98 protein-coding genes and 1 pseudogene are annotated in these 102,618 nt (G+C 61.6%); 50 read left to right on the forward strand and 49 right to left on the reverse strand.

Annotated features, from left to right (window positions below):
• Nucleotides 1-316: 316 nt before the first annotated feature.
• The 6 genes from paaK to paaF form a co-directional block, all read right to left on the reverse strand.
• A complete protein-coding gene (paaK, locus tag AC1Q6Y_RS25740) occupies nt 317-1,642 on the reverse strand; it encodes a phenylacetate--CoA ligase PaaK (RefSeq protein WP_057713982.1) in 1,326 nt (441 codons plus the stop codon).
• A gap of 99 nt (nt 1,643-1,741) precedes the next feature.
• Nucleotides 1,742-2,953 carry a 3-oxoadipyl-CoA thiolase gene (gene pcaF / locus AC1Q6Y_RS25745; protein WP_492625433.1) on the reverse strand — a complete coding sequence of 404 codons (1,212 nt, stop codon included), beginning with the start codon at nt 2,951-2,953 and terminating at the stop codon, nt 1,742-1,744.
• On the reverse strand, nt 2,946-3,395 hold the full coding sequence (gene paaI, locus AC1Q6Y_RS25750; protein ID WP_057713984.1) for a hydroxyphenylacetyl-CoA thioesterase PaaI: 450 nt from the start codon (nt 3,393-3,395) through the stop codon (nt 2,946-2,948). Before paaI ends, pcaF begins: the two co-directional genes overlap by 8 nt.
• Complete coding sequence (gene paaH, locus AC1Q6Y_RS25755; RefSeq protein ID WP_492625434.1) at nt 3,388-4,905, reverse strand: 3-hydroxyacyl-CoA dehydrogenase PaaH; 1,518 nt, start codon at nt 4,903-4,905, stop codon at nt 3,388-3,390. The genes paaI and paaH overlap by 8 nt, the downstream gene beginning before the upstream one ends.
• Nucleotides 4,906-4,908: 3 nt before the next feature.
• A complete protein-coding gene (gene paaG / locus AC1Q6Y_RS25760) occupies nt 4,909-5,700 on the reverse strand; it encodes a 2-(1,2-epoxy-1,2-dihydrophenyl)acetyl-CoA isomerase PaaG (RefSeq protein WP_492625435.1) in 792 nt (263 codons plus the stop codon).
• Nucleotides 5,701-5,742: 42 nt separating this feature from the next.
• Complete coding sequence (paaF, locus tag AC1Q6Y_RS25765) at nt 5,743-6,516, reverse strand: 2,3-dehydroadipyl-CoA hydratase PaaF (RefSeq protein ID WP_492625436.1); 774 nt, start codon at nt 6,514-6,516, stop codon at nt 5,743-5,745.
• Between the two features lie 348 nt (nt 6,517-6,864).
• On the opposite strand from paaF, the gene paaY reads away from it, so the two are divergent.
• The 3 genes from paaY to feaR all read left to right on the forward strand — a co-directional run bounded on the left by paaY (nt 6,865) and on the right by feaR (nt 9,577).
• Nucleotides 6,865-7,461: a phenylacetic acid degradation protein PaaY gene (paaY, locus tag AC1Q6Y_RS25770; RefSeq protein WP_218498101.1), complete on the forward strand. Its 597-nt coding sequence runs from the start codon at nt 6,865-6,867 to the stop codon at nt 7,459-7,461.
• Nucleotides 7,462-7,637: 176 nt separating this feature from the next.
• Nucleotides 7,638-8,561, forward strand: a complete 924-nt coding sequence (gene paaX / locus AC1Q6Y_RS25775) for a phenylacetic acid degradation operon negative regulatory protein PaaX (RefSeq protein ID WP_492625437.1) — start codon at nt 7,638-7,640, stop codon at nt 8,559-8,561.
• 101 nt (nt 8,562-8,662) lie between these two features.
• A complete protein-coding gene (gene feaR / locus AC1Q6Y_RS25780) occupies nt 8,663-9,577 on the forward strand; it encodes a transcriptional regulator FeaR (protein ID WP_057713989.1) in 915 nt (304 codons plus the stop codon).
• Between the two features lie 135 nt (nt 9,578-9,712).
• Here the strand turns inward: feaR and tynA are convergent, their stop codons facing one another.
• Nucleotides 9,713-12,001: a primary-amine oxidase gene (gene tynA, locus AC1Q6Y_RS25785; protein ID WP_492625438.1), complete on the reverse strand. Its 2,289-nt coding sequence runs from the start codon at nt 11,999-12,001 to the stop codon at nt 9,713-9,715.
• Between the two features lie 233 nt (nt 12,002-12,234).
• Here tynA and AC1Q6Y_RS25790 point away from each other — a divergent pair, with 233 nt between their 5' ends.
• The 3 genes from AC1Q6Y_RS25790 to AC1Q6Y_RS25800 all read left to right on the forward strand — a co-directional run bounded on the left by AC1Q6Y_RS25790 (nt 12,235) and on the right by AC1Q6Y_RS25800 (nt 16,281).
• Nucleotides 12,235-12,735: a sigma-70 family RNA polymerase sigma factor gene (locus AC1Q6Y_RS25790; protein ID WP_057713991.1), complete on the forward strand. Its 501-nt coding sequence runs from the start codon at nt 12,235-12,237 to the stop codon at nt 12,733-12,735.
• 40 nt (nt 12,736-12,775) lie between these two features.
• Complete coding sequence (locus AC1Q6Y_RS25795) at nt 12,776-13,759, forward strand: FecR family protein (protein ID WP_492625439.1); 984 nt, start codon at nt 12,776-12,778, stop codon at nt 13,757-13,759.
• Between the two features lie 98 nt (nt 13,760-13,857).
• A complete protein-coding gene (locus AC1Q6Y_RS25800) occupies nt 13,858-16,281 on the forward strand; it encodes a TonB-dependent siderophore receptor (protein WP_492625440.1) in 2,424 nt (807 codons plus the stop codon).
• A 74-nt stretch (nt 16,282-16,355) separates the two neighbouring features.
• Here AC1Q6Y_RS25800 and AC1Q6Y_RS25805 read toward each other — a convergent pair whose 3' ends face one another.
• Both AC1Q6Y_RS25805 and AC1Q6Y_RS25810 read right to left on the reverse strand, forming a co-directional pair.
• A complete protein-coding gene (locus tag AC1Q6Y_RS25805; RefSeq protein WP_492625441.1) occupies nt 16,356-17,876 on the reverse strand; it encodes a trypsin-like serine peptidase in 1,521 nt (506 codons plus the stop codon).
• Between the two features lie 117 nt (nt 17,877-17,993).
• Nucleotides 17,994-19,145, reverse strand: a complete 1,152-nt coding sequence (locus AC1Q6Y_RS25810) for an MFS transporter (protein WP_492625442.1) — start codon at nt 19,143-19,145, stop codon at nt 17,994-17,996.
• A gap of 165 nt (nt 19,146-19,310) precedes the next feature.
• On the opposite strand from AC1Q6Y_RS25810, the gene AC1Q6Y_RS25815 reads away from it, so the two are divergent.
• Nucleotides 19,311-20,303, forward strand: a complete 993-nt coding sequence (locus tag AC1Q6Y_RS25815) for a diaminopimelate epimerase (RefSeq protein ID WP_492625443.1) — start codon at nt 19,311-19,313, stop codon at nt 20,301-20,303.
• A gap of 111 nt (nt 20,304-20,414) precedes the next feature.
• On the opposite strand, the gene codA is transcribed toward AC1Q6Y_RS25815, so the two are convergent.
• From codA to AC1Q6Y_RS25835, 4 genes are all read right to left on the reverse strand, one after another.
• Nucleotides 20,415-21,659 (reverse strand): cytosine deaminase, encoded by a 1,245-nt coding sequence (gene codA, locus AC1Q6Y_RS25820; protein WP_090456830.1) that lies wholly within the window; start codon nt 21,657-21,659, stop codon nt 20,415-20,417.
• Nucleotides 21,660-21,780: 121 nt separating this feature from the next.
• Entirely contained in the window at nt 21,781-22,602 is an 822-nt protein-coding gene (locus tag AC1Q6Y_RS25825; protein ID WP_090456828.1) for an alpha/beta fold hydrolase, read from the reverse strand.
• A 210-nt stretch (nt 22,603-22,812) separates the two neighbouring features.
• The gene (queD, locus tag AC1Q6Y_RS25830) at nt 22,813-23,169 is read right to left on the reverse strand and encodes a 6-carboxytetrahydropterin synthase QueD (protein ID WP_008021670.1); all 357 of its coding nucleotides are present in this window, start codon (nt 23,167-23,169) and stop codon (nt 22,813-22,815) included.
• 75 nt (nt 23,170-23,244) lie between these two features.
• Complete coding sequence (locus tag AC1Q6Y_RS25835) at nt 23,245-24,324, reverse strand: patatin-like phospholipase family protein (RefSeq protein WP_150814160.1); 1,080 nt, start codon at nt 24,322-24,324, stop codon at nt 23,245-23,247.
• 234 nt (nt 24,325-24,558) lie between these two features.
• On the opposite strand from AC1Q6Y_RS25835, the gene AC1Q6Y_RS25840 reads away from it, so the two are divergent.
• Genes AC1Q6Y_RS25840 through AC1Q6Y_RS25855 form a run of 4 tightly spaced genes read left to right on the forward strand, consistent with a single transcriptional unit; the run spans nt 24,559 to nt 27,172 of the window.
• Nucleotides 24,559-24,867: a PepSY domain-containing protein gene (locus AC1Q6Y_RS25840; RefSeq protein ID WP_102671823.1), complete on the forward strand. Its 309-nt coding sequence runs from the start codon at nt 24,559-24,561 to the stop codon at nt 24,865-24,867.
• Nucleotides 24,867-25,187, forward strand: coding sequence for a PepSY domain-containing protein (locus AC1Q6Y_RS25845; protein WP_057714000.1), 321 nt, complete (start codon nt 24,867-24,869; stop codon nt 25,185-25,187). The genes AC1Q6Y_RS25840 and AC1Q6Y_RS25845 overlap by 1 nt, the downstream gene beginning before the upstream one ends.
• Nucleotides 25,188-25,190: 3 nt before the next feature.
• The gene (locus AC1Q6Y_RS25850; protein WP_429522291.1) at nt 25,191-25,859 is read left to right on the forward strand and encodes a response regulator transcription factor; all 669 of its coding nucleotides are present in this window, start codon (nt 25,191-25,193) and stop codon (nt 25,857-25,859) included.
• A complete protein-coding gene (locus AC1Q6Y_RS25855) occupies nt 25,856-27,172 on the forward strand; it encodes a sensor histidine kinase (protein WP_492625444.1) in 1,317 nt (438 codons plus the stop codon). Before AC1Q6Y_RS25850 ends, AC1Q6Y_RS25855 begins: the two co-directional genes overlap by 4 nt.
• Before the next feature lie 180 nt (nt 27,173-27,352).
• Here AC1Q6Y_RS25855 and AC1Q6Y_RS25860 read toward each other — a convergent pair whose 3' ends face one another.
• From AC1Q6Y_RS25860 to AC1Q6Y_RS25870, 3 genes and pseudogenes are all read right to left on the reverse strand, one after another.
• The gene (locus AC1Q6Y_RS25860) at nt 27,353-29,029 is read right to left on the reverse strand and encodes an MFS transporter (RefSeq protein ID WP_492625445.1); all 1,677 of its coding nucleotides are present in this window, start codon (nt 29,027-29,029) and stop codon (nt 27,353-27,355) included.
• A gap of 254 nt (nt 29,030-29,283) precedes the next feature.
• Entirely contained in the window at nt 29,284-30,039 is a 756-nt protein-coding gene (locus tag AC1Q6Y_RS25865) for a methyl-accepting chemotaxis protein (RefSeq protein ID WP_492625477.1), read from the reverse strand.
• A gap of 102 nt (nt 30,040-30,141) precedes the next feature.
• Nucleotides 30,142-31,635, reverse strand: a pseudogene (locus AC1Q6Y_RS25870) (methyl-accepting chemotaxis protein); the annotation flags it as partial.
• A gap of 156 nt (nt 31,636-31,791) precedes the next feature.
• Here AC1Q6Y_RS25870 and AC1Q6Y_RS25875 point away from each other — a divergent pair.
• The 4 genes from AC1Q6Y_RS25875 to AC1Q6Y_RS25890 all read left to right on the forward strand — a co-directional run bounded on the left by AC1Q6Y_RS25875 (nt 31,792) and on the right by AC1Q6Y_RS25890 (nt 36,176).
• A complete protein-coding gene (locus AC1Q6Y_RS25875) occupies nt 31,792-33,108 on the forward strand; it encodes a Na+/H+ antiporter family protein (RefSeq protein WP_056722503.1) in 1,317 nt (438 codons plus the stop codon).
• A 225-nt stretch (nt 33,109-33,333) separates the two neighbouring features.
• On the forward strand, nt 33,334-35,010 hold the full coding sequence (gene ctpM / locus AC1Q6Y_RS25880; RefSeq protein ID WP_492625478.1) for a methyl-accepting chemotaxis protein CtpM: 1,677 nt from the start codon (nt 33,334-33,336) through the stop codon (nt 35,008-35,010).
• A 154-nt stretch (nt 35,011-35,164) separates the two neighbouring features.
• Nucleotides 35,165-35,917: a C1 family peptidase gene (locus AC1Q6Y_RS25885; protein ID WP_090456813.1), complete on the forward strand. Its 753-nt coding sequence runs from the start codon at nt 35,165-35,167 to the stop codon at nt 35,915-35,917.
• 103 nt (nt 35,918-36,020) lie between these two features.
• Complete coding sequence (locus tag AC1Q6Y_RS25890; RefSeq protein ID WP_079246731.1) at nt 36,021-36,176, forward strand: metallothionein; 156 nt, start codon at nt 36,021-36,023, stop codon at nt 36,174-36,176.
• A gap of 27 nt (nt 36,177-36,203) precedes the next feature.
• Here AC1Q6Y_RS25890 and AC1Q6Y_RS25895 read toward each other — a convergent pair whose 3' ends face one another.
• Both AC1Q6Y_RS25895 and AC1Q6Y_RS25900 read right to left on the reverse strand, forming a co-directional pair.
• Complete coding sequence (locus AC1Q6Y_RS25895; protein WP_349735436.1) at nt 36,204-36,482, reverse strand: hypothetical protein; 279 nt, start codon at nt 36,480-36,482, stop codon at nt 36,204-36,206.
• A gap of 33 nt (nt 36,483-36,515) precedes the next feature.
• Entirely contained in the window at nt 36,516-36,743 is a 228-nt protein-coding gene (locus AC1Q6Y_RS25900) for a DUF6555 family protein (RefSeq protein ID WP_492625446.1), read from the reverse strand.
• Between the two features lie 145 nt (nt 36,744-36,888).
• On the opposite strand from AC1Q6Y_RS25900, the gene AC1Q6Y_RS25905 reads away from it, so the two are divergent.
• From AC1Q6Y_RS25905 to mnmH, 5 genes are all read left to right on the forward strand, one after another.
• The gene (locus AC1Q6Y_RS25905; RefSeq protein WP_489338936.1) at nt 36,889-37,668 is read left to right on the forward strand and encodes an AraC family transcriptional regulator; all 780 of its coding nucleotides are present in this window, start codon (nt 36,889-36,891) and stop codon (nt 37,666-37,668) included.
• 105 nt (nt 37,669-37,773) lie between these two features.
• On the forward strand, nt 37,774-37,947 hold the full coding sequence (locus AC1Q6Y_RS25910; protein WP_079246732.1) for a DUF1427 family protein: 174 nt from the start codon (nt 37,774-37,776) through the stop codon (nt 37,945-37,947).
• 27 nt (nt 37,948-37,974) lie between these two features.
• Nucleotides 37,975-38,931: a quinone oxidoreductase family protein gene (locus tag AC1Q6Y_RS25915; RefSeq protein WP_492625447.1), complete on the forward strand. Its 957-nt coding sequence runs from the start codon at nt 37,975-37,977 to the stop codon at nt 38,929-38,931.
• A gap of 176 nt (nt 38,932-39,107) precedes the next feature.
• A complete protein-coding gene (gene selD / locus AC1Q6Y_RS25920) occupies nt 39,108-40,142 on the forward strand; it encodes a selenide, water dikinase SelD (RefSeq protein WP_057714011.1) in 1,035 nt (344 codons plus the stop codon).
• Entirely contained in the window at nt 40,142-41,245 is a 1,104-nt protein-coding gene (mnmH, locus tag AC1Q6Y_RS25925) for a tRNA 2-selenouridine(34) synthase MnmH (protein WP_057714012.1), read from the forward strand. The genes selD and mnmH overlap by 1 nt, the downstream gene beginning before the upstream one ends.
• 137 nt (nt 41,246-41,382) lie before the next feature.
• Here the strand turns inward: mnmH and AC1Q6Y_RS25930 are convergent, their stop codons facing one another.
• Nucleotides 41,383-42,054, reverse strand: coding sequence for a hypothetical protein (locus tag AC1Q6Y_RS25930; protein WP_057714013.1), 672 nt, complete (start codon nt 42,052-42,054; stop codon nt 41,383-41,385).
• Between the two features lie 367 nt (nt 42,055-42,421).
• Between AC1Q6Y_RS25930 and AC1Q6Y_RS25935 the strand changes: the two genes are divergently transcribed.
• Entirely contained in the window at nt 42,422-43,132 is a 711-nt protein-coding gene (locus AC1Q6Y_RS25935) for a glutathione S-transferase family protein (RefSeq protein ID WP_492625448.1), read from the forward strand.
• Between the two features lie 156 nt (nt 43,133-43,288).
• The gene (gene hemB, locus AC1Q6Y_RS25940) at nt 43,289-44,263 is read left to right on the forward strand and encodes a porphobilinogen synthase (protein ID WP_090456805.1); all 975 of its coding nucleotides are present in this window, start codon (nt 43,289-43,291) and stop codon (nt 44,261-44,263) included.
• Between the two features lie 134 nt (nt 44,264-44,397).
• Here hemB and AC1Q6Y_RS25945 read toward each other — a convergent pair whose 3' ends face one another.
• A complete protein-coding gene (locus AC1Q6Y_RS25945) occupies nt 44,398-45,933 on the reverse strand; it encodes an FAD-dependent oxidoreductase (RefSeq protein WP_492586256.1) in 1,536 nt (511 codons plus the stop codon).
• Between the two features lie 137 nt (nt 45,934-46,070).
• Here AC1Q6Y_RS25945 and AC1Q6Y_RS25950 point away from each other — a divergent pair, with 137 nt between their 5' ends.
• Entirely contained in the window at nt 46,071-47,162 is a 1,092-nt protein-coding gene (locus AC1Q6Y_RS25950; RefSeq protein ID WP_492625449.1) for a DUF1615 domain-containing protein, read from the forward strand.
• 77 nt (nt 47,163-47,239) lie between these two features.
• Here the strand turns inward: AC1Q6Y_RS25950 and AC1Q6Y_RS25955 are convergent, their stop codons facing one another.
• Entirely contained in the window at nt 47,240-47,719 is a 480-nt protein-coding gene (locus AC1Q6Y_RS25955) for a phage infection protein (RefSeq protein WP_492625450.1), read from the reverse strand.
• 261 nt (nt 47,720-47,980) lie between these two features.
• Between AC1Q6Y_RS25955 and AC1Q6Y_RS25960 the strand changes: the two genes are divergently transcribed.
• On the forward strand, nt 47,981-48,604 hold the full coding sequence (locus AC1Q6Y_RS25960) for a glutathione S-transferase family protein (RefSeq protein WP_492625451.1): 624 nt from the start codon (nt 47,981-47,983) through the stop codon (nt 48,602-48,604).
• A 133-nt stretch (nt 48,605-48,737) separates the two neighbouring features.
• Here AC1Q6Y_RS25960 and AC1Q6Y_RS25965 read toward each other — a convergent pair whose 3' ends face one another.
• Nucleotides 48,738-49,178, reverse strand: coding sequence for a CBS domain-containing protein (locus AC1Q6Y_RS25965; protein ID WP_007976812.1), 441 nt, complete (start codon nt 49,176-49,178; stop codon nt 48,738-48,740).
• 244 nt (nt 49,179-49,422) lie between these two features.
• Between AC1Q6Y_RS25965 and AC1Q6Y_RS25970 the strand changes: the two genes are divergently transcribed.
• Nucleotides 49,423-51,783, forward strand: a complete 2,361-nt coding sequence (locus AC1Q6Y_RS25970) for a DNA polymerase II (RefSeq protein ID WP_492625452.1) — start codon at nt 49,423-49,425, stop codon at nt 51,781-51,783.
• On the opposite strand, the gene AC1Q6Y_RS25975 is transcribed toward AC1Q6Y_RS25970, so the two are convergent.
• Both AC1Q6Y_RS25975 and AC1Q6Y_RS25980 read right to left on the reverse strand, forming a co-directional pair.
• On the reverse strand, nt 51,748-52,218 hold the full coding sequence (locus tag AC1Q6Y_RS25975; protein WP_057714021.1) for a DUF1810 domain-containing protein: 471 nt from the start codon (nt 52,216-52,218) through the stop codon (nt 51,748-51,750). The two genes, AC1Q6Y_RS25970 and AC1Q6Y_RS25975, sit on opposite strands and share 36 nt — an antisense overlap.
• 29 nt (nt 52,219-52,247) lie before the next feature.
• Nucleotides 52,248-53,069, reverse strand: coding sequence for an aldo/keto reductase (locus AC1Q6Y_RS25980; RefSeq protein ID WP_057714022.1), 822 nt, complete (start codon nt 53,067-53,069; stop codon nt 52,248-52,250).
• Between the two features lie 207 nt (nt 53,070-53,276).
• Here AC1Q6Y_RS25980 and AC1Q6Y_RS25985 point away from each other — a divergent pair, with 207 nt between their 5' ends.
• Nucleotides 53,277-54,026 carry a hypothetical protein gene (locus AC1Q6Y_RS25985; protein ID WP_218498119.1) on the forward strand — a complete coding sequence of 250 codons (750 nt, stop codon included), beginning with the start codon at nt 53,277-53,279 and terminating at the stop codon, nt 54,024-54,026.
• Nucleotides 54,027-54,242: 216 nt separating this feature from the next.
• On the forward strand, nt 54,243-55,028 hold the full coding sequence (locus AC1Q6Y_RS25990; protein ID WP_090456794.1) for a sulfite exporter TauE/SafE family protein: 786 nt from the start codon (nt 54,243-54,245) through the stop codon (nt 55,026-55,028).
• Between the two features lie 20 nt (nt 55,029-55,048).
• Here the strand turns inward: AC1Q6Y_RS25990 and AC1Q6Y_RS25995 are convergent, their stop codons facing one another.
• Entirely contained in the window at nt 55,049-55,417 is a 369-nt protein-coding gene (locus tag AC1Q6Y_RS25995; protein WP_057714024.1) for a VOC family protein, read from the reverse strand.
• A 180-nt stretch (nt 55,418-55,597) separates the two neighbouring features.
• Here AC1Q6Y_RS25995 and AC1Q6Y_RS26000 point away from each other — a divergent pair, with 180 nt between their 5' ends.
• Nucleotides 55,598-56,149, forward strand: a complete 552-nt coding sequence (locus tag AC1Q6Y_RS26000; protein ID WP_340315935.1) for a DUF4174 domain-containing protein — start codon at nt 55,598-55,600, stop codon at nt 56,147-56,149.
• Nucleotides 56,150-56,297: 148 nt separating this feature from the next.
• Here AC1Q6Y_RS26000 and ampC read toward each other — a convergent pair whose 3' ends face one another.
• The 3 genes from ampC to AC1Q6Y_RS26015 all read right to left on the reverse strand — a co-directional run bounded on the left by ampC (nt 56,298) and on the right by AC1Q6Y_RS26015 (nt 60,265).
• A complete protein-coding gene (gene ampC, locus AC1Q6Y_RS26005) occupies nt 56,298-57,407 on the reverse strand; it encodes a class C beta-lactamase (RefSeq protein ID WP_492625479.1) in 1,110 nt (369 codons plus the stop codon).
• A 143-nt stretch (nt 57,408-57,550) separates the two neighbouring features.
• A complete protein-coding gene (gene gudD, locus AC1Q6Y_RS26010; RefSeq protein WP_492625453.1) occupies nt 57,551-58,894 on the reverse strand; it encodes a glucarate dehydratase in 1,344 nt (447 codons plus the stop codon).
• Nucleotides 58,895-58,918: 24 nt separating this feature from the next.
• Nucleotides 58,919-60,265 carry an MFS transporter gene (locus AC1Q6Y_RS26015; RefSeq protein ID WP_492625454.1) on the reverse strand — a complete coding sequence of 449 codons (1,347 nt, stop codon included), beginning with the start codon at nt 60,263-60,265 and terminating at the stop codon, nt 58,919-58,921.
• A gap of 278 nt (nt 60,266-60,543) precedes the next feature.
• Here AC1Q6Y_RS26015 and AC1Q6Y_RS26020 point away from each other — a divergent pair, with 278 nt between their 5' ends.
• On the forward strand, nt 60,544-61,254 hold the full coding sequence (locus AC1Q6Y_RS26020) for a FadR/GntR family transcriptional regulator (protein ID WP_090456787.1): 711 nt from the start codon (nt 60,544-60,546) through the stop codon (nt 61,252-61,254).
• A gap of 132 nt (nt 61,255-61,386) precedes the next feature.
• Here the strand turns inward: AC1Q6Y_RS26020 and AC1Q6Y_RS26025 are convergent, their stop codons facing one another.
• Nucleotides 61,387-62,298: a DMT family transporter gene (locus AC1Q6Y_RS26025; protein ID WP_492625455.1), complete on the reverse strand. Its 912-nt coding sequence runs from the start codon at nt 62,296-62,298 to the stop codon at nt 61,387-61,389.
• Nucleotides 62,299-62,394: 96 nt separating this feature from the next.
• Between AC1Q6Y_RS26025 and AC1Q6Y_RS26030 the strand changes: the two genes are divergently transcribed.
• Complete coding sequence (locus AC1Q6Y_RS26030; RefSeq protein WP_150814226.1) at nt 62,395-63,258, forward strand: LysR family transcriptional regulator; 864 nt, start codon at nt 62,395-62,397, stop codon at nt 63,256-63,258.
• Nucleotides 63,259-63,453: 195 nt separating this feature from the next.
• On the opposite strand, the gene trhP is transcribed toward AC1Q6Y_RS26030, so the two are convergent.
• A complete protein-coding gene (trhP, locus tag AC1Q6Y_RS26035; protein ID WP_407515711.1) occupies nt 63,454-64,776 on the reverse strand; it encodes a prephenate-dependent tRNA uridine(34) hydroxylase TrhP in 1,323 nt (440 codons plus the stop codon).
• Between the two features lie 164 nt (nt 64,777-64,940).
• Here trhP and AC1Q6Y_RS26040 point away from each other — a divergent pair, with 164 nt between their 5' ends.
• The gene (locus AC1Q6Y_RS26040) at nt 64,941-66,002 is read left to right on the forward strand and encodes an AI-2E family transporter (RefSeq protein WP_429522278.1); all 1,062 of its coding nucleotides are present in this window, start codon (nt 64,941-64,943) and stop codon (nt 66,000-66,002) included.
• Here the strand turns inward: AC1Q6Y_RS26040 and AC1Q6Y_RS26045 are convergent.
• From AC1Q6Y_RS26045 to AC1Q6Y_RS26055, 3 genes are all read right to left on the reverse strand, one after another.
• Nucleotides 65,999-66,190: a hypothetical protein gene (locus AC1Q6Y_RS26045; protein WP_057714034.1), complete on the reverse strand. Its 192-nt coding sequence runs from the start codon at nt 66,188-66,190 to the stop codon at nt 65,999-66,001. The genes AC1Q6Y_RS26040 and AC1Q6Y_RS26045 overlap by 4 nt on opposite strands.
• A gap of 115 nt (nt 66,191-66,305) precedes the next feature.
• Nucleotides 66,306-66,500, reverse strand: coding sequence for a hypothetical protein (locus tag AC1Q6Y_RS26050; RefSeq protein WP_008052996.1), 195 nt, complete (start codon nt 66,498-66,500; stop codon nt 66,306-66,308).
• A 235-nt stretch (nt 66,501-66,735) separates the two neighbouring features.
• Nucleotides 66,736-67,089 carry a hypothetical protein gene (locus AC1Q6Y_RS26055; protein ID WP_057714035.1) on the reverse strand — a complete coding sequence of 118 codons (354 nt, stop codon included), beginning with the start codon at nt 67,087-67,089 and terminating at the stop codon, nt 66,736-66,738.
• A gap of 246 nt (nt 67,090-67,335) precedes the next feature.
• On the opposite strand from AC1Q6Y_RS26055, the gene AC1Q6Y_RS26060 reads away from it, so the two are divergent.
• Together AC1Q6Y_RS26060 and AC1Q6Y_RS26065 are read left to right on the forward strand one after the other, a co-directional pair.
• A complete protein-coding gene (locus AC1Q6Y_RS26060; protein WP_492625456.1) occupies nt 67,336-68,154 on the forward strand; it encodes a shikimate 5-dehydrogenase in 819 nt (272 codons plus the stop codon).
• Between the two features lie 9 nt (nt 68,155-68,163).
• Entirely contained in the window at nt 68,164-68,682 is a 519-nt protein-coding gene (locus AC1Q6Y_RS26065) for a cupin domain-containing protein (RefSeq protein ID WP_057714037.1), read from the forward strand.
• 195 nt (nt 68,683-68,877) lie between these two features.
• Here the strand turns inward: AC1Q6Y_RS26065 and AC1Q6Y_RS26070 are convergent, their stop codons facing one another.
• Nucleotides 68,878-69,522: a YceH family protein gene (locus AC1Q6Y_RS26070; protein WP_492625457.1), complete on the reverse strand. Its 645-nt coding sequence runs from the start codon at nt 69,520-69,522 to the stop codon at nt 68,878-68,880.
• Between the two features lie 172 nt (nt 69,523-69,694).
• Between AC1Q6Y_RS26070 and AC1Q6Y_RS26075 the strand changes: the two genes are divergently transcribed.
• From AC1Q6Y_RS26075 to AC1Q6Y_RS26105, 7 genes are read left to right on the forward strand one after another with little or no spacing between them, the layout of a single operon-like run.
• Entirely contained in the window at nt 69,695-70,867 is a 1,173-nt protein-coding gene (locus AC1Q6Y_RS26075) for an acyl-CoA dehydrogenase family protein (RefSeq protein ID WP_492625458.1), read from the forward strand.
• On the forward strand, nt 70,864-72,057 hold the full coding sequence (locus AC1Q6Y_RS26080; protein WP_492625459.1) for an acyl-CoA dehydrogenase family protein: 1,194 nt from the start codon (nt 70,864-70,866) through the stop codon (nt 72,055-72,057). The genes AC1Q6Y_RS26075 and AC1Q6Y_RS26080 overlap by 4 nt, the downstream gene beginning before the upstream one ends.
• A 13-nt stretch (nt 72,058-72,070) precedes the next feature.
• On the forward strand, nt 72,071-72,853 hold the full coding sequence (locus AC1Q6Y_RS26085) for an SDR family oxidoreductase (RefSeq protein WP_057714041.1): 783 nt from the start codon (nt 72,071-72,073) through the stop codon (nt 72,851-72,853).
• Between the two features lie 2 nt (nt 72,854-72,855).
• Nucleotides 72,856-73,314 carry a MaoC family dehydratase gene (locus tag AC1Q6Y_RS26090; RefSeq protein WP_492625460.1) on the forward strand — a complete coding sequence of 153 codons (459 nt, stop codon included), beginning with the start codon at nt 72,856-72,858 and terminating at the stop codon, nt 73,312-73,314.
• A gap of 29 nt (nt 73,315-73,343) precedes the next feature.
• Nucleotides 73,344-74,546, forward strand: a complete 1,203-nt coding sequence (locus AC1Q6Y_RS26095; protein WP_492625461.1) for an acetyl-CoA C-acyltransferase — start codon at nt 73,344-73,346, stop codon at nt 74,544-74,546.
• Nucleotides 74,547-74,936: a steroid Delta-isomerase gene (locus tag AC1Q6Y_RS26100; protein WP_090456768.1), complete on the forward strand. Its 390-nt coding sequence runs from the start codon at nt 74,547-74,549 to the stop codon at nt 74,934-74,936.
• Nucleotides 74,933-75,367 (forward strand): nuclear transport factor 2 family protein, encoded by a 435-nt coding sequence (locus tag AC1Q6Y_RS26105; protein ID WP_492625462.1) that lies wholly within the window; start codon nt 74,933-74,935, stop codon nt 75,365-75,367. Before AC1Q6Y_RS26100 ends, AC1Q6Y_RS26105 begins: the two co-directional genes overlap by 4 nt.
• Before the next feature lie 191 nt (nt 75,368-75,558).
• On the opposite strand, the gene AC1Q6Y_RS26110 is transcribed toward AC1Q6Y_RS26105, so the two are convergent.
• Both AC1Q6Y_RS26110 and AC1Q6Y_RS26115 read right to left on the reverse strand, forming a co-directional pair.
• Nucleotides 75,559-76,053 carry an SRPBCC family protein gene (locus AC1Q6Y_RS26110; protein WP_492625463.1) on the reverse strand — a complete coding sequence of 165 codons (495 nt, stop codon included), beginning with the start codon at nt 76,051-76,053 and terminating at the stop codon, nt 75,559-75,561.
• 13 nt (nt 76,054-76,066) lie between these two features.
• Nucleotides 76,067-76,843 carry an SDR family oxidoreductase gene (locus AC1Q6Y_RS26115; protein WP_090456762.1) on the reverse strand — a complete coding sequence of 259 codons (777 nt, stop codon included), beginning with the start codon at nt 76,841-76,843 and terminating at the stop codon, nt 76,067-76,069.
• Between the two features lie 274 nt (nt 76,844-77,117).
• Here AC1Q6Y_RS26115 and AC1Q6Y_RS26120 point away from each other — a divergent pair, with 274 nt between their 5' ends.
• From AC1Q6Y_RS26120 to dmpG, 4 genes are read left to right on the forward strand one after another with little or no spacing between them, the layout of a single operon-like run.
• The gene (locus AC1Q6Y_RS26120; RefSeq protein ID WP_492625464.1) at nt 77,118-77,945 is read left to right on the forward strand and encodes an alpha/beta fold hydrolase; all 828 of its coding nucleotides are present in this window, start codon (nt 77,118-77,120) and stop codon (nt 77,943-77,945) included.
• Entirely contained in the window at nt 77,942-78,733 is a 792-nt protein-coding gene (locus AC1Q6Y_RS26125; RefSeq protein WP_057714049.1) for a fumarylacetoacetate hydrolase family protein, read from the forward strand. Before AC1Q6Y_RS26120 ends, AC1Q6Y_RS26125 begins: the two co-directional genes overlap by 4 nt.
• A gap of 18 nt (nt 78,734-78,751) precedes the next feature.
• On the forward strand, nt 78,752-79,660 hold the full coding sequence (locus tag AC1Q6Y_RS26130; RefSeq protein ID WP_492625465.1) for an acetaldehyde dehydrogenase (acetylating): 909 nt from the start codon (nt 78,752-78,754) through the stop codon (nt 79,658-79,660).
• 13 nt (nt 79,661-79,673) lie between these two features.
• A complete protein-coding gene (gene dmpG / locus AC1Q6Y_RS26135) occupies nt 79,674-80,708 on the forward strand; it encodes a 4-hydroxy-2-oxovalerate aldolase (RefSeq protein ID WP_057714051.1) in 1,035 nt (344 codons plus the stop codon).
• Between the two features lie 62 nt (nt 80,709-80,770).
• Here the strand turns inward: dmpG and AC1Q6Y_RS26140 are convergent, their stop codons facing one another.
• The 4 genes from AC1Q6Y_RS26140 to AC1Q6Y_RS26155 all read right to left on the reverse strand — a co-directional run bounded on the left by AC1Q6Y_RS26140 (nt 80,771) and on the right by AC1Q6Y_RS26155 (nt 84,346).
• Nucleotides 80,771-80,938, reverse strand: coding sequence for a hypothetical protein (locus AC1Q6Y_RS26140; RefSeq protein ID WP_167362873.1), 168 nt, complete (start codon nt 80,936-80,938; stop codon nt 80,771-80,773).
• A 461-nt stretch (nt 80,939-81,399) separates the two neighbouring features.
• Complete coding sequence (gene nudE / locus AC1Q6Y_RS26145) at nt 81,400-81,948, reverse strand: ADP compounds hydrolase NudE (protein WP_057714052.1); 549 nt, start codon at nt 81,946-81,948, stop codon at nt 81,400-81,402.
• A gap of 87 nt (nt 81,949-82,035) precedes the next feature.
• Nucleotides 82,036-83,166 (reverse strand): helix-turn-helix transcriptional regulator, encoded by a 1,131-nt coding sequence (locus AC1Q6Y_RS26150; RefSeq protein ID WP_057714053.1) that lies wholly within the window; start codon nt 83,164-83,166, stop codon nt 82,036-82,038.
• A 136-nt stretch (nt 83,167-83,302) separates the two neighbouring features.
• A complete protein-coding gene (locus AC1Q6Y_RS26155; protein ID WP_492625466.1) occupies nt 83,303-84,346 on the reverse strand; it encodes a 3-ketosteroid-9-alpha-monooxygenase, oxygenase component in 1,044 nt (347 codons plus the stop codon).
• Nucleotides 84,347-84,492: 146 nt separating this feature from the next.
• Here AC1Q6Y_RS26155 and AC1Q6Y_RS26160 point away from each other — a divergent pair, with 146 nt between their 5' ends.
• The 4 genes from AC1Q6Y_RS26160 to AC1Q6Y_RS26175 all read left to right on the forward strand — a co-directional run bounded on the left by AC1Q6Y_RS26160 (nt 84,493) and on the right by AC1Q6Y_RS26175 (nt 88,022).
• Nucleotides 84,493-85,332, forward strand: a complete 840-nt coding sequence (locus AC1Q6Y_RS26160; RefSeq protein WP_492625467.1) for an SDR family NAD(P)-dependent oxidoreductase — start codon at nt 84,493-84,495, stop codon at nt 85,330-85,332.
• A complete protein-coding gene (lipP1, locus tag AC1Q6Y_RS26165) occupies nt 85,319-86,245 on the forward strand; it encodes a LipP1 family hormone-sensitive lipase (protein ID WP_492625468.1) in 927 nt (308 codons plus the stop codon). The genes AC1Q6Y_RS26160 and lipP1 overlap by 14 nt, the downstream gene beginning before the upstream one ends.
• Entirely contained in the window at nt 86,242-87,357 is a 1,116-nt protein-coding gene (locus AC1Q6Y_RS26170; protein ID WP_492625469.1) for a 3,4-dihydroxy-2-butanone-4-phosphate synthase, read from the forward strand. Before lipP1 ends, AC1Q6Y_RS26170 begins: the two co-directional genes overlap by 4 nt.
• Before the next feature lie 206 nt (nt 87,358-87,563).
• Nucleotides 87,564-88,022 (forward strand): REP-associated tyrosine transposase, encoded by a 459-nt coding sequence (locus AC1Q6Y_RS26175; protein ID WP_492625470.1) that lies wholly within the window; start codon nt 87,564-87,566, stop codon nt 88,020-88,022.
• 393 nt (nt 88,023-88,415) lie between these two features.
• Here the strand turns inward: AC1Q6Y_RS26175 and surE are convergent, their stop codons facing one another.
• The 3 genes from surE to AC1Q6Y_RS26190 all read right to left on the reverse strand — a co-directional run bounded on the left by surE (nt 88,416) and on the right by AC1Q6Y_RS26190 (nt 92,453).
• On the reverse strand, nt 88,416-89,393 hold the full coding sequence (gene surE / locus AC1Q6Y_RS26180) for a 5'/3'-nucleotidase SurE (protein ID WP_492625471.1): 978 nt from the start codon (nt 89,391-89,393) through the stop codon (nt 88,416-88,418).
• 79 nt (nt 89,394-89,472) lie between these two features.
• Entirely contained in the window at nt 89,473-90,852 is a 1,380-nt protein-coding gene (locus tag AC1Q6Y_RS26185; RefSeq protein ID WP_057714060.1) for a DUF1329 domain-containing protein, read from the reverse strand.
• A gap of 23 nt (nt 90,853-90,875) precedes the next feature.
• Nucleotides 90,876-92,453: a DUF1302 domain-containing protein gene (locus AC1Q6Y_RS26190; RefSeq protein ID WP_057714061.1), complete on the reverse strand. Its 1,578-nt coding sequence runs from the start codon at nt 92,451-92,453 to the stop codon at nt 90,876-90,878.
• A 266-nt stretch (nt 92,454-92,719) separates the two neighbouring features.
• On the opposite strand from AC1Q6Y_RS26190, the gene AC1Q6Y_RS26195 reads away from it, so the two are divergent.
• A complete protein-coding gene (locus tag AC1Q6Y_RS26195) occupies nt 92,720-94,462 on the forward strand; it encodes an FAD-binding protein (protein WP_492625472.1) in 1,743 nt (580 codons plus the stop codon).
• Nucleotides 94,459-95,337 (forward strand): SDR family NAD(P)-dependent oxidoreductase, encoded by an 879-nt coding sequence (locus AC1Q6Y_RS26200; RefSeq protein WP_492625473.1) that lies wholly within the window; start codon nt 94,459-94,461, stop codon nt 95,335-95,337. Before AC1Q6Y_RS26195 ends, AC1Q6Y_RS26200 begins: the two co-directional genes overlap by 4 nt.
• Before the next feature lie 374 nt (nt 95,338-95,711).
• Here AC1Q6Y_RS26200 and AC1Q6Y_RS26205 read toward each other — a convergent pair whose 3' ends face one another.
• From AC1Q6Y_RS26205 to AC1Q6Y_RS26230, 6 genes are all read right to left on the reverse strand, one after another.
• On the reverse strand, nt 95,712-97,292 hold the full coding sequence (locus AC1Q6Y_RS26205) for a FadD3 family acyl-CoA ligase (protein ID WP_492625474.1): 1,581 nt from the start codon (nt 97,290-97,292) through the stop codon (nt 95,712-95,714).
• A 72-nt stretch (nt 97,293-97,364) separates the two neighbouring features.
• Nucleotides 97,365-98,111 (reverse strand): SDR family NAD(P)-dependent oxidoreductase, encoded by a 747-nt coding sequence (locus AC1Q6Y_RS26210; RefSeq protein WP_492625475.1) that lies wholly within the window; start codon nt 98,109-98,111, stop codon nt 97,365-97,367.
• A 227-nt stretch (nt 98,112-98,338) separates the two neighbouring features.
• Entirely contained in the window at nt 98,339-99,421 is a 1,083-nt protein-coding gene (locus AC1Q6Y_RS26215; protein WP_349735486.1) for a 2Fe-2S iron-sulfur cluster-binding protein, read from the reverse strand.
• 13 nt (nt 99,422-99,434) lie between these two features.
• A complete protein-coding gene (locus tag AC1Q6Y_RS26220; RefSeq protein WP_090456735.1) occupies nt 99,435-100,190 on the reverse strand; it encodes a glucose 1-dehydrogenase in 756 nt (251 codons plus the stop codon).
• Entirely contained in the window at nt 100,178-101,857 is a 1,680-nt protein-coding gene (locus AC1Q6Y_RS26225; protein WP_492625476.1) for an FAD-binding protein, read from the reverse strand. Before AC1Q6Y_RS26225 ends, AC1Q6Y_RS26220 begins: the two co-directional genes overlap by 13 nt.
• Before the next feature lie 9 nt (nt 101,858-101,866).
• A complete protein-coding gene (locus AC1Q6Y_RS26230; protein ID WP_057714069.1) occupies nt 101,867-102,382 on the reverse strand; it encodes a flavin reductase family protein in 516 nt (171 codons plus the stop codon).
• Between the last annotated feature and the right edge of the window lie 236 nt (nt 102,383-102,618).

Genomic DNA, 102,618 nt, shown 5'->3' on the forward strand with positions numbered 1-102,618 from the left:
CCATGGATGGCCGATGGCGGCGGGCCCACGGAGCAGGACCGGAGCGAGGGCATGCCGAGCCTAAGCGAGGCACCGAATGTCAGGGGCAAGAGCCCTTGGTTACTTGGGGCTTTTCCAAGTGACCCGCCGTAAGGGCGGAACCCTAAGTGGCCGTTACCGCAGCAATGGATATGTACACCCGTAAAAAACACGTCGCCTGACACAAACCCATCGCGAGCAAGCTCGCTCCCACAGGAATAGTGATCGGCGCCAGAGTCGGTAAAGCCCCGGCAAAAAAAAAGCCCCGCAAAAAGCGGGGCCATAAAGGGTGCAGCAGTCATGCTTTAGGACGTTTATCCACCACGTGGCAAGCCTTGCCTTCCGAGCGCTTGATCGAATGGAACGGCTGTAAAACGATCCGCGAACTGATCCCGATGTACGTCTTGATATGCCGGCTCAATTCCCCGCAAACAGCCTTCTGCTGTTCATCGCCCAGGTGCTGGTGCTCAGCCTTGAGCTCGACATGCACATCAACGCTGTCCAGGTTGCCATTGCGATACAGATGAATCTCATAACACTCGGCAAGTTGTTTGACTTTCAGAACCTGCTCTTCGATCTGCGTCGGAAACACGTTAACGCCGCGGATGATCAGCATGTCATCGCTGCGCCCGGTGATCTTGTCGATGCGCCGCATGGGACGCGCGGTGCCCGGCAGCAGGCGCGTCAGGTCGCGGGTGCGGTAGCGGATCATCGGCAGGGCTTCTTTGCTGAGCGAGGTGAACACCAGTTCGCCCATCTGCCCGTCCGGCAGTACTTCGCCCGTGACCGGGTCGATGATTTCCGGGTAGAAGTGGTCTTCCCAGATGGTCGGGCCGTCCTTGGTTTCGGCGCATTCCATGGCCACGCCCGGGCCCATGATTTCCGAGAGGCCGTAGATGTCCAGGGCGGTGATGCCCATGCGTGCCTCGATGGCGCTGCGCAGTTCGGCGGTCCACGGCTCGGCGCCGAAGATGCCCAGGCGCAGGGCCAGTTTGTGCGGGTCGATGCCCTGGCGCTCGATTTCATCGGCGATGTTGAGCATGTAGGACGGCGTGACCATGATGATGTCCGGCTGGAAATCCTTGATCAGCTGCACCTGTTTTTCGGTCTGGCCACCGGACATCGGGATCACCGTACAGCCCAGGCGTTCGGCACCGTAGTGCGCGCCGAGGCCGCCGGTGAACAGGCCGTAGCCATAGGAAATGTGCACCTTGTCGCCACGATGGCCACCGGCGGCGCGGATCGAGCGCGCAACCACGTTGGCCCAGGTGTCGATGTCGTTCTGGGTGTAGCCGACCACGGTCGGTTTGCCGGTGGTGCCGCTGGACGCGTGCAGGCGCACGATGTCGTGCATCGGTACGGCAAACATGCCGTAGGGGTAGTTGTCCCGCAGGTCGGACTTGGTGGTGAAAGGGAATTTCGCCAGGTCGTCCAGGGACTTGATGTCGTCGGGGTGTACGCCCAGCGCATCGAAGCGCTGACGGTACAGCGGCACGTTGTTGTAGGCGTGGTTCAGGCTCCAGCGCAGGCGCTCCAGCTGATGCTGGCGCAGCTCGTCGATGCTGGCGGTTTCCAGCGGGTCCAGCACAGGGTTCAGCACGGCTTGGGCAATTGGCATGTTCATGTGTTCACTCGAATTGTTTTTGTGTTCCAGCCCTTTTGCACAAGGGCTTTGAGTGCATGCCCCAAGGATACCTCTCGGCTCCTTGGGAATCGCGATTCTTTAGTGGGATAGACGCTCGATGATCAGCGCGATCCCCTGGCCGACACCGATGCACATGGTGCACAGGGCGTAGCGGCCATTGCGTTCTTCCAGTTCATGCAGGGCGGTGGTGACCAGGCGTGCGCCGCTCATGCCCAGCGGGTGGCCCAGGGCGATGGCGCCGCCGTTGGGGTTGACTCGCGGATCGGTGTCGCTCAGGCCCAGTTCGCGCAGCACCGCCAGGCCCTGTGCGGCGAAGGCTTCGTTGAGCTCGATCACGTCCATGTCGGCCAGGCTCAGGTTGGCCACTTCCAGCACCTTGCGGGTGGCTGGTACCGGGCCGATGCCCATGATCCGTGGTTCAACGCCAGCCGTGGCCATGGCCACGATCCGGCCACGGGCGGTCAGGCCGTGGCATTTGGCGACTTCCGGGCTGGCCAGCAACAGCGCGCAGGCCCCGTCGTTGACCCCGGAGGCGTTGCCGGCGGTGATGCTGCCGCCTTCGCGGAACGGCGTACCGAGTTTGGCGAGCTGCTCAAGGGTAGTGTCGCCGCGTGGGTGTTCGTCGTGCTCGACCACTTTGGCCGGGCCTTTGCGCTGGGGGATTTCCACCGGGACGATCTCTTTGGCCAGACGCCCGCTGGCCTGGGCAGCGGCAGCGCGTTGCTGGCTGCGCAGGGCGAAGGCGTCCTGGTCGGCCCGGGAGATGTTGAACTGTTCGGCGACGTTCTCTGCCGTTTCCGGCATGGAGTCGATGCCATAGGCCTTTTTCATCAGCGGATTGACGAAGCGCCAGCCGATGGTGGTGTCGAAGACCTCGGCTGCACGGGAAAACGCCTGCTCGGCCTTGCCCATCACCAGTGGCGCGCGGGACATGGATTCAACGCCACCGACCAGCATCAGCCCGGTTTCGCCACTGCGAATGGCGCGGGCGGCGGTGCCGATGGCATCGAGCCCGGAGCCGCACAGGCGATTGAGGGTGGTGCCCGGCACGCTGACCGGCAATCCGGCCAGCAGTGCGGACATGCGCGCGACGTTGCGGTTGTCTTCGCCGGCCTGGTTGGCGCAGCCGTAGATCACGTCGTCAACCGTGTTCCAGTCCACTTGCGGGTGGCGGCGCAGCAGTTCGCGCAGCGGTACCGCGCCGAGGTCGTCGGCGCGCACGCTGCTCAGGACACCGGCGTAACGGCCAATCGGGGTCCGGACTGCGTCGATGATCAGGGCGTCATTCATTCGGGTTCTCCTGCGTCAGCACCGGGCCGCGCACTTTGTAGGATTTGCCATGGAACAGGGCGATCAACTGGCCCTGCTGGTTTTCGATGCGCACGTCGTAGTTGCCGGTGCGACCCGAACGGCTCTGCTCGATGCAGTCGGCGTTCAACGTGTCACCCAGGCGCGCCGGGGCGATGTAGTCGATGCTGCAACCGATGGCCACGGTGGCTTCGTTGTAACTGTTGCAGGCAAAGGCGAATGCCGAATCGGCGAGGGCGAACAGGTAGCCGCCGTGGCAGGTGCCGTGACCCTGGATCATGTCGGCCCGCACCGCCATGCCCACTCGCGCGCAACCGGGGCCGGCCGAGAGCAGGCGCATGCCCATGGCCTGGCTGGCTGCGTCGCGCTGGAACAGCGATTGCGCGCATTCACTGGCCAGGGTCATGGCTTCATGGTTAGTCATGGAATGTTCTCCCTTCGGTGGCGCGACGGCGCAGCAGCAGCGACGGCCGGTAGCGTTCTTCGCCATAACTGGCTTGCAGGTTTTCCAGCGTTTCAAGAATGTGCGAAAGGCCAATGGCATCGGCCCAGGCCAGCGGCCCCTGTGGATAATTGACCCCGGCGCGCATGGCCAGATCGATGTCGGCGGCCGAGGCCACGCCTTGCAGCAGGGCGTCGGCGGCTTCGTTGGCGAGCATGGCCACAGTGCGCAGGACGGCGAGGGCCGGGCTGTCGCTGAGCAGGCTGACCATGAGGCCGGCCCGTTGCAGCAGAGCAACGCCTTGTTCGAGGGCCAGCGGATCAATGCCTGCCGCATGGCTGATAGCGATGCGTTTGGCGTTGCCGTAATCGAACGCCAGATCCAGCAGGATCAGGTTGCGCAGCCCGTCTTCCCGGGCACGCTGACAGGCCATGCGGCCATCGCTCAGGGCCAGCACTGCGTCACCCACTCGCAGCAATCCGCGGCCGTCGCGCCGGATGACTTCGACACCTTGCTCGCTCAAGCGCGCCAGCAAACCCTGGGCGATGCCAAGGTCACCTTCGGCGATGCAAGTCTCGACGCTTGCGTTGCTGCTGATTTCACCTGCTTGCGGGCGTTCGGCGCCTTGGGCGTAGCTGTAGAAACCCTGTCCGCTTTTACGTCCCAGACGCCCGCCATCCACCAGTTCTTTCTGGATCAGCGACGGCAGGAAGCGTGTGTCCTGGTAATAAGCGTCGAACACCGAGCAGGTCACGGCGTAGTTGACGTCATGGCCGATCAAGTCGGTCAGTTCGAACGCGCCCATGGCAAAGCCGCCGGCCTCGCGCATCAACGCATCCAGGGTTGGGCAGTCGGCCGCGCCTTCCTGCAGCATCCGCAGGCTTTCGGCATAGAACGGCCGGGCCACGCGGTTGACGATGAAGCCCGGTGTGGAGCGGGTGTGTACCGGTTTTTTGCCCCAGGCTTTGGCGGTGTCGTACAGGCACTCTGCGAGTGCCGGATCGCTGGCCAGGCCGCAGACGACTTCCACCAGCGCCATCACCGGTGCCGGGTTGAAGAAGTGCAGGCCGAGCAGGCGTTGTGGATGATCAAGCTGCGCGGCGATGCTGGTGATCGACAGCGACGAGGTGTTGCTGGCGAGGATGCAATGCTCGCCGCAGATGCCTTCGAGCTGGCGGAACAGCGCGCGCTTGACCTCAAGGTTTTCGACAATGGCTTCGATGATCAGATCGCAGGCGGCCAGGGTTTCGATGGCTTCCACCGCTTGCAGGCGTGCAATCGTCGCGCTGCGCGACTCGGCCGACAGCTTGCCGTTCTCGACTCGCTTGCCCAGTTGTCGGTCGATGCCTTCAATCGCTTGGGCGGCTGCACCGGGACGATTGTCCAGCAGCAAGACCGGATGGCCGGCCTGGGCCGCCACCTGGGCGATACCGGCACCCATGGCCCCGGCGCCGATCACGGCGATGCGTGCAGATGTGTTCAATGCGGTCATGGCTCAGCGTCCCTTGAAGCTTGGGGTGCGTTTTTCCATGAAGGCGCCGACGCCTTCGCGGTAGTCCTCGCTGCGCCCGGCCAGACGTTGCAGGTCTTTTTCCAGTTCAAGCTGTTCGTCGAAGCTGTTGCTCAGGCTGGCGTTGAGGCTGCGCTTGATCAGTGCCAGACCGTAGGTCGGCTGGGTTGCGAGGTGGCGGGCCAGCTTCAGGGCTTCATCGCGCAGTTCGGCGTCTTCCACACACTGGTAAATCAAGCCCCATTGCTCGGCTTGTTCGGCGGTTAGGCGGTTACCCAGTAGTGCCAAAGCCTTGGCCCGGGCCATGCCCACAAGACGCGGCAGGGTCCAGGTGCCGCCTGAATCAGGGATCAGACCAATCTTGCAGAACGCCTGGATGAAACTGGCCGAACGCGCCGCCAGCACCAGGTCGCAGGCCAGCGGAATGTTGGCGCCAGCCCCGGCGGCCACGCCGTTGACCGCGCAGATCACCGGCAGCGGCAGGTCGCGCAACTGGCGGATCAGCGGGTTGTAGAACTTCTCGATGGACTCGCCCAGATCCGGCACGGCGCTGCCTGGCGCGACATTGCGGTCGCTCAGGTCCTGCCCGGCGCAGAAGCCGCGACCTTCACCGGTCAGCAGCAATACGCGCACGTCAGGGTTCTGCCGCACTTGCTTGAGTGCTTCTTTCACTTCGCCATGCATCTGGGTGTTGAAGCTGTTGAGCTGGTCCGGCCGATTGAGGCTGAGCAGGGCGACGCCGGCGTCGATGGAAAACAGGATGTGTTCGAAGTTCATGGTCTTGGCGCTCTCTCGGAGGTCATTCGAATTCGTTGCGGATTACTGGCCGGTGAAGGTCGGCGAGCGCTTTTCCTGGAAGGCCGCAATGCCCTCGTCGCGGTCGCGGGTGCCGGCCAGCACGGTGAAGGCGTGACGCTCGAAACGCAGGCCGCTGGCCAGGTCGGTGTCCATGGCCTTGAGCAGCGCTTCCTTGGCCAGGCGCACCGCCAGTGGCGCCTTGGCCGCAATGCTGTGAGCGATGTGCAGGGCACGGTCGACGGTAAATTCCGGCTGGGTCACTTCGCTGACCAGACCGACGCGCTGGGCCTGACGGGCGTCGATCGACTCGCCCGTCAGCACCATTTGCATGGCCATGGATTTGCCGACGGCGCGCAGCAGACGTTGGGTACCACCGGCGCCGGGCATGATCCCGAGGTTGATTTCCGGCTGGCCGAAGCGGGCGTCAATGCCTGCAATGATGATGTCGGCGTGCATCGCCAGTTCGCAGCCGCCGCCGAGGGCAAAGCCGTTGACCGCGGCGATCAGCGGTTTGCTGAAGCGGGTGATGGCTTGCCACGAGGCCTGGCGCGGGTCGTCGAGGATGCCGACCAGATTGCGTTCAGCCATTTCCTTGATGTCGGCACCGGCGGCGAAGGCTTTGCGGCTGCCGGTGAGCACCACGGCGCGGGTGTCGGGGTCGGCTTGCGCGATGTTCAGTTCAGCGGCCAGTTCGCCCAGCAACTCAGTGGTCAGGGCGTTCAGGGCTTGCGGGCGCTGCAGGGTAATCAGGCGGACGCCAGGCTCGATCAATTCGACGGCAAGGGTCAGAGGCATGGCGGATGCTCTCACGGTGCACGCTCGGCGGGGTGCCGGCTCGTTATTGGATCGGCCGCAGGGGCCGGTTTTGCCCAAGTATAGCTATAACGTGATACGTAAATGCAATACTAAAATTGATTTAATGTGTCTTATTGGTGTGCGTTTAGATTTTTCATCTTCCCGCTGAAGGGGTGCTGATAGCGGGTTATGCCTAGAAAACATTGGGTTTTATGGTGATTTTGGAGATGTGCTGGCATTCGTCGGAAAGGTGTATTTCAAGTGATACGGTTTTTAGTCTTTGTGCTGTTAAAAGTGATGTGATACAAAATGAGTCATTATTTGCATCGCTTTGTGAAGGAAGCTTCCATGACCTGCTACAGCCTTGATGGCCTGACTCCGGTGGTTGATCCGAGCGCTTATGTGCATCCGTCCGCCGTATTGATCGGTGACGTGATCATCGGCCCCCATTGCTATGTCGGCCCGCTGGCCAGCCTGCGCGGGGATTTCGGGCGGATCGTGCTGGAGGAGGGCGCCAACCTGCAGGACACCTGCGTGATGCACGGTTTCCCCGACAGCGACACCGTGGTCGAGCGCAATGGCCACATCGGCCACGGTGCGGTGCTGCACGGTTGCCGGATTGGCGCCGATGCGCTGGTGGGCATGAATGCGGTGGTGATGGACAACGCCCGGATCGGTCCGCGTTCATTCGTTTCGGCGGCGGCATTCGTCAAGGCCGGCTTCGAATGCCCGGAGCAGTCGCTGGTCATGGGCGCACCGGCCAGCGTCAAGCGCAGCCTCAGCGATCAGGAAGTGGCGTGGAAGCAGGCGGGCACACGTGAGTATCAGGAACTGGCCAAGCGTTGCCTCACGCAGATGCAGGTCTGCGAACCGCTGGCCGAGCCGGAAGCTGATCGCCCGCGCATCAGCGACAGGGGGTTGCGGCCCAAGGGCAGTTCCCAGTGAATACAAATCCCTTTGTAGGAGCGAGCTTGCTCGCGATGGACGTCAACGATGACGCGGGCTGTCTGAATGCCCGTGTTGTCCGGACGTTTTTCGCGAGCAGGCTCGCTCCTACAGGTGGAAGCGATTAACAGGCAGAGTTTCGGTATATTCCTTTTCTTTTTTTACACGGAACGCCCATGTCGTCCCTGACTCCCTTGAACCATCTGATTACCCGCTTCCAGGAGCAGACGCCGATCCGCGCCAGTTCCTTGATCATCACGTTGTACGGGGATGCCATCGAACCCCATGGCGGCACCGTCTGGCTGGGCAGCCTGATTCAGTTGCTCGAGCCCATCGGCATCAACGAGCGGCTGATTCGCACCTCGATTTTTCGCCTGACCAAAGAAGGCTGGCTGAGCGCCGAGAAGGTCGGTCGCCGCAGTTACTACAGCCTGACCGGCACCGGTCGCCGGCGTTTCGACAAGGCCTTCAAGCGGGTCTACAGCACCACGATGCCGGCCTGGGATGGCTCCTGGTGCCTGGTGATGCTCTCGCAGCTGACCCAGGACAAACGCAAACAGGTGCGTGAAGAACTGGAGTGGCAAGGTTTCGGTGCGATTTCGCCGGTGGTGCTGGCCTGTCCGCGCAGCGACCGTTCCGACGTCAACGCGACCCTGCTCGACCTCGGCGCGCAGGAAGACACCATTGTCTTCGAAACCACCGCCCAGGACGTACTGGCCTCCAAGGCCCTGCGCCTGCAGGTGCGCGAGAGCTGGAACATCGAGGAGCTGGCCGCGCACTACAGCGAGTTCATCCAGCTGTTCCGGCCGCTGTGGCAAGCCCTGCGCGAGCAGGAAAACCTGCAACCGGCCGACTGCTTCCTGGCGCGGGTGCTGCTGATTCACGAGTACCGCAAGCTGCTGCTGCGCGACCCGCAACTGCCGGACGAGTTGCTGCCCGGCGATTGGGAAGGCCGCGCCGCCCGCCAGTTGTGCCGCAACATTTACCGTTTGATTTACGCCAAGGCCGAAGAATGGCTGAACGCCGCACTGGAAACGGCCGACGGCCCGTTGCCGGATGTGGGTGAAAGCTTCTATCGGCGTTTTGGCGGACTGAAATAGCACGTCATTGTTCAGGGAGTGGTGCGGTTCAGGAGACTCGAAGCATCCGATGTCGTGTGGATTGACGTAGACAATAAAAATAAGCCTGCGTGAGGCCTGACATGATTTCTACAACAGCACAGCGCCATGATGGGTTCGACCAGTGGATCCATCAGATCAACCAGATCTGTGGCGCCTTCAACGCACAACCCCTGGGCAGCGAGTTTGCCGGACGTATCCGCGAATACCAGAGCGATGCGCTCAAACTCAGTTTCGTCGACGTGTGCCAGGCGCGTTTGTACCGTACGCCCCAGGAAGTCGCGGCGGGCGAGGGCGGCAAGTATTTTGCGGTGTTCCAACTCGACGGCACGGCGGGCATGGCCCAAGGCGACGACAAGGTCTTGCTGTCCCCCGGCGACATCACGCTAATCGATGCTTCGCGGCCCAGCGACTTCACTTATGGCGAAAACTCTCGGCAGTTGTCGCTGATCCTGCCCTATCAACTGGTCGAGCAAACCCTGCGTTTCAATCAGGTCAAGTGCGGCCACCGGATTGCCGCAACCTCGCCCATCGCGATGCTCTCGCACCGGTTGATCCTCGATGCCACCCGCCAGCAGCACCTGACCCGACAGGAAAGCGAAGCGACCCTGGAGGCGATTGTCAGTCTGCTGCGCCCGGCGATCAGCCAGGCCGACGATTGCACCGATGCCCATGAGCGGATCTTTCGCAAGACGCTCACCTGCATCGACGAAAACATTCGCTCCGAAGACCTGTGCCCGGAATGGCTGGCGCGGGAAGTCGGCATGTCCACCCGTGGCCTGTACCGGATGTTTGCCAAGAAAGGGTTGGTGGTCGCGCGCTACATCAAGAACCGCCGCCTGGACCTGTGCGCCGAATCCCTGCGCCAATCGGGCAAGGAGGAGAAGTTGTCGGTGCTGGGGTATTCGTGGGGGTTTTCCGATTCGAGCTACTTCTCCACCGCGTTCAAGTCGCGCTTCGGCATTGCGCCGGGGGAGTATCGCAAGCGGCATGCTTGATGGTTTGCATGAACACCGCTTGACCCTGTGGGAGCGAGCTTGCTCGCGATTGCGGAGTGTCAGTTAACATTTAAGTCGACTGACACTCCGTCATCGCGAGCAAGCTCGCTCCCACAGGTATTGCGTTCGACCTGGTTACTTCGGTGCGTTGAGGTTCAGGGTCGGCGTTTCATCGAAGAAATTCCACGGCTTGAGCAGCACATGCACCCACTCGGTCGGCATGATCGGCCACTCTTCGGCACGGGCGATGTGGGTGGTGCCGGTGGTCAGCCAGACCACGTCGTCGGTGTTCTCGATGGAGTGGTTGTCTTGGGTGAACTGTCCCAGGCCCGAGTCCTTGTCCGAGCGGTTCGGGTATTTGCCTTCCGGGTACTTTTCCTCCGGGTTGTATTGCGTCACCCACAGCTGCTTGTCCATGAAACTCAGGCGGTGGTAGAGCCATTCGTCCTTGCCGAAGTTGGCACCCTTGGCCACCGGGTGCGTGCCGCCGGCATAAGGGATCAGCTGATAGGAAACCGGGTTGCCGACCTTGTTCTCCTTGCTGAAGTTGGTCAGCAGGCGCACGGTCGACGGGTCGAACTTCTGCGCCGCCTGCTGCTCGTTGCCGACCACTTTGGTTTCAGTCTGCATGGTGCTGGTGCGTGGCCCGCCACGGTCGTTGGGCAACACCACCGGGTTCACTTCCACCAACGAATTTTGCTCGCCGTCCACGTCCATATCGAGGCGGAAGTTGTAGATGTGCTGGTGCGTGGTGCCGACGATGTTGTGGTCCAGCAGGGTGCCGTAGCGCGTGTCTTCCCTGGCGGTGTCTTCGTGCATGGTTTTCGATTTCACGCCCTTGACCGCTTCGATACCGGTGGCGCCGGCGTCGATGCCGATGGTGCCGTTCTGCTGGAAGACCCAGTCGAAGATGTAGTCGTAGTTGCCCACGGTGCTGATCCAGCGCACCACCAGCTCACGGCGCTCGGTGCTGAGGTTGGGCTGGCCCATTTCCTGGTGTTTGTATTCCGGGCCGGCGTAGCGTTCGAACACCGCGATGGCGCGCGGGATTACGGTCGGTGCGCCGGTGTAGTCGGCGATGGTGGCGTCCAGCAGCACGGCGTTTTGCGGGGCGTCTTTGCCACGGGCAATCGGCGAGGTCAGGGTGCCCATGCCGTAGTCGCCGGAGTCGAGGTAGGCCTTGAAGTACCAGCCGACGTCCGGGTCGCCGTAAGGCACGATCATGCCGCCCAGCGAGCCTTCGTACATGATCTTGCGTTTCTTGCCCTTGTCGTCGTAGGTGACGGTGGACAGGATCGGCCCGACCCGCGAATCGAGGCGAACATGGAAATCCCAGTTCTGCCAGTGAATGCTGTTGCCGCTGATGGTGTAGTTCTTGCCCTCGGGCTCGATGATTTCCAGCGGTTTGACTGCGACGCCCTGGCGTCCGCGACCGTCATACGGCGTCGGTTTCATCGGCACCGGAATGAGCGCTTCGTCTTCGATCTTGATCAGCTTCTTCTGTTCCAGGTCGACAATCGCCACCAGGCCTTCAATCGGGTGCGCCCAGTAGTTGCCGTCACCGGTGTTGAGGTAGCTGACGATTTTCAGCAGGCGCTTGTCCTGCGCCAGGCCGTCCTTGCCGTCGAAGAAACCGACAGTCAGCGGCGTGGCCACGACCTTTTTCACATCGTTGATGCCGCGCTTGGCCAGGGCCTGGGCGTATTCCGGGCTGGTTTCCACAGCCGTCTGCACCGTTGCGAAATCGTCCAGCAGCACCATGCCGTGGGCGCCTTCGATCGGCTTCCAGGACTTGAGTTCTTTCGTGTCGAGGTCGACCAGGGCTTCGATCACGTGCTTGCCGTCGAGCACCACGATACTCGCCTGGCGCGGCTGGGCGACGTTCTGCCCGGTCAGAGCGAAGTTCCACACCTGATCCTTCGGTGGTTCCTTGACCGAGACTTCGGTGAAGCGGAAGCCAGGTTTGTAGTTTTCCGATTTCTTTACGATGTCCACTGCCGTGGTGATTTCGGCTGCGCTCAGGGGGTTGAGCGGGTTGGGGCGGGTCTCGACGACGAAGGTCTTGTCCAGCCCGGACTGGAACACCTGGTTGATAAAGTCCTTGGACATGAACGCCGTATGGTCCTTGAACACCACCGGCACCGTCAGCTCGATACGCTTGCCGTTGAGCATCGCCACTTTGCTGTCGGGCTTGACCTTGAGGTAGACCCCGTCCTTGGCAATGGTGAACAGGTTGGCGTAATCGTCCCATTTCACCGTGGCGCCAAATTCCTCAAGACCCGCTTGCAGCGGCACCATTTCGGCGTGACCGCCGTGGGCCTGGGCATTACCCGCCCAGAACGGCAGGCCGAGGGTGCTCAGGGTGATGGCCAGCGCGAGGCGGGCCAGCGGTGTTCTCTTGGGCGATGCTTTGGGGCTGAACATGTGTGAGTTCCTGGGTGAAAGCCGGGTACGGGCATTTCTGCACTTTGTTACAACCAGTCAATGGCTGCATTTGAATGCCTGCCAGATTTCTTTGGTTCCGTGCCGCAATTGAGCTTTCCTGACGAAATGCACAATGGCAAGGGGATAAAGTGCCCTGTGTGGCGGACGCAAACCATTGCTTCAAGTTAATAGGAAGCATTACTATTCACGCCCCGTCTCCACAGCACACCGCAATGACCCTCAAGCTGCCCCGCAGACACGGCTTTTTCGAGCATTACGAAGAGTTGGTTGGCACCTGGACCCGTCGCCTGAGAAACCGTCAGCAGGCCGAGGACCTGGCCCACGATACCTTCGTGCGGGTGCTTGAGTCCGATTCGGCGGTGGTGCAGCAGCCCCGGGCGTATTTGCACCAGACCGCGCGCAACATTGCCGTGGATGGTTATCGGCGTGAGGACCGGCGGGGCGCCATGGAGTCAGAGGCGATCGATCTCAGTGAGTCGCCGACCGGCGACCCGGAGCATTTCATGCACGCGATCCAGCTGGCTGATTCCATCGAACGGGCGCTCACCGAGCTGCCGGTCAACTGCCGCAAGGTGTTTGTCTGGCAGAAAATCGAGGGCCTGACCCAGGCCGAAATCGCCGAACGCCTGGGGCTGTCCAAGAACATGGTGGAAAAGTATATGATCCGCACGCTTCGGCATCTGCGCGATCGCCTGGACGGGTTGCAGTCATGACCGGCCGCGCCTTCTCCTCCCCAGCCAAACAGGAACTTCCATGATGGATACTCGTGATTGTGCGTGCGGGCAAACAGCGGTTCGCGATGACGCGGCGCAGTGGTTTGTGCGTTTGCAGGAGCCTGTTGCCGATGTCGAAGTGCGGCGTCAGTTTCAACTCTGGCTGGAGCAGCACCCCCAGCACCGCAACGAATTCGAAGTGCTCCAGGGCTTGTGGAGCGCCGCCGACCTGCTACCGGCGGCGCGTTTGCGTGCTTTGTGTGAAACCCCGCCAGCCCTGAAAAAACGTCGTCCCGTGCTGCGTTACGCGGTAGCTGCCAGCGTGTTGGCGGTAGCGCTTGGCCTGGGTTTGTTCAGCGGCCTGAATCATCCGGCGCCTTACACCGCCGAGTTTTCAACGGCCCTGAATGAGCGACGCCAAGTGGCGTTGCCCGATGGGTCGGTGGTCGATCTGGACAGCCGCAGCCGGATTCAGGTGCGCTTTGAAAAGGATCGCCGCAACGTCGAGCTGACCGAAGGCGAAGCGATGTTCAGCGTCGAGCATGACACTGGCCGGCCTTTCGTGGTCGCGGCGGGCAGCGGCAAGGTCACGGTCACCGGCACCCGATTCGACGTACGCCATGGCGCCAGCGAAACCCGGGTGGTGGTGGAGCAGGGCAGCGTCAAGGTTCAAGGTCGCGACGCCGCCGATAACGATTTCATCAATCTGACGGCAGGCCTTGGCACCCACGTCGATGCCCAGGGCAAAGTTGCCGCCGCCTATGCCGTCAACCCGGCGGAAATGACCGCCTGGCGCAACGGCAAACTGGTGTTCAACAATGCCAGCCTGGCCGATGTCGCCGAGCAGGTCTCGCGCTATCGCGAGAAGCCACTCAAGGTCGCCAGTGCAGCGGTGGGCGATCTGCGCCTGACCAGCGTGTTCAAATCCGACAACACCGACGCGCTGCTCAAGGCCTTGCCGAGCATCCTCCCCGTGGCCGTGCGCACCCTTGGCGATGGCAGTCAGGAAATAATTTCAAAATAAAATTCAGGTTTTTTTCGAGTTCATCGTCTTCCTGTTCAACTGCAACTGGTTTGCATTAACAAGCGCACACTCTTGCGATCCACAGGATTACGTTCGACGTGAAAAACTCCACCGCTAAAAACAACAAACTCCCCTGGTTACCGCTGGCCCTCGCGCTGGCGGTCAACGTTGCGCTGCCCCAGGCCTTTGCCGCCGATGCCATCCGCATCCCGGCGCAACCCTTGGGACAGGCCCTGAGTCAGTTGGGCCAGCAAACCTCGCTTCAGGTGTTCTTCAGCCCTGAACTGGTCGCCGGCAAGCAGGCTCCGGCGGTGGATGGCAACCTTTCCCCGGAAGACGCGCTGCGCCAGTTGCTGCAAGGCAGCGGCCTGCAATACCAGATCGATGAAGGTTCGGTGACGCTGATGCCGGCACCAGCATCGGCGGCCAGCGGTCCACTGGAACTGGGCGTGACTGACATCAAGGTCGTCGGTAACTGGCTCGGCGACGCCGATGCCGCCGTGGTGCAGAACCACCCCGGGGCACGAACCGTGATCCGCCGCGAAGCCATGGTCGAGCAGGGCGCGATGAACGTCGGCGACGTACTCAAACGTGTCCCGGGTGTGCAGGTGCAGGACGCCAACGGTACCGGTGGCAGCGACATTTCCCTCAACGTCGGCGTGCGCGGCCTGACTTCGCGCCTGTCGCCTCGCTCCACCGTGCTGATCGATGGCATCCCGGCGGCGTTCGCTCCTTACGGTCAGCCGCAACTGTCCATGGCGCCGATTTCCTCGGGCAACCTCGACAGCATCGACGTGGTACGCGGTGCCGGTTCCGTACGCTATGGACCACAAAACGTGGGCGGCGTGATCAACTTCGTGACCCGCGCGATCCCGGAACAAGCCTCCGCGGAAATCGGCACCACCCTGGAAACCTCGCAGCACGGTGGCTGGAAGCACATCGACACGGCATTCATGGGCGGCACCGCCGACAACGGCATGGGCGTGGCGCTGTTGTATTCCGGCGTGAACGGCAACGGTTACCGTGAAAGCAACAACGGCAACGACATCGACGACGTGATCCTCAAGACCCATTGGGCGCCGACCGATGTCGACGATTTCAGCCTCAACTTTCACTACTACGATGCCAAGGCCGACATGCCCGGCGGCCTGACCCAGGCGCAGTACGACGCCGACCCGTTCCAGTCCGTGCGCGACTACGACAGCTTCAGCGGCCGCCGCAAGGATGTGTCATTCAAGTGGGTGCGGCAGATCGACGATCGCACCCAGGCCGAAGTGCTGACCTACTACACCGACAGTTTCCGTGGCAGCAACATCGCCTCCCGTGACCTGAAGACACTCAACTCCTACCCGCGCACCTACTACACCTACGGTATCGAACCACGGGTGTCTCACGTCTTCGATGTGGGCCCGACCACCCAGGAAGTCAGCGTCGGTTATCGCTACCTCAAGGAAGCCATGCACGAAGAGGCCAGCCGTGTGGCGCTGGTCAACAATGAGCCGGTCGTGCGTCCGGGGGCGGACGGCCATGTCTATCAGGACCGTACCGGTGGAACCGAGGCCAATTCGGTCTACGTCGACAACAAGATTGACGTTGGCAACTGGACTGTCACGCCAGGCATTCGCTTCGAGCACATCAGCACCGATTGGCACGATCGCCCGGTACTCGATAACGCCGGTAAACGGGTGCCGGAGAAAAAACGCAGCATCGAGAGCAATGAGCCGCTGCCGGCCCTGAGCGTGATGTATCACATGTCCGATGCCTGGAAGTTGTTCGCCAACTACGAAACCTCGTTCGGCGCGCTGCAGTATTTCCAGCTGGGGCAGGGCGGTATCGGTAATGAGCCCGCCAACGGCCTGGAGCCGGAAAAGGCCAAGACCTACGAAATCGGTACGCGCTACAACGATGACGTGTGGGGCGGTGAAGTGACGCTGTTCTACATCGACTTCGACGACGAACTGCAATACATCAGCAATGACGTGGGCTGGACCAACCTCGGCGCGACCAAGCACCAGGGTATCGAAGCTTCGGTGCACTACGACATGGCCGCGCTGAACCCGATGCTGGACGGCCTGACCGCCAACGCCGGTTTCACCTACACCCGCGCCACCTACGAAGGTGAGATCCCGGGCTTCAAGGGCCGTGACCTGCCGTTCTACTCCCGCCAGGTGGCCACCGCCGGCCTGCGTTACGACATCAACCGCTGGACTTACAACCTCGATGCGTTCGCCCAGTCCAAGCAGCGTTCGCCGGGCACCGGCGTGAACGCCGATGGCAGCTTCAACGGCGACTACATCACTGAAGGCACCGCTGATGGCCAGTTCGGTGATATCCCGGGTTACGTGCTCTGGAACGCACGTGCCGGCTATGATTTCGGTCCGCAGGTGTCGAACCTGAAACTGGGGGCGGGGGTGAAGAACATCTTCGACAAGCAGTACTTCACCCGTTCCAGCGACAACAACTCGGGCATGTATGTCGGTGCGCCGCGCACGTTCTTTGTGCAGGCCAGTGTCGGGTTCTGATCCTGAGCTCAGACCGCATTGCCTGGCTTGCGCCCGGTCTTGCGGTCTGAGTTTACGCCGCGCAAAGTGACCTCTCAGGGGGGCAGAAGAAAGTCAATGGTCGGTCCGTTGTTGCCCGCTGAATCCCCTCCCTTGAGACAGACTTTCTGTTGGCCCTCGGCAGTGGATACATGGAAAACCCCAGTCGATGGCGAGACGTTCTGGAAACCATCTTCCCTAGCGCAATCTACCGTATGCACACTACCGGATTTGTATCGGTATTGGTCGGGATCAAGGTAGGGTCTGATGGGAAAGGCTCTGATGTCATAATCGTTCGCCCCAATCAGATCAGCTTTGTATACCGGTGAGAGCGGTGCAGGGCCTTCCATTAGCCAGCGCCAGTAGACAATGGCATTTCGAGCGTCCCATTGCCCCGGCACGTCAGTTGGGCGCCGCTGGCCAACCACGCACAAAAAATACAGACCACCACCTTCCTGGAGATCGTTGTCCAGATGATTCTCATCTCCCGGCTTGCTGGCGTAAACCTGGCTATATCCCCGCATCGATGCGCAATCGGCCAGATTGCGAGAGTACTGGTAGCGATAGAAAGGAGCGTTCAGGGACATCGGCTGGACCCACCTCCAGGCGATGATGTCGCCGTTGGCATCGCGCAGGACTTTCTCGTAATCGGTAGCGTCCGTAGATATTGGAAATGACCAGGTGGGCCCTAAAGGACAGCGCGCCCGGGCGTGATTGAATTTCCCTTCGTAAAAACAATTACCCAGACCTTGAGCCGGTGAAGCGTAATTGGTGTCGAGTCGCTTGTTCACCTTGCCTTCGCTTACTTCACAGGGTGCCCCTGTGGAGCACGTGTGCTGGCCGCTGCCACGGGTGGTCGTGCCCAAAACACCCACTATTTCATTCGTGTAACGGCCCAATACCGGCGAGCCTGATATTCCGTTGACGACATCCATACATCGATTGCTCGTCTGATCGACCCACCGCCATGGTCCCTCAAGAATCGCGGCCTGATGATCCTGCTTGCAGGCCATGCGCTGCACGAAACCACTGAAAGGAGCACCGACGATAAGAGTGTCGGTGCCAGGCGTCAGTGCATGAATGGCGATTTTGAGAGGTTTGACGCCATCGCCGATCAATTCTTCCAGAGTCCGGTTCAGTTGAATGATGGAGATATCATGACCTCTGAGGGTGCTCCAGTTGATGGTGCTGACGGAGTAAGTTTTTTGCCGCCGCACAGTGTCGTGGAAGAAATTGAAGGTCACCGTGCCGGTCGCTGGCTTGTTCACGATGAACTCGTTGGAGAGTCGTGGGTCAGTGCAATGTCCGGAAGTCAGGACGTATGCAGGACCTGAGACCTTCCCACTATTGCGCGTGTCGATGAGCGAGCCTGTGCACGTCATGCCACCGGCCACCTCAACCCGACCGATGGCTTGCCAGTGTGCGTAACGTTCTTTGGCGTTGGACAGTTGTTGTGCAGGGGAGAGATTTGGCGTTCCTTCACCCCAGTCCTTGCTGGCAGATGCTGCGTGTGCTCCTTTTCCATACAAGATGAAAAGACTGGTGCAGACCAGTGCCACGATCAGTGGTGGTTTCATCATTCAGCCCTGTTCGGAAAGTTCAGGGCTGAATGATGTTCAGTAGTTTAAAAACCGTCTACTGTCAGAAATGACAGTAGATTGTACCATCGATCGGAAAAAGCCTCACCTCGGGCTTCACACCTTCAACGCCTTCCCACCAACGGCCACCGCCACCAGCAACACCGCCATCAAGGCAAAGGCGAAACTCAAGCTGCTGCCATGGGCGACGAAGCCGATGACGGCGGGGCCTGCCAGGATGCCCGCATAACCCAGGGTGGTAATGGCCGGCACGGCGATGCTTTCGGGCATGACCGTCTGCTTGCCGACTGCGGTGTACAGCACCGGCACAATGTTCGAGCAACCGGCACCCAGCAACGCATAACCCACCAGCGCCGCCTCCCAGCTCGGTGCGAACGTCGCCAGAAACAAACCTGCGGCGGCGGTCAGCCCGCCGGACACAATCACCCGCGTCGCGCCCAACCGCCGTACGATTTTGTCACCGGTCAAACGCCCGGCCGTCATGGTCAAGGCAAACGCCGCATAACCGAGCCCCGCATACGCTGTGTCGATGCCACGTTCCTGTGTCAGGAACACCGCGCTCCAGTCCAGCGCAGCGCCTTCGGCGAGGAACACGATGAAGCACATGCCGCCAATGAACAGGACGATGCCATGGGGCACGGCAAACGCCGGCCCCGAACTCTCGCTGCCGTAGGGCAACAGATGCGGCACGGCCTTGGCCAGCGCGATCAGCAGCAACACGATCACCACCAGCGTGGCCCCCAGAGGTGAGATCCCCAGGCCAAGCAATCCGCTGACGCCTGCCGCGCCGACAATCCCGCCCAGGCTGAACAGGCCATGGAACCCCGACATCATGTTTTTGCCGCTGGCGCGCTCGACGATCACCGCTTGCAGGTTGACCGTCGAATCCACGGTGCCGAGCCCCGCGCCGAACATGAACAATGCGGCGATCAGCGCCGGAATCGACGACACCGTCGCCAGCAGCGGCAGGGCGGCACAGATCAGCAGGGTCCCGCCGGCCGTCACCCGCCGGCAGCCGAAACGTGTGGACAGGATCCCGGCCAGCGGCATCGCCAGGATAGAACCTACCCCCAGGCACAGCAGCAACAATCCCAGGGTGCCTTCATCCAGTCCGGCCCGGGCCTTGGCATAGGGCACCAGCGGTGCCCACGCGGCGATGCCGACCCCGGCGATGAAAAAGGCGATGCGCGTGGACATCTGTTCCAGGCGCCCGGGTACGAAGGTGGTTTGGCTGTTGAGGCTGGTCATAACAATCCTTGGCAAAAAGCGTCGCGTCCTCAACGGACAGTGATCGGCCTGTGAGGGTTCGATCAGTGCCCGGAAAGTTTTACGGTCAAACAGGGCGATATGGTTGCACAGCGCCAGTGTTTTTCGCGATATGTTGAACCATTCCAATGACACACGGAGGGCGCCATGGCGCAGAGGTACGATGCACGGGGCAACATTTACATCGTGGTAACGCCCGAAGAACTGCGCCGCCAGGGCATCGACCTGCCCGACCAGGCCAGCCAGGCAGCGCAAACCCTTGAAGCCTGGGCGCTGGCCGCGATCGAGGCTTGCTGCAGCTGGGCTCCAGGCACTCAACCGTCCGGTAGCAAGGATCATCGCAGCGACGGTTTGCTGGTCGGACCGTTTCAGTCGTCGCCTCCCTTTGATCTGTTGATCGTCAACACCGACGGTACCCTGGCCGAGCGCAGTGGCAACGGGCTGACGATTTTTTCCCAGGCCCTCAGTGATCAAGGGCTGTTGCCGCAGAACGAAGCCTGTCTGCTCAGGGTTCACCACGACAAGGCTGATACGTCTTCGCCGGGGCAGACTTCAGTGAAAGCCGCAGAGGTCGGGGGCGTGAAGGGTTTTTGGCTCGATCTGGGCCAGCCGGGATTCGGGCCGTCGGCGGTCAGTGCTCACGGGGTTGAAGCGGCGATGTTCAATGGTCGCGAACTCAGCCACGTTGAACATTTGTCGGCACTCAATAGTGCGTGGTCGCACAGCCAGTTCGCGCGGGTCGGCAATCCCCATTGCGTGACGCTGGTGGAAAGTGCCGAGGACCTGCCGAGCAACGAGCAGATGCGCGAGCCGGCGCTGGGTGAGGGGCTGACGCGAATCGCCTACGCCATGCCGGTCGGCGCAGGCAAGCCTTGTCCGGCGGGAATCAACCTGCAATGGGCAATGCGCGTATCCGAAGGACACATCGCCGCGCGGGTATTCGAGCGGGGCGAGGGGCCGACGGCGTCGTCGGGGACCAGCGCCAGCGCGGTGGCCTGTGCGGCCTGGCGGGCAGGTTGGGTCAGCGCCGGGGAGGTGAAGGTGACGATGCCGGGTGGCACGGCGCCGATCTTGCTGGCGGAAGAGTTGGGGGAGTTGAGTCGGGTCAGTCTGTTTGGTACGGCTCGAATGATCGATTGATTTTTAGATTGCCATCGCGAGCAAGCTCGCTCCCACAGTGGTTTTATGTCGTTCACAAAACCTGTAGGAGCGAGCCTGCTCGCGATGGGGCCAGTCCAGTCAGCGCAAGTTTCAGCCCAGCCCACTGAACTCCACCACCGGCATCGTCCGCTTCATCAAGACCTTGCCATCGCGCACCGAGTACAGCGGCAACCCCTGGCTGCGGATCATCTCGTAATCACTCTCCGCCGACAGAATCAGCAGGTTCGCCGGCCGCCCGCGCTCCAGGCCATAGCGATCGCCGAGGTTCATGGCTCGGGCGCTATTGTCCGTCACCAGGTCCAGCGCACTTTGCAGGTTGCGATAACCGAGCATGTGGCAGATGTGCAGGCCGGCTTCGAGAACCCGCAAAATGTTGCCATTGCCCAGCGGATACCACGGATCGACGATGGAGTCCTGGCCGAAGCACACGTTCATGCCTGCTTCCAGCAACTCGTTGACCCGGGTCACGCCCCGGCGTTTCGGGAAACTGTCGAAGCGACCTTGCAGGTGGATGCTTTCGGTGGGGCAGGAGACAAAGCTGATCCCCGAATGCCCGAGCAAGCGAAACAGTTTGGCGCAGTAGGCGTTGTCGTAGGAGCCCATGGCCGTGGTGTGGCTGGCCGTGACCCGCGAGCCCATGTCGCGGCTGCGGGCCTCTTCGGCGAGCACTTCGAGAAAGCGTGAATGCGGGTCGTCGGTTTCGTCGCAATGCACATCCACCAGGCAACCGCTGCGTTCGGCCAGGTCCATGAGAAACTTCACCGAGCTGACGCCCTGATCGCGGGTGTATTCGAAATGCGGAATGCCACCTACCACGTCGGCGCCCATGCGGATCGCTTCTTCCATCAATTCGCGACCATTGCGGTAGGACTCGATGCCTTCCTGAGGGAATGCGACGATTTGCAGGTCGACCAGGTGCCGGCTTTCCTCGCGTACTTCGAGCATCGCCTTGAGCGCGGTCAGTTGCGGGTCGGTGACGTCGACGTGGGTGCGCACATGCTGGATGCCGTGGGCGGCGAGGGTCTGGATGGTTTTCTTTGCCCGGGCCTTGGTGTCTTCCTGGGTGATGGTCGCCTTGCGTTCGCCCCAGCACTCGATGCCTTCGAACAGCGTGCCGCTCATGTTCCAGCGCGGCTCGCCGGCGGTCAGGGTTGCGTCGAGGTGGATGTGCGGCTCGACGAAAGGCGGCACCACCAGGTTGCCGCCGGCATCCAGATCGTCAGGGCCCAGGGTCGGCGCTTCGATCTGGCGGCCGATGCTGCTGATCAGGCCGTTTTCCAGGTTCAACTCATGCAGGCCTTCCTGGTTGCGCAGACGGGCATTGATGATGTGCATCGGGCAGATCCTTTTGGCGAATCGTTTAGGCAATACTCTTACGTTAGCTCGCCAGCGGCGATTCCCGCCAGTGACATTGATCACCACCGTTCAAATGTGGGAGCGGGTTTGTTCTGGAGGATTACTGCAGGGGCAAAAACCGCAGCAGCGCCGCGACTACCGCTTCGGGCGCGTCTTCCTGAACCAGATGACCGGCGTTGGGAATCGGATAAAACTGCGATCCGGGAATCATCTGCTGCAAGGCCCGCCCGCGTTCGATGGGAATCCACTGGTCATCTTCACCCCAGAGAATCTGCACCGGGCATCGGATCGTCGAGTACAGGCCCTCGGCCTCGCAGGTATAGCGCTCGTTCATCTGCGCGATCTGCCGGTAGAACGCCGCTTGCCCCGGCTCTCCCAGCCACGGCTGAACATAGGGGGCGAGTTCGTGGTCCGGGATTTTCCGCTTGATCGCCCCGCGGATGTAAGCCGGCACAATCGCTTGCTGGATGTAATCGGGCAGTCCGCTGAAGGCTGCTTCATGCTGGCGCACATGCTGCACGAACGGCGAACCCCAGGGCGTGAGCGCCACCGGGTCGATCAGTGTCAGGCTGCGGTAATCCTTGCCGTTTAGCAGGTGCGTTCGCAGGGCTGTGGCACCGCCAAAGTCATGGGCCACCACGTCGGGGCGATCCAGGCCCCAATGATCCAGCAACTGCGTCAGCAATTCGTTCTGCACACCCAAGGACACGTCGCCATCAACTTTCTCGGATTGCCCGTAGCCCAGCAAATCGAAATAGTGCACCCGGTGCGTGGTGATGAAGTGCGGGGCAATCCGGTGCCAGACATAGGAGGAGAAGGGCGTGCCATGCACGAACACCAGCGGCGGGCCGTCGCCGCGCACGGCGTAGCGCACGGAGTGCCCTTTGAAGCGATAGGTCTGGGGCAGTGGCCAGTCAGTCATAGGTGTGTCCTCTTGGCGGGTGCGAGGCAAAAAGCATAGGCATAAAAAAACAGCCGATGAAGGCTGTTTTCTTTTTCTCTGACAAAACGCTGTTCCATTGTGGGAGCGAGCTTGCTCGCGATGGCGTTGTGTCAGTCACATCGATGTTGAATGTGGCGCCGTCATCGCGAGCAAGCTCGCTCCCGCAGGGTTCTGCATTTGTCTGCCGGCTTATTCGCCGCGATAGATGCAACCGCTGGTGCAGGTCTCGTGGATACGGATCGCGCTGAGTTCCGGCAGCAGAGGCTTCAACTCCTGCCAGATAAACTTGGCCAGCACTTCGCTGGTCGGGTTTTCCAGGCCAGGGATGTCGTTCAGGTAGTTGTGGTCCAGACGCTCGTACAGCGGCTTGAAGATCTCTTTGATTTCCGAAAAATCGCGGATCCAGCCGGTGTGCGGGTCGAGGTCGCCGCTCAGGTGGATTGCCACTTTGAACGAGTGACCGTGCAGGCGCCCGCACTTGTGGCCGTCCGGTACGTGGGGCAGGCGGTGGGCGGATTCGAAGGTAAACTCTTTGAAAATTTCCACAGTATCTTCAGCTCTGTTCAGGTGGCGTTCGCCGCAGCGATTCGGGCAGGTGGCGAGTTTACCAGTTTGTCCTGACTAAAGGGTCAGCAAGCGCTCGCCCAGGCGACCGTTGGCGGCCAGTTCGAGGAATTCGTCGCCCAGGCGGCGGCTTTCGTCCATGGTCGTGCGCCAGTATTTCTGCCGGCTCGGGGCGTCGCCCATGAAACGCTTGAAGTCGTTACGGTCCGGCAGTTTGCCGTAGGGCAGGCGCGCCAGGTACTCCTTCGACGGCGCCAGCAACAGCACGTTCTGCAAGCGAGCCGGGCAGGCGCGGCGCCACGGCAGGGTCTTGTCGAACCAGCCGGGAATCACCCGGTCGGTGAAATGCGGGTACAGCACGATGTCGTTGCCGCTGTAGGGCAGGTCCAGGTGGTAATCCAGCAGACCGCCGTCGCGGAAGGTCCCGGCGCCGGCGCCCGGCAGATCGCGCACGCCTTGCATCACCATCGGGATCGAGCCCGAGGCCAGCAGGGCCTGGCGCAAGTTGCCGGCATTGAGGGCGACGAAGCGCGACGGGAAGTCATTCAAGGCATTGACCGGCGGCGCCAGGCGCGGGTCGTGGATGATCAGGCGTTCGAAGTGTCGTGCCAGCCGCGCCCGGCCGCGCAGGTTGTCGGCGATGACCGACGACAGGCCCAGCCCGAGGCGGCCGCGATGATCGTCGGCCAGCAGGCCGTGGCTTTTGACCACCATGATGTTCAGGCGGTAATGGTTGTTGTCGAGGATCGAGGCATCGCGACCGTCGAGCAGGTCATTGAGCATGCGCTGTGAGCTCTGGCTGATCTGCGCCATGGTCACGCCCTTGGCAAAGTGTTGCTCGGTGTAGAGCTGCCCGAGACGCCGGATGCCCTCGGCGGCGTCCGGCAGGCAGGCGCTGGCGAAGCGCCAGGAACCCACCGATGCGCCAATCAGCGAGCGTTCCCGCGGTGCCGCCGGCAGCCACTCGCCGAACAGCGCCAGGTCCAGACCCTGAATCCCCAGCGCCTTCGGACCGCCAGCCGCGCCAGGCAAGGTGCCGACGTCGGCGGCGTTCAAGCCGCTGTCACGAATGCGCGCAAAGGCACCTGGACCGGCCTTGAGGGTCAGGGAGGGGAACTTGATGTGGATGGCGGTCATTAAAGTCTCGATGTCGGGCCGACAGAAATTATAAACACGATCACTGTAGGAGCGAGCCTGCTCGCGATAGCGGTGTTGCAGTCACATCATTGTTGGATGTGCCGCCGCCATCGCGAGCAAGCTCGCTCCCACAAAGGAGGGCGGTGTTGCCAATGATGGCAATTCAGTTTCAATTAAGTTCATCCGGTTAAGGTGGCACCCACAGGCAGCACCTGAAGAAATACGGAGACACCCATGAAAACCCTGACCACCCTGTTCACCGCGTCGATCCTCGGCATGACCGCAAGCCTCGCCCACGCCCGGGAACTTGGCCCGGATGAAGCGCTGAGATTGCGCGACGCTGGTACCATTGTGTCGTTCGAGACACTCAATGCCAACGCGGTGGCCAGGCATCCGGGTTCCACCGTCAGTGAAACCGAGCTGGAACAGCGTTATGGCAAATACCTGTACAAGGTCGAGCTGCGCGATCCTCAGGGCATCGACTGGGATGTGGAATTAGACGCTGTCAGCGGGCAGGTTCTCAAGGATCATCAGGATTCGTAATGAAGGTGTTTTTATTCAAGCGATGCACCGGTAGCCGGATGGCGCTGTTGCTTCTGGCATTTTGCTCGGCAGTGTTGGCCCGCGACCTGGATCAGGATGAGGCTCTGAGCCTGCGTCAACAGGGCGTGATCCTGCCGCTGGAGCAACTGCTGCAGCAGGCGATGGGTCACTACCCCGGTGCGAAGCTGCTGGAAGCCGAGCTCGAAGAAAAACACGACGTCTACATTTATGAAGTCGAGCTGCTGACCCCTGAGGGCGTGGTCCGCGAACTGGGCATCGATGCCACCACCGGCCGTTTACTCAAAGACAAGGAAGACTGATCCATGCGTTTGCTCCTGGTGGAAGACCATGTGCCCCTGGCCGACGAACTGCTGGCCGGCCTCAATCGCCAGGGGTATGCGGTGGACTGGCTGGCCGATGGTCGCGATGCGGTACATCAGGGCAGCACCGAGCCTTACGACCTGATCATCCTCGACCTCGGTTTGCCCGGCGTGCCGGGGCTTGAGGTGCTGGCGCAATGGCGCGCGGCGGGGCTGGCCACGCCGGTGCTGATCCTGACGGCCCGAGACTCCTGGGCCGAACGCATCGAAGGCCTCAAGGCCGGCGCCGACGACTACCTGACCAAACCATTCCATCCCGAAGAGTTGTTTTTGCGCATCCAGGCGTTATTGCGCCGCTCCCATGGCCAGGTCAACCAGCCAACGCTCAAGGCTGCCGGGTTGCATCTGGACGAAGGTCGCCAGTGCGTTGTGCGCGACGGCGCGGACATTCAACTGACCGCCGCGGAGTTTCGCCTGTTGCGTTATTTCATGCTGCACCCCGAGCAGATCCTCTCCAAAAGCCACCTCGCCGAACACCTCTACGACGGTGAAACCGAGCGCGATTCCAATGTGCTGGAAGTCCACGTCAACCACTTGCGCCGCAAGCTCGGCAAAAGTGTGATTGAAACCCGTCGCGGCCAGGGTTATCTGTTCGGCGGGCAAACCCGGTGAGATCGATCCAGCGCCGCTTGAGCCTGGGCCTGATCAGCGTGATGGTGGTCGTTGGCCTGGTGCTGGCGCAAACCAGCCTGTGGCTGTTCGAATTGGGGTTGCAGCGCTACCTCGAAGCCGGGTTGCGCAATGACAGCGAGAACCTGCTGGCGGCACTGGTGCGCGGGCCGCAAGGCTTGCAACTGGATGAGCGACGCCTGTCACCGGCTTATCAACGGCCGTTCTCCGGGCATTATTTCCGCATCGATTTCGCCGACGGTCATTGGCGTTCCCGTTCTTTATGGGATCAGGAACTGCCGGTGCTCGATCACCCCGGCCTGCATGGCAACTTGCAACTGGGTCCGGAAGGGCAACAGTTACTGGTGCTGCGTACGGACTATCGACGTTCGGGGTTGCCGATCTCCATCAGCGTCGCCGAGGACTACACGCCAATTCGCGAAAGCTTCCGGCGCATGCAACAGCTCGGGTTTGGCCTCGGTTTGACGGCGCTGCTGCTGATTCTGCTGCTGCAACGGATTACCGTGCGCCGGGCCTTGCGTCCGCTGGAGCAGGCCCGCGAGCAGATTGCGCAGCTTCAGCAGGGCCAGCGTTCGCAACTCGATGATCAGGTGCCGGTGGAACTGGAACCACTGGTGGCGCAGATCAACCATTTGCTGGCCCATACCGAGGACAGCCTCAAGCGCTCACGCAATGCCCTGGGCAACCTCGGCCACGCCTTGAAAACTCCGCTGGCGGTGCTGTTGAGCCTGGCTTCAAGCGAGCAACTCGACGCGCACCCGCAATTGCGCAAGGTCCTCAAGGAGCAACTGGAGCAAGTCCAGCAACGGCTCAATCGGGAACTCAATCGTGCGCGGTTGTCCGGCGATGCGTTGCCGGGCGCACTGTTTGATTGCGATGCGCAACTCCCCGGGTTGCTGGCCACCCTGAACATGATCCATGGCGAACACCTGGCGCTGAGCTACCGCGCACCCACCGGCCTGCAATTGCCCCGGGATCGCGAAGACCTGCTGGAACTGTTGGGCAATCTGCTGGATAACGCCTGCAAGTGGGCGGATGCCGAGGTTCGCCTGAGTGTGGCCGAGACTGCAGAGGGCTTTGAACTCAACGTGGAAGATGACGGCCCGGGCATTCCCGAAGAGCGTCGCGATCAGGTGTTCGGCCGAGGAACGCGGCTGGATGAGCAAACCCATGGGCATGGTTTGGGGCTGGGCATCGTGCGCGACATTGTCGATAGCTGGGGTGGCAAACTGTCGTTGCTGGAAAGCGAATGGGGCGGGCTGAAGGTCGTCATCGAGTTGCCTAAACATACTTGAAGTCACACCAGGAACCCTGTGGGAGCGAGCTTGCTCGCGATGGCAATCTGTCTGACACATTGATGTTGAATGTGCTGACGCTATCGTCGGATCGCCGCCCGGAGCAAGCTCGCTCCCACAGTGGTTTTTCATGGCCGCCGATTATGAGTACACCCGGTTCCACAGGGTGAGGTGTCAGGTTTATGTGTGATGAATCTCCCGATCCTTGGTTTCCGGCATGAAGAAAATACCCAGCACCGCCGTCATCACCGCGATGACAATCGGATACCACAGCCCGTAGTAGATATCCCCCGTGGCCGCCACCATGGCGAACGCCACCGTCGGCAGGAAGCCACCAAACCAGCCATTGCCGATGTGGTAGGGAAGCGACATCGAGGTGTAGCGAATGCGTGCCGGGAACAGTTCCACCAGCCAGGCGGCAATCGGCCCGTAGACCATGGTCACGTAGATCACCAGGATCGTCAGCAGTAGCAACACCATCGGGTAGTTGGTCTTGGCCGGGTCGGCCTTTTCGGGGTAGCCGGCGTCCTTGAGGGCGGTGGCGAGGGTGGCGGCAAAGGCGTCGTTCCTGGCCTTGAAGTCGGCGGCCGGCATGCCAGTACCCTCGAAGCTCTCGATCACTTTATCGCCAATGCGCACCTGCGCAACGGCGCCCGGCTCGGCGTCCGCGTTCTTGTAAGGGATGGCCCTTTTGGCCAGCACGGTCTTGGCCAAGTCACAGGAACTGGTGAATTTGGCCTTGCCCACCGGGTCGAACTGGAACGAACACTGGGCGGGATTGGCGACGACCGTGACCGGATTCTTCTCCTGCGCGATGAACACGTCGGGGTTACCGTATTGGGTCAGCGCGTGGAAGATCGGGAAGTAAGTCAGTGCCGCGATGATACAGCCCGCCATGATGATGCCCTTGCGCCCGATACGGTCGGACAGGCTGCCGAAAATGACGAAGAACGGCGTGCCGATCAACAGGGAGCCGGCAATCAGCAGGTTCGCGGTTTGCGGTTCGATCTTCAGCGTCTGCAACAGGAAGAACAGCGCATAGAATTGCCCGGTGTACCAGACCACGGCCTGGCCGGCGGTGCCGCCGAGCAGGGCCATGATCACGATCTTCAGGTTCTCCCAGCGTGCGAAAGATTCAGTCAGCGGCGCCTTGGAAGACTTGCCTTCGGCCTTCATTTTCACAAACACCGGCGACTCGTTGAGCTGCAAGCGGATGTACACCGAGATAATCAGCAGCAGGATCGACAGCAGGAACGGAATCCGCCAGCCCCAGGCTTCGAAGGCTTCAGTGCCCAGCGCGGTACGGCAGGCGAGGATCACCAGCAGTGACAGAAACAGGCCGAGGGTTGCGGTGGTCTGAATCCACGAGGTGAAGTAGCCGCGTTTGCCCTTGGGGGCATGTTCGGCCACGTAGGTCGCTGCGCCGCCGTACTCACCGCCCAGCGCCAGGCCTTGCAACAGGCGCAGGCTGATCAGGATGATCGGCGCGGCGACGCCGATGGTCGCATAGCCGGGCAGCAAACCCACCACGGCCGTGGAAATACCCATGATCACGATGGTGATGAGGAACGTGTGCTTGCGCCCGATCATGTCGCCCAACCGGCCGAACACGATGGCGCCGAAGGGCCGCACGGCGAAGCCGGCGGCAAAGGCGAGCAGGGCGAAGATGAAGGACGTCGTTTCGTTGACACCGGCGAAGAAGTGCTTGGCGATGATCGCCGCGAGGGAGCCGTACAGGTAGAAGTCATACCATTCGAACACGGTGCCCAGGGACGAGGCAAAAATGACCTTGCGTTCCTCCTTGGTGAGCCCGTGATGGGGCGCGCTGCCCGTGGTTGCATTGTCGATTGCTGCCATGAGTATTCTCCGTCTTGCTTTTGTTGTAGGCCGGAGTTCCCACCAACACTTACCGTACCCAGGCCCTGGGGCTGAAGTCATTGGATTACGTGGCTTGCATTCAGATTGACGCCCGAAGGCGCTGCAAGGTTCCATGAAGCATAATCGGCATGCGGCAGATATCCACTTGCCATCATTTGATTGAGCAGCACGGAAGAATAAATGTGGGAGCGAGCAAGCTCGCTCCCACAGGTATTTTGTTCGGCCAGCAGGGTTTAAACGCGGAACTGATCCATCAGGCTCTGCTGCTGGTTCGCCAGGCTATTGAGCGACTGGCTGACCCGCGCCGATTCATTGGCCTGGCCCGACAGCGACTCGGTCACGTCGCGGATGGTCGCCACGTTGTTGTTGATCTCCTCGGCCACCGCGCTTTGCTCTTCGGCGGCACTGGCGATCTGCATATTCATGTCGTTGATCACGGTCACCGCGTCACCGATCTGGCGCAGCGCCGTCACGGCCTGGCCAACCTGCTCGACACTGCCCTGGGCCTGACGATGGCTGTTGTTCATCGAACCCACCACCTCCTGGGTGCCGTTTTGCAGTTGCTCGATCACCAGACGGGTTTCTTCCACGGACTCCTGGGTACGCCGGGCCAGGTTGCGCACTTCATCGGCCACCACGGCAAACCCGCGCCCGGCCTCACCGGCACGGGCCGCTTCGATCGCGGCGTTGAGGGCCAGCAGGTTGGTCTGCTCGGCAATCGCACGGATCACTTCCAGTACGGTGCCGATCTTCTCGCTGTTGGCGGCCAGACCTTCGACCTGAACCATGGCCGTGCTCATGTCGGCGGCGAGGTTGTCGATGCTGGCGGTGGTGCGGTCGATCACGGTCAGGCCCTGACGGGTTGCCTGATCGGCATCGCGGGCGGCGTGGGCCGCCTGCGCGGCGCTGCGGGCGACGTCCTGGGCGGTGGCGCTCATTTCGTGGGAGGCGGTCGCCACCTGGTCCACCTGGCGGTACTGCTGCTCCATGCCGGCGCTGGTTTGTGCGGCGATGGCGGACGACTGATCCGCGGTGCTGCGGGCGTCCTGCACCGAGCGCTTCACTTCGGCAATGATCGGTTGCAGCTTGTCGAGGAAACGGTTGAACCATCCGGCCAACTGGCCCAGTTCATCCTGCTTGTCGTAGGCCAGGCGGCGGGTGAGGTCACCTTCGCCGCTGGCGATGTCTTCGAGCATGTGCGCCACGCCGAGGATCGGTCGGGTGACGCTGCGGGCCATCAGCCACACCAGCAGCAGACCGAGCAGCGCGGCGAGCACCCCCAGGCCGAGCTCGACCAGGGTACCGGCGGTGTTGCTGTCATCGAGTTGCTTTTTCAGGGCTTCGGCGGGGCCGACCAGGACTTTCTCCGGCACGTCGAGCAGCACGCCCCAGGATTTACCGTCGGGAATCGGCTGGAAGGGTGCCAGCACTTTCAGTTGCTGATGGCTGTGCAGGCTGGCGGTTTTGCTGCTGGCGGCGAGCATGCGCAGCAGTTCGGCGCCATTGGCCTTATCCACGGCGTCCAGGCGCTGGCTGAGTTTGCCGGCGTCCGGGCTGTAGCCGGCGAGCAGGCCGGCCGGGCTGATGATGCTGACGCTGGTCTGGCCGTCATAGAGCTTCTTGCTCGCGCCCAGGCTGACCGCTTGCAGGCTGTTGAGGTTGATGTCCACGGACAGCGAGGCGATCACCTTGCCGTTGACCATCAGCGGGAAAACGATACTGGTCATCAGCACGTTCTGACCGTCGATCTCATAGAAGTAAGGTTCGATCACGCACGGCTTGAGCGTGGTGCGCGGACAGGTGAACCAGGCGTTGGCCGCTTCGCCGCTGGGGCCGGTGCTGGTGTCGGCCATGTCCTTTTCCGGCAGCGCCATGGACGTTACCTTGCCCGGCGTCGGCTGCGACCAGTAGAGGGCGAAACGACCCTTGTCGTTGCTGCCAAGCTCGGCCTGACCGGCGAACAGTTCGTCCTTGCCGTCCAGCCCATTGGGTTCGAACACCAGGGACAGGCCGAGCAGGTCCGGGTTGGCTTGCAGGGCTGACTTGACCTGGCGGGTCAGGTCTTCGCGCAGGTCGAAGGCATCGAGAAAGCGCTTCTCGGCCTGGTCACGCAGGAACAGCACCTGCCGGGAGAAACCGTGGCCGTACTGATAGGCGTCCATGAACTGCTGGCGTATCCCCAGCGCCTGGTTTTCGCCCTGGGACTCGATCCGGGCCTGGGCCGCCTCTGTCAGCATCTCCATGCTCGAGGCTTTCACCAGCTCGGAGCTGTGCTCCATGCGGTACAGCGAAAGACCCACCAGCAGGGTCACGATGCCCGCCAGGCACAGCCCGGCCAGCAGGGTGATTTTCCATTGAATGGAAAGTTGTCTGAGCGACATGGAGACGTCCTTATTCGATAAATATCTGAGACTTTGCACTGTAACGGCCGGGATTTTGGTTTCTTTATCCCGTCTATCGGCTATCAAACACTTCCCCCCTGTAGGAGCGAGCATGCTCGCGATGGTCGTCAACGATGACGATGGAAACCTGATCCCCCCGGTGCTCTCAGGTGCATCGCGAGCTCGCTCGCTCCTACAGGTCATGACATGTCGTTACATATCGACAGCGTCGAGGTGCTTTGACAAGGAGGTGACGCTGCGGCACAGTGCGCGCCCTCTAATAAAACCCATTCCTTAATCCGCTGGTGGCTCTTCGCAGACTGCCGGACGGAGTCTTTTCGTTTGTATCGAGGTAATGAAATGAATGCAGTAATTGCCGCGGTCGGCATCATGCTGATCCTCAGCCTGTCCCGCGTGCATGTGGTGATCGCCCTGATCGTCGGTGCGCTGGTCGGTGGCTTGACCGGTGGCCTGGGAATCGAGGCGACGCTCAAGGCTTTCAACAGCGGCCTCGGTGGCGGGGCGACGGTGGCGTTGTCCTACGCCTTGCTCGGTGCTTTCGCCGTGGCCATTGCCAAGTCCGGCATGGCCCATGCGCTGGCCGACAAGGCCCTGGCCATGGTCGATCGCCAGCACGCCAGCGGCGGTGGCCAGGTCAAGTGGCTGCTGATTGGCCTGCTCTGGGTCGTGGCCATCGCCTCGCAGAACATCTTGCCGATACATATCGCGTTTATTCCGTTGCTGGTGCCGCCGCTTCTTTATGTGCTGACCAAGCTGCAACTGGACCGTCGACTGATCGCCTGCGTCATGACCTTCGGCCTGATCACGCCCTACATGTTCCTGCCGGTGGGCTTCGGCAACATCTTCCTCAATGAGATCCTGCTGGCCAACGTCGCCCGCAGCGGCGTGGACATCAGCGGCATCAACGTGACCCACGCCATGGGCATTCCGGCCCTGGGCATGGTGGCGGGCCTGCTGATCGCGTTTGTCAGCTACCGCAAGAAGCGTGTCTACGACCTGGCGAAGATCGAACAGGTCGAGCAAGTGGCGGTGCAATACAACCCGCTGAGCCTGATGGTGGCCGGCGTGGCCATCGCGGCGGCGTTCATCATTCAGTTGTTGCTCGATTCGATGATCATCGGTGCGCTGGTCGGCTTCCTGATCTTCTCGGTGTCGGGCATTGTCAAATGGCGTGACACCGACGACCTGTTCACCGAAGGCATGAAAATGATGGCGATGATCGGCTTCATCATGATCGCCGCCTCGGGGTTTGCCGAAGTGATGAAGGCCACCGGTGAGGTGCAGACGCTGGTCGAGTCGTCGGCGTCGTACATCGATCACAGCAAAGGCATTGGCGCCTTGCTGATGTTGCTGGTGGGGTTGCTGGTGACCATGGGCATCGGCTCGTCGTTCTCCACCGTGCCGATCCTGGCGGCGATCTTCGTGCCGCTGTGCGTGCAACTGGGCTTCAGCCCGTTGGCGATCGTGTGCATCGTCGGCACGGCCGGTGCCCTGGGCGACGCCGGTTCACCGGCTTCCGACTCGACCCTGGGCCCGACTTCCGGTCTGAACATCGACGGCCAGCACCATCACATCTGGGACACCGTGGTCCCGACCTTCCTGCATTACAACCTGCCGTTGCTGGCGTTTGGCTGGGTGGCGGCGATGGTCCTGTAACCAATTCCCTTCTGATTACCCTGGATCAAAATGTGGGAGCGAGCTTGCTCGCGATGGCGGTGAAACAGTCAACATCTATTTGGCTGACAGTCCGCTATCGCGAGCAAGCTCGCTCCCACAGGGGATCTCCACTGCTCCGATTGACTGCGTTCAACTTTTGCCCTGGCGTGCCGTTAAAGCTTTTAACCACGCCAACAAAAAATCAAAAGAGTGAACGTCATGCGCATGAGCCTCAAGGCCAAAGTCCTGTCCCTTGCCGTCCTCCCGGTGTTGCTGTTTGCGCTGGTCATCAGCCTGACCACGCTGTTCATTCTTCAGGATCAGGCGCGCAAGGAAGTCGAGCAGACCCGCGAGCGCCTGCTCAGCGATGCCAAGGCAACCTTGCAAAGCTACGTGGCCGTGGCCATGACCACGATCAAACCGCTCTACGACGCCGCTGCCCCCGGCGATGAGGCGGCGCGGGCCCAAGTGATCAAGCTGCTGTCGAGCATCACCTACGGCAAGGACGGCTACTTCTTCGGCTACGACTCCAACACCGTGCGCTTGTTCAAGGCCAGCAGCCCCGAGGGCGTGGGCCAGAGCTTCAAGGACAACCGCGACCCGAACGGTGTCTACGTCAACCGCGACCTGGTGAAAGTCGCCAAGGACGGTACGCACTACCTGCAATACAGCTCGCCATTGCCTGGCAACACCCAGGTGCTGGTGCCCAAGCTCGGCTACACCGAATACCTGCCGAAGTGGGACATGGCAGTCGGCACCGCGGTCAACCTCGACGGCATCGAAGCACAAGTGGCCGTGGTCGAAGCCAAGGTCCAGGAGCGCATGCAAGGCATGGTGCTGAGTATCGTTGGCGTAGCAGTCGTGGTGCTGTTGGTGATCGCTGCTGCCGGGATGCTGTTGGCCAACACCATTCTGCGTCCGCTGCATCTGATGAAAGCCAACCTCGACGACATCGCGGCGGGCGAAGGCGATCTGACCCGCCGCCTGACCATCACCAGTCAGGACGAGCTCGGTGAACTGGCCGGTTCGTTCAACCGTTTCGTCGACAAGATCCACGGCCTGGTACGGCAGATCACCGAAATGACCTCGCAACTGACCGGACTGGTGAACCAGGTGTCCGACCAGGCCAGCCGTTCGGACCAGGCCATGGAACGCCAGCGTCACGAAACCGATCAGGTGGCCACAGCGATCAACGAAATGTCGGCGGCGGCCCAGGAAGTGGCCAAGAGCGCGCAGAACGCCGCGGTAGCAGCCCAGCAGACCGACGAAGAAGGGCAGGCGGCCAAGCGTGTTGTGGCCGGCAGCATCGAGAAGATCCATGCCCTGGTGGACGACATCCGCAGCAGCGGCGTGTCCCTGGACAGCCTGCAAAAAGACGTGTCGTCGATTGTCAGCGTGCTCGGGGTGATCCGCTCGATTGCCGAGCAGACCAACCTGCTGGCGCTCAACGCGGCCATCGAAGCCGCCCGCGCCGGCGAGGCCGGGCGCGGCTTTGCGGTGGTGGCCGATGAAGTGCGGGCGCTGGCCAGCCGCACGCAAATCAGCACCCAGGAAATCCAGGGCATGATCGACCGTTTGCAGGCCGGCACCCAGTCGGCGGTGGAGGCGATGCGTCGCTCCAGCGAGGCCGGCGACGGCACCTCGGCCCAGGCCAACGAGGCGGGGGCTTCGCTGGACACCATGGCTCAGCTGATCGCGACCATCAACTCGATGAACGCACAGATCGCCAGTGCCGCCGAAGAGCAGACCGCCGTGGCCGAAGAGATCAATCGCAGCGTGCACCAGATTGCCGTGGCGGTGGACAGCGTCGCCGACGAAACCCAACTCGGCGCGCAAACCTCTCGCAGCCTGGCCGACCTCGGTCAGCGCCTGGGTAGCCTGGTCGGGCAGTTCCGTATTTGACAGTTATGGTTAACAACGCGAAATGGTGTGGTTTTTATAACTAAACAGTATTGAACAACTGTCATATTTGACAGTTGTTGCCGTTGGCTTATTGGTCTTTCATTTCAATGACATAGCGAGGTAACTGCAAACCATATAGAAACAGGGGCTAAGTATGAGGTTTTGGCAACTCTCATGTTTCATCCTGGTTGGCGGCTGTGCCGTTACCGTGACGGCACAGGCTCTGGATATACCAAGCTCAGTGGACTGGCGTACCCAGGGAGCTGTTACCAGAGTCAAGCAATTGGGGACTTGTGGCTCCGGTTATGCTTTTTCAGCGGTGGGTGCCCTGGAGGGCGCATTGTTTTTGCAAACCGAAAGACTGGTCGAGCTTTCCGAGCAGCAGATTCTTGATTGCAGCAGTGAGCAAGGTAATCAAGGATGTGATGGCGGGCTGATGGATTACACCTATGACTACGTCAAGCAACACGGTATTCAGTCAGAAGAATATTATCCTTACACAGGCGGCGGGGGACGCTGTGATGCAGGCATGATCAAGGCTGTCGCCGCCAATACGGTGACCTATACGAATATTCCTCGTGGCGACGAGGAGGCACTGCGCCAGGCCGTAGCCAAAGGGCCGGTATCGGCGGCGATTGACGCTTCCGACAACTTTAAAAAATACTCCGGCGGGGTATTGAATGATGAAGATTGCGATGAAAATGATTTGAATTACGCCGTGCTTATTGTTGGTTATGGCACCGAAGATGGCGAGGATTATTGGCTGGTGAAAAATAGCAGGGGGCCGGAGTGGGGGGAGGCCGGGTATATAAGGATGTCCAGAAACAAAGATAATCAGTGTGGCATCGCCTCTTACGCGTCATTCCCAGTCCTCGCGAAACGGATAATTCATCAAGGACTCAAGTAGTGCGCGATACGCGCTGTTGCGGTGTTGCAGTCGACCCCTACACTGAAAAGCACGGGTTGTTTTCATCTCCCCCCGACGACCACTACCCACAGGAGTCAAACCCATGACTGAGCGTATATGCGATTGTCCGAAGTGTTCCTGCAAACTCGGCGAGCACCCGATCGTGCGTCACGGCAAGCACTATTGCTGTGAAGCCTGTGCCAAGCATCACGAGCACGGCGAGGAGTGCGCCTCCCAAGGCTGCAAGTGTGCCCACTGAAAACCACGGCATACGCAAAAGTGGAGCCTAGTCCGGCTCCACTTCCAGCCTGAGGCTGTCATCTTCCAGGCGTTCGCTGTGGCGGACGGTGCCTTGCAAGCGCCGCCCTTCGACCCGCAGCACCAGGGTCTTGGCTTGCTCCAGATCTTCCGGCAGTGGCGCCGGGACGCGTATGGCGAAGCAGAAAGGGTCATTTTCGACCTGTTCCAGTCCGATTCGGCACTCGGTGCTCATGGTGATGCGGCCGCTCGGCGTGTCCAGATCGTAGTCCAGTTGCACAGGGCTGTTGACGGGTGTTGCGCTCATATCCCTTCCCCCGAACCTGATGGTTACCGGATATTAGTTCGCCGGCCGCCACTTGACGTTTTCCACGCCGAATTTTTCAGCCATCGGCTTGCTGGTCTTTTGCACCTTCTCGCGTCCGAATCGGGGGATTCGCCCCACCCCCGCGTCACAACTCGCCCAATGCCAGGCTTCTGCGTTATCCATTTTTTCCAGTCGGATGATGAATGATTTCGGAGCACCATGGAGGGTGTACTCGATGACGAATAATTTTGTACTGTTCATAAAGCCCCGGTTCCTCCCTGTTGTACATAAAAGGATCGCGCGCCATCAGAAAAATTCACTCGGATTGTCGGATACCGGCGGTTGCTGGCGACACGTTCGGCGCCTCGTTACCATGGAGCCTTCCCGTACCCAATGAACATAGACCATGGCCCTCGCCGCACCACCTGACCTGAGTGACACCGATGTGCCTGTGCAACCGCTGGCCCGCACCTATCCGCGCGGGTTGTACATCGAGCCCCATGAGCACGTCTGGGGCCAGTTGCTGTATGCGATGAGCGGGGTGATGTGGGTCGAGACGCCGCATGAGGCGCTGGTGGTGCCTCCGCAACGGGCGGTGTGGTTGCCGCCCGGCGTGCCGCATGGCATCCGTGTGGTATCGGACCTGCAAATGCGCAATATCTACCTGCGGCCGTCCCTGGCGGCGACCCTGGATGACAGCGTTCAGGTGATCGAGGTCGGCGGCTTGCTGCGCGAGCTGATCGTCGGGCTGGTGGAGCAGGGTAACGACGGGGCGCCCGAGTATTACGACGCGCTGGTGAGCCTGGCGCTGCTGGAACTCAAGCGGGCCAGGCGTTCGCTGCTGAAAATTCCGCTGCCGGACGATTCCGACCGACGGCTGATGAACCTGTGTCAGGCGGTCATGGCCGCGCCATCACTGGACATTCCTTTCGAACAACATGCGGATAATGCCGGAGCCAGCGTGCGCACCCTGGCGCGGCTGTTCAAGGACGGTTTGGGCATGGGCTTCGCCGAGTGGCGGCGTCAGGTGCAATTGGCGACGGCGGTGGCCGAGCTGATCCAGGGCGTACCGGTCAGCGCGATTGCCCGGGAGCTGGGATATTCGCCGAGCAGCTTCAGCGACATGTTTCGTCGTGAGCTGGGCGTTGCCCCTTCGCAGTTTCCTGCGGCGCAACGCCAGGACTGATTTCGTCGAAGCCAGGCTTTGGCCGAAATTCAGAAGCACTTGACCGATGGTCAAAGGCGTCGCCCCCTAGACTTGGCGCATACCTCAATTGCCCCGGAGTCTGCCATGAACTACCTCGTGTCATTGGCCATCGGTCTGGGCGTCGGTCTGCTCTACGGCGCTCTGGATTTTCGTTCCCCCGCACCCCCGGCCATCGCCCTGGTGGGCCTGCTCGGCATGCTCGCCGGCGAAAAACTCTGGCCGATGGGGCGAGGGCTGGTGGCTGGCTGGATCTCCTGAACCCTTTTCGACTCGATGGATACGCCCATGAAAGCTCTGCAATTCGATAAAACCGGTGATCTCTCGGCCCTGCGCTACGTTGAGGTGCCTACCCCCGTTCCCGGCGCCGATGAAGTGCTGGTCGAGATCAAGGCCGCGGGCCTCAACCCCAGCGATGTGAAGAACGTGCTGGGCCGTTTTCCCTACACCACCTTGCCGCGGATTCCCGGTCGTGACTTTGCCGGTGTTGTCGTGGCCGGCCCGCAGGCGATGATCGGTCGGGAAGTCTGGGGCACGGGCAAGGAACTGGGCTTTTTCGCCGACGGTTCCCACGCGCAGTTCGTCAAGCTGCCGGCCAACGGCGTGGCGCTCAAACCTACGCACCTGAGCTTTGCCCAGGCCGCCAGCCTCGGCGTGCCGTACACCACGGCGTGGGATGCGCTGGAGCGCAGCCTGGTGACGGCCGAAACCCGATTGCTGGTCATCGGTGGCGGGGCAGTCGGCAGTGCCGCGCTGGCCTTGGCCAAGGTGCGCGGTGCCCGGGTGTTGGCGGCCGCGCGGCGTCCGGAGCAGGTCAAGGATTTGCAGGACCAGGGCTACCAGACCCTGCAACTGGATAAACCCGAAGACCTGGGCGCACAGGTCAACACGGTGTATGCCGGCGGTGCCGACGTGATTTTCGACACCACCGGTTTCTGGCTGCCGGCCTCGGTAGCGGCCCTGGCCACGTTCGGCCGCATCGCGATCATCGCGGCACCCGTGGACGGTCACGTGCAGTTGCCGGCCCTGGCGTTGTATCGCAAGGGGGGCTCGGTTGTGGGGATCAACTCGTTGCTGTACGGGGTGCAGGCGTGTGCGGCGATGCTCGAACAGTTCGGCCGGTTCTTCGATCAAGACCTGTTGCCGTTGCCCCAGGGCTTGTTCGAGTCGCCATTGGCCGAAGGCCTGGAGCGTTATGCCGAGGTGAATCAGGGCAGTGGTGACAAAGTGATTTTGCTGCCGTAACCGCAATCAATGTGGGAGCGAGCCTGCTCGAGAAGGCGGAGTATCAGCCGGCATGGATGTCGGCTGTGAAGGCCTCTTCGCGAGCAAGCCCGCTCCCACAAAGCCCGAGGCTGTGCAACGCCTTGCGCATGCCTCGCTCTGCTAGAATCGGCCCATTGACCCAATGAGGTACCCCTATGAGCGAGCCGATTCGCCTGACTCAATACAGCCACGGCGCTGGATGCGGTTGCAAGATTTCTCCCCAGGTGCTGGAAGTGATCCTGGCCGGCAGTGGGGCGCAGAACCTCGACCCGAAACTTTGGGTCGGCAATGCCTCGCGCGATGATGCGGCGGTGTATGCAATCGATGATGAACGCGGCGTGGTCTCGACCACCGACTTTTTCATGCCGATCGTCGACGATCCCTTCGATTTCGGTCGAATTGCCGCCACCAATGCCATCAGCGACATCTATGCGATGGGCGGCGATCCGTTGATGGCGATTGCGATTCTGGGCTGGCCGGTGAACGTGCTGGCCCCGGAAGTTGCCCGGGAAGTGATACGCGGCGGTCGTTCGGTGTGTGACGCGGCGGGCATCCCGTTGGCAGGTGGGCACTCCATCGACGCGCCAGAACCGATCTTTGGCCTGGCCGTCACCGGTCTGGTGGAAAAGCGCCACATGAAGCGCAACGACACCGCCACGGCCGGTTGCCTGCTCTACCTCACCAAGCCCTTGGGGATCGGCATTCTTACCACGGCCGAGAAAAAGGGCAAATTGCGCAACGCCGACATCGGCCTGGCCCGGGACTGGATGTGTACCCTGAACAAACCCGGCAGCCGTTTCGGCAAGCTCGACGGTGTGACCGCGATGACTGACGTCACCGGTTTCGGCCTGCTCGGGCACCTGGTGGAAATGGCCGACGGCAGCCAGCTCACGGCGCGCATTGAGTATGACCGCGTACCGCGCCTGCCGGGGGTGGAGTATTACCTGGAACAAGGCTGCGTACCAGGCGGGACTCTGCGCAATTTCGACAGCTACGCCAGCAAGCTCGGACGCCTTCAGGAGCTGCACAAACGTGTGCTTTGCGACCCGCAGACCAGCGGTGGCCTGCTGATTGCCGTGACGCCTCAAGGCAACGAGCAATTCCTCTCGGTGGCCGCCGAACTGGGCCTGAGCCTGGAACCGATCGGTGAACTGGTCGAGCGACAGAGCAACGCAGTCGAGGTGTTTTGATGTTCGTCGACTGCACTGATTACCGCGACATCTTCCTCAACGACCGGCCAATGATGGACGCCCGCGCGCCGGTCGAATTCAACAAGGGTGCGTTTCCCGGCGTGATCAACCTGCCGTTGATGAATGACCATGAACGCCAGCGGGTCGGTACCTGCTACAAGCAGCACGGCCAGCAAGCGGCCATCGTGCTGGGGCATCAACTGGTGTCGGGCGCGGTCAAGGCCGAACGCATCCAGGCCTGGGCCGATTTTGCCCGGGCGCATCCGGATGGCCTGCTGTATTGCTTTCGCGGCGGCCTGCGCTCGCAGATTGTCCAGCAATGGCTCAAGGACGAGGCCGGCATCGACTATCCACGGGTGGGCGGTGGCTACAAGGCCATGCGCACCTTCCTGCTGGACACCCTCGATCAAGCCGTGACCCAGTGCAATTTCGTCTTGCTGGGCGGGATGACCGGCACCGGCAAAACCGAGGTGCTCACGCAACTCGACAATGCCGTGGACCTTGAAGGTCATGCCAACCATCGCGGCTCCAGTTTCGGCAAGCGCGCCACGGGCCAACCCTCGAATATCGACTTCGAAAACCGCTTGGCCGTAGACGTACTGAAAAAACGCGCCCGGGGCATCGAGCAGTTCGTACTGGAAGACGAAAGCCGTGCGGTGGGCAGTTGTGCCTTGCCGTTGCCGCTTTACCAGGGCATGCAGCAGTTTCCGATGGTGTGGCTTGAAGACAGCCTGGAAGGGCGGGTCGAGCGGATCCTGCGCGATTACGTGGTGGATCTGTGCGCCGAATTCATCGACGTGCATGGCGAGGAGGGCTTTGCGCTGTTTTCCGAACGCTTGCTGGCAAGCCTGAACAATGTGCAGAAGCGCCTGGGTGGCGAACGTCATCGGCGCATGCTGGTTTTGATGGAGGATGCGCTGGCCGAGCAGGCCCGCAGTGGCGCGGTGGATCTGCACCGGGGCTGGATCGAAGGCCTGCTGTGCGAGTATTACGATCCGATGTATGCGTTTCAGCGGGAGAAGAAAGACGCGCGGATCGAGTTTGTCGGGGAGCGGGGGGCGGTTCTCGAGTATCTGCGTGAGCGAGTGAATCAACGAAAGTGATTTAGGTTTAACTGGCCCTATCGCGAGCAAGCTCGCTCCCACAGGGTTCAGTAGTGCTCATGCCTTCGTGATCACACTGCAAATCCAATGTGGGAGCGAGCTTGCTCGCGATGAGGCCGGATCAGGCATTACAGGTTTCAGGTCGGGCAAGTTTCGGCACCATTATCCAGGCCTTGCTTGTACACATGGCTCTGCAAGCTGGCCTTGCCGTTGTGCCAGGTCAAGGTGAGTACATACAGCGAGTCGTAGTCGCTGGACTCCCAGTCATCCGTGATGGTCATTTTCTTGCCGGTGGCGTCGCCGGCTACCTTGTTGATCAGCTCCGGCAGATAGCCGTGGGACCAGGCCGTGTAGATGACCGCATTGTGGTACTTGTCGTGGAGCAGTTCATCGGCCAGGTCACTGGTGTCATTGGCGGAAAAATTGATGTTCACCGGCAGGCCAAGTTTGATGGCGCTAGGGCTGATGGTCATCAGTGGGCGGATGTAACTGTAGGAATTGTCGAGCTCGCCTTCCTCGACGTTACGCGTCGGGTTCGCCGCAAACACGTAGTTGGCCTTGCCGAACTTTTCCGGCAGCAGCGTGGCCAGGTCGATGGCGCGGTTCAGTCCCTGGCAATTGAGCTGGCCCAGGCCTCCGGCGGGTTTTTCCCCGTGGCGCAGGAAGACCAGCGTCTGGGTGCCATCCATCGGTTGGGCGCGACTCAGGCCGGACTCCAGCGTCAGGCACACCGCGCTGACCACCAATAAGGCGGGCAACAAAAGGTAGGCGCGATGTTTGAAGCGTTTGGCAAAATTAAACAGATTCATGTGTAAAGGGTCTTCAGCGTAATTCGGTTAAGGCTGACAAACCTCTACACCACGATTGTCCTGCGTCGGGTGTTTTCCATGTCATTGAAGCCGGTCCGTCATCAAAGAGGTGGTTCTCAGAGTCCCCTGAGCCCGTTTGGTTCGATTCCGGCCGAGTGGGCGGCAATGTACCGGTAACCTTCACGGGTTTGCAGCGAAGGTTATCGACAGGATGTTGCACAATTGTGGACACGCTACACCGGATGGCGTTGAAACCGTCGTGATTTCTTTTGATCTCGCCTATCAGCGAGATCGATGGCTTCAAGGGATCGCTGAGCCGATATCTACATTATGATCGTCACTCTCAATGTCTTCGTGGATCGTGCCCATGACCGATTTGTCCGCATTCCCCATCACCCGCAAATGGCCTGCCCAGTATCCGGAGTGGATTCAGCTGTACTCCTTGCCGACCCCCAACGGCGTCAAGGTCTCGATCATGCTCGAAGAGATCGGCCTGCCGTATGAACCTCACCGGGTAGGCTTCGACACCAACGACCAGATGTCCCCGGAATTTCTTTCCCTGAATCCCAACAACAAGATTCCGGCGATCCTCGACCCCCACGGTCCGGACGACCGGCCGCTGGCGCTGTTCGAATCGGGCGCGATTCTGATCTACCTGGCCGACAAGAGCGGGCAACTGCTGGCCCAGGAATCGGCGCCGCGCTACGAAACGATTCAGTGGCTGATGTTCCAGATGGGCGGTATTGGTCCGATGTTCGGCCAGCTCGGGTTTTTCAACAAATTCGCCGGCAAGGACTACGAAGACAAGCGTCCCCGTGACCGCTACGTCGAGGAAAGCAGGCGCCTGCTCAAGGTGCTGGACGATCGTCTGCAGGGGCGCGACTGGATCATGGGCGAGCGCTACACCATCGCGGACATCGCCATTTTCCCGTGGGTGCGCAACCTGATCGGCTTCTATGAAGCCGGCGATCTGGTGGGCATCCAGAACTTCCCTAACGTCAAGCGGGTGCTGGAACGCTTCCTGGCGCGACCGGCGGTGGTGCGCGGGTTGCAGATTCCAAGCCCCGTCTCCAGCTGATCCACCGCATTACCTGTAGGAGCGAGCTTGCTCGCGAAAAACGTAAGGGCAACGCGAACATTCAGACAATGCGCGTTATCGTTTACGACCATCGTCGGAACGCCGCCCGGAGCAAGCTCGCTCCTACATCTTGTCCTCTGAAATTCAGGAAAACCCATGTCCAGTCAGTTCCCCGAAGCACGCCCACGCCGTCTGCGCCGCAATGCGAGCCTGCGCAGCCTGTTCCAGGAGACCGAGTTCAGCCTCAACGACCTGGTACTACCGATTTTCGTCGAAGAAGAAATCGACGACTTCGTGCCGATCAACAGCATGCCCGGCGTGATGCGCATTCCCGAGTCGAAGCTGGCCGGCGAGATCGAGCGCTACGCCCGTGCCGGGATCAAGTCAGTGATGACCTTCGGCGTCTCCCACCACCTTGACAGCAGCGGCAGCGACACCTGGCGCGAGGACGGCCTGGTTTCGCGCATGTCGCGCATCGCCAAGGACGCGGTGCCGGAAATGATCGTAATGTCAGACACCTGCTTTTGCGAGTACACCGACCACGGCCATTGCGGTGTGCTGCACAACCATGAAGTCGACAACGACCAGACCCTGATCAACCTCGGCAGGCAAGCCGTCGCGGCGGCCCGGGCCGGTGCCGACGTGATCGCCCCCTCGGCGGCCATGGACGGGCAAGTCCAGGCGATTCGCCGGGCGCTCGATGACGCCGGGTTTACCCAGACGGCGATCATGGCCTATTCGACCAAATTTGCTTCGGCGCTCTATGGCCCGTTCCGCGAGGCCGGCGGCAGTGCGCTCAAGGGCGACCGTAAAAGTTACCAGATGAACCCGATGAACCGCCGCGAAGCGATACGCGAATCGTTGCTCGACGAACAGGAAGGCGCCGATGCGCTGATGGTCAAACCGGCCGGTGCATACCTGGACATCATCCGCGACATCCGCGAAGCCTCGCGCCTGCCGCTGTCGGCCTATCAGGTGAGCGGTGAGTACGCGATGATCAAGTTTGCCGCCCAGGCCGGGGCCATCGATGAAGACCGTGTGGTGCGCGAGAGCCTGGGGGCGATCAAACGTGCCGGGGCAGACCTGATCTTTACGTACTTTGCGATGGACCTGGCGCTGGCGGGGATCTAAGGACCACCGCATACCCCCTGTGGGAGCGGGCTTGCTCGCGATGGTCGTTAACGATGACGCGTGTTTACTGACTAAACGCGGCGCCCTTGAGTCCATCGCGAGCAGGCTCGCTCCTACAGGGAGATGTGGTGTTCTCAGGGAGCGCCAAAAAACGGCCGGATCCCGTGATCACGGAAATACCGTTCGATCACTTTCGGGTCCGCGCAAGTTTCAGCAATCGCCACATAGGTATCGGGTCGCAACAGATAAAAGCCGTTGCGCCCCAGGCCCGCGGCTTCGAACGCCGGTCGCCAGTCGAACACATGCAGTGGCAAATGGTGCTCGTGGCACCAGGCGATCATCTCGTCGCTGGTGTCGCCATAGACATGCACCTGCCAGGTCAGGCACTTGAGCGACTCAAAATTATCCCCCTCACCGTCATGGGCCCAGGGCAGGCGATCGCCACCATGCACGTGCCCGGCAACGCCCGTGCTCAGCGGCATTCCACGATAATTCAGAGTGATCTGCGACACCGTGCGAAACATGAATTCGCGAGAGGTTTCGAACGAGGTTATTTTCGGTATCAAGAACGGGGCCAGGCGTGTACGCAGCAAGTCGGCAATTCGCCCATCGGCAGTGACGAAGTTAAATACCCGGTCGGTGGTGGCCACCAGTTTGCGGGCAAACGCGATGCGCTCGGTTTCATAGGTGTCGAGCAGTCTGGCCTCTGCGCCGCCGCTCAACACGGCCGCCAGTTTCCAGGCCAGGTTGATGGCATCGCCAATCCCGGTGTTCATGCCCTGGCCGCCCGCCGGGCTGTGCACATGGGCGGCATCCCCCAGTAAAAACGCCCGGTCTTTGCGGAAGTGATCCGCCACCCGATGATGCACGCGATAGGTCGAAAACCAGTTCAGTTGCTCGACCTTCACCTTCATGTGCTCGATGGCCCTGCTGCTGACGTCCTCGAAGCGCAGGGTCTCGGCGTGTTCGGCGCGTTCGTCGCGTACCGTGCCGATCAAGCGCGCACGACCACTGCCGGCCAACGGGAACACGGCGAGGAAGTCTGCCTCGTCGAGGTCCACATGCAGTTCGCCGTTGAATGTCGGGCCGCTGCCCTGTACGTCGGCGACGTAGAAAATCTGCTGGTAAGTCCCGCCGGGAAACCCGGTCTCCAGGGTTTTGCGCACAATCGACCGGGCACCATCGCATCCGGCCAGGTAACAGGCCTGGCAGATTTCCTGCTGACCGTCGGGCAAGTGCAGCGTGGCCGTGATGCCGTCTGCGGTTTGCTCGAAGTCCGCCAGTTCGGTGTTGCGTTCCACTGTGATACCGAAAGCGTTCAGGCGCTCGATCAGCAGCCGTTCGTGTTCGTCCTGGGGGAAAATCTCGAGAAACGAGTAGGGCGTCAGGCCTTCACCGATCTGAGACAGGGGCAGGCGCGCCACGGGCTCACCCTTTACCCAGAAATTGCCGGCCGTTACTTGATGTCCGTTTTGCACCACGGCGTCGTCCAGTCCGAGCTGGCGATACAACTCCAGCGTCCGTGCCTGGACGGCCAGCGCCCGGGACGTGGTGCCGGGGGCGGAGGTTTTGTCGACGATCCGCACGCGCACGCCGAGTTTGCTCAGCCACAACGCCAGGACCAGCCCGGTGGGGCCGGCACCGATGATCAACACGTCGCTGCGGTGCATGAACCTGTCCTCCTCGCTGTGTGAATCAAGTATGGTTCAGTCGGGGAGGGCGGCAACCGTCGGACTGCCACGGACGTAGCCGCTGACCTGCCATTGGTCGTATGGTTGGCCCGGACCAACGGATTAGATGGAACGACATGCAAATCAGATTGATCACAAGCGTCGCCGTGTTGCTGGTATTGGCCGGTTGCGGCAGCCAACGGACCCAGGAGCCGGTGGCGCGCAGCCCGGCCGAAGTGAAAGCCGAGATTGTGCGTTTGCTGCCGGCCAAGGCTGCCGATCGCCAGGGTTGGGCCACCGACATCCAGGTTGCGTTTACCGCGCAAGACATCTCGCCGACCACGCAAAACCTGTGCTCGGTGCTGGCGGTGACTGAACAGGAATCGACCTTTCAGGTCGATCCGAGCGTACCGGGCCTGGGCAAGATTGCCCGCGACGAGATCGACCGTCGTGCCGCCAAGGCACATATTCCCGGCCTGTTGGTGAGCGGTGCGTTAATGCTCGACTCGCCCAACGGAAAAAGCTACAGCAGCCGCCTGAATGCCGCGCGCAGTGAAAAGGAACTGAGCGCTGTTTTCGATGACTTCATCGGCATGGTGCCGATGGGCAAGACCCTGTTCGGCGGCTTCAACCCAGTGCATACCGGCGGGCCGATGCAGGTCAGCATTGATTTTGCCGAACAGCAGGCCAAGGGCTATCCATACCCGGTGAAGGGCTCGATTCGTCGTGAAGTGTTCACCCGGCGCGGCGGCATGTATTTCGGCATTGCACATCTGCTCGGGTATCCGGTGAGCTACCCACAGCCGTTGTACCGCTTTGCGGACTTCAACGCGGGTTGGTACGCCAGCCGTAACGCCGCGTTCCAGAACGCGGTGAGCCGGGCTTCCGGTATCCCGTTGGCGCTGGATGGCGACCTGGTGCGCTACGGTTCGATCATGCCCGGCACCACGGAACTGGCCGTGCGTACCCTCGGCAAGCAACTGGACATGCGCAATCCGACGATCCGGGCACAACTGGAAGAGGGGAACACCCTGGCGTTCGAAGACAGCAAACTCTATCGGCGGGTTTTCGAACTGGCCGAACGGGCCGAGGGCCGGCCGTTACCCCGTCAAGTGTTGCCCGGGATCGTGCTGCAAAGCCCGAAAATCACCCGCAAACTCACCACCGCGTGGTTCGCCAAGCGAGTCGATGAACGCTACCAGCGCTGCATGGCGCGGGCAGGGCAGTAATCGCGGCGCAAAAAAAGCATAAAAAACCCGGCGGGTGAGGCCGGGTTTTCATTGAGTCCTGCGGTCAGGCACTGCATTCAGACAGCGCGGCTTTCGATCAAACGATCCGAACCACCTTCAGCGACGCGGTTTTGCAAGAGCTTGTCGGAGCCACCTTCAGCGACGCGGTTTTGCAGGAGCTTGTCGGAGCCACCTTCGGCGACGCGGTTTTGCAGGAGCTTGTCGGAACCGCCTTCAGCGACGCGGTGTTGCAGCAGTTTGTCGGAACCGCCTTCGGCGACACGGTGTTGCAGCAGTTTGTCGGAACCGCCTTCGGCGACACGGTTTTGCATCAACTTGTCGGAGCCACCTTCAGCGACACGGTTTTGCAGGAGCTTGTCGGAACCGCCTTCGGCGACGCGGTTTTCGATCAGGCGATCCGAACCACCCTCGGCCACACGGCTTTCAATCAGACGATCCGAGCCGCCTTCAGCGACTACAGGTTGAGCAGAGTTTGCGGCGAAAGCGTTAACTGCGAAAACCGAGAAAGCGATGCTGAGGAGGGTTTGGCGTTTCATGATGGTGTGCTCCGGGGTGCTTATGGGTTGGTATGGAGCAGATGTTACGCCGGGGATTTTTTAAGAGAACTTCATTGAGATGATGGTGAACATCGACGGCAATGATAGGAGCGACGCCACACCCCAAGTGAACGTGATGGTGCGATCGTCGGATGGTCGTGGTGTGGCGGGTGGTGGCTTCTACACTGGTTAGCTGGCGCGTTCCTCTGCCGCGACGCTTGATGCGGCACTGCAGAGGTTACGGTATGCAAGGAGACGTTTATGTACCAGCTCTACGGCCATCAGAACTCCGGGGCGGCGGCCATCGAAGCCGCCCTTGAGCTGTGTGATGTTCCTTATCGCTTCATCGATGTCGAGACGTCCGCGGAGGCGGCCCAGGCGCTGGAGAAGCTCAACCCGCTCAAACAGATTCCGACCTTGCAGCTACCCGATGGCGCTGTCCTGACCGAAAGCGCGGCGATCCTGATCCACCTCGGGCTCACCTTTCCCGCATCGGGATTGTTGCCGCAGGATCCGGCCGAGCGGGACCAGGCCATTCGCGGCATGGCGTACATCGTCAGCAATTGCTATGCGGCCATCGGCATCATCGATTACCCCGAACGCTGGCTGGCCGAGGCGGATGAGTTGTCCAGGCAGAACCTCATGAAGGGCGCCCGCCGGCGCCTGCACTGGAGTTGGGAGGTGTTTGCCGATCAGTTTTCGGGTGAGTTGTACCTGGGCAGCGAAAAACCAGGGGGGCTGGATGTGCTGGCGGCGGTGATCTCGCGATGGGCGGGCAGCCGGGAACATTTGCGCAACGCCCGGCCGGGGTTTTTCGCCTGGCTGGAACGCATCGACCGCCACCCGGCACTGGCACCGGTGTTCGCCCGGCATTGGCCGGCTTGAAAACACCACTTACCCTGTGGGAGCGAGCTTGCTCGCGATGACGGCCTGACATTCGACATCAATGTCGGCTGACAGGACCCCATCGCGAGCAAGCTCGCTCCCACAGGTTTTCGGGTGAATGTTGAGTCCGGCTTTATTCCCCGCGAATGTACTGTTCCAGCTGGCGAATCAGTTCAGCCTGTTCGGCAATGGCTTCCTTGACCAGGTCACCGATCGACAGCAGGCCGATCAATTTGCCGCCTTCGACCACCGGCAAGTGACGCAGGCGTCTATCGGACATGATGCCCAGGCAGGTATCCACGGTTTGATGGGTGTCGACGGTAATCACCGGTGACACCATGATGTCGCGCACCGGCGTGCCCACCGAAGAGCGGCCGTGCAACACCAGTTTGCGCGCGTAATCCCGTTCGCTGATGATGCCCAGCACTTCATCATTTTCCACCACCAGCAAGGCGCCGACGTTTTTCTCGGCCATCTTCATCAGCGCCTCGAGCACCATGTGGTCGGGTTTGATCTGGTGCACTTCCTGATTCTTCTGATCTTTGAGCTTGAGCAGTTGGGCGACGGTTTTCATGGTGGTTACTCGGGTGTTGTCGTTGTTCTTGAAGAATCGTAGACGCAAGCGTTCAGGGCAAGGGCGAAAGCGGCAGATAACACGCAAAAAACGTCATTTGGCGGTTTTTCTTTGGTAAACCCCACATTCCGGCCAACGAACCACCTGTGGGATCGGTGTCTGCCTGACAGGCCTGCGGCAAACGCGCTATCACGACTGATGACGGGTAGAATCCCCCTCTGAATCAGTTTCGAGGTTTGCAGTGGTGGATCTACAGCAGGGCTTCGTCCTGACCCGGCATTGGCGCGACACCCCGGCCGGTACGGAAGTCGAATTCTGGCTGGCGACCGACAGCGGTCCCCGGCGTATCCGCCTGCCTCATCAACCGTCGGTGGCGTTCATCCCGGCTGCGCAGCGTCAGCCCGCCGAAAGTGTTTTGCATGACGAGAAAAACGTCGAGCTCAAGCCCCTGGCCCTGCAGGATTTCGAACATCGCCCGGTCCTCGGTCTCTATTGCCAGCAACATGGCCAGTTGATGCGCCTGGAAACCGCGTTGCGCCGGGCCGGTGTCGAGGTGTTCGAAGCCGACGTGCGCCCGCCGGAACGCTACATGATGGAGCGCTTCATCACCGCGCCGGTGCGCTTCAGTGGCAAACCGGATGCCGAGGGCCTGCTGCTCGACGCGCAGATGAAACCCGACCCCGATTACCGGCCGAGCCTGAAACTGGTGTCCCTGGACATCGAGACCACGGCCCAGGGCGAGTTGTACTCCATCGCCCTGGAAGGCTGCGGCGAGCGCCAGGTGTACATGCTCGGTCCGCCTAATGGCGATGCCAGCCAGGTGGATTTCCAGCTCGAATATTGCGATTCGCGCACCCTGTTGCTGAAAAAACTCAACGAATGGTTTGCCCGGTTCGACCCCGACGCGATCATCGGCTGGAACGTCGTGCAGTTCGACTTGCGGGTGCTCCACGAACACGCCCGGCGCCTGGCGGTGCCGTTGAAACTGGGGCGTGGCGGCGAGGAAATGCAGTGGCGCGAACACGGCAGCGGTAATCACTACTTCGCATCTGCGGCTGGCCGCCTGATCATCGACGGTATCGAGGCCCTGCGTTCGGCGACCTGGAGTTTCCCCTCGTTCAGCCTGGAAAACGTCGCGCAAACCTTGCTCGGCGAAGGCAAGTCCATCGACAACCCGTACCAGCGCATGGACGAAATCAATCGCATGTTCGCCGAGGACAAACCGGCGCTGGCCAAATACAACCTCAAGGACTGCGAACTGGTCACGCGGATTTTTGCCAAGACCGAGTTGCTCACCTTCCTGCTGGAGCGAGCCAGCGTCACCGGTTTGCCGGCCGATCGCATGGGCGGTTCGGTGGCGGCGTTCACGCACCTGTACATGCCGCTGATGCACCGTCAGGGTTTCGTGGCGCCGAACCTCGGTGGCAAGCCACCCGAAGCCAGTCCCGGCGGTTTTGTCATGGATTCGCAGCCGGGACTGTACGAATCGGTGCTGGTGCTCGACTACAAAAGCCTCTACCCGTCGATCATCCGTACCTTCCTGATTGACCCCGTGGGACTGATTGAAGGGCTCAAGCACCCGGACGACAGCGAGTCGGTGCCGGGATTTCGTGGCGCGCGCTTTTCCCGCACCCGGCATTGCCTGCCGTCCATCGTCGCCCGGGTGGCCGAAGGCCGGGAAACCGCCAAGCGCGAACACAACGCGCCGCTGTCCCAGGCGCTGAAAATCATCATGAACGCGTTCTACGGTGTGCTCGGCTCCAGCGGTTGTCGTTTCTTCGACACGCGCCTGGCGTCGTCCATCACCTTGCGCGGGCACGAGATCATGCTGCGCACCCGCCAGTTGATCGAAGCCCAGGGGCATGCGGTGATTTACGGCGACACCGACTCGACGTTCGTCTGGCTGCGTCGCGCCCATGGCCAGCAGGAGGCGGCGCAGATCGGCCACGCGCTGGTGGCGCACGTCAATCAGTGGTGGCGCGAGCACGTGCAGCAGGAATACGGCCTGCAGAGCGTTCTCGAACTGCAGTTCGAAACCCACTACAAGCGCTTTTTGATGCCGACCATTCGCGGTGCCGAGGAAGGCAGTAAAAAGCGCTATGCCGGGCTGGTCACCCGGGAGGACGGCAGCGACGAAATGGTCTACAAAGGCCTGGAAACCGTGCGCACCGACTGGTCGCTGCTGGCCCGGCAGTTCCAGCAGGAGCTGTATTCGCGGATCTTCCTGCGCAAGCCCTACCAGGATTATGTGCGTGACTACGTGCGCAAGACCCTGGCCGGTGAATTCGATGACCGGCTGATCTACCGCAAACGCCTGCGCCGCACCCTCGATGACTATCAGCGCAACGTACCGCCCCATGTGCGCGCGGCGCGCCTGGCCGACGAGTACAACGACCGGCAGGGGCGCCCGCGGCAGTATCAGAACGGCGGCTGGATCAGCTACGTGATCACCGTCGCCGGCCCCGAACCGCTGGAAGTGCGCAGCGCGCCCATCGATTACGACCACTACATCACCCGGCAACTGCAACCGGTGGCGGACGCGATACTGCCGTTTGTCGACGACGACTTCTCAACCCTGATTGGGGGGCAACTGGGCCTGTTTTGAGTCCATCAGCGACAGGGTCCAGTCATCCAGGATGCCGTGGAAGTACTGGTTCAAGGCTTGCTGGAAAAGGTTGTCGGCATCGGCGACCTGGGCAAACAGGGTCATCGAGGAATGAAACTTCAGGTCATCGGGATGACCGAAAATCCCCGCTACCGAGCGCTCCCGGACGTTCAGCACTTCCTGGGTGCAGGTACGCAGCCGGGCGCCCAGCAACGGATGCTCAAGGTAGGCCAGGGCTTCCTCCCGCGAGCGGATGGCAAAGCGGCGCGACATCTCGCTATCGCCGAGCCCGGCAAACTGCGGAAAAATGAACCACATCCAGTGACTGCGCTTGTGTCCGTTGTTCAGCTCGTTTTGAACCCGGTCGAATACCGGGTCCTGAGCCTGGAGAAAACGTTGCAGATTGAACGGGTCCAGGTGGTCGGTGCTTCTCATGGCGAAGCTCTCTGACAGGCTGCGGTGGTTCAGACCATGGCCAGCCGCTGTTTGCGTTGTGGCGCGTGAAACGCTTGGTCCAGCGCCTCCAGATCCCCGGGCTCAAGCTGCAACGTGGCGGCCTGGGCGTTGAGGCGTACATGTTCGAGTCGGACCGCCTTGGGGATGGCGATCACTCCTTCCTGACGCAGTATCCAGGCCAGTGCCACCTGAGCCGGTGCGACGCCGTGACGGGCAGCTACCTGCTTGAGCGCGACGTCCAAGAGCATTTTACCGCCTTGGCCAATCGGGCAGTAAGCCATGACCGGCAACCGCCGTTGTTGGCTCCAGGGCAGCAAATCAAATTCTATGCCCCGTTGCTCCAGGTTGTAGAGCACCTGATTGGTGGCACAGGCCGGGGCGTCCAGTTCCAGCAGGTCGTCGAGGTCGAAGTTGGACACGCCCCAACGGCCAATCTTGCCGGCTTCGCGCAGGCGCTCGAAGGCGTCGACGGTTTCTTCCAGGGGATACTGACCGCGCCAATGCAGCAGATACAGGTCGATGTAATCGGTGCCAAGCCTGCGCAGGCTTCGCTCGCAAGCCTGGGGAATGCCCTGGCGACTGGCGTTGTGCGGGTACACCTTGCTGACCAGAAAGACGTTGTCGCGCTGGCCGGCAATGGCATCGCGCACCACTTCCTCGGCACCGCCTTCGGCGTACATTTCCGCAGTGTCGATCAGGGTCATGCCCAGCTCGATACCCAGGCGCAGTGCCGCGACTTCTTCCGTGTGCCGTGAACGGTCTTCGCCCATCTGCCAGGTCCCCTGGCCGATGACCGGGACCCTGGTGCCAGCCAGTTCAAGCGTGCGCATGCAAACCTCCTTTATGAATGCCGATGGTTATTTCAGTGGGCACCAGAATAGTCCATCGGTTCCGCCGCAGGCTGCGAACTCTTGAGCTGCACCTTGCCGGTGATCGATTGCTCTGTGCCGATACTGCACTTTTTCGAAATGTCCGGCTCTATCCATGGCAGCCTGCGGCGATCCCCTCCGCCGGCCCATGCCCAAGTCCAAGAACCCATGGCTCGAGTTTCACCCACGATCATCACTAAAATCCGCCGTCATTGCCTGCTGCTTGCAGGTTTGTCGATGCTCTACGTCACCGGTTGCAGCCAGCAGCAGGGCGGCGACATCATCAACCAGATGCGCGAAGGCAAACCCCAGGAGTTCCTGCAGACCAGCGTCGACCGCATGGCCACCCTGACCATGCGCGACAACCTCAACAGCCTTTACCTGCTGATGAGCAAGCTCTATCTGCGTAACCCCGACGAGCTGAAAAAATCCGGTTTCCTCGATGCCCGCACCGCCGGCAAGCAAGTGCGCATGGCCATTGAGCTGCAGCAACCATTGCCGACCCTGGGCGGCAAAAAGGACCTCGCGGCCCTGCGTTTTGCCATGAGTCCGGAGTTTCTGGGCGACCGGGTCGGGGCGTTCATCTATGCCATCGGCAGCATGCTGGTGACCGCTCATGGCAATCGCCTTGAGTTCTACATGACCGACACGATCAACCCGGTATTTGTCAGTAATGCCGCGCGCAATATCGAAATCGCCACCTGGATCCTCAGCCAGCGACAGAACAAAGAGGGCCAGCCCTTGCTGTTCTCCAACGAGATATCGGAGGAGGGCAGCAACCTGAGCTTTGCCGTCGAGTTCGGCAAGATCGTCGCCCGGCTGGACCTGCTGACCCGGATGCTCGACGAACGCTACCGGCGCATCGGCGTGAACTATGCCCAGAGCCTGCTGTTCCTGAATTTCCTGCCGGTGCAGTGAATCTGGCACGCAACCCTGTGGGAGCGAGCTTGCTCGCGATGACTGAGTGTCAGTCGCCATGATGCCAACTGATACACCGCCATCGCGAGCAAGCTCGCTCCCACAGGGTGACATGGTGCTTCCGGTATAAAGATAGATCGCATCGATATAACTGGTTATAAGAAATATCGCTATGCTGCGGGCCAGATTTCCCCTGCGATCTTTGTGGAAGTATTCATGGATTTAGTGAACATCGGGTTGGTCGTTGCCGGGCTGGTTGTCGGCTTCATCGTCGGCATGACTGGCGTAGGTGGCGGGTCGCTCATGACCCCGATCCTGCTTGGGTTCGGCATCAACCCGGCGACGGCGGTCGGTACCGACCTGCTGTACGCCGCCATCACCAAGTCCAGCGGCGTACTGGTTCACCGCAAGAACAACAACATCGACTGGGCGATCACCGGCTGGCTGACCTTGGGCAGCGTGCCCGCGGTGGCGATGACGCTGTGGTTCCTCAGTACCCTGCACAGCGCCCCCGAGTCGATGAACGCGATCATCAAGCAGGCCCTCGGGTTCGTGTTGTTCGCCACGGCTCTGGCGATCCTGTTCAAGAAGCGCCTGCTCGACTTCGCCCACAAACGTGCGGGTGGCAACTACAACCCCAGCGGATTGCGCTTGAACGTGATGACGGTCATCACCGGGCTGGTCCTTGGCGCCATGGTCGCGCTGACGTCCATCGGTGCCGGTGCACTGGGCACCGTGGCACTGTTCATTCTCTATCCGATGCTGCCGACCCGCCGCCTGGTGGGGACTGAAATCGCCCACGCCGTGCCGCTGACCCTGGTCGCGGGCCTTGGCCACGCCAGCATGGGCAACATGGATTGGCACGTCCTGGGTTACTTGCTGGTGGGCTCGTTGCCGGGGATTTACCTGGGCAGCCACCTGACCGGGCGCATCTCCGACGAATTGCTGCGCCCTTGCCTGGCGACCATGCTGTTGCTGATCGGCTACAAACTGGCGTTCTGAATCAAGCCGCCGCGCCAGCTTCATTCGCGGGTGAAAATTTCCAGCAGATGCCCGTCCGGGTCATCGAAATACACCCGCCGTCCTCCCGCGTAATCATTGATCTCCCTCAGTCGCTGCTTGCCCGGGTCGGCCCACCATGGCTGACCGTTGGCTTGCAGGCGTGCGAAGGCCGCATCGAAATCCTCATCGCCAATCAGAAATGCGTAGTGCTGAGACGCAATCGGCGGCTCGTTGTCGTAGAAATCCAGTGATACGCCGTTATCCAGTTTGACGATCAGCATGGGGCCGAAGGGCTCGGGGGCAGGCAGGCCAAGGAGGCCCGTCAGGAAATTCGCCGAAACCTGCTTGTCCCGGCACCAGACGATGGTGTGATTCAACTGAGTACTCATGGGCAAGTCCTCACAAGGGATCAGGCTGGTTGCCATGAGTCTTCAGATTAGCCCAGCCTGTTGCGCAATGACCGCCCTGACCTAAGCTTGGGGCAAGGCGAACAATATTTGCGGTATGTCACCCGGAACGATCGCCGCGATGCGCAATCATTAGAGCGTGAATATCAAAAGGAGATGCGCATGCTCATCAGGTCACTGACTCTGGCTACTTTGCTGGCGTTTGCCGGCACCTCGTTCGCCGCCGATGGCGACTCACCGCTGGACATGGACAAGGGCAGGGCCCGGCCACTGATCGTCATCGCTCCGAGCACGGTTGATCCGACCTGGGTCAGCCTGAAAAAGTCGCTGGATGAGCCGGCCAACCGCAAGGGCTTCACCGACCGCAACATGGTGCTCTACACCGTACTCAACCTGATGGGCCAGCGCGACGGCAAGGACCTCGGGCCACAGGACACGGCGGCGCTGATCCGCTCGCTCAAGCTGGGGGCCGGCGCCAAGACCAAGGTGATTCTGGTCGGCAAGGACGGCGAAAAGAAACTTGAACAATCGGACGCCATCAAGCTGGAAGATGTTTTCAGCGCTGTCGATCAGCTGCCGGCGGCCGAGAAAGAATTTACCGCGACCGTGGCCGCTCCCGTCACTGAAGCCGAGCCGGCGGCAAAAGGCGCCAAAGGTACAAAACCTGGCAAACCGGCCAAGCCCGCCAAGCCGCCTGAAATGCCGGATGATTGATCCTCTATCTGGCGACGATGGCAGGCTTTTCTGTGGGAGCGAGCTTGCTCGCGATAGCGTCGTAACAGTCGATACAAATGTTGAATGTCAGACCTCCATCCTCGGAGCGCCGCCCGGAGCAAGCTCGCTCCCACAGATGGATCAGCAACTATCGGGCAAGGGCACTCAGTATCTGATGAGCGATCCTGACCCGCTGCGCATTGGGATAATTCTTGTTGGCCAGCATCACGATGCCGATGTCCTTCGAAGGCACGTACGCCACATAAGCACCAAAGCCACCGGTTGAACCTGTCTTGTTGATCAGCACGTTCTGCGGCTGCGCTTGTGGCGGGCTCAGCCACTGGACTTCATGGGCCTGCATGGCCATCGGCGTGGAGTTGCCGTCCAGCAAGCGATCCAGTGTGATCGGGTATCGATACATCTCCCAGCCCAGGCCTTGGGTCATATCGCCAACGGTGTAGTAACCGCTGTGAGTCAAGGCGATGGCTTGCTGCAACGGCTTTTCCAGGGACGCCGGTTTCATGTTCGCGCCGACATAGCTCAGCAAGTCTGCGGCGCTGGTCTTCACCCCATACGCCTCGGAATCCAGCGCGCCCGGACCCACCCGTACCGGTTTGCCGTCCTTGTTGTAGCCCTGGGCGTAGAGCGCCATCTGATCCTGCGGCACATGCACATAGGTGTGCTGCAAGCCGAGTTTTGGCAGCAGGGTCTTCTCCATCAGGTCATCAAACGGCTGGCCCATGCTGTGGGCGGCGAGGTAGCCGAACAGGCCCAGACTGGGGTTCGAATACAGTCGGTGGCTGCCGGGGGTGTAGAGCGGTTTCCATTGTTTGTAGTAGCCGAGCATTTTGTCGGCCGAATCAGATTCAGCAGGAAATTGCAGGGGTAAACCGCCAGCGCTGTAGGTGCCCAGTTGCAGCACACTGATGTGGTCGAAAGCACTGCCGCGCAAGGCCGGCAGGACCTGGCTGGCCTTGTCGGTCAGGGACAGCTTGCCGGTGGCCTGGGCGTAGGCGGCGAGGGTGGCGGTGAAGGTTTTGCTGACTGAGCCGATTTCGAACAGGGTGTCCTGTGTGACGGGGTTGCCGGTTTCTATCGAGGCGACGCCATAGTTGAAGTAATGCGCCTGGCCGTTGACGGTGACCGCCACGGCCATGCCGTGGATACCCTCGGCCTGCATTACCGGTTGTACAGCGGCGTTCACCACTGTCTCGACTTGATCCTGTGCAACGCACTGGCCTGCGGCGAATATCGCCATGCCAGCGGCGATGGTTTTCAGCCTGTCCATGTTGGTTTCATCCGTCGTTGATTCAGTTGCGCGTCATTTTAGGGGTTCAAGCGCCATGCTCCGAGCGCTTTTTAAAATCGGCCGCCATCAGGCGGCCACGCGCAACCGTCAACTCAACGCACCAGGCACGGCCGCTTGTTATCGAACTTCCAGCCGTGAATCAGGAACTGCATTGCCACGCTGTCATCCCGCGCGCCCAAGCCCATGCCTTTGTACAGTTCATGAGCTTTGGCGACCTGATCCATGTCCAGCTCCACCCCCAGCCCCGGTTTCTGCGGCACCTGCACGCAGCCGTCGACGATTTGCAGTGGGGCCTTGGTCAGGCGCTGGCCGTCCTGCCAGATCCAGTGGGTGTCGATGGCGGTGATCTCGCCCGGCGCGGCCGCCGCGACATGGGTGAACATCGCCAGGGAGATGTCGAAGTGGTTGTTGGAGTGCGAACCCCAGGTCAGGCCCCATTCGTTACACATCTGCGCCACGCGCACCGAGCCCTGCATGGTCCAGAAGTGCGGGTCGGCCAGGGGAATGTCGACCGACTGCAACTGGATCGCGTGGCCCATCTCCCGCCAGTCGGTGGCGATCATGTTGGTCGCGGTCTTCAGGCCCGTGGCCCGGCGGAACTCAGCCATGACTTCGCGTCCCGAGTAACCGTTTTCCGCCCCGCAGGGGTCTTCGGCATAGGCCAGCACGTGGTGCTGATCGCGGCACAGGCGGATGGCTTCTTTCAGTGACCAGGCGCCATTCGGGTCGAGGGTGATACGCGCATCGGGGAAGCGTTCGGCGAGGGCCGTGACCGCTTCGATTTCGGCGTCGCCGCTGAGCACGCCGCCCTTGAGCTTGAAGTCCTTGAAGCCATAACGCGCGTGAGCCGCCTCGGCCAGGCGGACCACCGCATCGGCGGTCATGGCTTTCTCATGCCGCACGCGGAACCAGTCATTGTCGGCGTCCGGTTCGCTGCGGTAGGCGAGGTCGGTTTCGTTGCAATCACCGACGTAAAACAGATAGCCGAGCATCTTCACTTCATCGCGTTGCTGGCCTTCGCCGAGCAGGGCGGCCACCGGTACGTCCAGGTGCTGACCGAGCAAATCGAGCAATGCGGCTTCCAGGCCGGTGACGGCGTGAATGGTGATGCGCAGATCGAAGGTCTGCAAACCGCGGCCACCGGCATCGCGGTCGGCGAAGGTCTGGCGTACCTGATTAAGGATTTTCTGATAACTGCCAATCGGGCTGCCGACCACCAGGCTGCGCGCGTCTTTGAGGGTCTGGCGAATGCGCTCGCCCCCCGGCACTTCGCCAACGCCGGTGTGGCCGGCGTTGTCCTTGAGGATCACGATGTTGCGGGTGAAAAACGGGCCGTGGGCGCCGCTCAGGTTGAGCAGCATGCCATCGTGGCCGGCGACCGGAACCACTTGCATGCTGGTGATGACCGGGGCTTTTGCGGTGTCTTGTGGGTTCATTTTCCAATCCTTAAAAAGCAGAATTCAGGCGTGGTCGGGAGCGGGTTTGCCCAGCGCCACGGCAGGTGCGGGTTTCGGTGTGTTGCGGGCAGCAAACACGATGATGGCGGCGATGATCGAAGTCGCGGCCAGGCCGTACAGCCCGCCCTGAATGGAACCGGTGCGCTCTTCCAGCAGGCCGAAAGTGGTCGGCGCAACGAAGCCGCCGAGGTTGCCCACCGAGTTGATCAACGCGATGACGCCAGCGGCAATGCGAGCATCCAGATAGGCCTGGGGAATCGGCCAGAACAGCGACGAGGCCGATTTGAAGCCCAGTGCTGCAAAGCAGATGGCGACAAAGGCGAAGACCGGCCCGCCGGTGGTGGACATGAACATCCCGGCCGCGGCGATCAGCAGGGCAGTGGCGACCCAGGCTTGCTGGTGTTTCCATTTGGCCGACAAGGAAGCGAAGGCGTACATGCCGACAATCGACAGCAACCACGGAATCGAGTTGAACAGCCCGACCTGGACATCGCTCAGATGGCCCATCTTCTTGATGATGCTCGGCAGCCAGAAGGTCGCGGCGTAGATGGTCAGCTGGATAAAGAAGTAGATCAGGCAGAACAGGATGATCTGGCGATCCTTGAGCAGTTTGCCCAGCGACGGCTTGATGGGCGTGGCGGCTTCCCGGGCCAGTTGTTCGTCGTCGATGGCCTTGACCAGTGCGTCCTGCTCTTCGCGGCTCAGCCATTTGGCGTCGTGGGGCCTGGAGTCCAGCCAGAACCAGACGAACACGCACAACCCCACCGAAAACATGCCCTCGATGAAGTACATCCACTGCCAGCCGTGCAGGCCCAGCCCTTCGATTTGCAGGAGCAGACCGGACAGGGGGCCTGAGATCAGTGACGCGAGCGCCGAGCCACTGAGGAAGATGGCAATCGCCTTGCCTCGCTCCACGCCGGGCAACCAGCGGGTGAAGTAGTAGATCACCCCGGGAAAGAACCCGGCTTCGGCCACGCCCAGCAGAAAACGCAGGATGTAGAAGTGGGTTTCGTTCTGGATGAACGCCATGCCCGCGGCGACCAGGCCCCAGGTCAGCATGATCCGGGTCAGCCAGATGCGTGCGCCGACTTTCTGCAGAAGGATGTTGGAGGGCACCTCGAACAGTGCATAACCGATGAAGAACAGACCGGCACCCAGGCCGTAGGCGGCCGCGCCAATGCCCAGGTCGTGCTCCATGTGGGAGCGGACGAAACCGATGTTCACGCGATCAATGTAATTGACGATGAACATGATGACGAACAGCGGCAAGACGTGTCTTTTGACTTTGGCGATGGCGGACTTCAGCGCTGAACTGGCGTCGTCGTGCATCCCGGAGATGGATGTATTCACTGCGTTTTCTCCCACTCGTTATTTTTATGCGGGGTGAAGCTGGGTGCTGCGTTGTTGCTAGACATCATACAACTAGGTTTTTTGAAGTTGCAACCATGCTTGTCCAATGAAATGGCGACAATTCAGAGGTTTTTAATTCTGTTGGTGGTGTTGAGTGGCCTTTTAAGCGATTAAATATGGGCTTTTGTGGAGTGTTGTCATACAAGTTGAGCGAGATTTTTCGGAATTCCCGCCCGGCGCGGTGCTACGATTCGATAGCCCTGATTTCGGACACGCCCATGCAAGAAGACCTCGAAGCACCTGCCCGCAAGCGCAGCCACAACCTGGCCCATGATCTGGTGGAGAAACTGACCCAGCGCATCCTGCTCGGCCAGATGTTGCCCGGCGACAAGCTGCCGTCGGAAAACACCATCGTTCAGGAGCACGGGGTCAGTCGCACGGTGGTGCGCGAGGCGATCTCGAAGTTGCAGGCCTCGGGGCTGGTGGAAACCCGGCATGGGATTGGCACGTTTGTGATCGAGCGCGCTCCGGAGCAGGGGCTGCGGCTGAATGTCGATACGGCGTTGGGGGTGCGCAGTATTCTGGAGTTGCGCATGGGGCTGGAAACCCAGGCGGCGGCGCTGGCGGCAACTCGCCGCACCGATCTGCAACTGGCGCAGATGCGTGAAGCGTTGGACGACTATCAAAACCTGCTGGCCAACAACGACAGCTGTGTCGAAGCGGACCGGCGTTTTCATCTGCTGATCGCCGAAGCCACCGGCAACGTCTGCTTCACTGAAATCATGCAGCACCTGGGCAGTGCGATGATCCCGCGCACCCGGGTCAATGCCGCCGAGCGTGGTGCGGTGGACTTGAGCAAGCTCGGTCAGTTGGCCAACCTGGAGCACGAGGCGATTCTCAACGCCATCAAACGCCAGGACCCGGACGCGGCGCGGGCGGCGATGTGGCTGCACCTGACCAACAGTCGCGACCGGTTTTCGCCCAGCTGATGGTCAGTGATACCGCGTTATCGTTCATCGCGGGCAAGCCACGCTCCCACACCGATTGTGTGAGCACCGCATTTCCCCTGTGGGAGCGAGCTTGCTCGCGATAGCGCCAGACCTGACAGCGAAAAACCTGAGTTAGACCCTGACAGTTTGAACAACCACAACCCGCCGCTCCAGATTCAACGCCAGCACACTTGCCAACACCACCAGCCCGCCGACCACGATCATCAATGTCGGCCGCTCACCCAGCGCATAGGACGCAATGACCATCGCCGTCGGCGGCGTCAAATACAGCGTCATCGTCGCCCGGCTCAAATCGACATGCGCCAGCACATAAGCCCAGGCCAGGTACGCCAGAGCACTGGGGAAAATCCCCAGGGTGAACACCGCGAACTGCACATGCAGCGGCGCCAGGGCGACCTGATCCATAAGGCCGGGCAGATAGATCAACAACAGCACAGTCCCGGACCACACCGTGTAACACACCAGCGTCAGCCCGTCGTATCGCCCGGTGTGATGCTTTTGCAGGGCAAAGTAGAGACTCCAGGACACCGCCGCCAGCAGGATCAACAAGCCGTGGGCATCAATACTGCCCAAGCCATGATCGCCTGCTACCACAATCATCACGCCAAACAACCCGAGCAGCACACAACCCCAGCGCCACAGGCTCACCTGATCCTTGAGCACGAAGCGCGCGATTAGCGTGCTGAACAGCGGCGTAGTCTGGGCCAGGACGCTCGAAGCGCCGGCGCTGACACCCTGTTGTCCGAAGTTGATCGCCACGTGGTGCAGGCTCACGGCAAAGAAGCCCAGGCCGAACATCAGGGGCAGATCTCGCAGGCTCGGCAGGCGAATGCCCTTGAACATCGCGACCACGGCCATGAACACAGAGGCGAGCAGGAAGCGCAGGAGCGCCAGGTGCACCGGGTCATAGGCCTGCAAGCCGATATGGATGCCGGTCGGGGAGTAGCCCCAGCACGCCACGACAAACGCCATGGCCAGAATGATTTTCCAGGGTGAAACGGGGGAGGGTGTGAGCGGCGTCATGGTCGTGCACCTGTGGGTGGATGCACCGAGTATCAGAAAGCGGATCGTTCGCCACAACTGACTTATACTGCGCTAATCGTTCACTGTGGGTGATGTATGGAGCTGGCTCAGATTCGCATGTTCAAGACCGTGGCCGATGTCGGCAGCATCGCCCGCGCGGCCGAGCTGTTGCATTGCGTGCCGTCGAACATCACGGCCCGGATCAAGGCCCTGGAGGCCGAACTGGGTGTCGCGCTGTTTTTGCGTGAGGGTCGAGGGCTGCGCATCAGCCCGTCGGGGCAAACCTTCCTGGCCTACGCCTCGAAAATTCTTGCCCTCACCGCCGAGGCCAAGCGCGCGGTCGATCCTTCGGCCGAACCCTCGGGGCCGTTGCGCATCGGAGCCATCGAGTCGTCGGCCACCGGGCGATTGCCGCGCCTGCTGGCGAAATTCCACAAGCGTTTCCCGCAGGTGGCGCTGGAGCTGACCACCGGCTCCTGGGGGCAGTTGCTCGACGACACACTCAACCACAAGCTCGACGGCGCCATCGTGGCGGTGGATGTCGAGCGTTCGCACCTCAAGCGCACGCCGATGTACCGCGAAGAGCTGCTGCTGATCGCCTCGACCTCCCTGGGGCCGCTGCGGGATATCAGTGATTTGCAGGACCAGACCGTGTTCATGTGGCCCCAGGGCTGTCCGTACCGGGCGGCGCTGGAGCATTGGTTGTTGCGAAAGGGGCAGGCGCTGCCGATTGTCAGCCTGGCCAGTTATGGCGCGATTGTCGGTTGCGTCAGCGCCGGGGCCGGCGTGGCGCTGGTGCCTAAGGGGATCTTTGACCAATACGCCAAAGGTGCAGGGTGCGCAGGGTTTGAGTTTCCTGAGCTGACCGCCGTCGACAACCTGTTTTACTGGCACGAAAACGCCGGGGTGCACCCGGCGCGTGAGGCGTTTGTGGCGATGCTCCGCGAGGAATTTGCGTAATCATTGATCGCTGTAGAAATGGGGTAAGGCAGCGTTTGTGGCGAGGGGGCTTGCCCCCGATCGGCGGCGAAGCCGTCGTAATCCCGACGAAAGTACTTGTACAGAAAAACCGCGTCTTCTGGATTTAGGGCTGCTTCGCACCCCAGCGGGGGCAAGCCCCCTCGCCACAGGTTCACATGGCACTGTTGCTGATGTTCAGCCCCTCACATCCCGCATCAACAACCCAAACTCCAGATCCACCGCATCCGGTATCGGCAAATACACCGTATGCCCATCCCCCGGCGCAACGTCGATCGCTTCACCCTTGGCGTTCTGCAACTGATGCAGATCGAAGTGGAAGTTGCCCTTGGGCGTCATCAGCTCCATGTGATCGCCCAGGCCGAAGCGGTTTTTCACCTTGACCTCGGCCAGGCGATCCCGCCGCTGTCCGGTCAGTTCACCGACAAACTGCTGGCGCTCCGACACCGAGCTGCCGTTCTGGTAGTTCTGGTATTCGTCATGTACATGCCGGCGCAGAAAACCTTCGGTGTAGCCGCGCTGGGCGAGGGACTCCAGGTCGGTCATCAGACCGCGGTCGAAGGCCCGGCCCGCCACCGCATCGTCGATGGCCCGGCGATAAACCTGGGTGGTGCGCGCGCAATAAAAGTGGGATTTGGTCCGGCCTTCGATTTTCAGGGAGTGCACGCCCATGTGGGTCAGGCGTTCGACATGCTGCACGGCGCGCAGGTCCTTGGCGTTCATGATGTAAGTGCCGTGTTCGTCTTCGAAGGCGGGCATCTGTTCGCCGGGACGATTGGCTTCCTGCAACAGGAACACCTGCCCGGTGGGCGCGCCGATGCCCAGGGTGGGTTCCGGCTGATACTGCTGCACGATCTCGCCGAGCGGGTTTTCCGTGGCCGGTTGCGCCGAGTATTTCCAGCGGCAGGCGTTGGTGCAGCTGCCCTGATTGGCGTCGCGCCTGTTCATGTAGCCCGACAGCAGGCAACGACCGGAATAGGCCATGCACAACGCGCCGTGCACGAACACCTCCAGTTCCATGGCCGGCACTTGCTCGCGGATCTCGGCGATTTCTTCCAGGGACAGCTCTCGGGACAGAATGATCCGGCTCAAGCCTTGCTGCTGCCAGAACTCGACACTGGCCCAGTTCACCGTATTGGCCTGCACCGAAAGGTGGATCGGCATCTGCGGGTAGTGTCGGCGCACCAGCATGATCAGGCCGGGGTCGGACATGATCAGCGCATCCGGGGCCATGGCGATCACCGGTTCAAGGTCCTTGAGGAAGGTCTTGAGCTTGGCGTTGTGCGGCGCGATGTTGACCACCACGTAGAAGCGCTTGCCCCGGGCCTGGGCCTCGCGAATGCCGAGGGCCAGGTTGGCGTGGTCGAACTCGTTATTGCGCACCCGCAGGCTGTAGCGCGGCTGGCCGGCGTACACGGCATCGGCGCCGTAGGCGAAGGCGTAACGCATGTTTTTCAAGGTGCCGGCGGGGGCGAGCAGTTCTGGCGCAGTGAGGTTCATGGCAGTGTCGGTCGCAAAAGCCGCACAGGGTAAATGCCCTGTGCCAAGGGTTTATTGACCTGGATCTATGCCTGATCAACAAACCGATGGCACTCGCGCGAGCCGTGGCGGACTAAACATCAAGGCGAAAGTTTTTCGTCCTGACTGGCTGGCACGGATCGGACATGAACGAAACGAACCCACAAGACAAATCGCTGACGGTGTTGCTGGTGCTGGTGAGCGCTGCCTTCATCTGGATCCTGCTGCCGTTTTACGGCGCGGCGTTCTGGGCGGTGATCCTGGGCATCCTCTTTGCGCCACTGCAGGGCCGGCTGCAAGTGAAGTTCGGCTGGCAACGCAACCTCACGTCGCTGTGCACATTGAGCATTTGCCTGGTGATTGCGATTCTGCCGGTAATCATCATCAGCGCCTTGCTGGTTCAGGAGGGCGCGTCACTCTACAAAAGCGTCGAGAGCGGCGAACTCGACATTGCCGGGTATGTGTCGCAGTTCAAGCACAGCCTGCCGCCGTATTTCCAGCATCTGCTGGATCGCTTCGGCATGGGCGAGTTGAACGGGCTACGCGAGAAAATCGTCAAGAGCGCGATGACCGGCGGGCAGGCGCTGGCCTCTAAGGCGTTCAGTTTCGGCCAGGGCACGTTCGAGTTCATCGTCAGCTTTTTCATCATGCTGTACCTGCTGTTCTTCTTCCTGCGTGACGGTGCGGAACTGGCGCGCAAGGTGCGTGCGGCGGTGCCGTTGCAGGAACAGCAGAAACGCCGTTTGCAGCTCAAGTTCAATCGTGTGGTGCGGGCCACGGTGAAAGGCAACCTGCTGGTGGCCATCACCCAAGGCGCGCTGGGCGGTCTGATTTTCTGGTTTCTGGACGTTCCCAGCGTGTTGCTCTGGGCGGTCTTGATGGCGTTTCTGTCGTTGCTGCCGGCGGTGGGGGCGGGAATAGTCTGGGTGCCGGTGGCGGCGTTTTTCCTGCTCACCGGGGCGATCTGGCAGGGCGTGGTGCTGGTATTGTTCGGGGTCTTGGTGATCGGTCTGGTGGACAACCTGCTCCGGCCATTGCTGGTGGGCAAGGACACCAGGATGCCGGACTACATGATCCTGGTCTCGACCCTGGGCGGCCTGGCGATTTTCGGGCTGAACGGTTTTGTCATCGGCCCGTTGATCGCGGCCCTGTTCATGTCGAGCTGGGACATTTTCATCGAAACCAAACCGCGGGTGCAGCTGCCTTAGGCGCTGAACCTGCCGGACTGGCCGCTGCCGATGCGTTGCGACAGCTCACGGGCGGCGGGCAGCGAAGTGAGCGGGCCGCTGATCTGTACGCCGTCCTGCACCAGGTACCAGCAGGCGAGCATGCCCAGCTCTCTGAGCTGTGCGGGGACGGCGCTGCCGATAACGGACATGATCTGAACCTTGGACATGAAAAGTACCTCCATCAATCTGTGGAGTTACTTTAAGGTCCGGGTACCTTGAGGGGTAATCAACGTTTTCGATAGTGGTCATTGATGCCAGAGGGGGTAAACGACCGTTGGTCGGTCAGCTGACCACCTGATCGAGCATATGAACCACTTCCTGCTCGTTGAGCAGGCCCTTGCGCACCAGGCTTTGCGTCAGCAGCGAGAGAAACTTGGCGCTGCGATGACCTTCCAGGTGCTTGAGTTCGGTCAGTGCGTTGTAGACCTTGCTGGAGGTGCACAGACCGACGATGCGGTGCGGGTTTTGCGTTGGCATGTGGTCGTCCTTGTTGTTATGAACCTGTTTTCGACGGACAGCACCGAGCTTGCGGAACTGACATGACAAAAATATGACCGTTTTGTGCCGCAGGGCAGAAATCGGGTCGAGTCCATCTTGCCTGTTTCTGCCACGGACACTGTCCCGATAGCGACCTTGGCGAGATTTATCCAGACCTGGACCGACAAATGGATATAAAAAAGCCCCGCTGTTTCAGCGGGGCCGGTTGAGTCTGTTACCAGCGACCGTAATGTCGGCCGTAGTAGCCGCGTGGCGGGCCGTAGTAACCACGGGGTGGTCCGTAGTAAACCGGGGCCGGGCGGTAGTAGATCGGTTGTTGCACGTAGACCGGGGCCGGTTGGTAGTAAACCGGAGGCGGTGGTGCGTAATAAACCGGCGCGGGCTGGTAGTAGACCGGTTGCGGCGCGACATAGACCGGGCGGTTGGCGTTGATCAGAGCCGAGCCGACGATGGCAGTACCGACGATCGCTCCAAATACCGCCGCGTCATTACCATGCCCGGCTTGCGCCTGACCTGCGATAGCGAGGGTGCCGATCAGCAAGGCTACTGTGGGGACTTTACGGATCATGATAGTACCTCGGCTCTTCAACCCGGCGCTTGTGTCTGCAATAGACCCAAGGATTGTCGCGGGGATACTTCTAAGACAGCGTTTTTCTGAAAAACAGCACGGCCGCGAGGTAAATTTTGTGTAAGGTCTGTACCGACTTTCTTACCGACCCGTGTAGGCCCGTGCGAACACGCTTACATGATCGATCAGAACCCGATGGAGGGCTAATCCCGTCCATCCGAAAAGTGCATTTGAAGGAGCTTGCCCATGCAGATGAACCCCAACAAAGACACCCAGTTGTGCATGTCCCTTTCAGGGCGCCCGGGGAACTTTGGCCTGCGTTTTCACAATCATCTGTATGAACAACTGGACTTGAATTTTTACTACAAGGCCTTTGCCAGCCAGGACCTGACGGGTGCTGTTGCCGGCATTCGCGCCCTGCGGATTCGTGGTTGTGGCGTGTCGATGCCGTTCAAGGAAGCCTGCATTGCCCTGGTGGATGAACTCGACGCATCTGCCGCCGCCATTCAATCGATCAACACCATCGTCAACACCGACGGGCATCTCAAGGCCTACAACACCGACTACATCGCCGTTGCCCAGTTGCTGGAAAAACACCAGGTGCCCAAGGACTCGACCTTTGCCTTGCGCGGCAGCGGCGGCATGGCCAAGGCCGTGGCGAGTGCCTTGCGCGATGGCGGCTATGAAAACGGCCTGATCGTGGCCCGCAACGAGCGCGCCGGGCAGGCGCTGGCGCAGTCTTTGGGGTATGAGTGGCAGGCCGAGCTGGGGAGGCGTCGCCCGCAGATGCTGGTCAACGTCACCCCGATCGGCATGACGGGAGGACCGGAGGCCGATCAACTGGCCTTTGAGGCTGATGTGATCGAAAAAGCGGAAACTGTCTTCGATGTGGTGGCGATACCCTCGGAAACACCGCTGATCGTGCGTGCCCGTGCCGAAGGCAAGCGGGTCATCACCGGGCTGGAAGTGATCGCGATCCAGGCACTGGAGCAATTTGTGCTCTATACCGGTGTACGGCCGACGGACGAGCAATTCCAGAAGGCCGTGGCGTTTGCCCGCAGCTAGGAGGTGTCCATGCATCCCCCCATTCTCAATCTGGATTCGGTCGAACTTGAGCCGCTACCCGAAGCGTTTGCGCCGACCGGTGAAACCGCCGGTCGCTATCAACAGCGCCTGGCCCTTGTCGGTCAGCAACTGGGGGCGCAAAAACTGGGTTATCGCCTGTATGTGCTGGAGCCGGGCATGCGCGGCAGTCCGTTTCACAGTCATCGGGTCAATGAGGAAATGTTCTACGTCGTGGCCGGGGAAGGGCAGGTTCGCCTGGGATCCGAACGCTTTCCAATCCGTGCCGGTGATGTGATCGCCTGTCCACCGGGCGGGCCTGAAAAGGCGCACCAGATCATCAATACCAGTAACGGCGAGTTGCGCTACCTGGCCGTCAGCACCCAGCAATCACCGGAAATCTGTGAATACCCGGATTCCGGTAAATACGCCGTGATGGATGACTTCAAGGTGGATGCCGAGGGTAATGCGTCAGGCTTTGTTGCGGTGGCCCGGCAGGCGGACGGGGTGGATTACTGGGACGGCGAGTAACCACACGCACCGTCAAACCACTGTAGGAGCGAGCCTGCTCGCGATGGACGTCGACGATAACGCGTGCTGTCTGAATGAGCGCGTCGTCTGGACGTTTTTCGCGAGCAGGCTCGCTCCTGCAAGTCTTGTGTCAATCACACATGTCCGTCGGTCCACGATCCATTGTGGGAGTGTTGTGTCAGGTAAATATCCAGGTTATTCGAGCCGGGCAAGTCTTTCTTCCAGCGCCGCAATTCGCGCTTCCAGTTCTTCGATCCGTTCAACCGAAACCCCGCTGCCGCCACGCTCGGCCGGGTTTTGCCGTGCCGCCATGATCGCTTCGATATCCGCCGGGTCGCCCAGGGCGTGGGTGTAACGGTCTTCGCGCTGGCCGGCCTGACGCGGAATCAGCACGGCCAGACTCCGGGCAATCAGGCGTTCGAGTTGATGCACCACCTGTTCGGTGTCTTCGAATTCCTGCATGCGGCCGCTGCGGGTTAGCAGTTCATTGACGGTCTGCGGGCCGCGCAGAAACATCAGCCCGGTCAGGATGACCTGCGCCGGTACCAGTTCCAGGGCCTTGTCGACCTTGTGTTCCCAGCGGTCGGCGCGGCTGCCCATCACCAGTCTGGCGAAGCCGCGTCCTTCGAGGGCGCGCAGGCTCTGACCGACCTGGCCCGGCGTCAGGTTCATCACTGGCTCGCGGCTGGTTTTCTGGTTGCAGGCAATCACCAGGGCATTGAGGGTCAGGGGATAGGTTTCCGGGCTGGTGGCCTGTTTCTCGATCAACGAACCCAGAATGCGGATTTCCGTGCTGCTGAGCCGTGGCTCGTCGAAAGTCGTCTCTTGCTCAGTGCTCATGGTTCTGCATCCTTAGCCGATTCATGTTTTTCACTTGCGTAGGCGCACTTTGACATCGCCCGTTCGGACTAGGCAAGGCTAACGATTCTGCCGCGTCCGGGCGGCGCCAAACTTCATGCTCAAAGGGGTGTTGCGCCACGCGCGCCCCGCCAAACGAGCAGAAGGCGCCGCGATGGAGTTTGCATTCAGCGACGAACAGGAAATGATCCGCGCATCGGCCGAGGGTTTCCTCGCCGATGTCTCGGATTCTGCCGCCGTGCGCGCGGCAATGGTCAGCGAACGGGGTTTCGACGAAGCCCTCTGGCAGCGTCTGTGCCAGGAAATGTACTGGCCGGCCATTCATATCCCCGAAACCTATGGCGGCCTGGGCCTCGGCTTTGTCGAGCTGACGATCCTGCTGGAACAGATGGGCCGGCGTTTGCTGTGCTCGCCATTTTTCGCCACCGCCTGCATGGCCACCCCTGCGCTGTTGCTGGCGGCCAATGATCAACAGAAGCAGCGCTGGTTGCCGTCGATTGCCGATGGCAGCGTGACCGCGACCCTGGCGTTCAGCAGTGCCAACGGCTGGTCCGCCGACGATGTCCAGGCAACGGTGGTGGCTGAGGGCGACGGGTTCGTCCTCGACGGCACCCTCAAGCATGTGCTCGATGGCCATGGCGCTGATCTGTTGATCATTGCCGCACGGCAACCCGGAACCACTGGCGAAAAGGGCATCAGCCTGTTTGCCGTGAACGCCGTATCCGCAGGTATAGAACGGCAAATGCTGCCGACCATGGACCAGACCCGGCGCCAGGCGCGGATCCAGCTCAAGGGCCTGTACCTTGAAGCCGACTGCCTGCTGGGTGAGTTCGGGAATGGCTGGTCGCACCTTGAGCGAGTCCTGCAACTGGCCTGCATCGGCCTGGCTGCCGAGCAGACCGGCGGCGCGCAGCAGGTACTCGACCTCAGCGTGGCCTACATGCAGGAGCGCCAGCAGTTCGGTCGCCCGATTGCCAGTTTCCAGGCCCTCAAACACCGTGCCGCCGACATGATGCTGCAAGTCGAATGCGCCCGTTCGGCCAGTTATTACGCCGCGTGCGTGGCCCAGGAAGTGCTCGATCCCCAGGGTGATCCGCAGGTCGCGGCCGAACTGCCGCTGGCGGCGGCGCTGGCCAAGGCGCAGTGCTCCGAGACCTACTTCTCCTGCGCGTCCGAATCAATCCAGCTACACGGCGGCGTCGGTTTCACCTGGGAGTACGACCCGCACCTCTACTTCAAGCGCGCCCGCGCCAGCGAGAGTTTCCTCGGGCTACCGGCCTGGCATCGCGAGCGCATTGCTTCGATGATTCTGGGAGAGCAGCCATGAAAATCAGTTTCAGCGAGCAGGACGAACGCTTCCGTCGGGAAGTCGCCGACTGGATGAGCGCCAATCTCTGCGGCGAATTCGAAGCCCTGCGTTTTCGCGGTGGTCCGGGTGATGAGCATATGTTTCCCGAAGAGCGCAAAGCCTGGGAGCGCAAGCTTGCCGAAGGCGGCTGGACCTGCGTCGGCTGGGCGCCGGAGCATGGCGGGCGCGGCCTGTCGATCACCCAGCAGGTAATCTTCAACGAAGAGTACGCCCGCGCCGGCGGCCCCGGCCGCATGGGGCATATCGGCGAAGGCTTGGCCGGGCCGACCATCGCCGCATTCGGCACGGTCGAACAGCAACAGCGTTTTTTGCCGGGGATCGTCAGCGGTACGTCGTTCTGGTGCCAGGGCTATTCAGAGCCGGGCGCCGGTTCCGACCTGGCCAACGTCAAGACCCGCGCAACGCTGGACGAAGCCACCGGCAGTTGGATCATCAATGGCCAGAAAGTCTGGACCTCCCTGGCCCACGAATCGGACTGGTGCTTTGTCATCGCCCGCACCGAGCCGGGTAGCGTCGGCCATCGCGGTCTGTCGTTCCTGCTGGTGCCCATGGCCCAGACAGAAATAACCGTACGACCCATCGAGCAACTCACCGGCACCTCGGAATTCAACGAAGTGTTCTTCGACGATGCCCGCACCGACGCCACCAATATCATTGGCGCGCCGGGCGAAGGCTGGAAGATCGCCATGGCGCTGCTGGGCTTCGAGCGGGGTGTGTCGACCCTCGGCCAGCAGATGCAGTTCCAGAACGAACTCAACGAAATCATCGCCATCGCCAAGTCCAATGGCGCCGACCGCGATCCGATCCTGCGTCAGCGCCTGGCCGAAGCCTGGAGCGGGTTGCGGATCATGCGCTACAACTCGCTGCGCATGCTCTCGGGTAGCCAGGACGGTTCGCTGCGCAAAGAGGCGACCATCTACAAGCTGTTCTGGTCGACCTGGCACGCCAGCCTCGGCAAGTTGGCGATGGACGTCCTCGGCGCCGAGGCGGAATTGCTCGAAGCCGCGCCTTACCGGTTGACCCGTTTGCAGTCGCTGTACCTGTTCAGCCGCGCCGACACCCTCTACGGCGGCAGCAACGAAATCCAGCGCAACATCATCGCCGAGCGTGCCCTGGGCATGCCCAAAGAGCCGCGTCCGCGCACCTGAAAGGAGAGAGTTCATGTCTGTACCTCAATATGTTGAAGGTCGCGGCCTGCTGCGCGGCAAGTCGGTTCTGATCACCGCCGCCGCAGGCGCCGGGATCGGTTTTTCCGCCGCCGTGCGTGCCGCCGAAGAAGGCTGCCGTGCGCTGATGATCAGCGATATCCATGAAGGCCGGTTGGCCGAAGCGGTGCTGAAAATCCGCGAAACCACCGGGCTGCAACACGTGTTCGGCCAGGTCTGCAACGTTGCCGACGAAGCCCAGGTACAGCAGCTGATCGCCTGCGCCGAGCGTGACCTGCAAGGCGTCGACGTGTTGATCAACAACGCCGGGCTTGGCGGCTCGCGCTTGCTGGTGGACATGGCCGATGAAGAGTGGAATCGGGTCATCGACGTGACGCTCACCGGCACCATGCGCATGACCCGCGCCATGCTGCCGAAAATGATGGAGCGCCGTGCCGGAGTGATCGTCAACAACGCCTCGGTGCTGGGCTGGCGCGCGCAGAAAGAACAGGCGCACTACGCCGCCGCCAAGGCTGGCGTGATGGCGCTGACCCGCTGCGCAGCGGTCGAGGCGGCTGACTACGGCATCCGCATCAACGCGGTCAGCCCGAGCATTGCCCTGCACGATTTCCTGCGCAAATCCGCGCCCCAGGCAGTGCTCGATCAACTGGCCGCCAACGAAGCGTTCGGCCGCGCCGCCGAAGTCTGGGAGGTGGCCAACGTGATGATGTTCCTGGCCAGCGACTACAGCTCCTACATGACCGGCGAAGTGTTGTCGGTGTCCAGCCAGAGGGCGTGACCATGCCACGTATTTTCGACACGCCGATGGCCTTGTTCGACGCCGTGGGCCAGGAGCTCGGTGTCAGCGAATGGCTGCTGCTGGGTCAGGACCGAATCAATCTGTTTGCCGACGCCACCGGCGATCACCAGTGGATTCACGTCGATCCGCTCAAGGCTGCCATCGGTCCGTTTGGCGCCTGCATTGCCCATGGCTACCTGAGCCTGTCGCTGGTCAATCTGTTCTTGCCGCAGATCGTCGAGGTCCGTGGCCTGGCCATGGGCGTCAATTACGGCTGTGAGCGGGTGCGCTTTCCCTCGGTGGTGCGCGTCGGCTCGCGGGTGCGCGGCAGTGCGCAACTGATCGCGGTCGAGGAAGTGAAGGGCGGCGTACAGGCGACCATCCGCGTCAGCGTCGAAATCGATGGCGAGGAGCGTCCCGGCTGCGTGGTCGACACCATCAGTCGTTATTACCCGGCCTGACCTTCAACAGCATTTTCGAGGAATCCAGCATGAAAGAAGCCGTCATCGTTTCCACCGCCCGCACACCGATCGGCAAAGCCTTTCGCGGTGCGTTCAATGACACCGAAGCGCCGCAACTGGGTGGACATGTGGTGCGCGAAGCCGTACGCCGTGCCGGTATCGAACCGGATGAAGTGGACGACGTGATCATCGGCGCCGCCGCGCAGCAGGGTACGCAGTCCTATAACCTGGGGCGTCTGTGTGCGATTGCCGGTGGCTTGCCGGCATCGGTTGCCGGGATGGCCGTCGAGCGCCAGTGCTCGTCGGGCCTGATGAGTATCGCCATGGCCGCCAAGGGCATCATGTGCGACGAAATCGACATCGCCGTGGCCGGTGGCCTGGAGTCGATTTCCCTGGTGCAGAACAAGCACAAGAACCTGTATCGCAATCAGTCGGGTTCGGTGATCGAGCTGGACCCGCACGCCTACATCCCGATGATCGAAACCGCCGAGATCGTCTCCGCGCGCTACGGCATCTCCCGCGACGAGCAGGACGAATACAGCTACCAGAGCCAGCTGCGTACCGCACAGGCCCAGAGCGCCGGACGCTTCGACCGGGAGCTCGCGCCGCTGACCAGCCGCAAGGCACTGTTCGACAAGGCCACCGGCGAAACCAGTTATGAAACCGTCACCTTGTTGCGCGACGAGTGCAACCGCATCGACACCACTCTCCAGAGCCTGAAGGCGCTGGAGCCAGTGTGGCCGGGCGGTCAGTGGAGCGACAAGGGGCGTTTCATCACCGCCGGCAACGCCTCCCAGCTCTCCGACGGCGCATCGGCTTCGGTACTGATGAGCGCAAAAATGGCCGAGAAACGTGGCCTGGAACCGCTGGGGATCTATCGCGGCATGGCCGTCGCCGGCTGCAATTCCGACGAGATGGGCATCGGCCCGATCTACGCGATTCCGAAACTGCTCAAGCGTCATGGCCTGACCATGGACCACATCGGCCTCTGGGAGTTGAACGAAGCGTTCGCCTGCCAGGTGCTGCATTGCCGTGACACCCTGGGCATTCCGGCCGAGCGCCTGAACGTCAACGGCGGGGCGATCGCCATCGGCCATCCGTTCGGCATGTCCGGGGCGCGGATGGTTGGCCACGCGTTGGTCGAAGGCCAGCGTCGCGGCTTGCGTTACGTGGTGGTGAGCATGTGCATCGGTGGCGGCATGGGCGCTGCTGCTTTGTTTGAGGTGGTTTGAATGATCAGCGCACAACATATCCAGACGACAATGGCGCGTTACGTGGAATTGGTGGATGCCGGCGACATCGACGGCATCCTCGCGCTCTATGCCAAAGACGCCACCGTTGAAGACCCGGTCGGCCAGGCGCCGTTGCAGGGCATTGACGCCATCGCGCGTTTTTACCGTGAAGGACTGGGGGCGATGAAAGTCTCCGCAACCCAGACCGGCCCGGTGCGTGCGACGCTCAACGGTTGCGGCGCGATGCCGTTCCGGGTCGACATGGAGTGGGGTGGGCAACCGTGCTCGCTGCATGTGATCGACGTGATGGAATTCGATACCGACGGCAAAGTCCGCTCGATGAAAGCCTACTGGAGTGAGGTCAATGTGACGACGCGAGGTGCAGCATGAACCTGGAGCAGCGGATAGCCCGCCTGGAAGCGCTGGAGGATATTCGCCAGCTCAAGCATCGCTACCTCAACGCCTGCGACCTCAAGCAGGTCGAGGTGATTGCCGACTGCTTCGCCGAAGGTGAAGTGCTGATCGATTACGGCCCGCTGGGGATCTTTCGTGAGCGCAACAGTTTTGTCGCGCTGTACCGCGAACTGGCCTGTCATGAGCGGGTGATCGACCTGCATCACGGCGCCAACCCGGAAATCGAGGTGCTTGGCGAGGATCAGGCCCAGGGCCGTTGGGCCCTGTGGTATTTCAATCTGGATGGCGAGAGCGGGGCGACGCGGCAGTTGGGTGGGTTCTATCAGGACCGATACCAGCGAATCGCCGGACAATGGAAGATCGTCGCCACCCGTTTTACCGCTCACTCGGAAGTGGCGCGTTCCTGAAGGTTGCTCACTCCAGAGGTGGCTCCTGTAGGCGCGAACCTGCTCGCGATGGCGGAATGTCAGACAGCATTGATGTTGGATGTGCCGACCTCATCGCGAGCAAGCTCGCTCCCACAGTTTTTGTGGTGACGCCGGCATTGCGAGCGGCCTCAATCCCCTGTGGGAGCGAGCTTGCTCGCGATGGCGGTGTATCAGGCAGCATTGATATTGGATGTGCTGACAGCCATATCCGGATTCTGCGTTCGGCCGGTTTCGTAGTAGGCCTTGAGGTTCTCGGCAATCTGCCGAACGACCTTGTTGAAGGCCTTGGCCAGCAACCCTTCAAACAGCTTGCCACCGCGCAGGCTGTAACTCATTTGCAGAGTGATGCGGGTCGCGTTGCCTTCGGCTTGCAAGGCATAACTGAAACTCGCCTGGCGAAACGGAAAGGGCGAGTCATTGCCGCCCTTGTGCAACCGCAGTACGAACCCCGTGCCTTCCTGCCACTGCACCACGCTTTCATCCAGATACTGACCGCCCTTGCGCAACACCCGGCGACTGGCGCCGATACCTTCCGTTGCGCCAGGATGAAACTGGCAACCGGTCAGGTCTGGTACATAGTGCGGGGCAAGGCTCAGGTCGCGTAGTTTGGTCCATGCGGCTTGTCGCGTGAGGTTCAGCACAACGCTGTGGCTGGCTACGGGCATGTCGAAAGTCCTCTTATGGATGGGATTGAGCCGCATCGAGAAATGCCGGGCGTTCTCCCGCGCCATGCACCGCGATGTCCGCGCCGCTGACGTAACGGGCCAATGTCGATGCCAGGTACAGGCAGGTATCGCCAATATCCTCCGGGGTCGCCAGGCGTTGCAACGGAATGGTCGCCGCCACCCTGGCAATGCCCGCGTCGTCACCATAATGCATGGCCGCCTGCTCGGTGAGAATCAGCCCGGCGGTCACGGCGTTGACCCGCACCTTGGGCGCCCATTCCACCGCCAGCGAGGTCGTCAGGTTGAGCAAGCCGGCCTTGGCCGCGCCATAAGCGGCGGTGCCGGGGGAAGGGCGGGTGGCGCTGACGCTGCAGATGTTGATGATCGCGCCACCGTCGGCCTGGGCCTGCATCACCTGGTTGGCCTGCTGGCACAGGTTCAGTGGCGCAATCAGGTTCAGGCGGATGATTGCCTCGCTGAAGCGCGGCGAAGCCGTGGCGGCGTCGGCATTCGGTGAACCGCCGGCGTTGTTGACCAGCACATCGAGGCGGCCGAAGCGCTCGACGATCTGCGTAATCAAGCGCCCGGACTGCTCGACATCCCGCAGGTCGCAGGCCACGAACACCGCCTCGCGCCCGGCGCTGGCCGGCAAGGTTTGTGGTGCTTCGCGACCGCAAATCACCACCTCGGCGCCACAGTCCAGAAAGCGCTGGCTGATGCCGCGACCCACACCTTTGCCACCTCCGGTGACCAGTACCACTTTGCCGCGAAAGTCCATTGGATCAAGCATGGGGGTGTCTCATTCTGTCGCTCGGGAATGTAACCGATGCTAGGTCTGCAACCCCGGCAGGCCAACGTCCAAAGGGACTAGAGATTGTCTGTAGGAGCGAGCCTGCTCGCGATGGACCTGAGAACACCGCGGGGTGTCAGGTATCCAGCGTCATCGTTGACGACCATCGCGAGCAGGCTCGCTCCTACGGGTAGTAGGTAGTCCTGTCGGACGATGTTGATGGCCCGACCCGTCGGAATAATCCGGCTACAACAACAGGCCGGGAGGACACCTTATGGGCGCTTCAGCGCAAGGGCACTTCGTTACGCTGCCGGATGGTTTGCAGCTGCACTACAGAGACATCGGCAACGGCGAGCCGGTGATTTTCATCCATGGCAGCGGGCCGGGCGCCAGCGGTCACAGCAACTTCAAGCAGAACTACCCGCTGTTCGCCGAAGCCGGTTACCGGGTGATCGTCCCGGATTTGCCCGGCTACGGCGCTTCAGACAAGCCGGACACCCTCTACACCCTGGACTTTTTTGTCGCCGCCCTCAGCGGTTTGCTCGATGCCCTCGACATCCAGCGTTGCGTGCTGGTCGGCAACTCCCTGGGCGGCGCGATCGCGATCAAACTGGCCCTCGACCAACCGCAGCGTATCAGCCATCTGGTGCTGATGGCGCCCGGTGGCCTGATGGAAAAAGAACAGTATTACCTGCAGATGGAAGGCATCCAGAAAATGGGCGCGGCTTTCGCCAAGGGTGAGCTGAACGATGCGGCGGGCATGCGTCGCCTGCTGGCCCTGCAACTGTTCGACGAAACCCTGATCAGCGACGAAACGGTGAACGAGCGCGTCGCCGTGGTTAAGCAGCAACCGGTGTGCGTGCTGTCGACCATGCAGGTGCCGAACATGACGTCGCGCCTGGGTGAATTGCAGTGCCCGATCCTCGGTTTCTGGGGCATGAACGACAAGTTCTGCCCGTCCTCCGGTGCCCAGACCATGCTTGAACACTGCACCCAAATACGTTTCGTGATGCTCAGCGAGTGCGGGCATTGGGTCCAGGTCGAGCACCGTGACTTTTTCAACCGCCAGTGCCTGGCGTTTTTTCAGGAGGCCCGTGGATGAGCGTGCAATTGCGCCGTGAGTTCGGCGAAGAGCTTTATCAGGCGCTGCTCAGCGGCTCCACCCTGGCGCCGCTGACCGAGCGCTGGCCGTCGATCAGCATCGAAGACGCCTATCATATTTCCCTGTACGCCATTGAGCGTCGGGTGGCGGCCGGTGACCAGATCGTCGGCAAGAAAATCGGCGTGACCTCGGCGGCAGTGCAGCAGATGCTCAACGTGCATCAGCCGGATTTCGGCTTCATCACACGGCAGATGTCGTTCGATGACGATGCGCAAATTTCCCTGTCCGCCAACAAACTGATCCAGCCCCGTGCCGAGGGCGAGATCGCCTTCAAGCTCAAGCATGACCTGGTCGGCCCCGGCATCACCGAAGCCGACGTGCTGGCCGCCACCGAATACGTGATGCCGTGTTTCGAGATCGTCGACTCGCGGATTCACGACTGGCGCATCCGCATCCAGGACACGGTCGCTGACAACGCTTCTTGCGGAGTGTTTGTGTTGGGCGACAGCAAGGTGGATCCGCGCGAACTGGACCTGCCGAATTTGCGCATGCGTGTGTTTAAAAACGCAGAGCCCCTGAGTGAAGGCCTGGGTTCGGCGGTTCAGGGAAATCCATTGACTGCGGTGGCGTGGCTGGCCAATACCCTGGGCGCCTTCGGCATTCCGTTCAAGGCCGGGGAAATCATCCTGTCCGGCTCGCTGGTACCGCTGGAACCGGCCCGTGCCGGCGACCGTTTTGAACTGACCATTGATGGCCTGGGCAGTGCCCGGGTGTCTTTCTGCGCCTGACTTTTGGAGTTTGACCCCATGAGCAAAAAACTCAGAGCGGCCATTATCGGCCCGGGCAACATCGGCACCGATCTGCTGATGAAAATGTGCCGATCGCAATGGATCGAGCCGGTGTGGATGGTTGGCGTCGACCCTGAATCCGAAGGCCTGAAGCGTGCCCGGGAAATGGGCATCAAAACCACCGCCGGCGGTGTCGATGGCTTGCTGCCTCACGTCCTCGACGATGACATTCGCATTGCCTTCGATGCCACCTCGGCTTACGTACACGCGGAAAACAGCCGCAAGCTCAACGAGCTCGGGGTGATCATGATCGACCTCACGCCGGCGGCCATCGGTCCGTACTGCGTGCCGCCGGTCAACCTCAAAGAGCACGCGTCGAGCCTGGCGATGAACGTCAACATGGTCACCTGCGGTGGCCAGGCGACCATCCCGATGGTGGCGGCAGTGTCGCGGGTGCAGCCGGTGAGCTACGGCGAAATCGTCGCGACGGTGTCCTCCGGTTCGGTGGGCCCGGGCACGCGGCAGAACATCGACGAGTTCACCCGCACCACCGCCGGTGCGGTGGAGAAGATCGGCGGCGCCCGACGCGGCAAGGCGATCATCGTGATCAACCCGGCCGAGCCGCCGCTGATGATGCGCGACACCATCCACTGCCTGACCGATGACGAGCCGAACCAGGATGCAATCCGCACCTCGGTGCTGGAGATGGTCCGTGAAGTGCAATGCTATGTGCCCGGCTACAAACTGATCAACGGGCCGGTGTTCGACGGGCGCAAGGTGTCGATTTTCATCGAGGTCGAAGGCCTCGGCGATTTCCTGCCCAAGTCCGCCGGCAACCTCGACATCATGACCGCCGCCGGATTGCGCACGGCCGAGATGTTCGCCGAAGAAGCCCACAAGGGCACCCTGCAATTGCCTGCCCGTTGAGTGGAGAATCGCTATGAATTTGCAAGGTAAGAGCGTCCGTCTGCATGACATGAGCCTGCGCGACGGCATGCACGCCAAACAGCACCAGATCAGTATCGAACAAATGGTCTCGGTGGCCACCGGTCTCGATGCGGCCGGTGTGCCGCTGATCGAAATCACCCACGGCGATGGTCTGGGCGGTGCTTCGCTGAACTACGGTTTCCCGGCCCACAGCGACGAGGAATACTTCTCTGCGGTGATTCCGAAGATGAAACAGGCCAAGGTTTCGGCCCTGTTGTTGCCGGGGATCGGTACCCTCGACCACCTGAAAATGGCCCACGAACACGGCGTGTCGACCATTCGTGTGGCGACCCACTGCACCGAGGCGGACGTGTCCGGCCAGCACATCGGCATGTCGGCGAAGATGGGCCTGGACACCGTTGGCTTCCTGATGATGGCGCACATGGTCAGCCCGGAAAAACTGCTGGAGCAGGCGCGGTTGATGGAAAGCTACGGTGCCAATTGCATCTATTGCACTGACTCGGCCGGCTACATGCTGCCCGATGAAGTGACGCAAAAGATCGGGGCCCTGCGTGCGGGACTGAACGCCGGGACCGAAGTCGGTTTCCACGGCCACCACAACATGGGCATGGCCATCGCCAACTCCCTGGCTGCCATCGAGGCCGGTGCTGCACGGATCGACGGTTCGGTCGCGGGTCTTGGCGCGGGAGCGGGCAATACGCCGCTGGAAGTGTTCGTCGCGGTGCTGGAGCGCATGGGCGTCAACAGTGGCGTCGACCTGTACAAGATCATGGACGTGGCCGAAGACCTGGTGGTGCCGATGATGGACCAGCCGATCCGCCTCGACCGGGACGCACTGACACTCGGTTACGCCGGGGTCTACAGTTCGTTCCTGTTGTTCGCCAAGCGTGCCGAGCAGAAGTACGGCATCGCTGCTCGCGAACTGCTGGTGGAGCTGGGCCGACGCGGAACCGTGGGAGGTCAGGAAGACATGATCGAAGACCTGGCGCTGACCCTGTCGCGGGCCAGGGGTGTACTGCCGACCTGATTAATGCGGCAACGAAAAAACCACCGATCCGGTGGTTTTTTTATGGCCGGTGGAAACCGTGCTCAAGGCAGCAGATTGCGCACCACAGGCGGGTAGCAGTTGATGGCCGAGCTCGAACAGCTGAAGTAAGCCGTGGTCGGTCGGTAGGCTTCGTTCTTGAACAGCTGGCACAGACTGGTGGAAGCACCCGCACAGAGGATGATGAACAGAGCACAAGTCGTTTTGCGCATGATGAGTCTCGACACGGTTTTATTGTTGTAGAGACAGGTTATGGCGGCGGCGCGCGAGTCGCCTCGTCCGAATGGACTAGCCGACCAATTTGAAGCTGCCCCTTCCCTTGTGGGTGTTTGATCCCCTGTGGGAGCGAGCTTGCTCGCGATGGCGGTGTGTCAGGCAATATGGATGTTGGATGTGCCGACCTCATCGCGAGCAAGCTCGCTCCCACAGGTTTATCGGGCGTTCCCGGGATTTGCGTCTGGCCGCGATCCGGTGGGAGCGAGCTTGCTCGCGATGGTGGTGTGTCAGGCGACACGGGTGTTGGATGTGCGGGCCTCATCGCGAGCAAGCTCGCTCCCACAGGTTTATTAGGCGTTCCCGGGATCTGTGCTTGGCCGTGATCCCCTGTGGGAGCGAGCTTGCTCGCGATAGCGGCCTATCAGGCGACATGGATGTTGGATGTGCCGGTGTGGTGTCAGGTTCGTCGGGCGAGGGCGCCTATTGCCATGAACAGCGCCGCAATCGCCCTGGCCTCGTGGAGTTCACCGCGGGCCACCAGTTCGGGGATTTGCGCCAGCGGTACCCGCAGGCATTCCAGGGGTTCGGGTTCGTCGCCTTCGAGTTGGCAGGGGCTCAGTTGTTCGGCCAGTACGACTCGGTAGCGGTGGCACAAGTGCCCCGGTGCCAGGGTCAGCTCGCCCAGTTCAGTGAGGCGTTCGGCGCGCATGCCGACTTCTTCGCTCAGCTCGCGCTGCGCCGCCTGCAAGTAGTCTTCATTGGGCTCGGCGCCGCCCTTGGGCAGACCGAGAATGGTTTTTTCCACACCGACCGCGTATTCGCGCACCAACAGCACATGCTCTGGATCGGGCATCGCCACCAGCATCACCGAGCGATAACCGGTGCCGCGCAGGCGTTCGTAGACCCGCTGCTGGCCGTTGCTGAATTGCAGGTGCAGGGCTTCGATCTGAAAGTGGCCGCTTTGCGCCAGCAGTTCAGTCTTGAGGATGGTTGGGCAGTTGCGCATGGGGCAGTCCCCTGTTTGGGATAAAGACACTGTGCGCTGTGCAACGGGCGCCGCCATCGTCCGAGCGGACGAGGGCGGCAATGAGGGCTAGCCGAGGGTCGCCACGCTGCGCAGGATCAGGCGCACCAGCATGGTCTGGCGGGTCACGCCGGTCTTGGAGAAGGTCGAGCGCAGGTGTGCCCGCGAGGTGTTGCGGCTGATGCCCAGCTCCTCCGAGGCTTCGTCGAGGGTCAAGCCGTTGGCCAGCAACATCGCCAGCTGGGTTTCCGCCGGGGTGAAGTCGAACAGCGCGCGAACGATTTCCTGCGGTGCGGTGGATTGTTGCTCCGGGTCGCTGATGAAAATCACCACGGTCGGGCACTGCTTGCCTTCGCTCCAGTCGGTCAATGGCACCGAGCGCACGATGATCCCCAGGTCCGCTTTGCCGGACGGCCGCTGCACGCGCAGGGCTTCGACCACCGACGGGTTGCTGCTTTTTTGCGACAGCAGCGACTGCTTGACCAGGCGACGGAACTCCTGGGTGTCCCGGGCCGTACCGACCTGCAGGCCATCGTTGACCAGTTTGATGCCGTCCTTTTCCTGGATCAGCCGGTCGGCGACCTGGTTGGTCTGCAGTACCTTGCCGGCCTCATCGAGGATGATCGTGCCGACCGCCATCTGGTTCACCGCGCCGGCGTACAGATTGCGTTCGGCTTCGATGCGGTTGAGCTGCATGTGGATCTTGATCGAACGTTCCAGGTGCGCAATGAAATGCGTGAGCATGGCCTTTTCTTCGTTGCCGAACGGCTTGTCGTCACGTCCGCGGCTGATGCGAATGCGGCACTGGGCGCCGTCGACGGTGTTGATGTCGGCACCGAGGATGTGGAACACGTCCACCGGTTCAAGGAAGTTCTTGTAGAACTCGGAATTCTGCCAGTCGTCGTTGGAGACAAACTCGGCGAGGGTCACCACCTGGCGGTTGGGCAGGTCGACAAACGGATCTAGGCTGAAAAAGTGTTTGTTGTACGACGCGGTCGCCTCGGTCGAGGTGCCGGTGGTGTTGACCATCAAGCCGTCCACGTGGGCGCTGGGCGGACGCAGGATGAAGGTCACGTACTTGCTGTTCAGATGCACATTGAGCTGATTGAGAAAAGTAGCCCAGGGAATGGTTTCCAGCGGACCCTGATAGAGGTTGCCGATCAAATCACTGAACGTATCGAGGCTGAGGCTCTGCTGCATAGGGAAAAACCGTTTTTATTATTAGCGTTGGCGGTGGCCGAGAATAAGCGCCGGTATCGACTCCTTGCAACGCTCGGGCTCAGGGCCTGACCGGCGGCTGCCGAACAGGCCCATGGCGGGCGAAAAGCCGCTGGCGTCAGACCCGTTCGCTGGCGCGCACGACAAACTTCTTGTGTTCGGCAACGTCCGCCGACAGCGCCTCGACGTCGGTGTAGAACTGCTCGTACCAACGGCGCAGCTGATAGACCGGACCGTCGCCGTCACACAACAGCGGGTTATCGACGCGGGTCTTGCTGTGCCAGATGGCCACGTCTTCGTAGAAGGCTGCCTGCGCCTGCGCGACGTAGGCCTTGGCCATCGCCTGGTTCTGCTCTTCGCTCAAGCCCGGGATCTTCTTCACCAGCACGCCGTAGCGCAGGGTGAAACTGTCGAGGTCGATCGGCACATGGCAGTTGAGCAGGATCGAGTGGATCGGCTGGCCGTTCATGGCACCGTTCATCTCGGTGATCTGATAGGCCGGGCCGAAATAGGTGGCCTCGGTGGTCAGCACGCTGTCGGCGGACAGGCGCTCACTGCGGGCGCGCATGATCTGAGTGGCCAGGTGGCCCTGGAAAATGTTGATGAACTCGTCGACCGGCGCGCCATGGACGGTGCCGAAGTGCGCCATATCGGCGATGTTGTCGATCAGTTCGCGGCAGTTTGTGTCAATCTGCAGCTCAGCGACTTCCCATTCCGCCCATTCGTCGCTGTAGCAGGCGTCGATGCGCGGAATGCGTTGTTCCGGCAGCGGGGGGTTGCCTTCGGGGTCATTCCAGACGAACAGCAACTGGTTCTCTTCCATGATTGGCCAGCTTTTGATTTTGGCCCGAGGCGGGATGCGCTTGGCGTAGGGGATGTCATCGCACACGCCATCGGCGCCCCAACGCCAGGCGTGGAACGGGCAGCGGATCGAGTTGCCTTCAACGCAACCGGTGCTCAGGTCGGCGCCCATGTGCGGGCAGTAGCCATCAAGAATATGCAGCTCGCCGTCTTCGCCCTGGAACGCCACCAGACGGGTGCCGAACACCTCCAGGCGATGGGCCTTGCCGTCGCGGTATTGCGCGGCCAGGCCCAGGCAATGCCAGCCGCGGGCGTAGCGGTCTTCCAGCAGTTTGGCTTCGATGCGGTGCAGGGTACTCATCTTATTATTCTCCCAAGGGATCACGGGGTTGGCGCATGTAACGGATTCTGCCGCCCCTGTAAAAGCGGGCATCGTCTGAATGGACGATGGCTGCTTTAAGTAGGCCCGCTCTACTGGCGCCATTGGACCCATGGCAGGAGTTGGCGATGAGTAATGAACAAGGGCCGGTAGCGGTGATTACCGGGGCCGCCAGTGGTATTGGCCGTGGCCTGGCCGAACACGCGGCGACACTGGGCATGCGCCTGGTGCTGGCGGATCGGGATGCAGCGGGCCTGCAAGCCCTGTGCGACGAATTGAAGGCCAGCGGTGTGCAAGCGATTGCCTGCGTCACCGATGTCGGTGATGTGAAACAGGTCGAGCGCTTGCGTGACCGGGCTGTCGAGCACTTCGGCGGGGTCGACCTGCTATTCAACAATGCCGGGGTGATGCAAACCGGCTTCAGCTGGGAGATCACCGAGACGCAATGGCAGCGCATGCTGGACGTCAACCTCAACGGCGTTATCAACGGCATTCGCAGCTTTGTGCCATTGCTGCTCAGTCAGGGCCGGGCAGCCCATGTGATCAACACAGCGTCCCTTGCCGGGCTGGTCAGCAGTCCGCTGATGGCGCCGTACAACGTGACCAAGCAGGCGGTGGTCGCGCTCTCGGAAACCCTGCATTACGAACTCGCCATGATCGGTGCGCCGGTATCGGTTTCGGTGCTGTGCCCGGGGCCGGTGGCCAGTGAAATCATGGCGTCGAACCAGGTGGTGGACACCGCCGGATCCGACTTCAGCCAACTGCTCGACAGCACCATTCGCCAGGGCATGACCCCGGCGGAACTGGCCGCGCAAGTGTTCGCCGCCATCGCGCAAAAACGCTTCTGGATCCTGCCCCACAAGGGTTTCAAGCCGGCCCTTGAGCGCCGGGTACAAAGCATCCTGGGCGAGACCAATCCGCAGTTTCAAATGGCCGACGTAGAGGACGATGCCCATGCCGCTCGATAAGCAGATCGCTGGGGTGCTCCAGCAATTTCGCGACATCCCCGAGCCCGATTTCAGCCAGGTCGATGCCGCTCAGTACCGGCAGTTCTCCGACAACCTGCTGCCGGCCATCCCCGGCGATCCGATGAGCGAAGTGCGCGACTTGCGGGTGGCCGGCGCGGACGGTGAACTGGACGCACGGCTGTACCGGCCATCGGAAGAACCCGACCTGCCGTTGCTGGTGTTTTTCCATGGTGGCGGGTTTGTCATGGGCAATCTCGAGACCCACGACAATCTCTGCCGCTCGCTGGCCCGCCAGACCGAAGCGGTGGTGGTGTCGGTCGCCTACCGACTGGCGCCGGAAAACAAGTTCCCCGCTGCGCCTCTCGATTGTTATGCGGCCACCTGCTGGCTGGTCGAGCACGCGGCTGAACTGCGCGTCGATGGCAGCCGGCTGGCTGTGGCCGGAGACAGCGCAGGGGGCAATCTGGCGCTGGCGGTCAGTCAGTTGGCGGCACGACGCCAAGGACCGAAGATCAGCTATCAGTGCCTGTTTTACCCGGTCACCGATGCGGGTTGCGACTCTCAGTCCTTCGAAGACTTTGCCGAGAGCTATCTGCTTTCCGCCGCAATGATGCGCTGGTTCTGGCAGCAGTATCTGCAAGACGTCGGGCAGGCGGATGACCCACTGGCCTCGCCGTTGCGTGCCGAGAGCCTGGCGGGATTGCCGCCAACCACCCTGATGACTGCCGAATTCGATCCGTTGCGCGATGAGGGCGAGGCAATGGCCGAATGTCTGCGCGAGGCCGGCGTGCCTGTGCGCGTACAGCGTTGTGACGGCATGATCCATGGTTTTATCAGCATGGCGCCGTTTGTTGAAGGGGCGGCACATGCCTTGTCCGATGCGGCAGCCGACCTGCGCGGGGCGCTCAAATGAACGGCCTGGCTTTCAATACGGTACCGCAACTGATCGAGGCCATAGGCGCCGGTCGGATGGTGGTGATCACCGACGACGAACACAACGGCGAAGGCTCGTTGCTGATGGCCGCCGAACAGGCCGGGGCCGAAGCCGTCACTTTCATGGCGGTGCAGGCACGCGGGCTGATTTGCCTGGCCCTGACCGAGCAGCGCTGTCGCGCGCTGGGCCTGGACCTGATGGTGCCCAACTCCCGGGCGCAACATGGCGTGGGTTTTACCCGCTCGATCGAAGCCGCCACCGGGGTGTCCACGGGTATCTCGGCGGCGGACCGGGCGCGGTCGATCCAGGTGGCGGTCGACCCGGCCAGCGTTCCAACGGACCTGGTGCAACCGGGGCATATCTTCCCGGTGCAAGCCTTGCCCGGTGGCGTGATGCAGCGGGCCGGACATGTCGAGGCCGCTTGCGACCTGACACGTCTGGCGGGGCTGCAACCGGCGGCAACCCTGGTGGGCATACTCAACGAGGACGGCGAACTGGCCCGTGGTGCCGAATTGCATGAGTTCGCCCAACGTCATGGCTTGCGGATCGGCACCATTGCCGACCTGATTCACTATCGAATCCTGCATGAAGGCACGATCGAGCGCGGCGGCGAATATCCGTTGCATACCCGCCACGGTGAGTTCCAGGTGACCACCTATCAGGACACCTACCAGGGCTCGCTGCACCTGGCGCTGGTCAAGGGCCGGATCGACAGCACGCAACCGGTGTTGGTGCGGGTGCAAAGCATCGAGACGTTGCGTGACGTGCTGGCGTGTGAAAGCGAAGGCGGGCCGCAACAGTGGACGATGGAGCGTTCGCTGGCCAGTATCGCGGCGGCCGGTAGCGGTGTGCTGGTGCTGCTGGCGCAAAAGGAATCCGCCGAGGGCGTGCTTGAGCAACTGCGTCAGCGCAGCGGCGGCAAGCACCGGGCGCCACAGTTTCCGCAACGGACTTTGGGCATCGGCGCGCAGATCCTGCGCGACCAGAACGTGCGCAAAATGCGCCTGATGAGTTCGCCGGTGCCGTACACCGCCGTGTCCGGGTTTGATCTGGAAGTGACGGAGTTTGTGCCGTTTCAACCGGCAGTCTGAAGCCAACACAAAACCCAGTGGGAGCAAGCTTGCTCCCACAATGGTTTTTGGATACCCGCAGATGTTGCGTACACCGACTAACCCTGTGGGAGCGAGCTTGCTCGCGATAGCTATCGATTGGTCACATCCGGTCAAAGGTTGACCCAACGCCCAAGCATCCACCGGTCTAGCCTTGCTCCTGAATTCACCATGGAGAGGGCAAAGGAATGCCTGATTTACCTGCTTCATTTCGTCTGCGCATCGGCCGCTATGCCGAGCCCAAGAGGGTTTACCTGTTGACGAGCAACACGCTGGATCGAGAACCGGTTTTCAAGGATTTCGGTTTGGGCCGGCTGGTCGTCAAGCAATTTCAATATGCACAGGAACAATACTGGGCGAACTCTTTAGCGTGGGTCGTCATGCCAGATCATTTTCATTGGTTGATCGAACTGCAGCAGTGCTCACTCAGTCAGCTGATGCAAAAAACCAAATCATTGAGTACGCGGGCCGTGAACATGTCCGTCGGACGTAAAGGCAGTCTATGGCAGCAGGGCTATCACGATCGGGCGTTGAGGCGGGATGAGGACCTGGTCAAGCTTGCTCGATATGTTGTCGCGAACCCGTTGCGGGCTGGGTTGGTTGAGAAGCTTGGCGACTATCCGTTGTGGGATGCGATCTGGGTTTGATCCGTAACCGCGTAGCCGCCATCGCGAGCTTGCTCGCGATGGCGGTCTGTCAGGCGAGATTGATGTGGACTGGGCCGACCTCATCGCGAGCAAGCTCGCTCCCACAATGATTTTTGGATAGCCGCAGATGTTGCGCACACCCGGTACCCCTGTGGGAGCGAGCTTGCTCGCGATGGCGGACAGTCAGGCGAGATTGATGTGGACTGGGCCGGCCTCATCGCGAGCAAGCTCGCTCCCACAATGATTTTTGGATAGCCGCAGATGTTGCGCACACCCGCTAACCCTGTGGGAGCGAGCTTGCTCGCGATGGCGGTCTGTCGGGCGAGATTGATGTGGACTGGGCCGGCCTCATCGCGAGCAATGGCTTTGTGATTAACACCGTTCCGTGCTTGCTTAAGGCCTGACCCCGCGCAATATCTTCTTCGCCTGATCTTGCATCGCCTGCGGCGCGGTCATGTTGCCGTCGATCACGGTGATCACCGCGTGGCCTTGCCACAGTTGATAGGCATCGGCCTTTTGCTGGGTTTCGGTCGGTGTCGACGGGGCGGCCAGGTTGACGTGGATCACGCCGTCGGCGCCGCGCTGGGAGGTGAAGTTGACCCGATCCCAATTGCCGATCGGCGCAAAGCTCACGCCTTTGACTTCATCGGGTTTGAGGGGCGGGTAGTTGAGGTTCAGGCCGCTGACGCCCGGCAGGCCGAGCACGTTCAAATCACACTGATGTTTGTTCCTGGCACAGGCCTGCTTGGCGTCTGTACCGGCCAGGCCCGCCTGTTCGATGACCTTCACGGCAAAGCGCGCCGTGTCGTCCATGGCGTCGAGGGTCTTGCGGTAGCCGGCCTGCTGGTCGCGGATGATCAGGTCCATGTCGATACCCGTGGACACCGCCACCGCCGGAATTCCCTTGAACATCGCGCGAACGGCGGCGTTGAGGGTGCCGGACATCTGCGTCAGCGGGCCGACGTTTTCGCCGAAGTTGCTGCCTGACACCACCAGGTCCGGCGGCGAATCCTTGAGGATCACGTCGAGGCCGACGTTGACCGCATCCACCGGCGTGCCGATGGCGGAGGTCTTGCCGGTGGGCGGGGTGTAGTCCTGCGGCGGCCCGACGCAAAATTTGCCCGGCGCCAGTTCGGTCACCGCCAGGGCCTGGCCGGGTACGACCACGCTGGCGGCACTGATGCCGCTGCTGTCGTTCAACGGGCCGACCAGGGTGACCTTGTGCCCGGCGGCGGTCAGCGCCCGGTACATCGCATCGATGCCGGGCGCGCGGCAGCCATCGTCGTTGGTCAGGAGGATGTTCAGGGCGTTGGCTTGCATCGACAGGCCAACGCTGGCCATGGCGATGATGCCGGTGAGGAGTTTGTTCATGGCGAAGTCTTCCGTGGGCGCAGCGGATTTTACAAAGCACAACGCCCCGACCGAATGATTCGGTCGGGGCGCGGTGAGTTTAGCGGGTGCCGAGTTTGCGCAGGTTGCCAGGGGTGAATTCGTCTTCAGTGAAGGCGGTGGCGTTGAGCTTGGCCGGCTTTTGATCGATCAGCATGCGGTCAACCAGGTAAGAGCCGGCGATCAGGTCGTGGTAGATGCCCAGACGAGCGTGGTAGCGCTGCATCTCATAGGCGTAGATCGAGGTCTGCATGTTGGTGCGCCACAACTGGCCACGGCTGTCGTAGTTGTCGGCCATGGTCGCAGACCAGGTGTCCTCGTCCAGGTACAGCACGCGCTTGGCGTATACGTGGCGGGCACCTTCCTTGAGGTTGGCCTGCAACACCCAGACGCGGTGTTTCTCGTAGCGCATGTACTGCGGATCGACGTGGCCGGTGGTGTCCAGGATCTGGTCGGCCGTTACGCTCGGGTCGTCGATCTTGTAGTTGTGGTACGGAATGTAGATTTCCTTCTTACCGACGATGGTCCAGTTGTAGCGGTCTGGCGCACCGTTGAACAGGCGGTCTTCGTCGTACACCCGAAAGCCTCCCGCGCCGGTCGGCGAGTCATAACCCACGGTCGGCGCGCGACGTACCCGGCGTTGGCCGGGGCTGTACTGCCAGGCCTGGCGCGGGGAGGCGGTCGGATTGATGAACTCGTGACCGACCACGATCTCGCCTTTCTTGCGCACCGGTTCCAGGGTGGTGAGCAGGAAGTGGGTGGATACACCGTTCGCGGCCTCCAGGGTTTTGTCCGGGCTCGACCAGATCGAGAAGATCTTGTAGTTGACCTCTTCCAGCACCTTTTCCTTGTTGGAGTACACCACCGCCTGGCCGTAGTTGGCCTCTTCAGTGTTGGCGCGCCCCTGCAAGGTATGGTTGAACATCAACTCGCTGCCGTTCTTCGGGATCGGGAACGGCGAGGCACCCCAGGCGTTTTTGGTGTCGTTGTTGTCATTCTCGAGTTCGGCAGTGACGGCGTTTTTCTTGATCTGGTCTTCCAGGCGCTGATCAAGGCGGAAGTCGCGGTGGCTCGGGTAGACCGGGATCTTGAAAGTATCCGGGTATCGCTTGAACAGCGCCTTCTGGCCATCGGTCAGGTTGTCGGCGTACTTGTCCATGTTCTTCGAGTCGATAACGAACAGCGGTTTTTCCGCGGCGTACGGATCCGGGTACGGCGTGCCGGGGCCGGCGTATTTGAGTCCTGGCGGCAGGCCGCGCCATTTGCCGGACCAGGCCGGGATGCTGCCGTCGGCGTTGCCGGCTTTTTCGGCGCCCATCGGGGTCAGGTCCTGGCCCAGGCGGGCGGCTTCTTCGGGGCTGACCTTGGCGTAGGCCAGGCCACTGCCGAGCAGGCCGACGGTCAGCGCAGTGCTCAATAATGTTTGGGTGAATCTGGACATGCTGTGCTCCTCCGACAGGGGAATCAGAACCGGTACTTGAAGTTGAGCGCGACGTTGTCGCGGTCGGCCAACGGGCTGTTGTTGGCGCTGCCGAGGTAGGCGTTGTAGCGGGCCTCGACGGTGAAGTTGCCCAGGTAGCGCCACGAGCTGCCGATGCTGGCGCGGTTATCGTTCTGGCCGGCGTTGATCGAGCCGACCATCGAGCTGTCGCCGTGGGCGGCGGCGCTGAAGGTGACAGGCACCGACATGTCCCATCCGCTGAACACGTCGTTGTAGTCAAAGTTCGCCTGCACCGTGTAGCCCCAGGCATCGCGGTCATAGACCAGGCTGTCGGTGCCCGGCAGCGCGAAACCAGGGGCCAGGGTCACTGGCTGCGACTCGTCGTTGCTGACCACGGTGTTGTAGACCAGCTCGCCGGTCAGGCTGGTGTTGTCGGCGAAGGAGGTCGGGCCGAGCACGTAGATCATCGACGTTTGTGCTTGTATGGTCTTGCCGCGCACGGGGCTGGAGAAACCGTTGTCGACCATCACTGGCGTGCCGTCTCGGTAGCTGACTTCACCGGCCCAGCTGACATCGCCCAGCACCGTGGCGAAACTCGCACCGAACAGGTCGATGTTGTCGAAGTAGCGCACCTGGTAGCGGCCCAGGTTCGTCGCAAAGTCCAGCGACGGCGTCTTGTCGTGATAGCGCGAGTAGAAGAGGCCGAACTCGGTGTTGTTCAGTGACTCGGCGGCGTAGGTGAAGGCCACACCGTACTGGCCGCTGTCGCTCGGCTTGTCGTCCTTGAGGCGGGTGACGAAACCGGAGGCGTCGTTGAAGCCGCCCTCGTCGATGAAGTCGGTGGTGGAGAAGTAACTACCCACGCCGAACAGCTCGGTTTTCTCCCACTTGTATTGGTAGTAGGCCTGGATACCCAGGCTTTCGGTCAGGGCGAACTGGGTGAACAGTTGGCCGACCGGCAGCAGGATTTCCTTGACCTCGACGCCCGGGGTGGTCGCCTTGGTCGCGTCCACCGGGCTCTGGGCCGCGGAAATACCCGGATAGAACAGACTTTCACCCCAGCTCACCACCTGATTACCCAGGCGCGCGTTGAGGGCATGGCCGCTCACGTCCCAGGTGCCATAGGCGTAGTAGTCGAGCATGCGCAACTCATTGCGATGCTGGTCGATGGTGTCCTGGGAGAAACGGTCGGGTTTGCTGCAATGGCCGCCGGCGAAGCAGTTGGAAGTGCCGGTGGTGTTGTCGTTGTCCTGATCGTAGACGTTGTCGTAGAAGCCCGTCGCCCGGACGAACACGCCATAGTCGTCTTGCCACTTGATGTTGGCTTCGGTGAGAAAGCCGCTGCGGTTGTTGATCAGGCTGCCTTTGTCGAACGCGTTGTCGCCGTCGTTGCCATTGGCATTGGCGGTCAGCTTGTGATCGCGAGACTCGGTCCGCCAGGCGAGGCTGTAGGTCAGTGTGGTGTCCCAGTCGATGCTCAAGTCTTCGCTTGGCTGAAAGCTCATGGCGTTAACGTGAGCGCTAAGTCCACCAGCCAGCATCAATAGAACAAGCTGTGTGCGAGGGTGCTGTGTTGGTGGGGCGATTATTGTTTTTATCATGTCGTCCTCATGGCCCAGGTCAGACCTGCCCGACCTGCATTTCAGGGGAGTGATTGGTGCTGTGGGCGACTATGGAGTCACGACTTGCGCGCAACATCGTCCAAGCGGACTAAGCGATTTGTACGGGGCGGGCGCAGTCCTGGCCTTAGTCTTATCGGACGATGAACACCCGGCGCACGGGGCGAACAATCCCGAGACCGACTGCACCGGGCGAAGATCCGGCGGTGGCGGTTTCTGCCTGATGGGCGCTGAACAAGGGTGATCGCATGAACGCTGCCGGGATCAAATGGGACGAGTGTTGTGATGTGTTGGTGATTGGCTCGGGAGCCGGGGGCATGACCGCAGCGCTGCGCGCCCACGACCTGGGCCTGAATGCGTTGCTGATCGAAAAGAGCGGCGAGTACGGCGGCACCTCGGCGGTGTCCGGCGGCGGCATCTGGATCCCCAACAACCACCGGATCAACGCCATTGGCGGCAGTGATTCGGCGGCCGAAGCGATTGCCTACATCCGCGCCGTGACCCATGGCGAGATCGACGATGGGCGCATCGAAGCCTATGTCGAACACGGCCGGGAGATGGTCGAGTACCTGGAAAAACACACCCGCGTGCGCTTCGAGGCGCAACCGCGCTACGCCGATTACTACCCGGAAGTCGAGGGCGGAAAACCGGGCTATCGTTCGATGGATCCGCAACCGTTCGATGCCGCCGAACTCGGCGAAGAATTTTTGCGCATGCGCGCACCGTCCCCCGGCACCCTGATGATGGGGCGCATGGCGATGACCATGAAAGAGGCGCAAGTGCTGCTGTGCCGTGGCCCCGGCTGGTTGCGCCTGACTCTGCGGGTGATGTGGCGCTACTGGCGTGATCGCGAGGGGCGGCGTTTATCCCGTCGCGACCGTTTCCTGACCCTGGGCAATGCCTTGATCGGTGCCTTGCGCTGTTCGTTGCAGGATCGCGGCAAGTCGCTGTGGCTCAACTGTGCACTCGAAGAGCTGCTGCTGGTCGGCGACCGGGTCGGCGGGGCACGGGTCAATCGCAACGGTCAGTTGCTCAACGTCAAGGCGCGCTACGGGGTGATCATCGCCGCCGGTGGTTTCGAGCGTAACCAGGCAATGCGCGAGCAGTACCTGCCGCAGCCATCCCGGGCCAACTGGAGTGCCACGCCACCCAACAATACCGGCGACGGTATTCGCGCTGGCCAGGCCATCGGTGCTCGGACCGCGTTGATGGAGCACAGCTGGTGGGCGCCGACCACTTACGTCAAGGGCGAAGAAAAACAGCGGGCGCTGTTCGTTGAACGCACCTTGCCGGGGTGCGTGATGGTCAACGCGGCGGGGGAGCGTTTCGTCAACGAAGCCGCGCCCTATACCGATATCGTTTACGCGATGTACGCCAACAACCGCGAAGGCGCCGCGAGCGTGCCGTGCTGGATGGTGTTCGACGCCGAGTTCCGCCGCAAATACCCGTGCGGCGCCTTGTTGCCGGGCTATGCCCAGCGCGATTGGCAATTGCCCGAGCATTTGCGTGATTACTTCCACAAGGCGTCGAGCCTGGAAGAACTGGCGACGAAAATCGGCGTCGACGCTGGCGGGCTGTTGCGCACCGTGCAGCGTTTCAACGGCATGGCCGTGCAGGGCGTCGACGAGGATTTCCACAAGGGCGAATCACTGTTCGATCGCTACTACGGCGACCCGAACGTGCAACCCAATCCGTGCCTGGCGCCGTTGCTCAAAGGGCCGTTCTACGCCGTGCGCATCGACGCCGGCGACATCGGCACCAAGGGTGGTCTGCTGACCGACGTGCACGCCCGGGTGTTGCATGAAGACGGCGAACCGATCAACGGTCTGTACGCCATCGGCAACAGCGCCGCCTCGATGATGGGCCGCACCTATCCGGGTGCCGGTTCGACTATCGGCCCGGCCATGACCTTCGGTTACCTGGCCGCCAATCACATCAAGCGCCAGAGCGAAACCGCTTCGGCGAAAACCTTGTTCGGGAGTGTCGAATGAACAACCAGCGTCCACAGATCGCCGTAGTGACCGGCGCCAGCCGCGGAGTCGGGCAGGGCATTGCCCTGGCCCTTGGAGCGGCGGGCATGACGGTGTATGTCACCGGTCGCGCCCCGGCGCAGGGCGGGTCGAATTTGTACGGGCATGCCTTGCGCGGCTCGCTGGAGGACACCGCCGCCGCGATCACCGACGCCGGTGGGCGCGGTATCGCGGTGGTCTGTGATCACGCCGATGACGCGCAGGTTCAGGCGCTGTTTACCCGTGTGGAAAATGAGTGCGGGCATCTGGATCTGCTGGTGAACAACGCCGCGTTCATCCATGACCAGTTGATCGAACCAGGGCCGTTCTGGGCTAAATCGCTGGACCTGGTGCGCATTCTCGACGTCGGCCTGCGCTCGGCCTACATCGCCAGCTTCTACGCGGCGCCGCTGTTGCTCAAAAGTGCACAAGGGTTGATTTGTTTCACTTCGTCGTTCGGTGCCGGGTGCTACATGCATGGCCCGGCGTACGGCGCGCAAAAGGCCGGCGTCGACAAGCTGGCGGCGGACATGGCGATCGATTTCGAAGGGCAGGGCGTGGCGGCGTTGTCGCTGTGGCTCGGCCCGCAACTGACCGAACGCACGAAGATTGCCGGCGAACAGCATGGCGAGCAGTACCAGGCGTTTCTGGCCCACGCCGAAACCCCGCAATTCAACGGGCGGGTGATTCATGCCTTGCTCAATGATCCGCAGTTGATGGCGTTGTCCGGGCAGACCCTGATCACCGCCGAAATTGCCCCTGGCTACGGCATCAGCGAAGCCGAAGGCCGCCAGCCGCCGTCCCACCGCGCCATGCTCGGCGACCCGCGTAAGCAGCATCCGGCGCGGGTGGTTTAGATCGCTAAAACACAAAGCCCTGTAGGAGCGAGCTTGCTCGCGATGACGGAGTGTCAGCCAACATCCATGTCGATTGACCTGACGCTATCGCGAGCAAGCTCGCTCCCACAGTTGAGCTGTGTCGGACGCGAAATTTGTGTACACCCTCGAACATTGTAGGAGCGAGCCTGCTCGCGATGGTCTATCAGTTGCATTGACGTCGACTGACACACCATCGCGAGCAAGCTCGCTCCCACAGTTGAACTGTGTCGGGTGGGAAATTTGTGTACACCCCCGAACATTGTAGGAGCGAGCCTGCTCGCGATGGTCTATCAGTTGCATTGATGTCGACTGACACACCCTCGCGAGCAGGCTCGCTCCTACAGGGATTGTGTTTAGTCGACTGGCTGCAATGCCCACTCGCGCAGCACATTCTTGGTCACTTTCCCCGCCGCATTGATCGGCATCTTCTGCAGGACCTGCACCCGACGCGGAACCTTGTAGTTGGCCATCTGCTCACGGCACCAGGCGAGGAATCGGGTCTGCTCGATTTCCATACCTGGAGCAGGCAGCAGAAACGCCATCGCCACTTCGCCCAAGCGTTCGTCGGGAATCCCGATCACCGCTGCCTGGGCCACGCCCGGATAGGTCAGCAAACACTGTTCGATCTCCGCCGGGTACACATTGAAGCCACCGGTGATGAACATGTCCTTGAGGCGGTCGGTGATGCGCAGGTAACCCTGTTCGTCGAGCATGCCGATGTCGCCGGTGTGCAGCCAGCCGTCGGCGTCGAGAATTTCCTGGCTGGCTTCGGGGTTGTTGAGATAGCCCTGCATCAGGTTGTAGCCGCGAATCTGCACTTCACCGGGAATGTTGGCCGGCTGGCTGCGACCGCTGCTACCGACACAGCGCACTTGCACCCCCGGCATCGCCCGGCCACTGGTGTTGGCGACCAGTTCCGCCGAGTCACCGGAACGGCAGATCGTGGCGAACCCACAGACTTCCGTCAGGCCATACGCGGTGACGATGGTGGCAAAGCCCAGTTCGTCGCGCATGCGGTGAATCATCTCCACCGGAATCGCTGCCGCCCCGGTCACCGCAACGCGCAAGGAGCTCAGGTCGAATTCGTTGCGTTGCGGATGGGCAAGCAACGACTGATACAACGTCGGTGGCCCGGGCAACACGGTGATGCGTTCGCGCTGCACGCATTCGAGCACGGCCTGCACGTCGAACACCTGTTGCGGCAGGAGGGTGCAGCCACGCATCAGCGCTGCCAGCCAACCGGCCTTGTAGCCGAAGGAGTGGAAGAACGGATTGACGATCAGGTAGCGATCGCTTTCGCGCAAACCGACGATATCGCTCCAGTCCCGCACGATTCGCAGGTTCTGGCCGTGGCTGGTCATCACGCCTTTGGGTTTACCAGTGGTGCCCGAGGTGAACAACACGTCGGACAAGGCCTGCGGGCCAACGCTCTGTTCGCGGGTGCGCAAGGCCAGTTGCGGCACATCGGCCGCCAGATCCATAAACCGCTCCCAGGCCAGGGTGCCCGAATTGGCACCACGCACGCTGACGATGTGGCGCAGGGCTGGCAGGTCTTCCGACGTCAGCATGCCGGGGTAGTCCGCGCCGAGGAATTCGCCGATGGCAAACAGTACACAGGCGCCGCTTTCGCGCAGGATGTAGCCGGCCTCGCTGCCCTTCATCCGGGTATTGAGCGGCACCAGGGCGGCACCGACACTTTGCAGGGCGCCAGCCGCAACGATCCACTCCCACACGTTCGGCGCCCAGATTGCCACACGGTCCCCGACCTGTACGTCGAGGGCCAGCAGTGCGCGGGCAGCCTGGCGGCGCAGTTGGTCCAGTTGTCGGTAGGTGATGGTGTGGCCCGCGTCCTCGATGGCCGGGCGGTCGCCGTAGGCCTGGGCCGCGTTGGCGAACAGTTGAGCGATGGTCAGTGCGGTGGCGACAGGCGGCATGGGGCCTCCCCGGTTAGAAGACAAGTACGAAAAAGGGAGTAGGCCGGGCAGGGCGCCCGGCCGGATTGCGAATTACTGGGCGGGCGGGGCGAAACGGCGACCGGCGGAGAAACCACCGTCCACGGCGATCATCTGGCCGCTGACAAAGGAGGCTTCGTCGGACGCCAGGAACAGCGCGACGTTGGCCACTTCTTCCGGTTGCCCGGAGCGGCTGAGCATGTGCTGCGAGGCGAAGAAGGCGTGGAACGCGTCATTGTCACGGACCATGCTGGTCATTGGCGTTTCGATCAGGCCGGGGCACAGACCGTTGACGCGAATGTTGGCGTAGCCGTAGTCGATGGCCATCGAGCGGGTCAGCTGGTTGATGCCGCCCTTGGACACGTTATAGGCCACGTTGCCGTCGCAGCCTTGCAGGCCGAAGATCGAACCGACGTTGATGATCGAGCCATTGCGTTGTTCAACCATCGACGCCAGTGCGTATTTGCTGGTGAGCATGCTGCCGGTCAGGTTGATGTCCATCACCCGTTGCCAGTTGGCGGTGGTGGTCTGGGTCACGCTGCCCTGGTCGGCGACGCCGGCGGCGTTGACCAGTACGTCGATGCGCCCGAAGCGGCTGATGACTTCTTGCATGACCTGCTGCACCTGCGCTTCGTCGCGCACGTCCAGGGCCATGAACAGGCCGGGAAAGTCTGCCGGTGCGCTGCCGATGTCCAGCCCGACCACTTGCGCACCTTCGGCCGCGAAACGGCGCACGCAGAACAGACCGATACCCGAAGCGCCGCCGGTGACCACCGCGACCTTATTCTGCAACCGAGCCATAACTGCACCTCTTTATTGTTGTGGGCTAATGCTGTGGTCGAGTCTAACCGCAGACCCGGCCTGGGTGATCGTCCATTGGGACTAAGGCGACAGAGCGCCTTTGATCATGCCTTCCTGTAGGAGCGAGCATGCTCGCGAAAAATGCCCTGACAGCGCGGGTATTCAGATACCCCGCGTTATCGTTGACGACCATCGCGAGCATGCTCGCTCCTACAGGGGGGAGGGTCTCAGTCGGGGAATTTAAGGCGTACCCGGGCACCGGTCGGTCGGCTCTGGCAGGCCAGTGTCCAGCCGTCGGCGAGTTCCTTCGGGGTCAAGACGTCGTTGCGCGCCAACTGGACTTCACCTTCCCTGACCACGCACATGCAGGCCCCGCAAAAACCTTCTTCACAGGACGACGGCACGTCCAGACCGGCGGCCTTGCAACTTTGCAGCAGGGTGTCGCCGGGTTTGCAGGCAATTTCGTGTTGCTGACCATCGAGCTCGACGATCAGCGCTTCGCATTGCGAATCCATGGCCGCCGCTCGTGCCACGGCCTCTTCGGCCAGCAGTTCATCGGGGTCCGGCGGCGAGACGAAGCGTTCGACATGGATCCGCTCGGCCGCTTCGCCCACTGCCAGCAGCGTGCGCTCCACGGTGTCCATGAACGGTCCAGGCCCACAGATGAAGTAGTCGCCGCCGGCCGATCCGTGCAGCAGATGACGGACCTGATGGTCCGTCAAAAAACCCTGCACCGAATCGAGGACGTGCACCACGTGCAGTTGATCAGGATGCGCCTTGATCAGCTGGCACAGCTCGTCCTTGAAAATCACCGACGCCTCATCGCGGTTGGCGTAGATCAACTTGATCGGTCGCCGACTGCTGTGCAGCACCGATTTGAGAATGGAGAACACCGGGGTGATGCCCGAGCCGCCGCCGAACAAGACCAGGGGCTTTTCGGTGTCCGCCTGCGGGTCCAGGCAGAAATGCCCGGCCGGTGGCAGCACTTCCAGCCAGTCGCCGACCTGCACTTCGTTCATCCAGTTCGACACCCGGCCACCGTCGACCCGTTTCACCGTGACCTTGGGCAGCGCGTCCGCGAGGGGCGAGCTGGCCATGGAGTAGCAGCGGGTCAACAGTTTGCCGGCGAAGGGCACGCGAAAACTCAGGAACTGGCCCGGTTTGTAGCGAAAGCGCTCACGCAGGGCTGGCGGTACGTCCAGCACCAGCGAGCGCGCATCCAGGGTTTCGTCGATCACCGCGCACACTTGCAATGAGACGCTTGCCGTCGTGTGCTCGGCCGGGGTCAGGTTCTGTTGTTGCGTGCCCATGTTCACCTCGACCTCAGAGACTGCTGATCAGTTGGGCGTTGTCGACGCGGATCTCGGCACCGTTGACGAATCGCGACTCGTCGGTGGCCAGGAACAGCACCACGTTGGCAATGTCCCGTGGCGCGGCCATGCGGTTCATCGGGTCCTGGTCCAGCGCTTCCTGCGGGATCGGCTGGCCACCGGCCAGGGCCTGGGTCATCGGCGTGTTCACGCCATCGGGGTGCACGCTGTTGCAGCGGATGCGGTAACCCTGCTGCTTGCAGTGCAGGGCAATCGAACGGGTCATCGCCGCCACCGCGCCTTTGGACGCCGAATAAGCGCAGAACATCGGCATCGCGCCCAACGCGGCCACCGACGACATGTTGATGATCGACCCGCCACCGGTTTCCTTCATCGCCTGGATCGCGTACTTGCAGCCGAGGAAGTAGCCTTCGCCGTTGATCTTCTGCACCTTCTGCCACAGCTCCAGCGTGGTGTCTTCAATGCTGCCCAGGGCCAGGATCGCGGCGTTGTTGACCAGTACGTCGAGACGGCCGAAGTGTTCGACGGTGGTCTTGATCACCTGTTGCCAATCGCTTTCGCTGGCGATGTCGTGGCGGATGAACAGCGCATTGGCGCCGATTTCTGCAGCCACCTGGCGACCGGCCTCTTCGTTGAGGTCGGTCAGTACTACTTTGGCGCCTTCGCGGGCCAGCAGCAGGGCGTCTTCGCGACCGATGCCGCTGGCGGCGCCGGTTATGATGCAGACTTTGCCTTCTACACGTTGCATTGTTGTTCTCCTGATCGTGCGGTTTGAAGTGCGAATTGGTCGGCCACGTGGGCGGCAGCCCGGCGACCGGAATAAATGCAATCGGCCAGGGACAGGCCGGAGACATACAGGTTGGAAGCGACCCCGACCGCATTGCGGCCGGCGCTGTACAGGCCCTGGATCGGTTGACCGGCGTGGTCCAGCACCCGACCGCTGCCCTCGCAGACCTTCAACCCGCCAAGGGTGATGACCGGGCAGGGGAACAGGCGGCTGGTGAAGGACAGGTCGAGGGCGTACCACGGACCTTGTTCGAGATTGGCGAGCATCGCCGAGGACTTGCCGAACTCGTCGGCGACCTCACCGCGTGCCGCCCGGGAATAGCGTTCGACACTCTGGCGCAGCAGTTCCGGCGGCAGATTGCAGCGTTTGGCCAACCCGGCCAGGCTGCTACTGCGTTTGGCGTTGAACAGCAGATTGAGCAGCACCGGCAGGCGCTGGAAATTCCACACCTTGCCCGGGCCCACCTGACGCAGCGCTTCGCGCATCAGCTCACGGTTGAGCACCAGGATCGCGCGACCGCCTTGTTCTTCGACCATGGCGTGGCCGAGGGTCGCGCCGTAGATTTCTTCGTTGGCGTAACGCTGTCCGCGGGCATTGACGATCAGCCCGCGGGCCCAGGCCAGTGGCGGATTGATGAAGCGCCAGGCGCTGATCTTGTCCATCCGCGCCACGCTGCCACCGGCGCTCTGGCCCAGGGCGATGCCGCTGCCATTGCAGCCGGTGGCGCCCAGGGGCAACCCGGCCAGGTACTGCGGCGCGTGTTGGCGCACCAGGTCGCGATTGAAGATAAAACCGCCGCTGCTCAATAGCACCGCCTGTTCGGCGCGAATCAATTGCCGAATGGCGCTGGTCTGCTCGATGCGACGCTGACGGGCGCGCAAGCGGTCAGCCAATGCGGGAGCGTACATATGAATGGCGGCGGCCCAGCGCGACAGCCGCGCATGTTGTCGGGCTGCGCGACTGCCGGAAGGCAACTGCCAGGCTTCGACGCCAATGACCTTGTCGTCGAGGTCGAGCACCAGTCGCCGCACTTCGCACTGGCTGCGCAGGCGCGCACCGTGACGCAAGGCGCTGGCCTTGAGGGGGGCGAACAGGCTGGCGCCGGACATGCCCGGACCTTTGGTGCGGTGGCCGCGGGGTGCCGGTTTGGCGCTGGCGGCATAGGCCGGCACGGCTTCGTTGCCAGAGTAATAGAGGTAGTACTGGTCACTCGGGTACGAGGTTTTATGCGGCGGCACGCTGGCCTCGAACGCCGCGCCCTGTCGCTCCAGCCAGGCCAGTTGTTCGCGGCTGCCGTCGCAGAAATTGCGCAATGTCGCGTGGCTGACGGCTTCGCCGACTTCCTGACGCAGGTAATTGAACATGGCTTCGCTGGTGTCTTCATAGCCGGCCTGACGCTGATACGGCGTGCCACCACCGGCGTACACCACGCCACCACTGAGCGCCGTGGCGCCGCCGCCTTCGAAGCGATCCAGTGCGAGCACTGACAGGCCGCGAGTGCTGGCTTCGATGGCGGCACAGGCGCCGGCACCCCCAAACCCGACGATCAGCAGGTCGCAACGGTCATCCCATGGCAACTGGTCGGCGCTGTTCACTCGCAACGCCGTCAACCCGTTCAGGCTGTCCATGTTCGGGCCTCAGCCAGCAGCAGCGAGAGAGGGTGCGGGTTTGGCGGTGGTGGTGTAGCTGCCGTCGAGGTAGACCAGCGGGGTGATTTCGGCGGTGGTGTGGATCTGCAGGATGCGCCCGATGAAAACGGTGTGGGTGCCGTAGCTGAAGTGGCCGTCCTGGCGGCAGAGGATCGCCGACTGTGCGTCACCCAGGTAAGGAATGCCGCCGGGGCTGGTCAGCCAGTTGCCGCGGTCGAAACGTGCTTCGCCCTTGATCGCGCCGCTGCACAGGTTGGCCAGGTCTTGTTGTTCGACGCCGAGGATGTTGACGCAGAAGTCGGCGCCGGTCGCCAGTGCGGCGTGGGGCGAGGCGGTCTTGTTGACGCAGATCAGCAGCGATGGTGGCTCGGTGCTCAGCGAGTCGACGGCCGTGGCGGCCATGGCGAAGCGTTCGGTGCCGTTGCTGGTGCTGATAATGGTGACTGACTTGGCCAGGCGGCGCATGGCCTGGAGCATGTCGGCTTTGAGATTGACGTCGTTCATCGCACTGGGCCTTTTTTGTTGGGTGGGGAGTGCGATGGATTCTTGCTCTGGCTCTTGTCTGGAGCATCGTCCGAGGGGACTAGGCCTTGGCGGCCTCTGGGCCGACCAGGCTCTTGATTGATTGAGTACATATCCGTTTCTGCGGTAACGGCGGCTGGCGGTTTCGCCCTTACGGCGAGTCCCTTTTGTCAAACGACACAAAAGGAACCAAAAAGTCTCGCCCCTTACGTACGGCC

Source organism: Pseudomonas sp. GW823-FHT06E10 (assembly GCF_058794995.1).

Bases quoted from the DNA above. Each gene is read 5' to 3' on its own strand.
- paaK (WP_057713982.1), bottom strand. From the start codon at position 1,642: ATGAACATGCCAATTGCCCAAGCCGTGCTGAACCCTGTGCTGGACCCG.
- pcaF (WP_492625433.1), bottom strand. From the start codon at position 2,953: ATGAATGACGCCCTGATCATCGACGCAGTCCGGACCCCGATTGGCCGT.
- paaI (WP_057713984.1), bottom strand. From the start codon at position 3,395: ATGACTAACCATGAAGCCATGACCCTGGCCAGTGAATGCGCGCAATCG.
- paaH (WP_492625434.1), bottom strand. From the start codon at position 4,905: ATGACCGCATTGAACACATCTGCACGCATCGCCGTGATCGGCGCCGGG.
- paaG (WP_492625435.1), bottom strand. From the start codon at position 5,700: ATGAACTTCGAACACATCCTGTTTTCCATCGACGCCGGCGTCGCCCTG.
- paaF (WP_492625436.1), bottom strand. From the start codon at position 6,516: ATGCCTCTGACCCTTGCCGTCGAATTGATCGAGCCTGGCGTCCGCCTG.
- paaY (WP_218498101.1), top strand. From the start codon at position 6,865: ATGACCTGCTACAGCCTTGATGGCCTGACTCCGGTGGTTGATCCGAGC.
- paaX (WP_492625437.1), top strand. From the start codon at position 7,638: ATGTCGTCCCTGACTCCCTTGAACCATCTGATTACCCGCTTCCAGGAG.
- feaR (WP_057713989.1), top strand. From the start codon at position 8,663: ATGATTTCTACAACAGCACAGCGCCATGATGGGTTCGACCAGTGGATC.
- tynA (WP_492625438.1), bottom strand. From the start codon at position 12,001: ATGTTCAGCCCCAAAGCATCGCCCAAGAGAACACCGCTGGCCCGCCTC.
- AC1Q6Y_RS25790 (WP_057713991.1), top strand. From the start codon at position 12,235: ATGACCCTCAAGCTGCCCCGCAGACACGGCTTTTTCGAGCATTACGAA.
- AC1Q6Y_RS25795 (WP_492625439.1), top strand. From the start codon at position 12,776: ATGATGGATACTCGTGATTGTGCGTGCGGGCAAACAGCGGTTCGCGAT.
- AC1Q6Y_RS25805 (WP_492625441.1), bottom strand. From the start codon at position 17,876: ATGAAACCACCACTGATCGTGGCACTGGTCTGCACCAGTCTTTTCATC.
- AC1Q6Y_RS25810 (WP_492625442.1), bottom strand. From the start codon at position 19,145: ATGACCAGCCTCAACAGCCAAACCACCTTCGTACCCGGGCGCCTGGAA.
- AC1Q6Y_RS25815 (WP_492625443.1), top strand. From the start codon at position 19,311: ATGGCGCAGAGGTACGATGCACGGGGCAACATTTACATCGTGGTAACG.
- codA (WP_090456830.1), bottom strand. From the start codon at position 21,659: ATGCACATCATCAATGCCCGTCTGCGCAACCAGGAAGGCCTGCATGAG.
- AC1Q6Y_RS25825 (WP_090456828.1), bottom strand. From the start codon at position 22,602: ATGACTGACTGGCCACTGCCCCAGACCTATCGCTTCAAAGGGCACTCC.
- AC1Q6Y_RS25835 (WP_150814160.1), bottom strand. From the start codon at position 24,324: ATGACCGCCATCCACATCAAGTTCCCCTCCCTGACCCTCAAGGCCGGT.
- AC1Q6Y_RS25840 (WP_102671823.1), top strand. From the start codon at position 24,559: ATGAAAACCCTGACCACCCTGTTCACCGCGTCGATCCTCGGCATGACC.
- AC1Q6Y_RS25845 (WP_057714000.1), top strand. From the start codon at position 24,867: ATGAAGGTGTTTTTATTCAAGCGATGCACCGGTAGCCGGATGGCGCTG.
- AC1Q6Y_RS25850 (WP_429522291.1), top strand. From the start codon at position 25,191: ATGCGTTTGCTCCTGGTGGAAGACCATGTGCCCCTGGCCGACGAACTG.
- AC1Q6Y_RS25860 (WP_492625445.1), bottom strand. From the start codon at position 29,029: ATGGCAGCAATCGACAATGCAACCACGGGCAGCGCGCCCCATCACGGG.
- AC1Q6Y_RS25865 (WP_492625477.1), bottom strand. From the start codon at position 30,039: ATGGAGCAGCAGTACCGCCAGGTGGACCAGGTGGCGACCGCCTCCCAC.
- AC1Q6Y_RS25875 (WP_056722503.1), top strand. From the start codon at position 31,792: ATGAATGCAGTAATTGCCGCGGTCGGCATCATGCTGATCCTCAGCCTG.
- ctpM (WP_492625478.1), top strand. From the start codon at position 33,334: ATGAGCCTCAAGGCCAAAGTCCTGTCCCTTGCCGTCCTCCCGGTGTTG.
- AC1Q6Y_RS25885 (WP_090456813.1), top strand. From the start codon at position 35,165: ATGAGGTTTTGGCAACTCTCATGTTTCATCCTGGTTGGCGGCTGTGCC.
- AC1Q6Y_RS25890 (WP_079246731.1), top strand. From the start codon at position 36,021: ATGACTGAGCGTATATGCGATTGTCCGAAGTGTTCCTGCAAACTCGGC.
- AC1Q6Y_RS25895 (WP_349735436.1), bottom strand. From the start codon at position 36,482: ATGAGCGCAACACCCGTCAACAGCCCTGTGCAACTGGACTACGATCTG.
- AC1Q6Y_RS25900 (WP_492625446.1), bottom strand. From the start codon at position 36,743: ATGAACAGTACAAAATTATTCGTCATCGAGTACACCCTCCATGGTGCT.
- AC1Q6Y_RS25905 (WP_489338936.1), top strand. From the start codon at position 36,889: ATGGCCCTCGCCGCACCACCTGACCTGAGTGACACCGATGTGCCTGTG.
- AC1Q6Y_RS25910 (WP_079246732.1), top strand. From the start codon at position 37,774: ATGAACTACCTCGTGTCATTGGCCATCGGTCTGGGCGTCGGTCTGCTC.
- AC1Q6Y_RS25915 (WP_492625447.1), top strand. From the start codon at position 37,975: ATGAAAGCTCTGCAATTCGATAAAACCGGTGATCTCTCGGCCCTGCGC.
- selD (WP_057714011.1), top strand. From the start codon at position 39,108: ATGAGCGAGCCGATTCGCCTGACTCAATACAGCCACGGCGCTGGATGC.
- mnmH (WP_057714012.1), top strand. From the start codon at position 40,142: ATGTTCGTCGACTGCACTGATTACCGCGACATCTTCCTCAACGACCGG.
- AC1Q6Y_RS25930 (WP_057714013.1), bottom strand. From the start codon at position 42,054: ATGAATCTGTTTAATTTTGCCAAACGCTTCAAACATCGCGCCTACCTT.
- AC1Q6Y_RS25935 (WP_492625448.1), top strand. From the start codon at position 42,422: ATGACCGATTTGTCCGCATTCCCCATCACCCGCAAATGGCCTGCCCAG.
- hemB (WP_090456805.1), top strand. From the start codon at position 43,289: ATGTCCAGTCAGTTCCCCGAAGCACGCCCACGCCGTCTGCGCCGCAAT.
- AC1Q6Y_RS25945 (WP_492586256.1), bottom strand. From the start codon at position 45,933: ATGCACCGCAGCGACGTGTTGATCATCGGTGCCGGCCCCACCGGGCTG.
- AC1Q6Y_RS25950 (WP_492625449.1), top strand. From the start codon at position 46,071: ATGCAAATCAGATTGATCACAAGCGTCGCCGTGTTGCTGGTATTGGCC.
- AC1Q6Y_RS25955 (WP_492625450.1), bottom strand. From the start codon at position 47,719: ATGAAACGCCAAACCCTCCTCAGCATCGCTTTCTCGGTTTTCGCAGTT.
- AC1Q6Y_RS25960 (WP_492625451.1), top strand. From the start codon at position 47,981: ATGTACCAGCTCTACGGCCATCAGAACTCCGGGGCGGCGGCCATCGAA.
- AC1Q6Y_RS25965 (WP_007976812.1), bottom strand. From the start codon at position 49,178: ATGAAAACCGTCGCCCAACTGCTCAAGCTCAAAGATCAGAAGAATCAG.
- AC1Q6Y_RS25975 (WP_057714021.1), bottom strand. From the start codon at position 52,218: ATGAGAAGCACCGACCACCTGGACCCGTTCAATCTGCAACGTTTTCTC.
- AC1Q6Y_RS25980 (WP_057714022.1), bottom strand. From the start codon at position 53,069: ATGCGCACGCTTGAACTGGCTGGCACCAGGGTCCCGGTCATCGGCCAG.
- AC1Q6Y_RS25985 (WP_218498119.1), top strand. From the start codon at position 53,277: ATGGCTCGAGTTTCACCCACGATCATCACTAAAATCCGCCGTCATTGC.
- AC1Q6Y_RS25990 (WP_090456794.1), top strand. From the start codon at position 54,243: ATGGATTTAGTGAACATCGGGTTGGTCGTTGCCGGGCTGGTTGTCGGC.
- AC1Q6Y_RS25995 (WP_057714024.1), bottom strand. From the start codon at position 55,417: ATGAGTACTCAGTTGAATCACACCATCGTCTGGTGCCGGGACAAGCAG.
- AC1Q6Y_RS26000 (WP_340315935.1), top strand. From the start codon at position 55,598: ATGCTCATCAGGTCACTGACTCTGGCTACTTTGCTGGCGTTTGCCGGC.
- ampC (WP_492625479.1), bottom strand. From the start codon at position 57,407: ATGGCGATATTCGCCGCAGGCCAGTGCGTTGCACAGGATCAAGTCGAG.
- gudD (WP_492625453.1), bottom strand. From the start codon at position 58,894: ATGAACCCACAAGACACCGCAAAAGCCCCGGTCATCACCAGCATGCAA.
- AC1Q6Y_RS26020 (WP_090456787.1), top strand. From the start codon at position 60,544: ATGCAAGAAGACCTCGAAGCACCTGCCCGCAAGCGCAGCCACAACCTG.
- AC1Q6Y_RS26025 (WP_492625455.1), bottom strand. From the start codon at position 62,298: ATGACGCCGCTCACACCCTCCCCCGTTTCACCCTGGAAAATCATTCTG.
- AC1Q6Y_RS26030 (WP_150814226.1), top strand. From the start codon at position 62,395: ATGGAGCTGGCTCAGATTCGCATGTTCAAGACCGTGGCCGATGTCGGC.
- trhP (WP_407515711.1), bottom strand. From the start codon at position 64,776: ATGAACCTCACTGCGCCAGAACTGCTCGCCCCCGCCGGCACCTTGAAA.
- AC1Q6Y_RS26040 (WP_429522278.1), top strand. From the start codon at position 64,941: ATGAACGAAACGAACCCACAAGACAAATCGCTGACGGTGTTGCTGGTG.
- AC1Q6Y_RS26045 (WP_057714034.1), bottom strand. From the start codon at position 66,190: ATGTCCAAGGTTCAGATCATGTCCGTTATCGGCAGCGCCGTCCCCGCA.
- AC1Q6Y_RS26050 (WP_008052996.1), bottom strand. From the start codon at position 66,500: ATGCCAACGCAAAACCCGCACCGCATCGTCGGTCTGTGCACCTCCAGC.
- AC1Q6Y_RS26055 (WP_057714035.1), bottom strand. From the start codon at position 67,089: ATGATCCGTAAAGTCCCCACAGTAGCCTTGCTGATCGGCACCCTCGCT.
- AC1Q6Y_RS26060 (WP_492625456.1), top strand. From the start codon at position 67,336: ATGCAGATGAACCCCAACAAAGACACCCAGTTGTGCATGTCCCTTTCA.
- AC1Q6Y_RS26065 (WP_057714037.1), top strand. From the start codon at position 68,164: ATGCATCCCCCCATTCTCAATCTGGATTCGGTCGAACTTGAGCCGCTA.
- AC1Q6Y_RS26070 (WP_492625457.1), bottom strand. From the start codon at position 69,522: ATGAGCACTGAGCAAGAGACGACTTTCGACGAGCCACGGCTCAGCAGC.
- AC1Q6Y_RS26075 (WP_492625458.1), top strand. From the start codon at position 69,695: ATGGAGTTTGCATTCAGCGACGAACAGGAAATGATCCGCGCATCGGCC.
- AC1Q6Y_RS26080 (WP_492625459.1), top strand. From the start codon at position 70,864: ATGAAAATCAGTTTCAGCGAGCAGGACGAACGCTTCCGTCGGGAAGTC.
- AC1Q6Y_RS26085 (WP_057714041.1), top strand. From the start codon at position 72,071: ATGTCTGTACCTCAATATGTTGAAGGTCGCGGCCTGCTGCGCGGCAAG.
- AC1Q6Y_RS26090 (WP_492625460.1), top strand. From the start codon at position 72,856: ATGCCACGTATTTTCGACACGCCGATGGCCTTGTTCGACGCCGTGGGC.
- AC1Q6Y_RS26095 (WP_492625461.1), top strand. From the start codon at position 73,344: ATGAAAGAAGCCGTCATCGTTTCCACCGCCCGCACACCGATCGGCAAA.
- AC1Q6Y_RS26100 (WP_090456768.1), top strand. From the start codon at position 74,547: ATGATCAGCGCACAACATATCCAGACGACAATGGCGCGTTACGTGGAA.
- AC1Q6Y_RS26105 (WP_492625462.1), top strand. From the start codon at position 74,933: ATGAACCTGGAGCAGCGGATAGCCCGCCTGGAAGCGCTGGAGGATATT.
- AC1Q6Y_RS26110 (WP_492625463.1), bottom strand. From the start codon at position 76,053: ATGCCCGTAGCCAGCCACAGCGTTGTGCTGAACCTCACGCGACAAGCC.
- AC1Q6Y_RS26115 (WP_090456762.1), bottom strand. From the start codon at position 76,843: ATGCTTGATCCAATGGACTTTCGCGGCAAAGTGGTACTGGTCACCGGA.
- AC1Q6Y_RS26120 (WP_492625464.1), top strand. From the start codon at position 77,118: ATGGGCGCTTCAGCGCAAGGGCACTTCGTTACGCTGCCGGATGGTTTG.
- AC1Q6Y_RS26125 (WP_057714049.1), top strand. From the start codon at position 77,942: ATGAGCGTGCAATTGCGCCGTGAGTTCGGCGAAGAGCTTTATCAGGCG.
- AC1Q6Y_RS26130 (WP_492625465.1), top strand. From the start codon at position 78,752: ATGAGCAAAAAACTCAGAGCGGCCATTATCGGCCCGGGCAACATCGGC.
- dmpG (WP_057714051.1), top strand. From the start codon at position 79,674: ATGAATTTGCAAGGTAAGAGCGTCCGTCTGCATGACATGAGCCTGCGC.
- AC1Q6Y_RS26140 (WP_167362873.1), bottom strand. From the start codon at position 80,938: ATGCGCAAAACGACTTGTGCTCTGTTCATCATCCTCTGTGCGGGTGCT.
- nudE (WP_057714052.1), bottom strand. From the start codon at position 81,948: ATGCGCAACTGCCCAACCATCCTCAAGACTGAACTGCTGGCGCAAAGC.
- AC1Q6Y_RS26150 (WP_057714053.1), bottom strand. From the start codon at position 83,166: ATGCAGCAGAGCCTCAGCCTCGATACGTTCAGTGATTTGATCGGCAAC.
- AC1Q6Y_RS26155 (WP_492625466.1), bottom strand. From the start codon at position 84,346: ATGAGTACCCTGCACCGCATCGAAGCCAAACTGCTGGAAGACCGCTAC.
- AC1Q6Y_RS26160 (WP_492625467.1), top strand. From the start codon at position 84,493: ATGAGTAATGAACAAGGGCCGGTAGCGGTGATTACCGGGGCCGCCAGT.
- lipP1 (WP_492625468.1), top strand. From the start codon at position 85,319: ATGCCGCTCGATAAGCAGATCGCTGGGGTGCTCCAGCAATTTCGCGAC.
- AC1Q6Y_RS26170 (WP_492625469.1), top strand. From the start codon at position 86,242: ATGAACGGCCTGGCTTTCAATACGGTACCGCAACTGATCGAGGCCATA.
- AC1Q6Y_RS26175 (WP_492625470.1), top strand. From the start codon at position 87,564: ATGCCTGATTTACCTGCTTCATTTCGTCTGCGCATCGGCCGCTATGCC.
- surE (WP_492625471.1), bottom strand. From the start codon at position 89,393: ATGAACAAACTCCTCACCGGCATCATCGCCATGGCCAGCGTTGGCCTG.
- AC1Q6Y_RS26185 (WP_057714060.1), bottom strand. From the start codon at position 90,852: ATGTCCAGATTCACCCAAACATTATTGAGCACTGCGCTGACCGTCGGC.
- AC1Q6Y_RS26190 (WP_057714061.1), bottom strand. From the start codon at position 92,453: ATGATAAAAACAATAATCGCCCCACCAACACAGCACCCTCGCACACAG.
- AC1Q6Y_RS26195 (WP_492625472.1), top strand. From the start codon at position 92,720: ATGAACGCTGCCGGGATCAAATGGGACGAGTGTTGTGATGTGTTGGTG.
- AC1Q6Y_RS26200 (WP_492625473.1), top strand. From the start codon at position 94,459: ATGAACAACCAGCGTCCACAGATCGCCGTAGTGACCGGCGCCAGCCGC.
- AC1Q6Y_RS26205 (WP_492625474.1), bottom strand. From the start codon at position 97,292: ATGCCGCCTGTCGCCACCGCACTGACCATCGCTCAACTGTTCGCCAAC.
- AC1Q6Y_RS26210 (WP_492625475.1), bottom strand. From the start codon at position 98,111: ATGGCTCGGTTGCAGAATAAGGTCGCGGTGGTCACCGGCGGCGCTTCG.
- AC1Q6Y_RS26215 (WP_349735486.1), bottom strand. From the start codon at position 99,421: ATGGGCACGCAACAACAGAACCTGACCCCGGCCGAGCACACGACGGCA.
- AC1Q6Y_RS26220 (WP_090456735.1), bottom strand. From the start codon at position 100,190: ATGCAACGTGTAGAAGGCAAAGTCTGCATCATAACCGGCGCCGCCAGC.
- AC1Q6Y_RS26225 (WP_492625476.1), bottom strand. From the start codon at position 101,857: ATGGACAGCCTGAACGGGTTGACGGCGTTGCGAGTGAACAGCGCCGAC.
- AC1Q6Y_RS26230 (WP_057714069.1), bottom strand. From the start codon at position 102,382: ATGAACGACGTCAATCTCAAAGCCGACATGCTCCAGGCCATGCGCCGC.